The organism is Maribacter sp. TH_r10, from assembly GCF_033101095.1.
Lineage (GTDB): Bacteria > Bacteroidota > Bacteroidia > Flavobacteriales > Flavobacteriaceae > Maribacter_A > Maribacter_A luteus.
Genome location: NZ_JAWMPY010000010.1, coordinates 1 through 115,343, shown reverse-complemented (window position 1 = coordinate 115,343; position 115,343 = coordinate 1). Strand labels below are relative to the sequence as shown.

The 115,343-nt window shown below is 39.1% G+C and carries 98 protein-coding genes and 1 other RNA gene (1 of these 99 running past the window's edge); 73 read left to right on the top strand and 26 right to left on the bottom strand.

Annotated elements, in window-relative coordinates:
• From R3X28_RS18030 to R3X28_RS17935, 20 genes are all read left to right on the top strand, one after another.
• Nucleotides 1–185, top strand: partial view of a CocE/NonD family hydrolase gene (locus R3X28_RS18030; protein WP_317666218.1) — the final stretch only. It extends 1,576 nt beyond the left edge of the window; the window shows 185 of its 1,761 coding nt (coding positions 1,577–1,761); its start codon lies beyond the left edge, outside the window; it ends in the stop codon at nucleotides 183–185.
• Nucleotides 186–620: 435 nt separating this feature from the next.
• Complete coding sequence (locus R3X28_RS18025; protein WP_317666216.1) at nucleotides 621–1,406, top strand: type II CAAX endopeptidase family protein; 786 nt, start codon at nucleotides 621–623, stop codon at nucleotides 1,404–1,406.
• A gap of 356 nt (nucleotides 1,407–1,762) precedes the next feature.
• Nucleotides 1,763–2,596, top strand: a complete 834-nt coding sequence (locus R3X28_RS18020; RefSeq protein WP_317666214.1) for a serine aminopeptidase domain-containing protein — start codon at nucleotides 1,763–1,765, stop codon at nucleotides 2,594–2,596.
• Nucleotides 2,597–2,832: 236 nt separating this feature from the next.
• Nucleotides 2,833–3,387, top strand: a complete 555-nt coding sequence (locus R3X28_RS18015) for a hypothetical protein (protein ID WP_154368639.1) — start codon at nucleotides 2,833–2,835, stop codon at nucleotides 3,385–3,387.
• Nucleotides 3,388–3,767: 380 nt separating this feature from the next.
• Nucleotides 3,768–5,627, top strand: coding sequence for an NADP-dependent phosphogluconate dehydrogenase (gene gndA / locus R3X28_RS18010; protein ID WP_317666212.1), 1,860 nt, complete (start codon nucleotides 3,768–3,770; stop codon nucleotides 5,625–5,627).
• A 24-nt stretch (nucleotides 5,628–5,651) separates the two neighbouring features.
• Nucleotides 5,652–6,929, top strand: a complete 1,278-nt coding sequence (locus R3X28_RS18005) for an Nramp family divalent metal transporter (protein ID WP_154368643.1) — start codon at nucleotides 5,652–5,654, stop codon at nucleotides 6,927–6,929.
• Between the two features lie 96 nt (nucleotides 6,930–7,025).
• Entirely contained in the window at nucleotides 7,026–7,718 is a 693-nt protein-coding gene (locus R3X28_RS18000) for a FadR/GntR family transcriptional regulator (RefSeq protein ID WP_179955148.1), read from the top strand.
• 31 nt (nucleotides 7,719–7,749) lie between these two features.
• Nucleotides 7,750–8,847, top strand: coding sequence for a polysaccharide lyase family 7 protein (locus R3X28_RS17995; RefSeq protein ID WP_317666208.1), 1,098 nt, complete (start codon nucleotides 7,750–7,752; stop codon nucleotides 8,845–8,847).
• A 94-nt stretch (nucleotides 8,848–8,941) separates the two neighbouring features.
• Nucleotides 8,942–9,712, top strand: coding sequence for an SDR family NAD(P)-dependent oxidoreductase (locus tag R3X28_RS17990; RefSeq protein WP_154368647.1), 771 nt, complete (start codon nucleotides 8,942–8,944; stop codon nucleotides 9,710–9,712).
• Nucleotides 9,713–10,098: 386 nt separating this feature from the next.
• Nucleotides 10,099–10,407 carry an ArsR/SmtB family transcription factor gene (locus tag R3X28_RS17985; protein ID WP_179955149.1) on the top strand — a complete coding sequence of 103 codons (309 nt, stop codon included), beginning with the start codon at nucleotides 10,099–10,101 and terminating at the stop codon, nucleotides 10,405–10,407.
• Nucleotides 10,408–10,455: 48 nt separating this feature from the next.
• Nucleotides 10,456–10,692, top strand: a complete 237-nt coding sequence (locus R3X28_RS17980) for a thioredoxin family protein (protein ID WP_154368649.1) — start codon at nucleotides 10,456–10,458, stop codon at nucleotides 10,690–10,692.
• Nucleotides 10,693–10,737: 45 nt separating this feature from the next.
• Nucleotides 10,738–11,715: a permease gene (locus R3X28_RS17975; protein WP_317666203.1), complete on the top strand. Its 978-nt coding sequence runs from the start codon at nucleotides 10,738–10,740 to the stop codon at nucleotides 11,713–11,715.
• On the top strand, nucleotides 11,712–12,389 hold the full coding sequence (locus tag R3X28_RS17970) for a formylmethanofuran dehydrogenase subunit E family protein (protein ID WP_317666201.1): 678 nt from the start codon (nucleotides 11,712–11,714) through the stop codon (nucleotides 12,387–12,389). The genes R3X28_RS17975 and R3X28_RS17970 overlap by 4 nt, the downstream gene beginning before the upstream one ends.
• A gap of 17 nt (nucleotides 12,390–12,406) precedes the next feature.
• Nucleotides 12,407–12,844 (top strand): nitrophenyl compound nitroreductase subunit ArsF family protein, encoded by a 438-nt coding sequence (locus R3X28_RS17965; protein ID WP_154368654.1) that lies wholly within the window; start codon nucleotides 12,407–12,409, stop codon nucleotides 12,842–12,844.
• Nucleotides 12,845–13,552: an aromatic aminobenezylarsenical efflux permease ArsG family transporter gene (locus R3X28_RS17960; protein WP_317666198.1), complete on the top strand. Its 708-nt coding sequence runs from the start codon at nucleotides 12,845–12,847 to the stop codon at nucleotides 13,550–13,552. It abuts the gene before it with no gap.
• A 186-nt stretch (nucleotides 13,553–13,738) separates the two neighbouring features.
• Nucleotides 13,739–14,806, top strand: coding sequence for a polysaccharide lyase family 7 protein (locus tag R3X28_RS17955; RefSeq protein ID WP_317666196.1), 1,068 nt, complete (start codon nucleotides 13,739–13,741; stop codon nucleotides 14,804–14,806).
• 31 nt (nucleotides 14,807–14,837) lie between these two features.
• Entirely contained in the window at nucleotides 14,838–15,311 is a 474-nt protein-coding gene (locus R3X28_RS17950; protein ID WP_282056965.1) for a DUF1572 family protein, read from the top strand.
• 178 nt (nucleotides 15,312–15,489) lie between these two features.
• Nucleotides 15,490–15,654, top strand: a complete 165-nt coding sequence (locus R3X28_RS17945) for a hypothetical protein (RefSeq protein WP_317666193.1) — start codon at nucleotides 15,490–15,492, stop codon at nucleotides 15,652–15,654.
• Between the two features lie 41 nt (nucleotides 15,655–15,695).
• Entirely contained in the window at nucleotides 15,696–16,220 is a 525-nt protein-coding gene (locus R3X28_RS17940; protein ID WP_317666191.1) for a DUF3124 domain-containing protein, read from the top strand.
• A gap of 3 nt (nucleotides 16,221–16,223) precedes the next feature.
• A complete protein-coding gene (locus tag R3X28_RS17935; protein ID WP_317666189.1) occupies nucleotides 16,224–16,610 on the top strand; it encodes a DUF2306 domain-containing protein in 387 nt (128 codons plus the stop codon).
• Nucleotides 16,611–16,668: 58 nt separating this feature from the next.
• Here R3X28_RS17935 and R3X28_RS17930 read toward each other — a convergent pair whose 3' ends face one another.
• The 4 genes from R3X28_RS17930 to R3X28_RS17915 form a co-directional block, all read right to left on the bottom strand.
• A complete protein-coding gene (locus tag R3X28_RS17930) occupies nucleotides 16,669–17,559 on the bottom strand; it encodes a transglutaminase family protein (RefSeq protein ID WP_317666187.1) in 891 nt (296 codons plus the stop codon).
• 1 nt (nucleotide 17,560) lies between these two features.
• Nucleotides 17,561–20,122, bottom strand: a complete 2,562-nt coding sequence (locus tag R3X28_RS17925) for a circularly permuted type 2 ATP-grasp protein (RefSeq protein ID WP_317666185.1) — start codon at nucleotides 20,120–20,122, stop codon at nucleotides 17,561–17,563.
• Nucleotides 20,123–20,134: 12 nt separating this feature from the next.
• Nucleotides 20,135–23,461, bottom strand: a complete 3,327-nt coding sequence (locus R3X28_RS17920) for a transglutaminase family protein (protein ID WP_317666183.1) — start codon at nucleotides 23,459–23,461, stop codon at nucleotides 20,135–20,137.
• A gap of 329 nt (nucleotides 23,462–23,790) precedes the next feature.
• Nucleotides 23,791–25,269 (bottom strand): helix-turn-helix domain-containing protein, encoded by a 1,479-nt coding sequence (locus tag R3X28_RS17915; protein ID WP_317666181.1) that lies wholly within the window; start codon nucleotides 25,267–25,269, stop codon nucleotides 23,791–23,793.
• A gap of 120 nt (nucleotides 25,270–25,389) precedes the next feature.
• On the opposite strand from R3X28_RS17915, the gene aceB reads away from it, so the two are divergent.
• The 4 genes from aceB (at nucleotide 25,390) to R3X28_RS17895 (ending at nucleotide 30,561) form a co-directional block, all read left to right on the top strand.
• Entirely contained in the window at nucleotides 25,390–26,988 is a 1,599-nt protein-coding gene (gene aceB / locus R3X28_RS17910; RefSeq protein WP_317666179.1) for a malate synthase A, read from the top strand.
• Between the two features lie 211 nt (nucleotides 26,989–27,199).
• The gene (locus R3X28_RS17905; RefSeq protein ID WP_317666177.1) at nucleotides 27,200–28,810 is read left to right on the top strand and encodes an isocitrate lyase; all 1,611 of its coding nucleotides are present in this window, start codon (nucleotides 27,200–27,202) and stop codon (nucleotides 28,808–28,810) included.
• 97 nt (nucleotides 28,811–28,907) lie between these two features.
• The gene (rraA, locus tag R3X28_RS17900; protein ID WP_317666175.1) at nucleotides 28,908–29,387 is read left to right on the top strand and encodes a ribonuclease E activity regulator RraA; all 480 of its coding nucleotides are present in this window, start codon (nucleotides 28,908–28,910) and stop codon (nucleotides 29,385–29,387) included.
• A gap of 1 nt (nucleotide 29,388) precedes the next feature.
• Nucleotides 29,389–30,561, top strand: coding sequence for an alanine--glyoxylate aminotransferase family protein (locus tag R3X28_RS17895; protein ID WP_317666173.1), 1,173 nt, complete (start codon nucleotides 29,389–29,391; stop codon nucleotides 30,559–30,561).
• 119 nt (nucleotides 30,562–30,680) lie between these two features.
• On the opposite strand, the gene R3X28_RS17890 is transcribed toward R3X28_RS17895, so the two are convergent.
• The gene (locus R3X28_RS17890) at nucleotides 30,681–30,995 is read right to left on the bottom strand and encodes a helix-turn-helix domain-containing protein (protein WP_317666171.1); all 315 of its coding nucleotides are present in this window, start codon (nucleotides 30,993–30,995) and stop codon (nucleotides 30,681–30,683) included.
• Nucleotides 30,996–31,119: 124 nt separating this feature from the next.
• Here R3X28_RS17890 and R3X28_RS17885 point away from each other — a divergent pair, with 124 nt between their 5' ends.
• The 8 genes from R3X28_RS17885 to R3X28_RS17850 all read left to right on the top strand — a co-directional run bounded on the left by R3X28_RS17885 (nucleotide 31,120) and on the right by R3X28_RS17850 (nucleotide 40,398).
• Nucleotides 31,120–31,632, top strand: coding sequence for a VOC family protein (locus R3X28_RS17885; protein ID WP_282056951.1), 513 nt, complete (start codon nucleotides 31,120–31,122; stop codon nucleotides 31,630–31,632).
• Nucleotides 31,633–31,917: 285 nt separating this feature from the next.
• Nucleotides 31,918–33,735: a long-chain-acyl-CoA synthetase gene (locus R3X28_RS17880; RefSeq protein ID WP_317666166.1), complete on the top strand. Its 1,818-nt coding sequence runs from the start codon at nucleotides 31,918–31,920 to the stop codon at nucleotides 33,733–33,735.
• Between the two features lie 217 nt (nucleotides 33,736–33,952).
• Nucleotides 33,953–35,671 (top strand): hypothetical protein, encoded by a 1,719-nt coding sequence (locus R3X28_RS17875; RefSeq protein ID WP_317666164.1) that lies wholly within the window; start codon nucleotides 33,953–33,955, stop codon nucleotides 35,669–35,671.
• Between the two features lie 6 nt (nucleotides 35,672–35,677).
• Nucleotides 35,678–37,168 (top strand): mannitol dehydrogenase family protein, encoded by a 1,491-nt coding sequence (locus R3X28_RS17870; protein ID WP_317666162.1) that lies wholly within the window; start codon nucleotides 35,678–35,680, stop codon nucleotides 37,166–37,168.
• A gap of 266 nt (nucleotides 37,169–37,434) precedes the next feature.
• The gene (locus tag R3X28_RS17865; RefSeq protein ID WP_317666160.1) at nucleotides 37,435–38,904 is read left to right on the top strand and encodes a potassium/proton antiporter; all 1,470 of its coding nucleotides are present in this window, start codon (nucleotides 37,435–37,437) and stop codon (nucleotides 38,902–38,904) included.
• 54 nt (nucleotides 38,905–38,958) lie between these two features.
• Nucleotides 38,959–39,330: a hypothetical protein gene (locus R3X28_RS17860; RefSeq protein ID WP_317666158.1), complete on the top strand. Its 372-nt coding sequence runs from the start codon at nucleotides 38,959–38,961 to the stop codon at nucleotides 39,328–39,330.
• Nucleotides 39,331–39,436: 106 nt separating this feature from the next.
• Nucleotides 39,437–39,946 (top strand): hypothetical protein, encoded by a 510-nt coding sequence (locus R3X28_RS17855; protein ID WP_282056944.1) that lies wholly within the window; start codon nucleotides 39,437–39,439, stop codon nucleotides 39,944–39,946.
• Between the two features lie 149 nt (nucleotides 39,947–40,095).
• Nucleotides 40,096–40,398, top strand: a complete 303-nt coding sequence (locus R3X28_RS17850; protein WP_317666154.1) for a GNAT family N-acetyltransferase — start codon at nucleotides 40,096–40,098, stop codon at nucleotides 40,396–40,398.
• 46 nt (nucleotides 40,399–40,444) lie between these two features.
• On the opposite strand, the gene R3X28_RS17845 is transcribed toward R3X28_RS17850, so the two are convergent.
• Nucleotides 40,445–41,635 (bottom strand): molybdopterin molybdotransferase MoeA, encoded by a 1,191-nt coding sequence (locus R3X28_RS17845; protein WP_317666152.1) that lies wholly within the window; start codon nucleotides 41,633–41,635, stop codon nucleotides 40,445–40,447.
• A gap of 194 nt (nucleotides 41,636–41,829) precedes the next feature.
• On the opposite strand from R3X28_RS17845, the gene trpB reads away from it, so the two are divergent.
• On the top strand, nucleotides 41,830–43,032 hold the full coding sequence (gene trpB / locus R3X28_RS17840) for a tryptophan synthase subunit beta (protein ID WP_154368704.1): 1,203 nt from the start codon (nucleotides 41,830–41,832) through the stop codon (nucleotides 43,030–43,032).
• Nucleotides 43,033–43,047: 15 nt separating this feature from the next.
• Here the strand turns inward: trpB and R3X28_RS17835 are convergent, their stop codons facing one another.
• From R3X28_RS17835 to R3X28_RS17805, 7 genes are read right to left on the bottom strand one after another with little or no spacing between them, the layout of a single operon-like run.
• On the bottom strand, nucleotides 43,048–43,821 hold the full coding sequence (locus R3X28_RS17835; protein WP_317666149.1) for a sulfite exporter TauE/SafE family protein: 774 nt from the start codon (nucleotides 43,819–43,821) through the stop codon (nucleotides 43,048–43,050).
• Entirely contained in the window at nucleotides 43,805–44,878 is a 1,074-nt protein-coding gene (locus R3X28_RS17830) for a HesA/MoeB/ThiF family protein (protein WP_317666147.1), read from the bottom strand. Before R3X28_RS17830 ends, R3X28_RS17835 begins: the two co-directional genes overlap by 17 nt.
• A 2-nt stretch (nucleotides 44,879–44,880) precedes the next feature.
• A complete protein-coding gene (locus tag R3X28_RS17825) occupies nucleotides 44,881–45,474 on the bottom strand; it encodes an NTP transferase domain-containing protein (RefSeq protein WP_317666145.1) in 594 nt (197 codons plus the stop codon).
• Nucleotides 45,458–45,931, bottom strand: coding sequence for a cyclic pyranopterin monophosphate synthase MoaC (moaC, locus tag R3X28_RS17820; protein WP_317666143.1), 474 nt, complete (start codon nucleotides 45,929–45,931; stop codon nucleotides 45,458–45,460). The genes R3X28_RS17825 and moaC overlap by 17 nt, the downstream gene beginning before the upstream one ends.
• The gene (moaA, locus tag R3X28_RS17815) at nucleotides 45,932–46,915 is read right to left on the bottom strand and encodes a GTP 3',8-cyclase MoaA (RefSeq protein WP_317666141.1); all 984 of its coding nucleotides are present in this window, start codon (nucleotides 46,913–46,915) and stop codon (nucleotides 45,932–45,934) included.
• A gap of 4 nt (nucleotides 46,916–46,919) precedes the next feature.
• Entirely contained in the window at nucleotides 46,920–47,339 is a 420-nt protein-coding gene (locus tag R3X28_RS17810) for a molybdenum cofactor biosynthesis protein MoaE (protein WP_317666139.1), read from the bottom strand.
• Nucleotides 47,339–47,581: a MoaD/ThiS family protein gene (locus tag R3X28_RS17805; RefSeq protein WP_317666137.1), complete on the bottom strand. Its 243-nt coding sequence runs from the start codon at nucleotides 47,579–47,581 to the stop codon at nucleotides 47,339–47,341. The genes R3X28_RS17810 and R3X28_RS17805 overlap by 1 nt, the downstream gene beginning before the upstream one ends.
• 240 nt (nucleotides 47,582–47,821) lie before the next feature.
• On the opposite strand from R3X28_RS17805, the gene R3X28_RS17800 reads away from it, so the two are divergent.
• From R3X28_RS17800 to R3X28_RS17725, 16 genes are all read left to right on the top strand, one after another.
• Nucleotides 47,822–48,634, top strand: a complete 813-nt coding sequence (locus tag R3X28_RS17800) for an RNA methyltransferase (protein WP_317666135.1) — start codon at nucleotides 47,822–47,824, stop codon at nucleotides 48,632–48,634.
• Between the two features lie 42 nt (nucleotides 48,635–48,676).
• The gene (locus R3X28_RS17795; RefSeq protein ID WP_317666134.1) at nucleotides 48,677–49,909 is read left to right on the top strand and encodes a M48 family metallopeptidase; all 1,233 of its coding nucleotides are present in this window, start codon (nucleotides 48,677–48,679) and stop codon (nucleotides 49,907–49,909) included.
• A gap of 43 nt (nucleotides 49,910–49,952) precedes the next feature.
• Entirely contained in the window at nucleotides 49,953–52,157 is a 2,205-nt protein-coding gene (locus R3X28_RS17790; RefSeq protein WP_154368724.1) for a RelA/SpoT family protein, read from the top strand.
• 55 nt (nucleotides 52,158–52,212) lie between these two features.
• The gene (locus tag R3X28_RS17785; protein WP_154368726.1) at nucleotides 52,213–52,668 is read left to right on the top strand and encodes a Fur family transcriptional regulator; all 456 of its coding nucleotides are present in this window, start codon (nucleotides 52,213–52,215) and stop codon (nucleotides 52,666–52,668) included.
• Nucleotides 52,669–52,680: 12 nt separating this feature from the next.
• Nucleotides 52,681–53,952, top strand: a complete 1,272-nt coding sequence (locus tag R3X28_RS17780) for an adenylosuccinate synthase (protein WP_317666131.1) — start codon at nucleotides 52,681–52,683, stop codon at nucleotides 53,950–53,952.
• 286 nt (nucleotides 53,953–54,238) lie between these two features.
• On the top strand, nucleotides 54,239–56,263 hold the full coding sequence (locus R3X28_RS17775; protein WP_317666129.1) for a glycoside hydrolase family 97 protein: 2,025 nt from the start codon (nucleotides 54,239–54,241) through the stop codon (nucleotides 56,261–56,263).
• Between the two features lie 4 nt (nucleotides 56,264–56,267).
• A complete protein-coding gene (locus R3X28_RS17770; RefSeq protein WP_317666127.1) occupies nucleotides 56,268–57,665 on the top strand; it encodes a Gfo/Idh/MocA family protein in 1,398 nt (465 codons plus the stop codon).
• Between the two features lie 28 nt (nucleotides 57,666–57,693).
• Nucleotides 57,694–58,374, top strand: a complete 681-nt coding sequence (locus R3X28_RS17765) for a DUF1080 domain-containing protein (protein WP_317666125.1) — start codon at nucleotides 57,694–57,696, stop codon at nucleotides 58,372–58,374.
• A 7-nt stretch (nucleotides 58,375–58,381) separates the two neighbouring features.
• On the top strand, nucleotides 58,382–59,830 hold the full coding sequence (locus tag R3X28_RS17760) for a Gfo/Idh/MocA family oxidoreductase (protein ID WP_317666123.1): 1,449 nt from the start codon (nucleotides 58,382–58,384) through the stop codon (nucleotides 59,828–59,830).
• A 195-nt stretch (nucleotides 59,831–60,025) separates the two neighbouring features.
• Nucleotides 60,026–61,732: an OstA-like protein gene (locus R3X28_RS17755; RefSeq protein ID WP_317666122.1), complete on the top strand. Its 1,707-nt coding sequence runs from the start codon at nucleotides 60,026–60,028 to the stop codon at nucleotides 61,730–61,732.
• A gap of 5 nt (nucleotides 61,733–61,737) precedes the next feature.
• Nucleotides 61,738–62,919 carry an aspartate aminotransferase family protein gene (locus tag R3X28_RS17750; protein WP_317666120.1) on the top strand — a complete coding sequence of 394 codons (1,182 nt, stop codon included), beginning with the start codon at nucleotides 61,738–61,740 and terminating at the stop codon, nucleotides 62,917–62,919.
• Between the two features lie 97 nt (nucleotides 62,920–63,016).
• On the top strand, nucleotides 63,017–64,417 hold the full coding sequence (locus tag R3X28_RS17745) for a tetratricopeptide repeat protein (protein ID WP_317666119.1): 1,401 nt from the start codon (nucleotides 63,017–63,019) through the stop codon (nucleotides 64,415–64,417).
• Between the two features lie 25 nt (nucleotides 64,418–64,442).
• Entirely contained in the window at nucleotides 64,443–65,360 is a 918-nt protein-coding gene (locus tag R3X28_RS17740) for a DUF368 domain-containing protein (RefSeq protein WP_317666117.1), read from the top strand.
• Between the two features lie 12 nt (nucleotides 65,361–65,372).
• Nucleotides 65,373–66,386 (top strand): DUF368 domain-containing protein, encoded by a 1,014-nt coding sequence (locus R3X28_RS17735; RefSeq protein ID WP_317666116.1) that lies wholly within the window; start codon nucleotides 65,373–65,375, stop codon nucleotides 66,384–66,386.
• Entirely contained in the window at nucleotides 66,364–67,113 is a 750-nt protein-coding gene (aroE, locus tag R3X28_RS17730) for a shikimate dehydrogenase (RefSeq protein ID WP_317666114.1), read from the top strand. The genes R3X28_RS17735 and aroE overlap by 23 nt, the downstream gene beginning before the upstream one ends.
• A 93-nt stretch (nucleotides 67,114–67,206) precedes the next feature.
• Nucleotides 67,207–69,270 carry a DUF349 domain-containing protein gene (locus R3X28_RS17725; RefSeq protein WP_317666112.1) on the top strand — a complete coding sequence of 688 codons (2,064 nt, stop codon included), beginning with the start codon at nucleotides 67,207–67,209 and terminating at the stop codon, nucleotides 69,268–69,270.
• A 143-nt stretch (nucleotides 69,271–69,413) separates the two neighbouring features.
• Here R3X28_RS17725 and R3X28_RS17720 read toward each other — a convergent pair whose 3' ends face one another.
• A complete protein-coding gene (locus R3X28_RS17720) occupies nucleotides 69,414–69,839 on the bottom strand; it encodes a CBS domain-containing protein (RefSeq protein WP_154368749.1) in 426 nt (141 codons plus the stop codon).
• A gap of 260 nt (nucleotides 69,840–70,099) precedes the next feature.
• Between R3X28_RS17720 and R3X28_RS17715 the strand changes: the two genes are divergently transcribed.
• The 11 genes from R3X28_RS17715 to R3X28_RS17665 all read left to right on the top strand — a co-directional run bounded on the left by R3X28_RS17715 (nucleotide 70,100) and on the right by R3X28_RS17665 (nucleotide 92,528).
• Nucleotides 70,100–72,910 (top strand): triple tyrosine motif-containing protein, encoded by a 2,811-nt coding sequence (locus tag R3X28_RS17715; RefSeq protein ID WP_317666109.1) that lies wholly within the window; start codon nucleotides 70,100–70,102, stop codon nucleotides 72,908–72,910.
• Between the two features lie 333 nt (nucleotides 72,911–73,243).
• The gene (locus tag R3X28_RS17710) at nucleotides 73,244–76,405 is read left to right on the top strand and encodes a TonB-dependent receptor (RefSeq protein WP_317666107.1); all 3,162 of its coding nucleotides are present in this window, start codon (nucleotides 73,244–73,246) and stop codon (nucleotides 76,403–76,405) included.
• An 18-nt stretch (nucleotides 76,406–76,423) separates the two neighbouring features.
• The gene (locus R3X28_RS17705) at nucleotides 76,424–77,920 is read left to right on the top strand and encodes a RagB/SusD family nutrient uptake outer membrane protein (protein WP_317666105.1); all 1,497 of its coding nucleotides are present in this window, start codon (nucleotides 76,424–76,426) and stop codon (nucleotides 77,918–77,920) included.
• An 18-nt stretch (nucleotides 77,921–77,938) separates the two neighbouring features.
• Nucleotides 77,939–79,984 carry a PKD domain-containing protein gene (locus tag R3X28_RS17700; RefSeq protein ID WP_317666103.1) on the top strand — a complete coding sequence of 682 codons (2,046 nt, stop codon included), beginning with the start codon at nucleotides 77,939–77,941 and terminating at the stop codon, nucleotides 79,982–79,984.
• Between the two features lie 24 nt (nucleotides 79,985–80,008).
• Nucleotides 80,009–81,634 (top strand): glycoside hydrolase family 16 protein, encoded by a 1,626-nt coding sequence (locus R3X28_RS17695; RefSeq protein WP_317666102.1) that lies wholly within the window; start codon nucleotides 80,009–80,011, stop codon nucleotides 81,632–81,634.
• Between the two features lie 417 nt (nucleotides 81,635–82,051).
• Nucleotides 82,052–83,593 (top strand): sugar porter family MFS transporter, encoded by a 1,542-nt coding sequence (locus R3X28_RS17690; protein WP_317666101.1) that lies wholly within the window; start codon nucleotides 82,052–82,054, stop codon nucleotides 83,591–83,593.
• Nucleotides 83,594–83,714: 121 nt separating this feature from the next.
• Nucleotides 83,715–87,155, top strand: coding sequence for a hypothetical protein (locus tag R3X28_RS17685; RefSeq protein WP_317666100.1), 3,441 nt, complete (start codon nucleotides 83,715–83,717; stop codon nucleotides 87,153–87,155).
• Between the two features lie 5 nt (nucleotides 87,156–87,160).
• Entirely contained in the window at nucleotides 87,161–88,456 is a 1,296-nt protein-coding gene (locus R3X28_RS17680; protein WP_317666098.1) for a glycosyl hydrolase family 17, read from the top strand.
• A 59-nt stretch (nucleotides 88,457–88,515) separates the two neighbouring features.
• Entirely contained in the window at nucleotides 88,516–89,553 is a 1,038-nt protein-coding gene (locus tag R3X28_RS17675) for a hypothetical protein (RefSeq protein ID WP_317666096.1), read from the top strand.
• Nucleotides 89,554–89,589: 36 nt separating this feature from the next.
• A complete protein-coding gene (locus R3X28_RS17670) occupies nucleotides 89,590–91,086 on the top strand; it encodes a glycoside hydrolase family 30 protein (RefSeq protein WP_317666094.1) in 1,497 nt (498 codons plus the stop codon).
• Nucleotides 91,087–91,088: 2 nt separating this feature from the next.
• Nucleotides 91,089–92,528 (top strand): MFS transporter, encoded by a 1,440-nt coding sequence (locus R3X28_RS17665; protein WP_317666092.1) that lies wholly within the window; start codon nucleotides 91,089–91,091, stop codon nucleotides 92,526–92,528.
• Between the two features lie 390 nt (nucleotides 92,529–92,918).
• Here the strand turns inward: R3X28_RS17665 and nadB are convergent, their stop codons facing one another.
• The 6 genes from nadB to R3X28_RS17635 form a co-directional block, all read right to left on the bottom strand.
• Nucleotides 92,919–94,472, bottom strand: coding sequence for an L-aspartate oxidase (gene nadB, locus R3X28_RS17660; RefSeq protein ID WP_317666090.1), 1,554 nt, complete (start codon nucleotides 94,470–94,472; stop codon nucleotides 92,919–92,921).
• Between the two features lie 5 nt (nucleotides 94,473–94,477).
• Entirely contained in the window at nucleotides 94,478–95,401 is a 924-nt protein-coding gene (gene nadA, locus R3X28_RS17655) for a quinolinate synthase NadA (protein WP_317666088.1), read from the bottom strand.
• A gap of 143 nt (nucleotides 95,402–95,544) precedes the next feature.
• Nucleotides 95,545–97,113, bottom strand: a complete 1,569-nt coding sequence (gene rny / locus R3X28_RS17650; protein WP_154368773.1) for a ribonuclease Y — start codon at nucleotides 97,111–97,113, stop codon at nucleotides 95,545–95,547.
• 50 nt (nucleotides 97,114–97,163) lie between these two features.
• Nucleotides 97,164–97,273, bottom strand: a non-coding RNA gene (ssrS, locus tag R3X28_RS17645) — 6S RNA.
• 53 nt (nucleotides 97,274–97,326) lie between these two features.
• A complete protein-coding gene (locus R3X28_RS17640; RefSeq protein WP_154368775.1) occupies nucleotides 97,327–97,623 on the bottom strand; it encodes a cell division protein ZapA in 297 nt (98 codons plus the stop codon).
• Nucleotides 97,624–97,637: 14 nt separating this feature from the next.
• On the bottom strand, nucleotides 97,638–97,928 hold the full coding sequence (locus tag R3X28_RS17635; protein WP_154368777.1) for a hypothetical protein: 291 nt from the start codon (nucleotides 97,926–97,928) through the stop codon (nucleotides 97,638–97,640).
• Nucleotides 97,929–98,197: 269 nt separating this feature from the next.
• Between R3X28_RS17635 and R3X28_RS17630 the strand changes: the two genes are divergently transcribed.
• From R3X28_RS17630 to R3X28_RS17620, 3 genes are read left to right on the top strand one after another with little or no spacing between them, the layout of a single operon-like run.
• The gene (locus R3X28_RS17630) at nucleotides 98,198–99,892 is read left to right on the top strand and encodes a M23 family metallopeptidase (RefSeq protein ID WP_154368779.1); all 1,695 of its coding nucleotides are present in this window, start codon (nucleotides 98,198–98,200) and stop codon (nucleotides 99,890–99,892) included.
• 4 nt (nucleotides 99,893–99,896) lie between these two features.
• Nucleotides 99,897–102,365 (top strand): carboxypeptidase-like regulatory domain-containing protein, encoded by a 2,469-nt coding sequence (locus R3X28_RS17625; RefSeq protein WP_317666081.1) that lies wholly within the window; start codon nucleotides 99,897–99,899, stop codon nucleotides 102,363–102,365.
• A 32-nt stretch (nucleotides 102,366–102,397) separates the two neighbouring features.
• On the top strand, nucleotides 102,398–103,060 hold the full coding sequence (locus R3X28_RS17620; protein WP_317666079.1) for a hypothetical protein: 663 nt from the start codon (nucleotides 102,398–102,400) through the stop codon (nucleotides 103,058–103,060).
• Here R3X28_RS17620 and R3X28_RS17615 read toward each other — a convergent pair.
• Nucleotides 103,057–104,205, bottom strand: coding sequence for a cysteine desulfurase family protein (locus R3X28_RS17615; RefSeq protein WP_317666077.1), 1,149 nt, complete (start codon nucleotides 104,203–104,205; stop codon nucleotides 103,057–103,059). The genes R3X28_RS17620 and R3X28_RS17615 overlap by 4 nt on opposite strands.
• A gap of 102 nt (nucleotides 104,206–104,307) precedes the next feature.
• On the opposite strand from R3X28_RS17615, the gene R3X28_RS17610 reads away from it, so the two are divergent.
• Nucleotides 104,308–104,811: a hypothetical protein gene (locus tag R3X28_RS17610; protein ID WP_154368785.1), complete on the top strand. Its 504-nt coding sequence runs from the start codon at nucleotides 104,308–104,310 to the stop codon at nucleotides 104,809–104,811.
• A gap of 1 nt (nucleotide 104,812) precedes the next feature.
• Here the strand turns inward: R3X28_RS17610 and R3X28_RS17605 are convergent, their stop codons facing one another.
• Complete coding sequence (locus tag R3X28_RS17605; RefSeq protein WP_154368787.1) at nucleotides 104,813–105,361, bottom strand: Smr/MutS family protein; 549 nt, start codon at nucleotides 105,359–105,361, stop codon at nucleotides 104,813–104,815.
• Between the two features lie 60 nt (nucleotides 105,362–105,421).
• On the opposite strand from R3X28_RS17605, the gene R3X28_RS17600 reads away from it, so the two are divergent.
• The 3 genes from R3X28_RS17600 to R3X28_RS17590 are packed head-to-tail and all read left to right on the top strand — an operon-like array spanning nucleotide 105,422 to nucleotide 106,405.
• Nucleotides 105,422–105,721 (top strand): DUF2752 domain-containing protein, encoded by a 300-nt coding sequence (locus tag R3X28_RS17600; RefSeq protein WP_317666075.1) that lies wholly within the window; start codon nucleotides 105,422–105,424, stop codon nucleotides 105,719–105,721.
• A gap of 20 nt (nucleotides 105,722–105,741) precedes the next feature.
• The gene (locus R3X28_RS17595) at nucleotides 105,742–106,065 is read left to right on the top strand and encodes a CCC motif membrane protein (RefSeq protein ID WP_317666073.1); all 324 of its coding nucleotides are present in this window, start codon (nucleotides 105,742–105,744) and stop codon (nucleotides 106,063–106,065) included.
• Nucleotides 106,066–106,081: 16 nt separating this feature from the next.
• Entirely contained in the window at nucleotides 106,082–106,405 is a 324-nt protein-coding gene (locus R3X28_RS17590) for a CCC motif membrane protein (RefSeq protein WP_317666071.1), read from the top strand.
• 58 nt (nucleotides 106,406–106,463) lie between these two features.
• Here the strand turns inward: R3X28_RS17590 and rocD are convergent, their stop codons facing one another.
• The gene (gene rocD, locus R3X28_RS17585) at nucleotides 106,464–107,741 is read right to left on the bottom strand and encodes an ornithine--oxo-acid transaminase (RefSeq protein ID WP_317666069.1); all 1,278 of its coding nucleotides are present in this window, start codon (nucleotides 107,739–107,741) and stop codon (nucleotides 106,464–106,466) included.
• A gap of 205 nt (nucleotides 107,742–107,946) precedes the next feature.
• Here rocD and R3X28_RS17580 point away from each other — a divergent pair, with 205 nt between their 5' ends.
• The 4 genes from R3X28_RS17580 (at nucleotide 107,947) to R3X28_RS17565 (ending at nucleotide 112,030) form a co-directional block, all read left to right on the top strand.
• Complete coding sequence (locus R3X28_RS17580) at nucleotides 107,947–109,119, top strand: mechanosensitive ion channel (protein ID WP_154368795.1); 1,173 nt, start codon at nucleotides 107,947–107,949, stop codon at nucleotides 109,117–109,119.
• A 227-nt stretch (nucleotides 109,120–109,346) separates the two neighbouring features.
• Nucleotides 109,347–110,756, top strand: a complete 1,410-nt coding sequence (gene rlmD / locus R3X28_RS17575) for a 23S rRNA (uracil(1939)-C(5))-methyltransferase RlmD (RefSeq protein WP_317666066.1) — start codon at nucleotides 109,347–109,349, stop codon at nucleotides 110,754–110,756.
• 4 nt (nucleotides 110,757–110,760) lie between these two features.
• Nucleotides 110,761–111,255 carry a DUF6452 family protein gene (locus R3X28_RS17570; protein WP_154368799.1) on the top strand — a complete coding sequence of 165 codons (495 nt, stop codon included), beginning with the start codon at nucleotides 110,761–110,763 and terminating at the stop codon, nucleotides 111,253–111,255.
• On the top strand, nucleotides 111,236–112,030 hold the full coding sequence (locus tag R3X28_RS17565) for a DUF6048 family protein (RefSeq protein WP_154368800.1): 795 nt from the start codon (nucleotides 111,236–111,238) through the stop codon (nucleotides 112,028–112,030). The genes R3X28_RS17570 and R3X28_RS17565 overlap by 20 nt, the downstream gene beginning before the upstream one ends.
• Before the next feature lie 34 nt (nucleotides 112,031–112,064).
• Here the strand turns inward: R3X28_RS17565 and R3X28_RS17560 are convergent, their stop codons facing one another.
• Both R3X28_RS17560 and R3X28_RS17555 read right to left on the bottom strand, forming a co-directional pair.
• Nucleotides 112,065–112,298 carry a hypothetical protein gene (locus tag R3X28_RS17560; protein WP_317666063.1) on the bottom strand — a complete coding sequence of 78 codons (234 nt, stop codon included), beginning with the start codon at nucleotides 112,296–112,298 and terminating at the stop codon, nucleotides 112,065–112,067.
• 3 nt (nucleotides 112,299–112,301) lie between these two features.
• Nucleotides 112,302–113,471, bottom strand: coding sequence for a class I SAM-dependent RNA methyltransferase (locus R3X28_RS17555; RefSeq protein ID WP_154368804.1), 1,170 nt, complete (start codon nucleotides 113,469–113,471; stop codon nucleotides 112,302–112,304).
• 80 nt (nucleotides 113,472–113,551) lie between these two features.
• Between R3X28_RS17555 and R3X28_RS17550 the strand changes: the two genes are divergently transcribed.
• Together R3X28_RS17550 and R3X28_RS17545 are read left to right on the top strand one after the other, a co-directional pair.
• Nucleotides 113,552–114,223 carry a ZIP family metal transporter gene (locus R3X28_RS17550; RefSeq protein ID WP_154368806.1) on the top strand — a complete coding sequence of 224 codons (672 nt, stop codon included), beginning with the start codon at nucleotides 113,552–113,554 and terminating at the stop codon, nucleotides 114,221–114,223.
• Nucleotides 114,224–114,652 (top strand): DUF4268 domain-containing protein, encoded by a 429-nt coding sequence (locus R3X28_RS17545; protein ID WP_317666060.1) that lies wholly within the window; start codon nucleotides 114,224–114,226, stop codon nucleotides 114,650–114,652.
• Nucleotides 114,653–114,670: 18 nt separating this feature from the next.
• On the opposite strand, the gene trhA is transcribed toward R3X28_RS17545, so the two are convergent.
• Nucleotides 114,671–115,303 (bottom strand): PAQR family membrane homeostasis protein TrhA, encoded by a 633-nt coding sequence (gene trhA, locus R3X28_RS17540; RefSeq protein WP_317666058.1) that lies wholly within the window; start codon nucleotides 115,301–115,303, stop codon nucleotides 114,671–114,673.
• Nucleotides 115,304–115,343: the final 40 nt, after the last annotated feature.

Sequence of the window (115,343 nt, the reverse complement as noted above, 5' to 3'; positions counted from 1 at the left end):
AAGAAGTGAGCTTTAAATTACATCCAACATCCATTCTCATCAAGAAAGGACATTCTATAAGAATTGCAATTTCGGGGGCAGATAAAGATACATTTGATAAGGTTCCGACCGAAGGAATACCAACTTTGAGTATTTACAGGAATAAAACAAACATATCTTTTTTAGAATTACCAATAATAAAATAAAACATGTGCATAATAAGTGCTAAACCGCGCAACTTTTCATAAACAAACACGATGGTATAGCATTATTCATATCATTTTCACTGATTTTTAAAGGTATTCCTGTGTTCGCTGCGCTCGTGACGCCTGCGTCGACCAAAACCCCTTCATCCCATTTTGCCCCCGCTCCCTCCCGCACACTGCTCTCGCAAATGTCGCCCGGTCTTTCGGAAATGCTACATCATCGCAGCGCTATGACAGATCGCTATCGGGATAGGATGAGAGGTGATAGACGAATAACATGGACTTCACATAGCGCTGCGTTGTGTGTAATTTCCAACCAGATGTAACATTTATCCTTTTGAAGAGTCTTCATGTAAAGGCATTGAACTAAATGAATTAAAAATTTGGAAGATTACTAATGCCAAACACTACCCACAAACCAAATTATGTTCAACTATGAAAAATTTGAATCCAAATGGAAAAAGGGAAATCATTATATTCTCGGTAATTGTTATAGCCTTGAGTTCGGTAATATGTTTTATCTCTTATAAATTAGATGATCCAAATGTCTCAATATTAACTGTTTTCGCACCATCAATAGTTGCACTGATTTTTACTGCCATCACAAATGGGAAGAAAGGTCTCTATGAGTTGTTCATTAAACAGACGGTGAAGAAAACAGGTTTAAAATGGCTTCTTATTTCAATGATTGGAATTCCAGTCCTTGTATCTTTGGCCATGCTCACTTCCTTGGGCTTCGATATTTCCAGATTCGATTTAAGAACTACTCAACTGCTGCCACAGATTGTTGTTATTGTATTAATTGCAGTAGGTGAGGAATATGGATGGAGAGGTTTTTTACTTCCCAGATTGATGGATAAATTTAATCTGTTATATTCAAGTATAATACTTGGTTTGATATGGGGAATCTGGCATTTTCCAGCATATCTGATTGGAACAGGGGTACCATTGCAAATGGACTTTACAGTGTTTTTATTATGGGTAATTTTGGGAACACTTTTTATAAGTTGGATTTATTACTATACCAAAAGTGTGTTGACCTCGATACTGGCTCATATTAGTGCTAATGCGGCCTTTAATTATCTACTAATTTTGCCAGAATTTACTGGAAGTATGAATACATTTTGGTTGTTTATTCTATACTTATCTGTTCTGATGATGATGATATTCTACACTAAAAGAAAAGATTTATTAAAAGGCGATAACAATAAATATTATTGAGTCGATCGTATATTAAAAACCTTATGGAGAATGGTTAAAAAGCTCGAATTAAAAATCTCCAAAAATAACGGTTAAAATTAAATAACTACACACAACAATAGCTCCTATGAAAAGCCCCAATCAAGTTCTCTAGAGTTAGCCAATGTTTTCTTTTTGCCTTAAACCACCTTCTTCCGTTTTAATATCATTTACAAGGGTTTTTCTTCCTGGCACTCATAACCGATTTGTACCTACGTAAAATCATCAGATTACATTTATTTATAGATTAAAGAGTAATAAAAATGGTATATTTAAAAACAGCATAAAATCAATTTTAACCTATAAGCATATTTCAGGATAAGACATTAGAACTGAAAATGAAAGAAATAGAGATACCATATAATTCAGGAACATTATCCGCAACTTTATTTGACAATACTAGCAACAAGACCATTTTAATTATTGCTTCAGCAACAGGTGTAAAACAAAAGTACTACTATGAATTTGCCAAATATGCCGAAAGTAAGGATGTAACCGTAATCACATTTGATTATAACGGAATAGGTAGCTCTCTAAAAAAACCTATTGAAAAACTAAAAATAAATGGTGCAGATTGGGGTAGTAATGATATAGAAAGTATAATACAATACGCCATAAAAAACTACCCAAAATCAAAGAAAGTAATTCTTGGACATAGTATTGGAGGACAGCTAATTGGACTTGCCGAATCTTGTAATAAATTAGACAAAATTATTCTAGTAGCGGCACAATCCGGTTATTGGAAACACTGGAAGGGATTTAGAAGGATGAAAATGTGGTTCAATTGGTATATTCTTTTTCCGCTTATTCTTAGTGTTTTCGGCTATTTGAAATCAAAGAGAATTAGCGGCATGGAAAACTTACCGAAAAATGTAGCTGAACAATGGCGCAATTGGGGTAAGAACAGAGACTATATTTTTAGTGATAAATCTATCAAAAACACCTTCTACGAAACCATAGAGGTAGATATGACCGCATATAGTATAGATGACGACACCTTTGCCCCGAAAGAAGCAGTACAATGGATGACTGAGAAATACAAGAATGCAAATAGAAAATCAATACATTTAAATCCAATTGACTTTCAAGCCAATAAAATAGGGCATTTTGGAATATTTAAAGAACGTTTTAAAAATACAATTTGGACTCAAATTTTGAATGAAATAAAATAAGGTGGACTTCACATAACGCTGGGTTGTTTTCAATGTCCCGAAAAATCAAAAAAAGCTATAAATCAAGGGTATAAAAAAGTATTCGTTTTATAATTTTAAATACATTTGACATCGCTAATAGAAAATATATGTAGTTAAGATTTTTATTCCTTACCCGATTTTCGAATTCTCGCCCCGAGTGAGGTTTGACCTTTCGAAAATCAAAAACAAGAATCTTAAACTATAATATATCATTTATGAAAAATAGCATTGAGCGTTCTCCACGCACATTTTCTAAAATATTCCTATTTATCTCTTTTAACAGCTTTATCCTTAACATGAGCTGTGATTCTAAAGATGAAGATTGCACAAAAACTGCAGTTGTGAGAGATACTTACTTCTTGAACAACCAACAATACTACCTAGATAGAACCATTGAACTACCCTGTAGTTTTCCTGATCCGGAACCGTTAAATCAAATTGACCCACCTGAGTTAGATGGTTTTACTTACGATATCTTATTTTATGAGTTTATACCCGACACCGGCAATAATACTTCTCGTTGGCGCTTTGAAATTCAATTGAATAACCCAAATGATTATAAAGTTACAGGGTTGCCTATATTGACCGTAAGGATAGGAGAGCTAACAACGAGTCAAAGTTATTCGGATAAAACAACCGTGCCTTGCTTTGAACTTGGGGCCAATTCCAGTTGTACACTATCCTATGACCAGGAAAGCTCTTTGGATTTAGGTTTAATCAATGATATTGAACTTATAAACGTTCAATATTTTTTAACGAATCAGAATTAATCGGTTTATCTAAAGTATCAACGGTGTAGCTGCAAAACGTAACAGCCTTTTTGTAGACATTAGCTACCAAATATAATTTGCTCGAAGGGAATGGGTATTTGGGTTTATTCACGCAAACGGACTTCAATCTGACACGCCCTTTAGAAAGGTTACTTAGATCAGTCAATTATGTGCAGAAACGGCAACCCTTTTTATACCGTTTATTTTTAAGAGTTAAATTATCTATGTAAATAACAATCCCATAATAATTTTAGCATTTAGTTATTATTTTAATAATAATTACATTATATTTGGTTACCCAATTTGGTTACCCAATTTGGGCACCCAATTTGGATAACCAATTAATCATAACTAAAATCGAAGCAAATATTATTTTTATTATGGGAGTATCTGGTGTTGGTAAAAGCACTATAGGCTCCTTATTGTCAAAAAAATTAGGTATTCCTTTTTTCGATGGGGATGATTACCATCCTGAGAGTAATATTTTAAAAATGTCTAAAGGAGAACCTTTAAATGACAAGGACAGACTGGATTGGCTACGAACTTTGAACCGGCTCGCCGTAAATCAATTAAAAACCAACAGTTGTATAATAGTTTGTTCCGCCTTAAAAGAAAAGTATCGGGAAATATTAGCTTATTCTATTGAAAGTAAATCAAAATGGGTTTTTCTCAATGGTTCTTTTGAACATATACTCGAAAGAATAAAAAATCGAAAGGGTCATTTTATGCCTGCCCATTTGCTAAAATCACAATTTGATACTTTAGAAATCCCTAAAAACGCCATTGAAATAAATATCGATCAAACACCCAATAGCATTGTGGAAATAATAAAAAACGAGATAATATCCAAATCACAATTTGGTCTCTTTGGATTAGGAGTTATGGGCAAAAGTCTATGCCGTAACTTAGCAAGTAAAGGTTTTAGAATATCGATGTTCAATAGGCATGTTGAAAGTAAGGAAGAGGACGTTGCGGTAAATTTCAAGAACGAATTTGAAGAATTATCTACAGCACTTGCCTTTGATGACATTGAATTTTTTGTAAATTCTTTACAGACACCACGAAAAATCATGTTGATGGTGAATGCTGGTAAAACAATAGACTTGGTTATCGAAGACATCTTGCCATTTTTGTCCGCAGAAGATATTTTAATAGACGGGGGTAATTCTAATTACAATAAAACCAAGGAACGGTTTGATTATTTAAAATCTAAAAATATTCATTTTATAGGTACAGGAGTTTCCGGTGGTGAACAAGGAGCTTTAAAAGGCCCATCCATAATGCCGGGAGGTGATAAAGAGGTTTATGAAAAAGTGAAGCCATTTTTTGAGGCGATAGCTGCCAAAGGTGAAAACAATTTACCCTGTTGCTCCTACATTGGACCTGAAGGGAGCGGTCATTTTGTGAAAATGGTACATAACGGAATTGAATATGTAGAAATGCAATTATTGGCCGAAGTATATACATTTCTAAAAGCATTGGGAAATAATCCCGATCAAATAGCAGATATTTTAGAGTCTTGGAAAGAAACGAACAGTTATTTATTAGAAATTACGATTGATATCCTTAGAAAAAAAGAAGGTGATGATTGGTTGATCCATAAAATAATGGATAAAGCTGGCAATAAAGGCACAGGAAACTGGACAACTATTACAACCGCCCAATTAGGGGTACCCAGTACCATGATCGCTTCTGCCCTATTTTCACGTTATACTTCTTTTTACAAAGATGAAAGGACAGCAGCAAGTATAAATTTTAAAGCAAAAGATAACTCTAAACCTAATATAACCAATACCGATATTTTAAAAGCCTATCAATTTGCAAGAATAATGAATCATTATCAAGGTTTTAAATTAATCATAGAAGCATCCAATAGTTATAAATGGGAATTGAATTTAAGTGAATTGTCTAGAATTTGGACCAATGGTTGTATAATCAGATCCGACCTTATGGTAAATCTGGTCGAAGTTTTTAAATCAACCGACAATTTATTGACCAGTGATATAATAATTCAACAGCTTAAGTCTTTAAAACCGAGTATTAAAAAAGTAGTTTCCCAAGGTGTTTTAAACGAGTTGCCAATCCCGAACTTAAGTGAATCGATTAACTTTTTAAATTGTTTTACAACAGCAAATTCATCAGCAAATTTAATACAAGCCCAACGCGATTATTTTGGAGCCCATACTTATCAAAGAATAGATGATAAATCTAATAAATTTTATCATACAAACTGGATATAACAGACTAACTTAAACTAAAACCCAATGCCAATATCCCAAAATAAAACATCCATATTAAAAAAAATCATTGCCATCATATTAGGCTTTGGTCCTGGAATCTTTGCTATAGGCTACACCATCGGCACAGGAAGTGTAACGTCTATGATCGTAGCCGGAAGTAAATTTGGAATGCAGTTATTATGGGTGCTTTTGGTAAGCTGTTTGTTTTCGGGAGTCTTGATGTTTGCTTATGGAAATTACGCTTTGCTCACAGGAGAAACCGCACTTTACGGTTTTAAAAAACATTTAAAATTCGGAAAGACCTTAGCAATTTTGATAATTATTGGAATTACGTTCGGGCAATGGAACTCCTTAATGGGGATCCTAGGTATTTCCGCCAATATAATCTTCGAAATATTAGCCGTTAATTTCGAAGGCTTGGTACCCCTTAAATACGAAATAGTCTTAATTACAGCCATAATAATCATAGTCGTTTTCTATTTACTTATGCTGGTTGGAAAATACACTTTTTTTGAGAAGATTTTGGTCATTTTCGTCACCATAATGGGCTTTTCGTTCATACTTTCATTGTTCTTTGTCCAACCACTTCCAATAGATGTTGTTAAAGGATTGATACCTACAATACCCAAAGTTCCTGGAGGCAAAATGTTAGTGGCCGCTTTTGTAGGTACAACCATGGCAGCAGCTACTTTTTTATCCCGTCCACTCTTCGTCAAAGGAAAAGGATGGAATGCCAATAATTTGAAAGAACAAAAGAAAGACTCCATAACCGCGGCGATTTTAATATTCATAATAAGCGGTACCATAATGGCAGTTGCATGTGGAGCACTATTTCACCAAGGTAAAGTAGTAACTGAAGTTTTGGATATGGCCAATACATTGGAACCTGTTGCAGGAAAATGGGCGGTTAGTATATTCTTTTTTGGCGCCTTGAGCGCCGGGTTATCATCTATTTTCCCTTGCCTATTAATCGCACCTCTCTTAATCGCAGACTACCAATCCGGAAAGTTAGATACTTCGTCCAGACAATTTAGAATCATAACCGCCTTAGCATGTTTAGTTGCTTTGATCGGTCCGGCATTTGGGGCGAATCCCATAGAAATTCAAATTTTGTCTCAGGTATTCAATGTATTTGTTTTACCAATAGTGGTTCTCGGAATCATATTAATGCTAAGCAATAAAAAAGTTATGAAGGGTTATAAGACAAGTACAGGTGTATATATAGGTTTGTATGCAGCATTGTTCTTTTCTTTGATTATTTCGTTCAATGGTATATTGGCACTTTTAGAATATTCCGTTTAGGATTTTACCCTAATGCCTTATTAAAATATCACCATATCCTGATTCAAACCCTTATTAATTATATAAGACCAACACAATTTAAAACATTTAATTTCCGTGAAGATTAGTTTAGTAGATAAGAATGCGAATAGGTTGTTCCAAAATGATGTGATCTGTAAAATTCGCGATTTGATCAATATTAGAAATTTAGAATATGGAGATAAATTGCCTTCTGAAAGAATCATGTCCGAAAAATTCAATATCAAAAGAAATCATATTAGGGAAGCAATAAGGAAGTTGGAGTTTTACGGGGTTCTGAAATCTATGGCGCAAAGCGGTACTATTCTCGCTATTGGATTAACGGGGTTCAATGGTATGGTAGATGAAATTATTTCCCTAGACCCCCCATCTTTTGATGAATTGGTAGAAACTAGGATTTCGTTGGAATTAAAAACGGTTTTTCTTGCTTCAGAGAGAAGGACCGATGCGGATTTAAAGAAGATAAAAGATTCCCTAAACGCCTATAAAGCCAGAATCATTGAAGGCCAAGATTATTTAGAGGAAGATTTATTGTTTCATTTAGCAATCGCTAAGGCCAGTAAGAACAAAACCCTTTTGACATTAATGCTTTTAATTACACCACCGATTCTTTCAACTTATGAAAGGGATAAAGTCTGTGAGGGCGATAAAATCGAATCTGAAATCAAAAAGCATGAAAATATTTACTCTGCTATTGCCAATAAGGATCCTCAACTTGCTGAGGAAATGATGAAAGATCACTTTTTCAAATTATCAAAATACATAGAATAGAAGTACTACTTAAAATTATAAAGCAAAAAAAATGGATAAAAAAATCATTAAAACCGCATCAAAATTACTACTATTAAGTTTGTTTCTAATACATATTGGTTGCAACACCACTCCTAAAAAATCGAGTAATAAAGAAAGTGTCAAAACCGTGTACGCTAGCGACGTTATTCCTTTTTTCAATCATTGGAAATTGATTTTAGGTGACGGCTCCAATGTTGGTTATGCAATAAATTATGAGAACAAGGATTTCTTTTACACCGTTAATGAAGATAGTATAAATTGGGTAGTTTTCAAAGCACCAAATAGTGGTGAGACACACGGAACCTCGAACAACACTAGAACAGAATTGGCACAAGTTAAAAAATGGTACCCAAAAACCGCTAACGATAAATTGACCGCTACACTTAAAGTCATGAATGTATCGGCTACGGGTGACGCCCGTGTCGCAGCCTCACACGCTGTAGTGATTGGCCAAATCCATAGTGCAGATAAGCATGAAAACGAACCACTTAAAATATTCTACAAGAAATTTCCGGGCCATACCAAAGGATCCGTTTTTTGGCACTATGAAATCAACACAAAAGGTGATGATAATTCTAAAAGATGGGATTACTCCACTGCTGTTTGGGGCAATGACTTTTCAGTTGTTGGCGCAGAAGCGAACACTTACCCTCCTGAGCCAAAAGACGGTATTGCCTTAGGTGAGGAATTTACCTATAATATCGAAGTTAAGGATGGTATCATGACCTTGGAATTTATGAGTGAAGGCCACGAAACAAAAACGTTCACAAAAAATTTGATCGAATCAGAATATATTACGACCGCGGATATTCCAGAGCAAACAAAAAAATTATTTGTGCCAATTGGTCAAGATGGGGTTGAACTTAAAGAAGCGTACACAGGTGAAGGTTTGTTTTTTAAACTTGGTGCATACAATCAAACAAATGGAAAATCGCCGGAAGTAAATAGGAATTGGTGTTCTGGTGCAGAAACACATGGGGGAGATATTCAAAAGCAATATGAAGACGGAAATTATACTGAAGTATGGTTTAAAACAGGGGAAATTTCCATAAATAAAGATGCAGTTTCGAATGAAGGCTATTTTAATAAAAATGACCATGTCAATTAATTTAAAATATCTTAAAACCCTAAGAATAAATTTACATGAACCAAAATATGACGGATTGTAGGTTACAAGTGACCATTAAAAACGAATAAAAAACATGAAAAACATTAATAAATTAGTCGGTAAAAATGTCCTAATAACAGCTGGGGCCCAAGGAATAGGTGAATCCATAACAAAACATTTCATCGATAGTGGAGCCAATGTCGCCATTCACTATTTTTCCAGTGCCGAAACTGCGAATCAATTAACCGAATACGCTATTAGTAAAGGACAAAAAGCGGTTGCCATAGGTGGTGACCTAACAAAAGAAACAGATGCGAATGCATTAATTGAAGATACCGTAGCGTCTTTAGGTGGATTGGACATATTGATAAATAACGCAGGCTCACTTGTTTCCCGTAAATTACTCAGTGAGATGGAGGCTGATTTCTGGCACAAGGTAATGGACATTAACCTAACATCCATGATGTTCGTAACTCGGGCAGCATCTCCTTATTTAACACAAAATGAAAATAGTAGCATTGTTAATTTGGCTTCACTCGCCGGGCGAAAAGGAGGCCATCCAGGTTCTTTAGCTTATTCTACCAGTAAGGGAGCCATCCTCACATTCACCAGGGCACTGTCCTCAGAATTGGGCCCCCAAGGTGTAAGGGTCAACGCTGTTGCTCCGGGACTTATTCTAGGCACCTCATTTCATAACACACATACAACAAAAGAATCTGCCGACGAAACAACGGCCGGCATACCTATCAAAAGAGCTGGTAACGCTAATGATGTGGCACGGGCAGTAGTATATCTAGCCTCTGAATACGACGGTTTTATTACTGGTGCTACGCTCGATATCAATGGTGGCGTCTACAATATGTAATCGCCATTCACGGGAATGTTGTCTTCATTGGGCTTAAGTATTTAAAAGTTCGATAAAAAATTGGCAACCCTCATTGATTATGGCATAACATTGGTTATTAACTAATACCCTCTAAAGAACCTTGAATAGTCCGGGTTAATTAGAGGGTGTTTTAATAGCGATATGTTAGCTTAATTACCGTTGAGCATTATTTCAAATCCAAATACTACATCAGTACAAAAAATAAGAAATATGAAAAATAATTAAACAAAAGCCCAAAATGTGACAAATGTCACTTTTCAAGCACAAAACCTATCGTATATTTGCGATAAGAAATTTGAAATGGGCCGAAATACAAAACCAAAAAAAGTACATTTTGGCAAATTTTCATTACCAGATAAAAACAGGTGAAAAGAAGTTTAGAACATATTACCTACGGAAAAGATACAGAAGCTTTGGCGAAATTCGCCAAAGCCTTAGGGCATCCTACCCGAATAGCGATTTTAAAACATCTAGAAAATCAATCATGCTGTTTTACAGGGGATTTGGTCGATGTATTCCCATTGGCCCAATCAACGATTTCCCAGCACCTTAAAGAGTTGAAAAACGCTGGTCTTATCCAAGGTGAATTAAAGCCTCCAAAAATTAAATATTGTATAAATCAAGAGAACTGGCAGACAGCCAAAACTATGTTCAAAGATTTTTTTGAACGATAATTTTTTAATAATCCTATCGTCTATTTGCGATAAACTAAATTTTAAGTCATGAGTAAAGTAATTAAAATCCTAGGTACAGGTTGCCCTAAATGTCAATCTTTGACCGGTGTAGTTAAAGAAGTGGTAAATGAAAACAACATTGACGCCACTATTGAAAAAGTTGAGGATATCATGGATATCATGAAATACAATGTAATGTCGACCCCTGCTTTGGTGATTGATGATGTGGTCACCATCAAAGGACGTATACCCTCAAAAGATGAAGTACTGGCCCTACTGAACTGAAGGGTAAAACCATTGTAAATCTAATTATTTGTAAATCCATTTAACATGTTTGATTGGGTACAACATTTGGCAGATTGGTTTGTCTATAATGTATTGAAGTTAGGCCAAGGAGAACATTTATCCGAGGCCTTGAACTTTTTCATTTATGACACCATCAAGATTTTGATCCTACTTTTCGTGGTTATATTTTTTATGGGAATAGTAAATAGTTACTTTCCCATAGATAAGGTCAAAAATTATCTATCCAGAAATAAATTATACGGATCGGAATATCTTATGGCAAGTCTTTTCGGTACAGTTACACCTTTTTGTTCCTGTTCCTCGGTTCCCCTGTTCATTGGTTTCGTAAGTGGTGGGATTCCCCTTGGGGTTACTTTCGCTTTCTTGATTACCTCTCCCCTTGTTAATGAAGTGGCCGTTGGCCTATTTATTGGACTTTTCGGAGTTAAAATGACCCTGATCTATGTATTCAGTGGTATTTTGCTCGGCACTATTTCCGGAATGGTTCTTCAAAAATTAAAATTGGAATCCTATTTAACTCCTTGGGTTAAAGACATTTTGGCCAATGCCCAAAAAGAACAAGATGCTTTTATAGCCGACAAATCATCTTTAAGGGCAAGATTACCCATAATTTGGGCAGAAGTACTTAAAATTCTTAAAGGAATCGTTCCTTATGTAATCGTGGGAATTGCTATTGGCGGATTGATGCACGGTTACATTCCAAAAGGTTTTTTTGAAAAGTATATGGCCAAAGATAACCTGTTCGCGGTGCCGATAGCCACAATATTGGCCGTACCCATGTACTCGAATGCATCCGGTATACTCCCGGTAATTCAAGTTCTGGTATCCAAAGGTATCCCTATAGGAACTGCAATTGCCTTTATGATGGGCGTCGTAGGCCTATCGTTGCCAGAAGCCATGCTCTTGAAAAAAGTAATGACCTTAAAGCTTATAGGAATTTTCTTTGGAGTCGTAACCCTTTGTATCATCATTTCAGGCTATATATTCAACATTATCTTATGAAATCGATAAAGTACATTCTCTTATTATTCTTGACAGTTAGTTGCAATACAACAAAAGATACGCTCAATACCACCCATAACGCCAAGGCCATAAAGGTTTTGGATACCGATTTTTCCAAAGGAAGATTAACACTGGGACATAAAGTAACCTTGGAGGACCTAGAAAAATTCCATGGTCATTTATGCGATGGACTCATTCAAGGTTTTTTAGGAATACAAGAAGGATTAAAATTGCTTTATCCGTCCGGGATCATTGACCGAACAAACACCAGAATCATTAGTAACAGTTCTCCTTGTTTAACAGATGTTGCCATATATATTACAGGTGGCAGGTATCAGTACAATTCATTTTATGTTGATGATTCGATTCAGGATGCATTTTATATCCTTCAGAGAAAAGACAATAATAAAACCGTGAAAATTAAATTGAAAAAAGGTGTAAAACCATTGGAAATAGATGAATTGGGTGCAAAAGCGGTAAAAGGGGAGTTATCACCCTGTGATTTGGACAAACTCAAAAACCTTGAGGACAAATTTTCCGGGAAACTATTATCATCCAATCCAAAAATAATTTTTGAAGTAACCGAAATATCCAATTTCGATTGGAAACCCCAATTAAGAAACGACTATACAAAAATAGATATCCTAAATAAAAACAAATCAAAATGTCAATAATTAAAAACTCCATCAACATGAAAACAATCAAATTTTTAACAGCAATGGCCATTATTCTGGCATTCACTTCTTGTAAAGGCCAAAATGAAAGCAAAACAACAGCCAGCGATCAAGCAATTTCAAAAATAGAGGTACTGGACTTTCATTCTACACATAGATGCATGACATGCAATGCGATCGAGGCCAATACCAATTTTACTTTGAACACGTATTTCCCCAATGAATTAAAAGAAAGCAAGATAACGTTCCAGGTCATTAACGTAGATAAGGAAGAAAATGAAGCAATAGCCGAAAAGTTCCAAGCCGCCGGCACATCATTATTCCTTAATGTAATAAAAAACGGAAAAGAAAAACAGATTGACATGACCGATTTTGCCTTTATGAAAGGAAATGACCAAGAGGCATTTTCCAAAGAGTTGAAAGCAAAAATAGAATCGGAACTTAAAACACTTTAAATGGATTATTTACAATCCTTTTTAGAACAATACAACATACCCGTTTTATCAGCATTTGTACTCGGACTAATGACAGCCATTAGTCCGTGTCCTTTGGCAACCAATATTACAGCAACCGCTTTTATCTCGAAAAACATCTCAAGCAAACGAAAGGTGTTCCTTAGCGGAATCTTGTATTCGTTGGGTAGGGGGTTTAGCTACACCGTAATAGGTCTTATCCTATATTTTGGGGCCAGCAAATTCCATATTGCCAGATTTTTTAACCAAAATGGGGAAAAATACTTGGGGCCACTTTTAATAGTGATCGGATTGATCATGCTGAATATCATAAAATTGAATTTCTTGGGTACTTCTAATTTTCAAGAGAAATTATCAGACAGGTTCAAGGATAAAGGGCTTTTAGGTTCTTTTCTAATCGGTGTGATATTTGCCTTGGCCTTTTGTCCCTACAGTGGTGCCCTATTTTTTGGCATGTTGGTTCCCATGACGATTTCCTCTGCGGACGGACTTTTTTTACCCATTATATTTGCTTTCGGAACGGGGCTTCCCGTTATACTTTTTACATATTTAATGGCTTTTGCCTTGGCCAAGGTCGGTGTTTTCTATAATACCATTACAAAAATCGAAAAGGTCATGCGTACCGTTGCCGGAGTGGTTTTTATCATCACAGGTGTCTACTATGTTTTTATTTTCATTGGTGTTTTTTAAAAAACCACACCCTAAGTAAGAACTTATATAATCAACAAAGGATAGTTCATTTTAAATAGGCCATAGCATAGGGGAATGCAAGGAAATCCTTAACTTTAAGCCTTGACCAAATAGCCATCGATTCCAATGGGAATTTATATGGGTCAAATCATTTAGTTAAAGGTAAAACAACCCAAAAAGAAATAAATGAACACCAAATTTGTTAGAACGTTATTAAGGCCCATATCTATTATCTGTATCGCATTATTGTTCAACAGTTGTTTGGAGAAGATTAAAAGCTCTAAGATAAAAACTGAGGAAACCACTACTTACCCCAGTGATGTAATACCGTTTATGGACCAATGGAATATCCTCTGTGGTGATGGCACTAGTGCTAAGGAATTAAAAGAATTTGAACACAAAGATTTCTTTTATGTCACGAATGATGGAAAAACCGATTGGGTCGTTTACAAATCCCCCAACTCTGGCATCACCTCGAAAACCTCCAATAATACACGAACGGAATTAGGCCAAAAGAAGCACTGGAAAACAGAAACCGGTGGTAAATTAACAGGAACCCTTAAGGTTATGCATGTTTCAACTTCTGGTGACGCAAGGGTCGCGGCTTCATATTCCGTAGTTGTGGGTCAAATTCACGGTAATGAAGGCCACGAAAATGAGCCTTTAAAGATTTTTTACAAAAAATTCCCTGGGCACAAAAAAGGTTCTGTGTACTGGAATTATGAGATCAACACAAAAGGTGACAACTCCAAAAGATGGGATTATTCAACTGCGGTTTGGGGTTATGACATGTCAGTGGTCGGTTCTGAGCCAACATCATACCCTGAAGAACCAGAGGATGGAATAGAACTAGGGGAGGAATTCAATTATGAGGTTAATGTTTACAACGGTATTATGTATCTCACTTTTTCAAGCGAAGGCCATGAGACCAAGAAATTCACCAAAAGCCTCGTAAAATCGGAATTTGCGGAAAAATCGGATATTCCCCAACAAATCTTAACCTTGTATGCCGCAATAGGTCGTGATGGTATAGAGCGAGAGAATGCATATGCCGGGGAGTTACAAAATTTTAAACAGGGAGCTTATAACCAAACCAATGGAAAAGTCCCGGAAGAGAATATTGTTTGGAATACGGGATCTGAGACCTACAATGGTGATATTGCAAAACAATATACCAATGGATGCTATACCGAAGTCTGGTTCAAAGAAGGTACGGTAGGTCCTGGGATGAATCCCACAGAAAATAATCCATAGTCATTTAACATTACTGAAAATCGTACATTAAATGAAAAGTGCACAACAATTGGCCGATCGGTTGGAAGAAACTATTCTTAATGGCACCTGGGTCGCGAATACCAATTACAAAGACCAATTGAATGATTTGGATTGGAAAACAGCGACGACCAAAATCGAATCACTGAATTCAATTGCAATTCTGGCACAGCACATTCATTATTATACCAAAGGTATTTTAGAAGTTTTTAAAGGAGGTACACTTGATATAAGCGATAAATACAGTTTTGACTTCCCTCCTATTTCATCTCAAAATGAATGGGAAAACTTCCTGAACCGATTTTGGAATGATACCGAACAACTTATCAAACTGATAAAAGAACTACCGGAAGATTCATTGAACCACGTTTTTGTAGATAAAAAATACGGTACATACCTAAGAAACATTAACGGAATGATAGAACACAGTTACTATCATCTTGGGCAAATCGTACTTTTAAAGAAAATGCTCTTGAACGGGAATTGAATGTACCTAGTTCTTTGAAGGAAACCCCAACCCTTCCTGCCCTATAAAAGACATACCATATAATTACCGCCTATTCACTAACTTTGGGTCTATAAAAAACCATTACCCATCCCCTTTTTTAAAATAATAGGACAACCAAAACAAAAAAGGTATATCCGCTAATATCGTAATTAGAAATATGGAAAAGAAGAAAATAAATTATGCGAAAGTGAACATTGCTTTTGGAATTCTAGCTGTTTTAGGAGGAATTGCCTTAATGTTCTTAGGACAATTTATCATGGGAATTTCAGGAGCTGTTATTGGTGCTATAGCCGCAATAAGTGGATTAAAATTAATGAAGTAATCAAGGTATGACCGATCCAATGCCCCTAAACAAGCAATGAAATGAAAAAAACGACAATACTCACCATCCTGTTTCTAACGATTCTTCTTACGTCTTGTATAGAGAAGAACCAGAATCTTAATTTCGCAGGGGAAGATAAATTCTCTGCCCTGGAATTAGAGAAGATACCTGATAATTTAGTAATGAATGACACGACCTACGTACCTATCTATTCAGATATCTATAATGAAACAAAAGACACGCGATTCAACTTAACGGCAACCTTAAGTTTAAGAAATACGAGTTTAAGCCACAGCATCTACATTACTTCCATAGAATATTACAATTCTTCCGGAAAGAAAATAAAAGAATACCTGAACAAACCTATTGTTCTAAAGGCCATGCAGTCGGTGGAATATGTTATAGAAGAGAACGACACTTCGGGCGGTACCGGTGCGAATTTTGTAATTACATGGAGTGCCAATAACAAAGATGTAGCACCTATATTCGAGGGCATCATGATCTCTACCAATGGGCAACAGGGAATTTCATTTACTACCAAAGGGGTTTCAATAAGTCGCAAATAACATATGGATTATAAATATTTAATGTACCTTCATCTAATAACCGTTGTGCCATGCTTTTTCATAGGTACAATGCTACTGCTAATTAAAAAAGGAACCTACATACATATAAATTTTGGCAGAATTTATATGATACTAATGGTCATTACTGCTGTTATAACCCTTTTTATGCCTGCCGAAGTAGGCCCCAGGTTCTTAAATCACTTCGGATATATACATAGCTTTAGTTTTCTAACCATCTATACCGTACCTACCGCATACTGGGCCATAAAGAAAGGTAATATAAAATCACATAAGCGCAAAATGGTGCTATTGTATTTTGGGGCAATCCTTATAGCCGGAGGCTTTACCTTTACGCCTGGCAGATATCTTCACCAACTATTTTTCGGATAAAGTGAAAGGCAAAAAAATTGATTTTAAAAACGGACAACTCTTAATCCAAGTGTTGACTTTACCCAATTGCTGAAATATCAACAGCGACCTTAAGCTTACTTTTTCCACTACCGTAAACCACACCTTTTAAAGGGGGCACATCATAATAGTCCCTACCCCATCCTACTACAAGATGTTGATCGGCAGGTATCATATTATTGGTGGGATCAAAATCAACCCAACCGAAGCCTGGGATAAAAATTGCGAACCAAGCATGGGAAGCATCTGCACCAACTAATTTTTCCTTGCCCTTTGGCGGTAAGGTTTCTATATAACCGCTAATATACCTTGCAGGCAAGCCTACAGAACGTATACAGGCAATGGCTATTTGGGCAAAATCCTGGCAAACCCCTTTCTTTTCTTTCATTACTTCAGTAATGGGTGTAGCTATACTGGTAAATCCGGATACAAACTTAAAATCGGTATAGATGCGTTGCATGAGTTCAAAAGCCGCATCGAATACCGAACGATTTCCCTTGAAAGAAACCTCAGCATATTCCCGAATCCGTTCATCTGTTCGTTTTATGAAAATAGATTCTAAAATATATTGTTTGGCGTCCAAAACCCCCATATCGTTACCTTGTAAGGCAAAAAGTGCTTCATTCATAGTGACTCCCCTACAGGTTTCTGACGCAAAAGAATCCTGAAATTGAGCATAATCGCGAACTATTTTACTTTTTGTAGTCACCTTAAGCACCTTATGCTCTGTTTGAATGGAGAACCGTGTGATATAGTTTCCAAAAAAATCAATACGCTCCGATATTTCCGCTGGTTCTGGGGAAATAAGTATCTTATAATCCAACAATGATTGTCCTTTTGACTCCCTTGGCCTTAAGGTGGCTATGTTATGGCAATAATTTACTGGAGCATTATATTCGTACGTGGTGGTATGTGTAACGTTGAAAACCATATTAAATAGGAAATGATTGCATGACCAATTGATTTTGTTTATCGGTATGGTTAAAATAAGTACTCGTTATGGTTTGCGATGTTTTATACAAAAGATCGGATAATTCTTCCAATAACGTATCTAAGTCTTCCCTAAAGAAATCGGACTCGGATTTTGTTTTAGCCAGCTTTGAGGATTCTGCCAAACGTAATTTGGAGAAGGCTTCAAAAATATACTTTTGATAGTTACTCAACGAGTGGTCTTCTTGGGAATGTGGTAAACGGGCAATATCTTTCTGGATCCTATTCAACATGAATGTCAAAGATCGAGGATACTCCAGATCCAAAACCACTAGATCCAATACATTTTCCAATTGAATAAAAGAACGATAGCTGTACCTATAAATATTAAGGCTTTCATGACTGGTCAACAAATATTCCAATAGATCATATTCTATCTGTTCTTCATATTTGATAGTAAGTAAGGAGCGACATTTGGAAATGGTAAGCATACTTTGCTCCAATTGAAGTCCGATAAAGTAAAGCAACAATCCCTGTTGAACCAAAATACTCTCCTCTATCAACCCCATAAATGCAATTAAACGGGTAATCAACTGGTTAAGCACTTTTAAAATCTTATTTACGGAACGATCTTTATCATCCTGGAAATTTTGCCATAGTTTTTGGATGTTCTCGAACACCCGCCACATATCCGAAGACCAAAGATTACGAATAGCATAATAAGAATTACTGAACATTTCAATAGTATGTGCCAAACTCCCGGGCCTATTTTTATCCAATATAACCGAAAGCATTTCTTCCATAGGATTCTCCATGGCCAATTTACCTTCTGTCGTTTTCTCCGCAAAGCCAGGATACGTACCTGTTAAATGGGTTACGGCCTTGAACAATACTTGAAGCTTGACCGAATCCGGTTTTTCATTCCTGTTCTGTACCAATGCTATTTGTCGCATGACCATGCGTATAAAACGTGATATGACCAATGTACGCCCAACATAGCGGCCTGCCCAATAAAGGTTTTCTGCTGTAAGACTAGGTAAATCGTTAAGGCCAGATATTGCTATTGGACTCCTATTCTGCCACTGCCTATTTTTATCTTCCTTTATGGGGTGGTCTTCCAAAATCCAAAAGTCCTTGCTTGTTCCACCTCTTTGGTTAGATACCCTAACGGTCTTACTATCCGGCGCCACACGAACGAGTCCGCCTGGCATTACACTATAACCCTTATCGGAGGCTATACAAAATGCTCGGGTAACCAAATTTCTGGATTCTATTGTTCCTTGGACCAAATTCGGGGCTGTGGAAAAACTAATTTTTTCCTGGGCCACATAACTATAAGGACTCCGCTCTATCTCTTTCTTAAGATCATTCAATTCCGAGGAGGTCATGAATTCCGCAAAGTGGATACTCTCCCTATTGGTACGGTCAATTTTCTTGATCACCAATTGGGATAAATTATCAAGAACATATTTCTTTTCCTGTTCCTGCCCGCACCACCATGAAGCAATTTGTGGCAAGATCAAACTCTCATTGAGAAAATACTTTGCTATGCCTGGCATAAAAGGAATTAAACCAGGATTTTCGATAACCCCACTACCTACCGGGTTTATTATTGAAACATTCTTTCTTCTAACAACATCCAATAAACCGGCAACGCCCAAATGGGAATCTTCCCGGAGTTCAAGAGGATCCGTATAGGCATCATCGACCCTTCTCAAAACTACATCTATTCGTTTTAGTCCTTGTAAGGATTTCATCCATAGGAATCCATCCCTAACCACTAGATCGTTACCTTGCACCAAAGGATATCCTAAAAATGAAGACAAATAGGCATGCTCAAAATAGGTTTCATTACGTGAGCCAGGGGTTAAAATAACGATATGAGGGTTCTCTTTCTTTACTGGTGAAGCATTGATCAACATCTTATCCAGGTCTTTAAAGAAACCTGAAAGGCGCTTCACGTTCATTTTGCCATACATCTCTGGTAATATCCTACTTGTGGTAGACCTATTTTCAAGGGCATACCCCATTCCTGAAGGTGCTTCTGCCCTATCGTTCACAATCCATAACCGACCATCGGTGCCACGTGCCAGTTCTGCGGCATACATAGACAAAAATTTATCGGTCGGGTATTCAATTCCCGCACATTGCCTAAGAAACCCACGATGGCCATAAATGACTTCGTAGGGTACAATACCGTTTTTGATAAGGTTTCGTTCCCCATAAATATCCTTTAATACCAGATTCAACAATTCTGCCCGTTGTTTTAAACCGGTTTCAATGGTTGACCATTCGTTCTGATGCAATAAAAAAGGAACCACGTTCAAATTCCATGGGCGATGCATTCCCTTGGGATCGTTATAGACATTGTAGGTAACCCCATTTTCAGAAAGCAACCAATCAATATCTTTTTGACGTGCCATCAACCCGTTGACACCTAGTTTATCAAATTCGGTAAGTAATTTATTCCAATAAGGTTTTATACCGTTATCAGGGGTGAACATTTCATCGTTCTTATACTCTGTAATATAATTACTTAACCAGCTGGTACTTGTTATCGGCATATAGATTATGAGTTACTTCTTTCGTAAATCCAGTACATGTGGATACTCAGGGTTTTTAGGTACTTCTTTGAACACAAAAGTATTGGATGCATCCTTAGGTTCCACCATTCGACCTGTAAAATTTGTTGTAGGTCCCATTTCCATAGGTGTCACTTCCCCTTGTGAATGTCCAAAATCCCAAAAACGATTGATCCTTCTAGACTCCGCCTCATAACTGTTTACAGGATAGGTATCATAGGAACGACCTCCAGGATGGGCTACAAAATAGGTACAACCACCAATGGATTTCTTATTCCACATATCCACAACATCGAATACCAGAGGAACATCTACCCCTATAGTAGGATGCAATGCAGACCAAGGCTCCCATGCTTTATAGCGGATACCTGCAACATACTCCCCTTTTACACCTGTTGGACTCAGTTCTATTTTAACCCCATTACAGGTTAAACTATATCTTTCTGCGGTAAAGTTGTTGACTTTTATCTGCACCCTTTCCAAAGAAGAATCGACATAACGTGCGGTTCCCCTTCCTGACATTTCCTCGCCCAACACATTCCATGGTTCAATGGCCATACGTAGTTCAATTTGCATGGAATTGATTTCTACCTGTCCATATAATGGGAACCTGAATTCAAAAAACGGATCGAACCAATCTAATTTAAACGGATAACCGGCATCGTTCAATTGCATGACAATATCCTTTATATCCTCTTTTACATAATGCTCCAATAGAAACTTATCGTGCAGCTCCGTACCCCATCTCACCAAGTCGTGCTTATAGGGTTTCTTCCAAAACCAAGACACCAAAGTACGCACCAAAAGCATCTGCATAAGACTCATCTGGGCATGTGGCGGCATATCAAAAGCACGTAATTCCAAAATACCGAGCCGCCCAGAGGAAGAATCCGGGGAATATAATTTATCGATGCAGAATTCCGCCCTATGGGTATTCCCCGTAATATCGGTAAGTAGATGACGGAACAAACGATCGGTCAACCAAAAAGGCACTTCTCCATCATCTGGAATCTGGGAAAATGCGATTTCAAGTTCATAAAGATTCTCGAGTCTTGCCTCGTCTACACGTGGCGCCTGACTTGTTGGCCCAATAAAAGCGCCCGAGAACAAATACGAAAGTCCGGGATGATGTTGCCAAAAAGTTAGAAGACTACGAAGTAGTTGTGGGTTACGAAGTAAAGGACTATCGGCTGGAGTAATACCTCCCAAAGTTACGTGATTGCCTCCTCCCGTTCCCGTATGCTTACCATCAAGCATAAACTTTTCTGTTCCCAATCGAGATTTTTTCGCTTCCTCATACAATGTAAATGTATTGGAGGTCAGTTCTCCCCAATTCTTTGCCGGATGAACATTTACCTCGATAACCCCTGGATCCGGAGTAATCTTTAACACTTCCAACCGATTGTCCCTTGGGGGCTCGTATCCTTCAATAATCACGGGCACTTCCAATTCCTTTGCCGTTGCTTCGATACTGGCCACTAAATCCAGGAATTCTTCCGCACTGTCCAATGGCGGTAAGAAAAGAAATAATTTATCATCCCTTACCTCAGCACATAAAGCTGTTCGTACATAAGGCTGTTTTTTCAATGAGGTGGTGGGTGCATTCGACGCCAATCTTTTTCGCAACTCTTCCCCATAGCCCTTTAAGTTCGGTTTGGTTTCGAACAGCTCAGGTTCCGCTGTTGGTTCTGAGGGTACTTCAGGATCTTTAGGTAAGGATTCCAAAGGCAATCGCAATCCTACCGGCGAATTTCCTGGCGTTAAATAAAGGTAACCACCCCTAAATTCCCATTTATTGGTAATCCAATATCCATTACTTTTGGCCAAGGGTAAAACATGTCCTACGGTTTTGCCTAAACCTTGCTCCATTAATTCCCCCAGCTTTCGCCTTAAGGCCGTATCTTTTTTATTGTATTCTTTTGGATTGACATCTACGGGAAGTTTACCTTCTTCCCATAAGAAATAGAAGCCATCTTCAAAGGCCGGAATAATGGAATCATTCGGGCAAGCTAATTTATTTGTCAAGGTATGTAGAAAGGTACTTGTAATATCTTCGCGCAACGTATAGGTTTCCGTAAAAGAAGCTAACCATTTGGGGTCTTTCCAAATCGCTTCACCATCCTTTCTCCAGTGAATTCCGATTAGCCAGCGCGGTAAGGGTTCTCCCGGATACCATTTACCTTGGGCATGGTGTAACATTCCCCCTTTACCGAAAGAATTCAACAATCGTAAGGAAAGGGAACTTGCCAATTCCCTTTTATGTTCCCCATCTGCCTCGGTATTCCATTCTTCACCTTCCATATCATCGATGGAAACGAAAGTGGGCTCACCGCCCATTGTAAGTCTAACATCATTGGCTTGAAGCTCCTCTTCCACTGCGAACCCAAGATCATATATGGCCTTCCATTGATCTTCTGTATAAGGTTTGGTAACGCGTGGTGATTCAAATATCCGGGTAACCGAATTATCGAATTCGAATTCGGTCTCACAAGGATCCGTAAGGCCATAAACAGGGGCGGCACTTTCAAACGAAGGGGTGCATGCCAAGGGAATATGCCCTTCCCCTGCCAAAAGTCCGGAAGTGGCATCCAAACCGATCCAACCTGCACCAGGAATATATACCTCGGACCATGCGTGCAAATCCGTAAAATCCTCCTCTGGCCCTGAAGGTCCGTCCAAAGATTTTTCGTCCGATTTTAACTGTACCAAATATCCTGAAACAAAACGAGCTGCCAACCCTAAATGTCTTAGGGTCTGCACCAACAACCAGGCAAAATCCCTACAGGACCCCAATCTACGTTCCAATGTCTCCTCTGAGCTCTGCACCCCAGGTTCCATACGTATGGTATAATCCAGATACTCATATATTTTATGGTTCAGGCCGGTAAGAAAATCGATGGTCCGTACTGGGGTCAGATCTAGCTTACTTATCCATTCCTTTAACAAAGGACCGTCTTCGGTGACTTCCAGATAAGGCATAAGTTCTTTTTTCAGGTCATTGGAATAAGCGAAGGGAAATTCCTCGACAGCTTCCTCAACGAAAAAATCAAAAGGGTTTATGGTTTTTAAATCAGCGATGATCTCTACCTCTACCGATAGTTCCTCAGTTTTATCCGGAAAAACAATACGGGCCAAATAATTTCCGAAAGGGTCTTGTTGCCAATTGAAAAAATGGTTTTCCGGCTTAATTTTTATTGAGTAAGCCCCTATTGGCGTTCTACAGTGGGGCGCTGGCCTAAGCCTAAAAATATGGGGAGAAAGATTTACCCTGCGATCATATTTGTAAACCGTTTTATGGGCGATAACTACTTTTAATGCCATTTGGAAGTTGAATTTTCAGTACATCCTAAGATAAGCCTAATATCAGCAACCTTTTCAACGGGACTTATTTTAACCTACACTTTTGTATATAAATAATTAATTCCTACTCCTTTTTATCAGATTGGCGATCTTAAAGGGTTTTTTCTGTTTTACAAAAATGGGTTTTATAGTCAATGCCCCCCTACAACAAGCCAAGACCTAACATGGCCATAAAGTGCATGAGTTGACATTTTTTAAAAAATATATTTATTACACAAGCCCTACCCTACAAACCTAGGATGGGAACCCGAAAAGAAAACAACAAGCCTACACCCTCTTTTTAACGATTTTCACGAACCGAACCTTTGGTTCAATTCTTCCACTATTTTCTCAATTTTTATGTTTTTGGCCTTTTTCTCCAACGCAATTGCTGGTGCTTTTCTAACCTTACAATCCTTTATGGCACATCGTTCACAGGTGACCCCCACATTTTGTGTTTTGATCTTAGGGTCGTCCAAAAACTTAACTTTTCGCTCTAACTGTTTGTTCAAAAGCAAACCAATGGTTATGCTACGATAATAATCTTGCTTAAAGGGATCTTTCGTGGCTGAAGAAAATACCAAATATTTCATTCCGTCGTCCTCGTAATTGGAAATCTGAATATCGAATTCGTGTTCATTTTTACTCTTACGAATATCTTTCAACATCTTTATGGACACCCACCTTCTACAATAATGCTCATTGGTTTCATTCGCATGTGGTGAATGCTGATGGGACAAATGCAATTCCTTTTTTAAATGGAATTGATCACTTTTAGCCTTATGTGTAAATCGCAAGAAAAAAAGATTTTGAATATTGAATTCCTTGGGTAAAATATTGGTGAGACGTTGATAAAATGATTCCGGAGAAGCATTAAAAGAGTTAATGGCTTGTAAGAACAAGGCCGTATCAAAAGTGGTTTTTTCAAAAACACTACTCAATTGCTCAGTAAGCCTAGCTTTGGGTATTACCAAGGCACCCGCAAAATAAGAAGCATAAAAGTTGTTCAGTACTTGATCGAAGGTATCGAACTTAATCCACGGAAAAGTATACAGACGTTCCTTTATCCCTAAAAAATTATAAGCAAGTTCCTTGGCATAAATAAAGGTTCGTTGGGCCTCATCGATTTCATTGGTAAGTAGTAACGTTTTCGTTTTTGGCACCAAAACAGAACGTAAACTACCCAAGGCCTCATACTTCAACAATTCGTTTTCATTGATCTTATATCCAAATTCCTCTATCAAAATTTCTTCGAGTTCTTTGGATGACAACCTGCTATCCAGATCAATCTGGTAGGCTTTGGAAAATTTAAGTACACTTTGTTCCAAATCGTCAAAATAGTTGTTGTTTGCCTCTTGGAACGAACGAACCGATGCAAGGTAAAAACTCTCCCTACTGAAATTATAGTTTTGCGCGATCTCTATAATCGTACTTATAAAGGCATTTACCTTAACCGGGGCATTGGCAACAATATCTATCAGGTTACTTTCTTTGATCCCGAAAAGCTCTAAAGGAATCTCTTTCAAGATCTTGGACTTTAATAAATTCCCGATCGGAGCAAGGTTTTTATCTAACTTCAAAGACACCATTTGGTCATATGGCACGTCCAATTTCTCGGAAAGAATGGCAATTTTGTCAGGTTTTGGATATTTTTTTCCGTTTTCAATTTCGTTCAAATACGATTTTGAAAGACCCGAAAGTTTAGATAATCCGAACAAGGATAAATTCCTGTCAGTCCTTATCTGCTTTAGCTTTAGCCCAAATATCAATTTTATATAACCTTCTTCCATAATTACAAATATAAGCTTTTTGCGAACATGTATTTTTTTGCGAAAAAACATTTTTAGCGAACGTTCGCTTGTTTTTTTTAAATCTTTGTTTTATCATTGTTGTCTAAATTCATTAGCACCATGGAAAACACACTATTAAAAAAATCGAATATTATCTTCTCAAAGGAGGTAGATAATCACTATCCCGAAATCCTCACCGAAGAGGCTTTGGCCTTCCTATCCGCATTACACCAGAAGTTCAACAACCGAAGGTTATCGCTTTTGGAAGAACGGCTAAATCAGCAGAAATTCTTCGATGCAGGCGGTTTTCCAAAATTCCCGAATGAAACAATGGAAATTCGCAATGGCGAATGGAAAGCCGGCAACATTCCACATGACCTACAGGACAGGCGTGTAGAAATTACAGGGCCGGTAGACAGGAAGATGATCATTAACGCATTGAATTCAGGTGCCAAAACCTTTATGGCCGACTTGGAAGACAGTACCGCCCCAACATGGGAAAACGCAAATGAAGGGCAACAGAACCTGATTGATGCCAATAAAAAAACCATCTCTTTTGTTCATCCCGATAATAGCAAATCTTACACCTTGAACCCAGAAACCGCTGTTCTATTGGTAAGACCCAGAGGACTGCACTTGAACGAAAGACATATCATCATAAAAGGTGAGGAACTATCTGGCAGTTTAATGGATTTTGGTCTTTACGTATTCCATAACACAAAAACACTTATGGAACAGAACACAGCACCCTACTTCTATCTGCCTAAATTGGAACACTATACAGAAGCACGTTGGTGGAACGATGTATTCACATTCGCAGAAGAATACCTTGATGTACCCAACGGTACGTTCAAAGCAACGGTTTTAATAGAAACGATAACCGCAAGTTTTCAGTTAGATGAAATCATCTACGAACTAAAAGATCATATCGTGGGGTTGAACTGTGGCCGATGGGATTACATATTCTCATACATCAAAAAATTCAGGAACCACCCGAATTTCGTTGTCCCCAACCGTGATCAAGTAACGATGACCTCACCTTTTATGGATGCATATTCGAAATTGGTGATCCAACGATGTCATAAAAGGGGAATATTGGCCATAGGTGGTATGGCGGCCCAAATTCCGATCAAGAACAACCCATCCGCAAATGCAGAAGCTTTGGAAAAAGTAAGAAAGGACAAGAATCGCGAAGTTAAGAATGGTCACGACGGCACATGGGTAGCCCACCCGGCCTTAGTGGCAGTTGCAATGTCAGAATTTGATAAGTACATGCCCACACCAAACCAGTTGCATGTTACCAGGGAAGATATACAGATTACCGAAGCGGATTTGGTAGAAATACCTAAAGGTACCGTTACCGAAGCCGGCATCAGAAAAAACATCAATGTCGGTATTCTATACCTAGAAGCATGGCTACGCGGATATGGCGCCGTTGCTCTCTATAATTTAATGGAGGATGCCGCCACTGCGGAAATATCCAGGACCCAAGTGTGGCAATGGCTTAAGAACGAGGTTAAACTAGAGGATGGACGAAAATTCAACATTGCTCTTTATGCCGAACTTTTTGATAGTGAAATCGAGAAGATCATTACCGAATATGGGGAAGACAACCTGAAGAACACCAAATTCAAACTGGCATTCGAACTATTTGACCAATTGGTACTTTCCGAAGAGTTTGAAGAATTCTTAACGCTAACTGCGTATCAATACATATAGAAAAAAACAATCCTGCGATTGCGGACACAATCAACAGGATCTAATTATTACTAATAATAACATATTACAAAACTATGGAAAATCTGGAGAAAACACGAACACTCGTAACAAATTGGGCAATCAGCAACACGGTTGATTACTGCGCCCAAAAGACACCCACAACATTAAGTCCTAACACATCCATTTACATTAAACTTTAAACCTTTTGATTATGACACAGTATAATAACGCCATAGACGTAATACGAAACATAAAAGCGAAACACGGAAACACCTGGGCAAGTATAAGTCCGGAAAACGCAGCACGTATTGCAGTACAGAATAGGTTTAAAACAGGACTGGACATTGCCGAATACACGGCTGGCATCATGCGTAAGGACATGGCAGATTATGACGCGGATTCCTCCCAATACACCCAATCTTTAGGTTGCTGGCATGGTTTTGTTGCCCAACAAAAAATGATCGCCATTAAAAAACATCATGGCACAACGAACAAAAAATACCTATACCTTTCCGGTTGGATGGTAGCCGCCTTGCGTTCCGAATTAGGCCCTTTGCCTGATCAATCCATGCACGAAAAAACCGCCGTTCCAAAGTTGATAGAAGAAATATACACCTTCTTAAAACAGGCAGACGCTGTAGAATTGAACGATCTTTTCCGTCGTTTGGATGCCGGTGAAGACGTTCAATCGGAAATAGACAATTTTGAAACACACATAGTTCCCATCATCGCCGATATCGATGCAGGTTTTGGTAATGAAGAAGCTACTTACCTTTTGGCAAAAAAAATGATCGAGGCCGGTGCTTGTGCACTTCAAATAGAAAACCAGGTTTCCGATGCCAAGCAATGCGGGCATCAAGACGGTAAGGTAACCGTACCCCATGAAGATTTCATCGCAAAAATAAATGCGCTTAGATATGCATTTTTGGAATTGGGGATCGAAGATGGGATCATCGTAGCAAGAACCGATTCGGAAGGAGCCGGTTTAACCCAAAAACTACCGGTTTCCCAAGAGGAAGGCGATCTCGCTTCCCAATACATGGATTTTGTAGAGGCCGAAGAGGTTTCTATGGAAGATGTTAATGAGAACGATGTCCTTTTTAAACGGAACGGAAAATTGGTACGCCCATTGCGCATGCCGAACGGATTGTACAAGTTCAAGGAAAATTCCAATATAGATCGCGTTGTGCTTGACTGCGTTACCAGCTTAAAAAACGGGGCCGACTTACTTTGGATCGAAACCCCGACACCAAACGTGAAACAAATTGCCCATATGGTGAACAGGGTTAAAGAGCAGGTGCCAAACGCGAAACTGGTGTATAACAATTCACCTTCTTTTAACTGGACGATCAATTTCCGCCAACAAGCTTATGATGCCATGAAAGAGGCAGGAGAGGATGTATCAGACTATACTCGTGAGAATTTAATGGACGCCAAATACGATGGTACGGCCTTATCACGAAAAGCAGACGAAATGATCCGGACCTTCCAGGAAGATGCCGCGGAACATGCCGGTGTATTCCACCACTTGATTACCTTGCCTACCTATCATACTACGGCATTGCACATGAACGATCTTGTAGAGGGTTATTTCGGTGATAAAGGTATGTTGGCATATGTAGATGCCGTTCAGCGTCAAGAAATCAGAAAAGGTGTTTCTTGTGTTAAACACCAACGTATGGCAGGTTCTGACTTGGGCGATGACCACAAGACCTTCTTTGCCGGTGAAAAAGCTTTGAAAGCAGGTGGCGAGAAGAACACAAGCAATCAGTTTGAACTGAATGAGAAAGAGGAAACGATAGAACTTATTCTTACGAAATAATTTCCAATCCAATTCCTGGGTAAAGGCGATGTACGATTGTCGCCTTTGCCTTTTTTTTTAATAATTCCATTGATTTCCCTCACAACATCCATCAGATATGTTCACAACAGCTGACCTTTATGACGAGTACCAAGCTCAATTAAATTGCGTAGAACCCATATTCCGCCCATACGGAAAGAAAAAGGTTTTTTCAGGGAAAATATCGACCCTTAAATTGTTCGAAGACAATTCCTTGGTAAGAAAGCAACTCGAAACCGACGGTAAAGGAAAGGTTCTGGTCATTGATGGCGGTGGCTCCTTACGTTGTGCTTTGGTCGGTGACCAATTGGTCGCTCTGGCCATAAAGAACAACTGGAACGGTATTATCATATACGGCTGTCTTCGCGACAGTCATCTGATCAGTTCAATGGACATTGGTATTAGGGCAATCAATACTTGCCCGGTAAAAAGCATTAAACGAAATATTGGTGAGGTCGACATTCCAATTACGTTCGGAGGTGTTACCTTTATACCAAGTGAATATATTTATGTAGACCATGATGGCATTCTTATTAGCGAACATAATTTATTGAAATAGCATGAAAGGAAGAAAATTACTTATGATCCCTGGTCCAATTGAGTTTGAGCCGGAAGTCTTACGTGCAATGGGCATGGCAACAACCAGCCATATAGCCCCGAACTTTATAGAGGTTTTCGGAAACAGTCTTGAATTGATGAGGGAGGTTTGGCAATCGCCGACAGGGCAGCCCTTTATCGTTGCAGGAACAGGAACATTGGCTATGGACATGGCAGCAGGCAACCTTATTGAACAAGGCGACCATGTACTAGTTATTTCATCTGGATATTTTGGCAAACGATTTAAGGACATCCTAGATCGTTACGGAGCCAACACCACTATTTTAGAAGCACCTATTGGTGAAATCGTTTCGATTGAAGCTATTGAAAACGAATTGAAAACCGAAAAATACAAAGCGCTGACCATAACCCATGTAGATACCTCAACAGGCATTTTAATGCACCCCAAACCTATAGCACAGTTAGCAAAAAAATATGGGGTACTAACCATTCTCGATGGCGTATGTTCCGTGGCAGGGGAAGAAATAAAACAAGACGAATGGGGAATCGATGTGGTTTTAACGGGCTCACAGAAAGCAATCGGGGTACCACCAGGTCTTGCTCTTTTAATGGCTTCGCAAAAAGCGATTGATGTTTTTAAAAACAGGCAGACACCTGTAGGTAGTTATTATTCAGATTGGAGCAATTGGCTGCCGATAATGAAGGCGTACGAAGAAAAAAAACCTTCCTACTTCGGAACACCTGCGGTCAATTTAATCGTAGCGCTGGAAACCAGTTTAAAGATCATTAGTAAAGAAGGTATGGACAATAGGGTCAAAAGGCATCAAAATTTAGCCAAAGCCTTTAGAGCGGCAATAGCTTCATTAAACATAGAGATCTTACCGAAATCAAATCAGGTTGCGGCCAATACCTTAACTGCTGCTTACTACCCCAAGGGGATTGATGGTGCCGCCCTTCGGGCTAAAATAGCCGAAAAAAACGTAATCGTTGCAGGAGGATTGCTCGCAGAAATAAAGACCTCATACTTCCGAATCGGACATATGGGCTCCGTCTCTCCAAACGACCTAGTGGCGGTATTAAGTGCTTTGGAATGCGCTTTATTGGAATTAGGGCAACCAATAGAATCGGGTATTAGCCTGCAAAGTTTTCAAAATGAACTAATGCAGACTGATTGATGCATTTTTTAATTCAAAAAGAAGACGTGCCCAAAGAGCAGAAAGACCATTAATTATCTAAGGTTTAAAAACAAGTATATAGGCAACAATGCACTTGTATTTCACCTATTGTTTTCTTCCTAAGACTTTTGACTATCCGAGACACCCCACTGATCCAAGCTTCTTAAGATACCTTCAAGGGTTTTCCCTCGTTCGCTTAACCCATATTCCACCTTTGGGGGAACAACAGGAAAGACTTTCCTATAAATAAGTCCGTCCTTTTCCAATTCCCGTAAGGTTTGGGTAAACATTTTATTCGAAATCCCCGGAACTTTCTTTTGTAATATTCCCGAACGCAGTGGTCCTTCCAATAAATGGAACAACACCAATGGTTTCCATTTAGTCCCAATTAAACCCATAGTATAATTGAGCGGACAGCAATTATTTTTATCCATTATAAATAATTATAAATCTGTTTTACAGCATTTTACTCCTTTAGGTAACTATGATACTTTTAAGTAAGTTATTGACCAAAGGATAAATATATGCTTATTTTGTAACTTATTTAAACAAATAGCTATGACATCAGATAAAAATTATCCAAAATCATTCTCACACATCGGGATTACGGTCCCTGATATTGAAAAAGCCGTAAAATTCTATTCAGACGTGATGGGATGGTATGTAATCATGGAGCCATCCAAAGTGAAAAAAGAAAATGAAACCGCTATAGGACAAATGTGCATCGACGTTTTTGGCGATGACTGGGAAGAATTCGAAATCGCGCATTTAGCCACTTCAGATGGTATTGGTATTGAATTGTTTTCCTTTCCCCAAGGCGTAAAAGAAGCTCCCGAATTCAACCCTTTTAATACCGGACTATTTCATTTCTCGGTCCAAGATCCCGATATAGAAGGATTGATAGATAAAATCGTGGCTTTTGGTGGTAAACAGCGTATGCCCATTAGGGCCTATTACCCTGAAGACAAACCTTACAAAATGTGTTATGTGGAAGATCCCTTCGGGATTGTTTTCGAAATCTACACCCATAGCTATGAACTAACATATTCTTCGGGCGCTTATTCGTCATAAAACAAAACACTTGACACCGGTTCTTTAATACTTTGGCATAACAAAGGACATTCCACAACCAAGGCAACTGATAAACGGGATCTTTTTAAAGATTCCGTTTTCCCCTATGCCAACAAGTATAGGTTTTGGCAGGTCCAGCTCCTTTACCTTTACTACCCCCTTTTAATTATTATTCCCGATTTCCCATTTACTATTGTTCGAAATCACTATCTTTTCTTTCCCAAAATAACAGCTAACTGAACTTTTGGGAACTAGAATTAAATTACTATCGTAGGATCTTGATCAATGGCCAAAAATTATCAAAACCACAACCCGACCTTAATAAGGCTGATTGGAAAATTATTAAAACTTGCCCCTCAATTCCCCAGAATCATACAGAATGTAAAAAAAGCCAAGGGTATAAGCCCTAACAGTTATGCTTCCATTGGCAGGATCATAGAATCCAATGCCGCCAAACATGGGAATATAGTCGCCCTTAGGTTCGAGGACCAAAGTTATACCTATACCGAATTCAACGAAACCATAAACCAATATGCCAACTACTTTTTAAAGAAAGGGGTTCAAAATGGTGAAACGGTCATCGTTTTCTTGGAAAACAGACCCGAACTGCTCTTTTTGATCGCGGCTTGCGCAAAAATCGGGGCCATTATTTCCCTTATCAACCCCAATCAAAGGGAACAGACGTTAATACATGCCATAGAGTTGACAAAATCCAAACACTTGATCATCGGTGAGGAGCTCATACCTGAATTCGAAGACGTTAAGGAAATCATTAATAACATGGCCGACCCTAGTTATTATTGGATAAGTGATCAAAATAAAAAATCCTGCCCCAAGAACTACATTGATCTTAAAATGGAACTTACAAAAGTTGATACGACCAACCCTAGCACAACATCACAAATAAAGGCCAGTCAGGTTTACGCCAATGTATTTACGTCAGGAACTACAGGGTTACCCAAAGCATCGAGACAAACGAACAGAAAGTGGATGGCGACATACTATTGGTTCGGCAAGGTGAACATGAACCTCAACACCAGCGATGTTATGTACGTTCCCCTACCCTTTTACCACACAAACTCAATTATCGTTGGTTGGCCTACGGCACTTGCGGCTTCTTGTACCATGGTTATGAGAAGGAAGTTCTCGGTCACACATTTTTGGGAAGACGTTGCCAAATACAATGTCTCGGCCTTTATTTACATTGGGGAATTGTGCCGTTATTTATTGAATGCCCCACCTTCTGACTTGGAGAAAAAACACAGAATCACAAAAATAATGGGCAACGGGTTACGGCCTGATATTTGGCACCAGTTTAAGGAACGTTTCCAAATTAAAAACATCTACGAGTTTTATGGCGCTGCCGATGGTAATACCAGTTTTACCAATACCTTGAATTTCGATTGCACCATCGGATGGTGCCCTCAAAATTACAAGATCATAAAATATGATGTGGAAAATGACACCCCCTTGAAGGGTGACAACGGTTTTTGCATTCCGGTCAAAAAAGGGGAAACCGGATTATTGATTTCCGAAATCAGTGAAAAATCAGCTTTCGATGGCTATGTGAACAAGAAACGTAATGAGGACAAAATTCTTCGAAACGTACTGAAAACCGGGGACATGTGGTTCAACAGCGGTGACCTTTTACAAGATATCGGTTTTCGACACGCCCGCTTTGTGGACAGGATCGGGGATACATTTCGTTGGAAAGGCGAAAACGTTGCCACTGCAGAAGTTGAGGGAATAATCGGTCAGGTCAAAGGAGTTGAAATGTGTGCCGTCTATGGTGTACAGATACCTAATAACGACGGTAGGGCAGGTATGGCAACTATCGTAAAACATAAGGATGAAAATTTCGATATGACATCCTTGACCGGGAAATTACAAAAAGAACTCCCTAAATATGCCATACCAATCTTCATTCGAATAAAGGGTGATATCGATTTCACCCACACCCATAAAATCAAAAAATTCGATTTGAAAAAAGAAGGTTTCAATTGTAAAGACCCTGTATATGTAATGCTTCCGAAAAATAACGAATATGTTCATTTGGATAAAAATCTATTAAAAGAGATCCAAGAAGGAAGCCATATTTTTTAATTTGAATTCAACTATTCAATTAACATTGGGTTTAATGGTTTAATTAATTTGAAAACCTTAAATTTAAGGTATGAATCCGTCGATTGATTCCTGATATAAAATTCGAATATTTTCACCTTTTAAGACCTTGAACAATGGGTCCTGACTTTATTTGAAAATGTATAAAACCTCAGCAACCTAATTTCAGGGATTCCTATTCCCTTCACCAACCTTACCTATGGATAGACCAAAAGATTTTGAACAGTTCGAAAACCTTGCCGAAGAACAATTACCGGTTCCTAAGAACAAATTACATGATTGGACCCATTTTGCGGGACTATATGCTGCGGAACATGTTGCCGCCACCGAATTTGTCATAGGTGCGACCTTTGTTGCCCTCGGTGCAAAAACAATGGATATTCTATTGGGGCTTTTGATCGGTAACATCTTAGCTGTTCTGAGCTGGACGTTCATTACCTCACCCATTGCGGTAGATACAAGATTAAGCCTTTACACATACCTTAACAAGATTGCGGGCGACTCAATGACAAAACTCTACAATTGGGCGAACGTCATCATCTTTACGGTAATTTCCGCCGCCATGGTAACCGTTTCGGCCACAGCGGTACGTTTTGCTTTTGACATACCTGCCCAATTGAATTGGTACCCTACCAATGTATGGTTTATATTAATCGTCTTTGTTGTGGGTATGGTAGTAGTATCCATAGCCATATACGGATTTAATGCGGTATCTGAATTTTCGGGAATTTGCGCCCCATGGTTGTTCGTAATGTTCACCAGTGGCGCCCTAGTTCTTTTGCCTGCCCTATCCTTAGACGTATTGGGCAAGACTTTACCTAATGGCTGGAGCGATTTTATAAGCATTGGCAATCAATCCATTTGGACAGGGATAAACAGTGAAGGCGAATCCGGCATTGGTTTGGTCGAGGTCATAGGTTTCGCATGGGCAGCCAATACCATTACCCATTTTGGACTAATAGACATGGCCTTATTACGTTTCGCCAAAAAGAAAATTTATGGATTGGCGACAAGTACCGGAATGATGTTCGGCCATTATGTGGCATGGATCGCTGCGGGAATCATGGGCGCAGGTGCCGCCGTGATCTTAGGTAAAAGCATAGTGGAATTAGATCCAGGTGATGTTGCCTACTACGCACTGGGGTGGTCAGGTTTCGTTATCGTCATCGTTGCCGGATGGACAACGGCTATAACAAACCTCTACAGGGCAGGGTTGGCGGCCCAAGCCATTTTCCATAATCATTCCCGAAAAACCACCACACTTACCGTAGGTCTGATTACGGTAATCGTAGCCTGTTTCCCTTTTGTGTTTTCACAAATACTCCCCTTATTAACATATGCCGGACTTTTGGTAGTACCGGTCGGGGGCATCGTTTTTGCAGAGCACCAAATATTTCCAAGAATAGGATATACCCGTTACTGGTCTTCCTACCGCAAACTAACGTTCAGTACGCCGGCCATTGCTGCTTGGGCATTGGGCCTATTGTTCGGTTTTGGACTTAATGCCCTGAACGTTATGTCTTTCTTTTATCTTTTCATCCCCACTTGGATTTTCACCATTTTGATCTACACCTTTTTGGCTTCCCGTTATGGCGCAAAAGATAAATACCCTGAGGCTCAAAAAGAGGATGAAATTCGAAATGAAAATATTGAAAGGTTCCAAGAACAAAAAGCGGCACTGGAACCAAAAACAGTGAAAGACGATTCTAACTTCAGTAAACTCCTGAGGAGTATCGCCATCCTGGCATTGGCCATAACACTGATATTGGCCGGCATAACCATGTTCAATAGCATGGATGAAAATGCCTATTTCGCCAATCGTGAGAATTTTTATCAATACGGATTTATTTGTACCCTAATATATTTTGTAACGGCATATTGGGCACTCAGACGTAAAAAACAAAAAAACACCAATTAATAGAATATGGAAAATATCCTCTACCTCAATAACGGTAATTTGGCAGAGATCCAAAAACGTATCCCCTGCCCCGACTACGATAGAAATGAAATTGAAATAGGCATAATACATATCGGTGTCGGTGGTTTTCATAGGGCCCACCAAGCATTATACACCCATAACCTTCTTGAAAAATTCAATAGCTCTGGAAAACAGTGGGGCATCTGCGGCATTGGTATACGTGAAGCTGACCGAAAAATACATGATGTACTTACAAAACAAAACGGACTCTACACCCTAATGGTAAAACATCCTGATGGTGAGGTAAAACCACAGGTTATAGGCTCACTGGTCGATTTCTTATTAGGCGCAGACGACCCTAATCCAGTTATTGAACGTATGGCAGACCCTCATACAAAAATCGTTTCACTAACCATTACCGAAGGAGGTTATAACTTTAATCCCGCAACAGGGGAATTCAATTTTGAGAACCCTGACATACAACACGAATTGAAGCATCCTGAACGCCCAAAAACAGTTTACGGTTATTTAACCGCCGCTTTGAGAAAACGTCGTGATGCAGGTATTCCCGCTTTCACCGTCATGTCCTGTGACAACATTCAGCACAATGGCGATGTTGTACGGAACATGCTGCTTACTTTCGCGAAGAAACAGGATTCGGAATTGGCCGAATGGATTGAAAAAGAAGTTAGTTTCCCCAATAGTATGGTAGACCGCATAACACCGGTTACCACGCAATCGGATATTGATTATTTGGAAAAAACCTACGGCTTAAAAGATGAATGGCCCGTTACCTGCGAGCCTTTTCTTCAATGGGTTATAGAGGATAAATTTTCAAATGGTAGACCAGGGTATGAAAAAGTAGGTGCACAGTTCGTACCCGACGTAAAACCCTATGAGAAAATGAAACTACGGTTGCTCAATGCAGGTCATTCCGTTTTAGGTTTATTAGGTGCCATCCATGGCCATAAAACCATCAACTCTTGTATTGAGGATGAAGTATTCTCCAAGTACTTAAGAAAGTTCATGGATACCGAGGCCACCCCAACCTTGGATAAAGTACAAGGTATTGATCTTGACAAATACAAAGACAGTCTTCAAGAACGCTTTGCAAACCCCAACATTAAGGATAGTGTCAGCCGCATTTGTTCTGAAACTTCTGCCAAACTACCGAAATTCCTGATTGAAACCTTAGATGAGAACTTAACGAACAATGGCAGTATTGAATTAACAACCTTGGTCATTGCCGCATGGTGTTACTACAGTGATAAAGGAAAAGATAAAAACGGGCAACCTATTGAAATCATAGATGTTATGGCCAATGAACTACATGAAGCCGCGAAACGGACCATGACCGACCCATTGGCATTCATAAAGCAAGAGTCCCTATTCGGAGACCTTGCCAAGAACAAAAGGTTTGCGACTTCGTATACTGAAAAGGTTCAGGAAATCTATAAAAACCCGGATGTAAAAAAGATCATGGAATCAATGCTTTGAAACCCTATTGATTTAATCTGATTGATTTAACAAAATTACCTAAGATCCAATAAGCCATAGTCCAAATTTGCTATGGCTTTTTTCTTTTTGTTTGATGGTAAAATAGATTTATGGCTATTTTTTTTCAAATACTTATCCATCTTTTACCATAAACAACTTATACTATTAAATCTTTATTAAAATTAAGCAGTATCAACAGTTGAAAAAAACAAGAAAACCAACAATACCATACCTTTGTAGACTTTAGGAAAAACAGAAACTAAAGAATGAATTTAACCATCGAAAACATCTTATTGGTCGGGTCCTTACTACTGCTGATCAGCATATTTGCCGGTAAGACATCTTATAAGTTCGGTGTACCTACCCTTTTGTTATTTTTGGCCATAGGGATGTTAGCTGGATCTGACGGAATCGGCGGTATTCATTTTGACAATCCCAAAATAACCCAGTTCATCGGTATTGTATCGCTCAACTTCATTCTTTTTTCCGGTGGCCTCGATACCAGCTGGCCAGCGATAAAACCCATCCTATGGGAAGGTATTGCCCTATCAACGGTAGGTGTTTTGTTGACTGCCCTTACCCTTGGTGTTTTCGTTTGGCATTTTACAGGGTTGACCATTTATGAAAGTATGCTCTTGGGATCCATTGTTTCCTCAACGGATGCAGCTGCCGTATTCTCTATACTGCGTTCTAAGAACCTTGCCCTTCGGACCAATCTAAGACCAACATTGGAGTTGGAAAGCGGAAGTAACGACCCCATGGCCTATGTATTGACCATCGCATTTTTGTCTTTGGTCATCAACCAGGATCTTGGTGTTACCTCGATCATCCCTCTATTTCTAAAACAGATGGTCATAGGCGGACTTGCCGGTTTGGGATTTGGTCGTCTCAGTAAGTTCATCATCAATAAAATAAAACTCGATTTCGAAGGACTTTATCCCGTATTGGTCATTACCCTTATGTTCATAACGTTCTCGGCAACAGATTTTGTCGGAGGTAATGGGTTCCTGGCCATTTATATGTGTGCCGTTTACCTTGGCAACCAAGACTTGATACATAAAAAAACAATTCTTAAAATGTATGATGGATTGGCTTGGCTAATGCAGATCGTTTTGTTCCTTACGTTGGGCCTATTGGTTTTCCCATCACAAATACTGCCCATTATGGGAATAGGTCTTCTCATCTCGGTTTTCCTGATTGTAGTGGCTCGTCCTGTTGGGGTTTTCATTAGTCTATTACCTTTTAGGATGAAACTCAGAAGACGCTTCTATATTTCATGGGTCGGTTTACGTGGGGCAGCCCCAATCGTATTTGCGACCTATCCCCTATTGGCAGGTATAGATAAGGCCAATATGATATTCAATATCGTATTCTTCATATCCGTTACTTCGGTTTTGATCCAAGGCACTACGTTGTCCCTAGTGGCTAAATGGCTGAATGTGGCGATGCCAGGAGAAACCAAAAAACCATCGCCGACCGATTTACTTCTGGCAGAAAACCCGAAAACGGAGATGAAAGAAATCTTCATACCTCCAGATAGTTTTGCAGTGAACAAGAAAATCGTTGAATTGGGTTTTCCCAGAAACGCCATAATCGCAATGATAAAAAGGGATGATAGTTATGTAACCCCGAACGGTGCCACTATAATCGAGTCACAGGATACACTGATAGTTCTTGCCGAGAGACCGGAAATCATGAAGAACGTTTACAATGCCCTTAAAATGAAATTGAATTGAAAAAATGTATGATTGTTCTTTACCACGAAAAAACAATTCAATTAAATTTGCAGCATGAAAAATAGTATCAGGATTTTTAGTGTAACCGTCTTAATGACCATTTACTGTATAGCAGTACATGTTGTTAGGACAAACACCTTCATTCCTGATGTAACAAAAAGCACCACTACGGATTTAGGTGAGCAGCACACCTTTGTAACGAACAACTTATACGGCCATTTTTCAGTCTTTGAAAGTTCCATAGAAAGTTTCAACTTTCTACCCGAACCTAATTGCGAAAATCCGATTGCGAAAATATGGTCTTCAACAAAGGGCAGTGAGCAATTATTAAATGCTGTTTACACCCAATATCGAAATTTTTTAAAAGGTGCCCCCATTCAGCTTAGGGCCACCGATATCATTTTCCCTTTCCATTATTTTTGGTGATTCATTTATAAACTGTCAGACCTCTTCGAATGACAGGTTTTATACCGTTAGGCCTTGCAATGCATTTGGCCCGATCAACTACTTATAAATTTAAAAAATAACTAAAATGAACATGGATTTAGGAAGCGCCATAGTAGGTGCTATTATTATCACGATATGTATGCTACCTTTTATAATGATTGGAAGGAGCAGAAAGAAAAAGGAAAAACAATTTATTCAAGCACTTCAGAACAATGCGAACAAGCACAATTGCCAGATAAACCAACAAGAGGTATTCGGTACTTTCGCAATAGGGATGGACGAAGAACACAATACACTGTTCTTTTCCAGAAGTGCGAAAGAAAAAGAGGAAGAACAATTTGTTGATCTTTCCAACATCAAAAAATGTGAGGTCATCAATACGGGTAGAACGTTCAGAAACAAAAATGGCGATAAGAACGGAACCAAAACAATAATCGATAAACTGGAACTGGGATTTATTCCAAAGGCAAAAGACCAACCGGAAATCAAATGGGAGTTTTTTAATGCGGACATCAGCTATCAAATAAATGGTGAGCTACATGCAATGCAAAAATGGGCCACCAACATCAATAACCTATTGTCTCCCAAGAGCTGATTCATTAATGCCCAATGTGATTTACATTGGGCATTTTTTCATTTCTTTTATATACTTGGCAACATATTGATAAGACCCCTATTTAAAATCTTATTACTTTTAATAATTGAACTATCGGCTTAAAGTCAAAATTCACAAATAACAGTCCTATGAACAGAAAAGATACAACAAGGATCGTACAGGAAGACGGTAAGGAAAATGGACGATTTGTCCTCTTCGAAAATGATATTTTTGCCGGTGAAATGAATTATACTTGGAAAGGCAAAACAACATTCAGTATCGACCACACAACTGTTGACCCAAACTTCGGAGGAAAAGGCTACGGTAAATTATTGGTCATGCAAGCTGTGGAATTTGCCAAGGAAAACGGTTTTAAAATAGAACCACTTTGTTCATATGCAAAAAAAGTATTCGAAAAGAACCAAAATCTCCAAGAAGTGCTGAACAACTAAATCCGACCCCACTCATTAAGTAACGGCCAAAAATATAAAACAAGTTCTACTTAGTCGCTATATAGTTCACAAGCTCCCCTACCCCATAAGCTTCTTCCCTTGGGGGCAAACATATAAATCCGTCAGAGTGCACCAAACTGGTTAAATCGCCCGACCCATTCTCACGTACGGGATTTACCCAAAGACTTCCTTTCCTATTATCGGTTTTCACCTGTACAAAACGGGTCAATGGCGGTTTCGCTATCACTGGGGCGTTCAAAAAAACCTGCTCATTCCTTATCTCAAGACCTAATGAGCTATACAACCATGGGAGAAAGTACACATGATAATTGGCAAAAGTGGAAACAGGATTGCCCGGAAATGAAAAAACAACGGTTTTAAGATCTGGCTGCACACCGAACCAAAAAGGTTTTCCTGGCTTTTGGGCCACTCTATGAAACACTTTCCCCACCTTAAGATCTGCCATAACTTCAGGAATAAAATCGAACTTTCCTTTAGACACACCACCACTTAATAAAACCGTATCGTAGGTTTCCAAAATATGGGACAGTTCTTTTCGAATATCTGATTTATCATCTTTAAGATGTATTGGATTGGCCACGATCCCTTCTCTCTGTAAAGCAGCACAAAGTGAAAGTACGTTCGATTTTCGTATTTGATGGGGCAAGGGTATTTCCGAAACCTCTACCAACTCATTTCCGGTAGAAATCACACACACTTTTGGTAGCTTTTTCACCATAAGTCCAGATTTACCCACAGAAGCCAAAACCCCTATTTCCGCAGGCCCGATACGCGTATTTTTATGTAATAGTACAGTTCCGGATACAACATCGCTCCCTTTTGGGTGTACATCTTGGCCTGCAATTGCATCTTTCAATAAAGTGGCGTGCCCATTTTTGATTTCCAAATGTTCGTACATCACCACCGTATCGGCATTTTTAGGTACTACGGCACCGGTCATTATCTCAATACAATTATGGATGTCACTCAGTTTTTGTTGGGGCATTCCGGCACTGGCAATTGCTTCGATCTTAAAAGAATTTATTACTTCTTTTAAGGCTTTTGAATTAATGGCAATTCCGTCTTTGGTAGCACGGTCAAAAGGAGGAAAATCCCTATCCGCCAAAATATCCTCTGCAAGAATCCTGCCTTCACTTTGCTCCAAAGCCACTATCCCAGCTCCCAAATCCAAAGTATGTTCCAACACCTTTGAATACGCATCATTAAAATTTATCATACCAAAAACCATTAAAAATGAGCACCTAACCCCAAAGATAGAAATAAGTATAGCATCACTACCTAAAACATGGCCTTCTATTAAAGAACATATCACAAAAAAAGGCCACTTATGCACATCGATTATAAAAAGCAAAATCCGTAATTTTAACTTACGATAAAATTTTAGTTTCAATTGACCCAAGAAATCAGATTATGACCGAGAATTATTTTAAGACTTACCCGAACAAAGAAGGATTTTTCAATGAATATGGCGGAGCATTTATCCCCCCCATGCTAGAAGAGGAGATGAAAAAAATTACCGATGCGTATTATGCCATCAGTAAATCGCACAGTTTTATCTCGGAACTTAGAAGTATTAGAAAACACTATCAAGGTCGTCCTACCCCTGTTTATTACTGTAATCGCCTGTCTGATAAATATGGCGGAAGGATCTATTTGAAAAGGGAGGACCTAAACCATACAGGGGCCCATAAATTGAACCATTGTATGGGGGAAGCCCTTTTGGCCAAACACTTGGGCAAAAAGAAATTGATTGCCGAAACCGGAGCGGGGCAACATGGGGTTGCCTTAGCAACTGCCGCCGCTTATTTTGGCCTGGAATGTGAAATTCATATGGGAGAAGTTGATATGGCAAAGGAGCGGCCCAATGTAGTGCGTATGCGTATCCTTGGCGCTAAAGTAGTACCGGTTACCCACGGGCTGAAAACTTTGAAAGAAGCCGTTGACTCCGCCTTTGAAGCTTATATGAAAGACCCGATCAATACCATTTATTGCATTGGATCCGTAGTAGGCCCACACCCATTTCCTATGATGGTACGCGATTTTCAACGTGTCGTAGGTATTGAGGCAAAGGAACAGTTCTTTGACATGACGGGTGAATTACCTGATAATGTCGTGGCCTGCGTTGGTGGAGGTAGTAATGCCATGGGTATTTTTTCTGCCTTTTTGGATGACAGTGAATGCAGTCTCTATGGTGTTGAACCAGGAGGACGTTCCTTGGAACATGGAGAACATGCCGCTACCATGACCTTGGGGAAACCCGGTATTATCCACGGGTTCAAATGCTACACTTTACAGGATGAAAACGGGGAACCGAGTCCAGTGTATTCAGTGGCAAGTGGTTTGGATTACCCTGGAGTAGGCCCTGAACATAGTATGTTGAAAGATTTGAAAAAAGTAAACTATGATGTAGTTTCGGACAAGGAAACCATTGATGCTTTCTTTGAACTAAGTCGTTTGGAAGGCATTATCCCTGCCCTTGAAAGTGCACATGCTGTTGCCTATGCCTTTAAACTGGCACAGGAAAATCCACAAAAATCGATATTGGTGAATTTAAGCGGTAGAGGTGACAAAGACCTTGATTTCGTTGTCGAGAATTATGAGATGCCAGAATAATCGAAAGTAGATTATTTAGAACAACCTTAATCCGTTTACCAATAACACCCGTAAACCAACAATTAACACAAGAATCGCAGTTATTCTTTTAATACCATTGGCGGACAATCTTTTAAGGCTTAGCCTTACTCCCAATTGTCCGCCAATCAATACCGTAACCCCAAGTGCCACGGTCTCGACCCATGGGAGTTGAATTGTACCTGCGACCAAGAGCCCTACCAAACCGGATATGGAATTCACCAAAATAAAAAAGCTCGCCAGGGCCGCAATTTTAACCGATTTATTCCAATTGATATGATTTAGGATAGGGGCCAAAAAAATACCCCCACCGATTCCTACCAATCCCGACAATAACCCGATAGTACCCCCGATGATATAACTTAAATATTTTGGATAAACCTTCGTGGGTTCGTTCCAGCGAATACCAGAAGTCTGATAGAGCAATGATACGGATGAAATAATCAAAGCGGCCCCTAGGATAATGAAGAACACTTCTTCCTTCAATCTAAAAGAAGCGCCGATAAATGCCATGGGAATACTGGTTATAACAAAAGGAAGAAAGTCCTTTAACCTTGTATGCCCATGCTTTAGATAAAGAAAAGTACTTCCTGAAACCACGACTAAATTACAGACCAAAGCAATGGAACGAATGGCGAAAAAATTAACCAGTACAAGTGTCAATAAGGCTAAATAGCTAGAACCACCGCCGAAACCAACGGAGGAATATAAGGTGGAGACCACAAAGAAACCCAGACATAGTAGGATCAAGCCTTCAATACTTAACAGCATACTTTTTCAATTGCTCTATTCCTCCGTTCACGTTAATGACCTTGGCCCCATTTTTATAGGATACAAGAATGGATTGCGCCTCCAGACTCCGCGAACCACTATGGCACAAAACATAAACAGCTCGATCATAGTCTAATTTATGTTTCCAATCCTCGATTTTATCCAAAGGCAGGTTCACGGAATTTTTTAGATGGAAATCCTCGAACTCCCCTACCGTTCGTACATCTATGATCTGAATACTTTCGTCTGACAACAACTTCTCGAATTCGGCCACTTCAACGGAATCACTATCGGTACGGCAATCAAAACCATAGGTTTCTTGTAGTGTTTCAATAACCAAGTTTGAAGGGATCTTATCAAATTTTATTTTTCTAAAGGATTGGTCCAGGCCATTGAACAATAGCAATTTACCGGACAACACCTCTCCTATTCCCGTTAGTACCTTAACGGCTTCCAATGCCTGAAGGTTTCCGACTATTGCCGGAATAACACCAAGTACACCATGCTCATTACAATTGGGCACTTCTTTGGCTGTAGGCATTTTCGGAAAAAGACATCGATAGGTTGGGCCGTTTTTATAATTGAACACGCTTACCTGCCCTTCAAAGCCATGTAATGCACCATAAACAAAAGGTTTTTTCAGGATAACACAAGCATCATTGATCAGATAACGAGTCGGGAAATTATCCGTAGCATCGATTACCAGATCATACCCCTCGATTATCGACAGGGCATTTTCCAGGGTTAGAAACTCGTAATAGGGTATTAAATGGGTATCAGGATTTTGTGCTTTTAATCTTTTAATGGCAACGTCTAATTTGGCGTGCCCTACCTCAACAGCTGAATATAAAACCTGCCGATGTAGATTGGAAAGTGATACCTCATCTTCCTCAACAATGCCCAAGGTACCTACACCCATAGCATTCAAATACATTAGTACCGGAACACCCAAACCACCTGCACCTACTACCAATACTTTGGCACTTGCCAATCGGGTTTGGGCTTCTCGGCCAAAATCCTTCAGTTGCGTTTGTCTGGAATATCGTTCACCATTCATACTTATTCCAATTTCGTCAAGGCTTCTTTATAATCCGATTCCGAATTCGCGTTCATCAGGGTATTTTCATTTTCAGGGTGAACCAAATGGGTAGCATTATTGATCAGGAATTTACGTGGACAAGACCCATTTTCACCTTCCTGCATATATAAAACCGCATTTTTAAGTCCGTTCGGTTCCCAAATGGCACATAAAGGTTCTGGTAAAGGGTTTTCCTTTAAGGCATAGGCCGTAGCAAAGGAATCAGGTTTGCGGCGTTCTATGAGGTAACGCAGTGCTTTTTCATCGATCAGCGGAAGATCACATGCCAATACCAACCATGCCACTTCCGGAAATTCTTTGTGGGCGGAAAGGATTCCGTTAAAGGGACCCTTAAAAATATCCTCGTCGACAATGGTCTTGAACGCAGCATCTATTTCCGTGGCCTGTTCCTTTCGAATACTCATAAAGGCCTTATCGCACACTTGCTCTAACAATCGATATAAATAATCGCGTTGGGGCATTCCATGATAGGCAATAAGACCTTTATCCTTACCCATACGTCTGCTCTGTCCTCCAGAGAGGACCAAACCATATAATTTAACGGTTGAAGTCATGTTTACCTCCCGATTTATGTTCTAATTGAATATTCGAAATCTTGATATCGTGCGACAATGCTTTACACATATCGTAAATTGTCAAGGCACTAACCGATACACCGGTCAAAGCCTCCATTTCAACACCTGTCCTTTCTGTACATTTTACCTTGCAGGTAACCAGTAAGGTATTTTCTTTGGGCTGTATATCGATTTGCACTTTAGATAGATTTATTTGATGGCAGAGCGGAATAAGTTCCGAGGTTTTCTTTACCCCTTGTATTCCTGCAATTATCGCTGTTTGAAGAATACTGCCTTTCTTTCCCAAGAAATCTTGTGCTTTCAAGGTCTCGAAAACATCCTTTGGAAAATTTACCTGCCCTGTGGCTGTTGCCATTCGGGATGAAACATCTTTGTTAGACACATCAACCATCGAAGCGTTACCGCTATCATCTATATGTGAAAGTTCTTTTTTCATTTATCCTCCGATTGTGGTCATTGAATTCGTATATGTTCCCTTTTGTAGTTTTTGGGCCTCAAAACCTGTTTTGGCCCTATTCCCTATTGCCTTCAATATTTGTTGCTTTACCTTTTCCTCAGATGAGTCCCCTCGTAATATCTCCCGGATATTCATACTCGGTTGGGCATACAAGCAAGTAATCACATCTCCGGTTGCCGTAATTCGCAATCTGTTGCAACTACCGCAAAAAGTACGGCTAAACGACGGTATAATCCCAAAAGTACCTTTAAACCCGGGAATCTTATAATTCATTGAGGTCGATGTTGCCTCAGACGGAATTTCTTCATAATCGGGATATGCCTCCTTGATATGCGACAGAATACGTTTATAATCCCACGTATTGCCTTCAAAATGTCGCGACCCACCATTAAAGGGCATTTCTTCCAAGTAGCGAACACAGACATAATAATTCTTGGCGAGTGCCAACATAGGAAGTATATCCTGGGTGTTTTGTCCTGTCAATGCGATAAAATTGATACGTACATTAAAACCCTCGTTGATCATTCGTATGATGTTGTCATAAACGATGTCGTATTCATCCCTTCGAGTGATCTTTTTAAAGGTTTCCCGGTTTATGGCATCCATACTCACATTGATGTTTTTAATACCCAGAGCCTTAAGTTCGGTTATATAAGGGCCAATCAATGTGGCATTCGTGGTAATGGATATATCTTTGAGACCTTTCATGTTCGATAGGTTCCGTATTAAAACCATCAGATCCTTGCGCACAAAAGGCTCTCCTCCTGTAATCCTTATTTTATCAATTCCTTGGGACACCAGAATACTGCTCAATCGTGACAACTCCTCAAGGGTGAACAGGGTATCTTTCTTCGAAAAATCTATCCCACTTTCGGGCATACAATAATTACAGCGAAGATTACATCGATCGGTAACCGCTAAACGTAAATAATTGATTTTCCTATTATGATTGTCTATCAACATATTCTTAAGGGTGGGCCGAAACCCAAACTGATTTATCTTTGAACATTTCCTTTTTCCAAATGGGAACGGTCTCCTTTAACGTATCTATCATATATCTACAAGCCTCAAAGCATGCCTCTCTATGCGCGCTTGAAACGCCAATGACCACAACCGGCTCTTTCACCTTCTTTAGGCCAACGGCATGGCGCATGACCACCTTGTTCAATGGCCACTTTTCCGCTGCTTGATCAATGATCTTCGCCATTTCCTTAATCGCCATTGATTTGTAAGCTTCAAACTCTAACGAAATAACGGGTTCATTGTTGGTAAAATCCCGTACCGTACCCACGAAAACACAAATTCCCCCACTTTTGGAATCTGACAATTCAGTATATACCTTGGCGGTATCAATATTTTCTACTATCTCTATAATTGGTTCGTTCATCAGCCTCCGCTTACAGGTGGAATTATTGCAATTTCATCATTTTCTTTTAAATCGACCTCCTGGGAAGCATACTCCCCATTAACGGCAACAGCGAAAGAGGACAATTTTGTGAATTCCGGATAAGCGGCATTCAACGAACTTATCAGCTCACCGACCGACCGAGGTTTTTGGTTCAAATCAGAAACATCCAATGAGGATTTTCCCACAATATCCTTAGTAATTCCAAATAAGATTATTTCCATATCCCAAAGTACAGATTCTTTATCGAAAATCGTTCATGGCACCATTTACTTTTGTAAAGGATCATACCCTTTTATCAAAAGAAATATCACAATGGTACAACATACAAATTTCAATTTAATCTAAATTAATCAAAATATTATTGGCAATTTTCAGTGTAATTGCTTTTAACCTTTATTTATGTACATCACTTTAAACTAAAAACGTCCCTAAATTTAAGGCTTTCGACTATTTTTGCATACATGGGTACACCGAAACAAATTAGCAGCTTACAAAATCCATTGATCAAACAGATTGTTCTTCTTCAGGAAAAATCCCGCGAAAGAAGAAAACAAGGATTATTCATTTTGGAGGGGCAGAGGGAATTATCATTGGCCATAAAAGCTGGGTATGATGTAAAGTCCTTGCTTTATTTTCCTGAAATCATATCACATGAGGAAGTAGTGAATATTACAAAGGATTCTCAAAAGCCACCTGAATTCATAGAAGTATCCGATGCTGTTTATCAAAAAATGACCTATCGTGGTTCTACCGAAGGTGTGGTGGCAATCGTTCGATCCAAAAAGCATGACTTAAAAGACCTTGCCCTTAAACATGGCAAAGTATTGATTCTTGTTGCTGAAGCCCCGGAAAAACCCGGAAATATCGGTGCATTATTACGAACTGCAGATGCCGCTAATCTAGATGCGGTACTGATTGCCAATCCAAAAGGGGACCTTTACAATCCCAATATCATTCGATCCAGTGTAGGGTGCCTATTTACCAATTCTATTGGTGTTGGTACAACCGCTGAAATTTTGGAATTTTTGAAAGACAGGAAAATAAACATCTATTGTGCTGCTTTATCATCGGTCTCGGAAAACTATACGAAAACAGACTTTACCGAACCTTCGGCCATTGTTGTGGGTACGGAAGCAACAGGACTTTCAAAAGAATGGTTAGATGCCTCGACAAAGAATATAATAATCCCTATGGAAGGCGAAATAGATTCCATGAACGTTTCCGTATCGGCTGCAATACTTATATTTGAGGCAAAACGGCAACGATCGGCATAAGTGAAAGTTTGCCGCCACATTAGACCCAACCAAAAATTTAATATGACGCATACTACTTTGTTTTATTCTATCATAGCCATTTTGGTCATCGAATTCATTATCGAAACTACATTGGACTATCTGAATTCAAAACGCTACAAGGATCCTATTCCCCAGGATTTGGAAGATGTTTATGATGTCACGGAATACAAAAAATCACAGGATTACAAGAAGATCAATTATAAATTCGGACTTTTTACCTCCTCATTTTCCTTAATATTAACGTTGTGCTTTCTTTTATTCGGAGGTTTTGAATGGATAGACACCATCGCAAGGGCGGTTTCTGACAACAGTATTATAATAGCCATGGTATTCTTTGGGTGTATCATGATCGGTAGTGATATCATCACAACACCATTTTCATATTACAAGACCTTTGTCATAGAGGAAAAATTTGGTTTCAACAAAATGACCAAAACCACATTTTTGCTCGATAAATTAAAGGGATATGCCATGATGGCCACAATCGGAGGTGGACTTTTGGCACTTATCATTTGGTTTTTTGAATGGGCAGGAACCGGTTTTTGGATATACGCGTGGGCCCTTGTAGCAGTTTTTACCCTGTTCATGAACTTGTTCTATAGTAGGTTGATCGTACCGCTATTCAACAAACAGAAACCATTGGAAGAAGGTAGTCTTAAAAATAAGATTGAAGGGTATGCCAAGAAAGTAGGTTTTGAAATCAAGAATATTTTCGTCATTGACGGCTCCAAAAGATCAACAAAGGCGAATGCTTATTTTTCGGGTTTTGGAAAAGAAAAAAGAATAACGCTGTACGACACCTTGATCAACGATCTGGAAGAAGATGAAATCGTCGCCGTTCTTGCCCATGAAGTAGGACACTACAAACGTAATCATATCATTTTTAATCTCGTCATCTCTATTTTAATGACAGGGCTCACACTTTTTCTTTTGTCCTTGTTCATCAATAATCCTGAAGTTTCAAAAGCAATTGGCGTTACCCAGCCCAGTTTCCATGCGGCACTAATAGGTTTTGGCCTTTTATATAGCCCCATTTCGGAAGTAACGGGATTGATCATGAACTACCTGTCCCGAAAATTCGAATTCCAGGCCGATGATTTTGCCAAATACACCTTCGCCGCAAAACCGCTGATATCCTCGCTTAAAAAGCTGTCAAAGAACAGTTTAAGTAACCTTACTCCCCATCCTGCCTACGTTTTTATGCATTATTCGCATCCGCCTTTAATCGCACGTGTAAAGAATTTAAAGGCATAATTTTTGTTGTGGATTAAATGGGATTGTTTAACTTTATTTGGGTATGACGCAAGCAGCTATAGAAAAAGAGAATAAGGAAATTGCCAAGCAATACAAAGAATTGCTTAAAATAAGCTACCAGACCCTGTCTGATGATGATAAGGCTTTGATTCGGCATGCTTTTGAAATTGCCGTTGATGCCCACAAGGACCAAAGGAGAAAATCGGGAGAAGCCTATATTTTTCACCCTATTGCGGTTGCCAAGATCGTAGCTTCCGAAATTGGTCTGGATGCAGTATCCATTGCCTCTGCCTTATTACATGATGTTGTAGAAGACACGGATTATACCCTTGACGACATTGAACGTATGTTCGGGGAAACAGTGGCCCGAATCGTGGACGGACTCACAAAAATTTCGCACCTAAAAAAGGACATGAACATTTCGCAGCAAGCGGAGAATTTCCGTAAGATGTTGTTGACCCTTCATGATGATGTGCGTGTTATCATAATAAAGATTGCGGACAGGTACCACAATATGCTTACCCTGGATGCAATGCCCGAACACAAGCAGGTAAAAATGGCATCGGAGACCCTATACATCTATGCCCCTTTGGCGCACCGTATTGGGTTGTACAATATAAAAACCGAACTGGAAGACCTCAGTTTAAAATACACCGAACCGGAAGTCTACAATGACATTTTGGACAAGATCGAGGAATCTACGGAGGAACAACAAAAATATATCGATGATTTTACCGGAATCATCAGGGATTCATTGGATAAAGAAGGTCTAAGTTATTACATAAAAGGCAGAATGAAATCCATCTTTTCCATAAGGAAGAAGATGAAAGTCCAAAATGTTTCCTTTGACCAGATTTACGACAAATTCGCGATCCGAATCATATACCGATCCGATCGGGCCAATGAGAAATTCCTTGCATGGAAAATATATTCAATCGTTACGGATCACTTTACACCGAACCCCGTTCGCTTGCGCGATTGGATATCCTCCCCAAAATCCACAGGATATGAAGCCTTGCACATAACGGTAATGGGGCCTATGGGTAAATGGGTAGAAGTGCAGATCCGAAGTGAGCGAATGCATGAAATAGCGGAAAAGGGATATGCCGCCCATTTTAAATACAAACACGGGGACCAAAAAGAGCAAGGTATTGAAGTCTGGCTGAATAAACTGCAGGAAGCATTGGAAAACTCGAATACCAGTGCGGTCGACTTTGTTGAGGAGTTTAAACTCAACCTGTATTCCAAGGAAATCTTTGTTTTTACACCTTTAGGCGAATTAAAATCTATGCCAAAAGGGGCCACCCCACTCGATTTTGCTTTCAACATACACACTGAAGTGGGCATGCATACACGTGGGGCAAAAGTAAACGGCAAACTTGTTCCCTTGAACACTACTTTGAAAAGTGGGGACCAAGTAGAAATTATTACTTCTGAACAAGCCAAGCCAAACCAAAACTGGCTCGATTATGCCGCCACGGCAAGGGCAAGGGCAAAAATAAAATCATCGCTAAGGGAAGAAAAGAAAGTCGTTGCCAACGAGGGCAAGGAAATATTGCGTAGAAAGCTTAAATCGCAAAAAATATCCCTTAACGAGGATACCATTAACAAAATGGTCGTTTACTTTAAGTTAAAGACCAGTTTGGATCTATTCTATCGCGTTGGTATTGGTGCCATCGACAACCAAAAAATAAAGGACTTTGCCTCTTCATATAGCAATGCATTTATAAGTTTCTTCAAAAGTAAGATCAGAAGAACCCCAGTTCCCGAAAACATAGATAAGGATGAGATTACGGCAAAATATGATATGCTCGTTTTCGGCAAGGAAGAAGAAAAACTGGACTATACCCTTTCACAATGTTGCAACCCTATCCCGGGAGACCCTGTTTTTGGGTTCATCAGTGTTAGTGAAGGCATAAAAGTGCATAAGAAGAATTGTCCTAATGCCATTTCATTACAATCCAACTATGCCTATAGAATCATAAGTGCCAAATGGATAGATTCATCTCAACAGGAGTTCCGTTCAGAGATACAATTGACTGGAATCGATAATGTGGGATTGATCAGTGAGATTACCGAGATCATTTCCACCCATATGAACGTAAACATGCGAAACCTGAATTTCAGTACGGAAGGGGGCACATTTACAGGAAGGATCACCGTTGTGGTAAAGAACAACAACATTCTTCAAAAATTGATAGAAAACCTTAAGCTGGTCAATGGTATCGATAAAGTCACACGAGTATAGAACTTACATAAAAATTTAGCCGTACATTTGTACATTAATGCAGTGATATATTGTTATGCCTCCTAACAAAAACCAGGAAATAGTAAAAAACGTATTCACCACCTTTTTAGAAGAAAAAGGACATAGGAAAACACCCGAGCGCTACGCCATTCTACAAGAAATATACGATAGTGAAGAACATTTTGATATAGAATCACTCTACATCAATATGAAAAACAAAAACTATCGGGTTAGCCGGGCAACTTTATACAATACCATAGAACTTTTATTAGAGTGCAAACTGGTTCGTAAGCACCAGTTCGGCAAAAATCAGGCACAATACGAAAAATCATATTTTGATCGTCAACACGATCATGTGATCTTAACCGACACAGGTGAAGTAATGGAGTTCTGCGATCCTCGGATCCAATCCATCAAAAAGACCATTGAAGAGGTTTTTGACATAAAGATCACCAATCACTCATTATACTTTTACGGAACCAAAAACAAAGAAGGTAATACAAACAACTAACCAAACTAAATAATGGCAGTAGATTTATTGTTGGGACTACAGTGGGGAGACGAAGGAAAAGGTAAAATCGTTGATGTACTCACTAAAAATTATGATATTATAGCACGTTTTCAAGGAGGTCCGAATGCTGGACACACCTTGGAATTTGACGGAATAAAACATGTTCTACATACTATTCCCTCAGGCATATTCCATAAAAAAGCAATAAATGTTGTCGGCAACGGGGTGGTTATCGACCCGGTGATCTTTAAAAAAGAACTTGATGCCTTGGATGTTTTTAAGATTGATGTAAAATCAAAACTATTCATCAGCAGAAAGGCCCATTTAATTTTACCTACCCACCGTTTATTGGATGCTGCTTCGGAGACCTCAAAAGGAAAGGCGAAAATCGGATCCACCCTAAAAGGGATCGGTCCTACTTATATGGACAAGACCGGTAGAAACGGAATGCGCGTAGGAGATTTGGAGCTATCGGATTGGAAGGAAAAATATCGTGCCTTGGCCGATAAACATGAAGCCATGATCGGTTTTTACAATGTTGACATCCAATATAACCTTGAAGAACTTGAGGCCGAATTCTTCAATGCCATAAAAACACTTAAAGCACTTACCTTTATAGATAGTGAGGAATATTTGTACCAAGCCCAAAAGGATGGTAGAAAAATACTCGCAGAAGGCGCACAAGGATCATTGTTGGATATTGATTTCGGTACCTATCCGTTCGTAACATCAAGCAACACCACTGCGGCAGGGGCTTGTACGGGCTTAGGTGTCGCACCCAACCAGATTGGCGATGTAAAAGGAATTTTCAAGGCCTATACCACACGTGTAGGTAGCGGACCTTTCCCAACTGAACTTTTCGACGAAGATGGTAAGACCATGGCCAGTGTGGGCAATGAATTCGGCGCCACGACCGGTAGACCCAGAAGATGTGGTTGGTTAGATTTGGTTGCATTGAAATATGCGGTCAGGGTAAACGGGGTCACTGAATTAATGATGATGAAAGGTGATGTCCTAAGTGGATTCGAAAAACTCAAAGTCTGTACCGCTTACAATTACAAAGGGGAAGTCATTTCACATTTGCCCTACAATATTGAAGCTGAAAACGTAACGCCTATTTATACCGAGATGAAAGGTTGGTCCCAAGACCTAACCAAAATGACAAAAGCCGAGGAACTTCCCAGCACTTTGAATGACTATATAGACTTCCTTGAAAAAGAATTGGAAGTGCCTATAAAAATAGTATCAGTAGGCCCGGACAGGACCCAGACGATTCACAGGTAGTTTCACAACTACTTTTCTCTCACTTTAAAACACTAAAGTGCCTTACAAGATAAAAAACTTGTAAGGCACTTTTTTTTTGCTCTCTGTAACAGTATTTCCAAATACAGAAATCCCATTTTACACTTTTAAACATCAAGGTGATTTCAGTTTTTAAATTGGGGCTTTTATCGTAAATTGTAGAAATATTCATCCTATATGAAATGAATTACCATTCCACTCCTTTTCATTCCATTCCAACCCTTCACCCCTGTCTCTCTTCAAGACGAAAACTAAATTGAAAAACAAAATGAAAACAACCAACGATTTTAACACCAACAGCTTAGGATCCATTAAAGCATTCTTTGTTTTTTCTGTCATGGTATTCATCGGCAATTGGTCTTTAGCCCAACAAGAAATTAAATTGAGTTCCCCTGATGAGAAATTGGAAATAGGGATCAACTTAACTGATGAAATATCATGGAAAGCCAGTTTCAAAGGATTTACAGTTATCGAAAACACCATAATTTCTATGGATATGGGAAATGGAAGGGTTTTAGGAAAAAATACAGTACTGCGCAAAAAGAACATTGAATCCATAACCGAGAAAAGAACATTCGAAGTCCCGAATAAGGATACGGAAATCACAAGTAAATTCAATCAATTAACACTGGATTTCAAGGGCAACTACCAATTGATATTCCGAACCTATAATGATGGGGTCTCTTACCGATTCATTGATAGCAGTAAAAAATCGAAGCAGGTATTTAATGAAGAAATGGCGCTGACCTTTCCCGAGGGTACTTTATCCTATTTCCCTGAAGAAGAATCGTTCTATTCCCATAATGAGCGCAACTACTTAACAAAAACATTGGACGAAATAGAAAAAGGCGCTTTTTGCAGTCTTCCCGTACTCTTTGATACCAAAAACGCAAAAGTATTGTTTACCGAATCGGCATTGGTTGATTATCCGGGGATGTTTTTGGCAAAGTCATCTAAAAATTCCATGGTTTCAACTTTTCCCAAATACGTTTTAAAAGCCGTGCCTAATCAAGAATCGTATCCCGACCGCAACCAGATTATCGAAAAAGAAGCCGATTATATTGCCAAAATAGATGGCAAACGTTCCTTCCCATGGCGGGTTTTCATTATCAGTGATGATGACAGAACATTCGTTGAAAGTAATCTCGTAGCCAGTTTGGCCGACAAATCAAGAATTACCAATACCAATTGGATAAAACCCGGGCAGGTGGCATGGGACTGGTACAATGCAAATAATATCTATGGAGTCGATTTTGAAGCAGGACTCAATATGGAAACCTATAAGTATTATATAGATTTTGCATCGAAAAACGATATCGAATATGTCATATTGGACGAAGGATGGACCAAGTCTACCACCGAGATCATGGATGACAACGAATTTCTCGATGTCCCCAAATTGATACAATACGCCAAATCGAAAAATGTTGAGATTATCTTATGGGTGTTATGGAAACCCCTTTATGAAAACCCGGATGAAATCTTAAAAATGTACAGTAGCTGGGGGGCAGTAGGGATTAAGGTCGATTTTATGCAAAGGAGCGACCAATATGTAGTTGATTCTTATGGTAAGATCGCGGAAATAGCCGCAAAATATAAACTAATGGTTGATTATCATGGCGCTTTTAAACCTGCAGGTATAGAACGAATGTGGCCTAATATTGTAAATTATGAAGGGGTTAGAGGCAATGAGAACAATAAATGGACCAACGAAATTACACCGGAACATAATGTGACCATACCATTTATCCGAATGGCAGCCGGACCAATGGATTATACTCCTGGTGCAATGATCAACATGAACAAAGTGGATTATGAAACGGGTGCTGCAAATTTTGCCCCTCTATTCACCAGACCCATGAGTTTTGGGACAAGGGCCCACCAGGTTGCCATGTACGTGGTTTATGAAGCCCCTCTTCAAATGTTATGTGAATCGCCAACAATTTACTACAAAGAACAGGAAACCGTTGATTTCATCACATCAATACCTACGGTTTGGGACGAGACCCAAGTGCTGAAAGGTGCCGTTTCGGATTATATAGTTGTAGCCCGCAGAAAAGGTGACACTTGGTATTTGGGCGCCATGACCGATTGGACTGCCAGGGATTTTGAAATAGACCTTTCTTTCTTAGGTGATGGAAGTTATGATTTAAAGGCATTTAAAGATGGGGTAAACGCTTTGAGAAATGCCCAAGATTATAAAATAACAAGCGAATCCGTAGACCAAAACACCAAGCTTAAACTTCAATTATCCAGTGGAGGTGGGTACTCCGCTATAATTACCAAAAAGTAAATACATGAATAACATTGACAGAAGGAACTTCATACGCAAAACATCTTTGGCAGGGGCTGCCTTAGCAGTTTCGCCTGCAATGGCACAAGTAGGCTTCGATAGTACCGAACGCCCTTTCGGATCAAAATACATGGGTGATTTCGCTGCACCGAAATTAACGAAGGTCAAAGCTGCGTTTATCGGGGTTGGGGCAAGAGGTCCTGAGCATATGAAATTCTTTGCTTCCTTACCCGGAACGGAGGTTGTTGCAATTTGTGACCTTTATCAAGATCTAACCCAAAAATGGACCCAAGAGGCCAAAGATATCGGTAATGGAACAAGGCATAAGAACATTGTGCAATACCATGGGGATGAAAATCAATGGAAGACAATGCTAAAGGAGATTAAACCCGATGTGGTCTTTATAGCAACGAATTGGAAGAACCATGCCCCAATGGCCATCGAGGCCATGAAGCAAGGTGCACATGCTTTTGTAGAAGTTCCCATTGCCATTACCCTTGAAGAAATGTGGGGGATCGTAAATACCTCGGAACAGACTCAAAAACACTGTATGATGATGGAAAATGTCAACTACAGTCGAGATGAGTTAATGTTCCTTAATATGTGTAGGCAAGGTATTATCGGAGAGTTTTTACACGCAGAGGCATCCTATATTCACGAACTTCGTTTTCAAATGGAAGAACAAGAACGCGGTACGGGATCTTGGAGAACACACCACTATGCCAATAGAAATGGTAATCTATACCCTACACATGGTCTTGGTCCTGTGGCCCAATACATGAACCTGGGCCGGAGCGAGGATACTTTTGACAGTCTCGTTTCCTTTTCTACCCAAGCCTTAGGAAGAAAATTATATGCAGAAAAAAATTATCCGACCGACCATAAATGGAACAAATTGGATTACAAAGGTGGGGATTTGAATACTTCCATCATTAAAACGCATTTAGGTAGAACCGTTATGGTACAGTGGGACGAAACAAGTCCCCGCCCCTACTCCAGATTAAATCTGATTCAGGGAACAAAAGGTGTTTTGGCCGGTTTCCCTACTCGAATTGCCCTAGAAGGTGGTGTGGAAGGTATTACGGAAAACCATCACTCATGGGTTCAGGGAGAGCAATTGGCCGCTATTTATGAAAAGTATGATCACCCATTATACAAAAGACTAAACCAAGCCACTAAAAATTCCGGACACGGAGGAATGGATGGCATGATGATGTATCGCATCGTGGAATGCCTACAAAAAGGATTGCCTTTAGACCAAAACGTGTACGAGGGCTGTTTATGGAGCGCCGTTTCCCCATTAAGCGAGCGTTCAGTAGCCAGTAATGGTAGTCCACAACAATTTCCTGATTTCACCAGAGGTAATTGGAAAGACACCGAACCTCTTGCGATTATTACATAAATTATTAAAAGATATAAAAATCCTATAAATGATCTACCGCCCTCGTAAATTGAATCCCCTTGTATTGGTTTTGCCACTGCTATTTAACTCCTGTGTTTCCTTAATAAAGTCAGATGAAATTGGATTTAGAACACTTTTTAATGGCAAAAACCTTAACGGTTGGGTTGGCAATACCTCATCTTATCGAGCAGAAGACGGTATGATAGTCGTTGACCCCAATGGCGGAGGCAGCGGCGGAAACCTTTTTACAAAGGAAGAGTTCAGTGATTTTATTCTGAGGTTCGAATTTCGATTAACACCGGGAGCGAACAATGGGTTGGGCATTCATGCCCCTCTGGAAGGAGATGCCGCTTATCTTGGGAAAGAAATACAAATATTGGATAATACCGCTGAAAAATATGCCGACCTTCATCCATATCAATACCATGGTTCCGTATATGGGATCATCCCAGCCCAACGTGGCTTTTTAAATACAGTTGGCAAATGGAACCAACAAGAAGTATATGTTAATGGATCGACCATAAAAGTTGTTTTAAACGGAACCACCATTTTGGAAGGTGATTTTATCGATGCCAGTAAAAATGGTACTTTGGACAATAAAGATCACCCTGGACTAAAAAGGAATAAAGGCCATATCGGTTTTCTAGGCCATGGCGATGTAGTTCATTTTAAAAATATTAGAATAAAGGATTTATCAACCAATAAATAAAGGATATATGTGCGCATACAATAAGGAACGTAGGGATTTTGTAAAGAAAAGTAGTTTAGGCTTACTCGGTATGGCCATTGCCCCATCACTGTTAGGTCAAATTGGACCAAAGAACCGATTAAGAACGGCACATATCGGTGTTGGCGGTATGGGAAATGAAGACCTTAAGGCCATAGCATCGCATTCATTGGTCGATGTTACCGCATTATGCGATGTGGATAGCAATAATTTGGCCGCAGCCAAAAAAATGCACCCTAAGGCCAAAGTATTCTCAGACTACCGTGTTATGTTGAAAGAAATATCCGATGAAATTGATGCGGTCATCGTTTCAACTCCGGATCACACCCATGCACCTGCCTCTATGATGGCCATGGAAATGGGCAAACCCGTTTATTGCCAAAAGCCCCTCACGCATCATGTTTCAGAAGCAAGGGCCATGAAAAAAATGGCCGAGGATAAAAATCTTATCACCCAAATGGGCATCCAGGTACATTCATTCTATGATTATAAACTGGCCACCCTCTTGATACAATCCGGAATCATCGGAAAAGTACATACCGTACGTGCATGGTCACCTAAAAATTGGGGCTATGACGGACCTAAACCACAAGGTAGTGATGCCGTTCCTGATACACTGGATTGGAATCTCTGGTTAGGAACCGCTAAAGAAAGACCTTATAAAAAAGATATATATCATCCCGGTAATTGGAGAAAATTAATGGATTTTGGTTGTGGTACCCTAGGTGATATGGGCGTTCATATTTTTGACACTCCGTACAACGCCCTCAAATTGGATGTTCCCAGAACCATACGAACCGAATGTAGGGAACCAAACGGATTTGGATTCCCCGAAAACAACAAAGTTACCTATGAGTTTCCGGGAACCGAACATACTGCGGAAACCTTGACATGGGTCTGGTATGATGGGCCTGGGGCACCTAAAATGCACGAGGATCTTAAATTGCCCGGAGCCGTTGACACTTCAATGGTAAAAGACAATCAAGGAAACGAAAAATCGGTCAAGGATAAAATGTCTTTGGAAACCAAGGAGACAAAAGAAGGCAAACTACCTGAACAAGGTGCCATGTTCATAGGCGAAAAAGGTCGTTTATTGTTGCCTCATTTCATGGAATTGCCAAAGAAAATCGTTGACGGTAAGTATGTGGATATTTCCGCCGAAATCGCCGAAGTGGAAAAAGCGAACAATATGGGGAAACCTATTCGAAATTATTCTACCGAAGGGGCCAAACATTATCACCAATTTGTTGATGCCTGTTTAGGGAAGGCCGATTGTAGCGCCCCTTTCTCTTATGCATCACGACTAACTGAAACAATTTTATTGGGGGTAATCGCAGGTCGCTTCCCCAACAAAACCTTACATTGGGATAATAATACCGCCCAATTTAAGGAAGAAAAAGCCAATGAATATCTAGAATCACCCTATCGGGATTTTTAAATATCCGTAAGAAATAAAGAAAACCATCTGGCCGTGAATGTTTGGTATTTCAGGAATCATTTTGATTTTTGATTTGTTAAAAACACCTGGATGGTTTTTTCTTCTTTAAGATTAAACCTTCCGGTTTCCTAATTCTATCCCAATCATTGATTACACTCTATTAAAAAATCATATTTTTGGGCAAAATTATGTACGTTGTTAGGTAAAATTAAATACTTACTGCTTCTATTGGTTACATTCCCCCTATCCGCACAAGATGCACCGAGGGAAGACGTAAAACAGATCAATATTGTTTATGGGGCAAATTTCACTAAGGATGAGGCACGTTATCCAGGGGCCTCTATTTTCAGTAAAGACAATAGACAGATACAATTTGAACATGAAGGCGCGGATCTGTTCTGTGATATCGCCATTTACTATCAGAAAGAAAATAAACTTAAGGCCATTGGGAACATTCGTTTACAACAAGGGGATTCCATTAACATGACCAGTGGCAAGATCAATTATGATGGTAATGAAAATATGGCCAAAGCTTGGGAAAATGTTGTTTTGACCAGTAGTACCAACATGACGTTGAAAACGGATACCCTTCGCTTTAACAGATTGGAACAACAAGCTTATTACAAGGATTTTGGAACGGTAGTAGACTCCGTTAATACATTGACCAGTGAAATAGGCCGTTATTTTTTAGAGAACAAAAAATTACAGTTTTTGGATAGCGTGCATATCGTGAATCCGGATTATATTTTGGATTCCGAACAGTTGGATTATTATGAAACTTCGAAAAACGCTTACTTATACGGCCCATCGACCATAACAGGTAAAGCCTATAAGATCTATTGTGAAAGAGGTTTTTACGACACTAAGGTCGAAAGTGGTTATTTTATTAAAAACACGAGAATCGATTATAACAATCGCATCATTAAAGGTGATAGTGTTTACTTTAACAAAGCACGGGAATTTGCTTCGGCCACCAACAACATAAAGGTCATAGACACGGTAAACAACGGGGTGATCAAGGCGCATTACGCAGAGGTCTTTAAAGCAAAGGATTCCGTATTCGCTACCCGACGGGCCGTATCCATATCGGTAATGGAGCAAGATTCACTGTATATGCATGGCGACACCCTTATGGTGACCGGCAAACCGGAACATAGGATTTTAAGGGCCTTTAGGAACGCTAAATTCTACAAGACCGATCTTAGCGGCAAGTGCGATTCCATTCATGCCGATCAAAAAACGGGCATCACCCAATTGATCACAAACCCAATAATTTGGAACGGCCCCAATCAAATGACGGGAGATAGCATCCTTTTGAAGTCTGACCTTGAGACTGAAAAAATGGACTCCCTTAAAGTACTCAACAATGCGTTTATCATTTCCCTCGACAGTATAAGTATGGAGGGTTATAACCAAGCAAAGGGGAAAGATCTATTCGGTAAATTCAAGGAAAACCAATTAAAGCTCATCGATCTGATAAAAAATACGGAGGTCATCTATTACATGTACAATGATGATGATGAACTTATAGGTATAGACAAGACCATTTGCAGTGCCATTCGTATTAGCCTTGAGAATAATGATATTGACGAGCTTACCTTCATCACGGATCCCGACGGTGATATTTTCCCGGAAACCGAACTACCGGAAAATAGTAGAAAGCTAAAAGGTTTCATTTGGCGTGGAGATGAGCGTATAATAACGAAAGATGACATTTTCGACGAGGATGACAACAATTTAGTGCTTCCGGTCATAAGAGGAATAACCAACCCCATCGATATAGATGCGGAAGAAGAAGAACGAAGTTCAAATGAAGGTGATCCGGTGAATAATATTCCACCGAAGAACGACAAGGCTACAAATCCCAAAAAGGATTTGAAGCAGAAGAAAGCCAATGAATAGGCAATATGAAAAATGATTTTCTAAAATTCCAAGCCCAAACATCTCCACATCCTTTGGCCATACAAGTATCCCATGCCAAAGGTTCTTACATCTACGACAATGAAGGGAATGCCCATTTAGATTTTGTTGCAGGGGTTTCTGCCTGTAGTCTGGGCCATTGCCACCCTAAAGTCGTACATGCGATCAAAGCCCAAGTAGACAAGTATATGCACGTAATGGTGTATGGTGAATATATTCAAGAACCTGCTGTGGCCTATGCCAAACTTTTGGCTTCCTTGCTCCCTGCTCCTTTAGAAACCACGTATTTGGTCAATTCGGGAACCGAAGCTATAGAGGGTGCCTTGAAATTGGCACGTAGATATACCGGAAGAAGTCAGATCATAGCTGCCAAGAAAGCCTACCATGGGAATACCATGGGAAGTTTAAGCCTCATGGGGCTCGAAGAACGAAAAAGCCCATTCAGGCCTTTGATCCCGGATATTGCCTATATGGATTTCAATTCAATATCGGATCTCGAAAATATAACATCAAAAACAGCTGCGGTCATTTTAGAGACCATTCAAGGTGGGGCGGGCTTCATTGAACCCAATTCAGGTTATTTAACAAAAGTAAGGGAGCGTTGTTCAGAAGTGGGTACCTTATTGATCCTTGACGAGATTCAACCAGGATTCGGCCGTACAGGCAAATTATTCGCCTTTGAAAATTATAACTGCGTACCCGATATCCTTGTCATAGGAAAAGGTATGGCTTCAGGTTTGCCCGTTGGCGCTTTTGTCGCATCGAACGAAATGATGTCGACCCTACAGGCCAACCCTAAGATGGGTCACATCACCACTTTCGGCGGTAATCCCGTTATAGCTTCCGCATCTTTGGCAACATTATCACATATTGTCGAAAGCGATATAATGGCAGATACGTTGACCAAGGAAAAACATATCCGAAGGGTATTGAAACATAAGTATATTAAAGAAATCCGGGGAAAAGGCCTTATGCTTGCCCTGATCTTGGAAACTCCTGAAATTGCTGACTATCTCATTTTAACCGCTGCTAAAGAACACCTTATCTTATTTTGGTTATTATTTGAAAAACGCGCAGCTAGAATAACACCTCCACTTACCATTTCATTAAGTGAAATTGATGAAGGATGCGAAATAATCCTAAGGATCTTGAACGAATACGAACAATAATTTGTTAACTAATTTGTTAATAATATAGCCCTATTCCGGATTAAAACTAAGTCCCAAAAGACTACTTTTAAATCCATAGTTTAACCAAATAGTACCTATGGCGTTAGAAGCCAATGAAAGGCCAAATAAGCCCATTGCCAAGTTTGAATCCATGCTGAAGACCGATGATGTCTATTTCTTTGACGCTGAAGACTTTGAAGACATTATACACCATTATCTGAACCATGGAAAAATAGCTTTGGCAAAGAAAGCCATCAAGATAAGTTTACGACAACACCCTGACTCCATTGCGTTAAAACTGTTGGATGTTGAGGTTCTTGTGTTCGAAAACAACCTTGACAGGGCCGAGGAATTATTGGACAAGCTTCAACTCTTGGACAGTTCCAATGAAGAGATTTTTATCCAAAGAGCCAATATCTACTCAAAAAAAGACAATCACGAAGCTGCTGTCAAGTTACTGAAAAGGGCTTTGGAACTCTCAGATGACGGTTATGACATTCACTCGTTATTGGGAATGGAATATCTTTTTATGGACGATTTTAAACTCGCCAAAGAAAGCTTTATGCGCTGTGTTGATTTTGATGACCAGGATTATTCCTCATTATACAACGTAATATATTGTTTCGATTTTCTTGAAGATTTTGAGGGCGCCATTATATATCTTAATGAATATTTGGACAGGAACCCCTATTGTGAAGTTGCTTGGCACCAATTAGGCAAACAATATTATGCCAAACACATGTACAAAGAGGCTTTGACCGCTTTCGATTTCGCCATAATTTCAGACGACTCTTTTATAGGAGCTTATTTTGAGAAAGGGAAAGTACTTGAAAAACTAGGAAAATATAGCGAGGCTATAGAGAATTACGAGACGACCATACAAATAGAGGACCCGACCTCACATGCATATTTGCGCATTGGCAAGTGTTACGAACATTTGGGCAATGATGAAATGGCAAAATATTATTACTACCAGACCGTACATGAAGACCCTTTGTTAGACAAAGGTTGGTTGGCCATAACCGATTTCTATTACAGTAAGGAAGATTTTGACAAAGCGCTGTATTACATCAACAAAGCTTTGAACATTGATGGTGAAAACCCTACTTATTGGAAAAAAAGTGCCGGAATCAATGCTTCTTTAAAAAACTATGACCAAGCAGATTTTTCGTTTAAACAAGCCGTTGAGTTGGGTAATTACGAATTGGACACATGGTTACATTGGGCAGATGTCGCAAGGTGCAACAAGGATTATGAAGCGGGAATCCATATTCTGTCTCAAGGATTGGAGTTTTATCCCGATAGTGCGGAAATTCAATATAAAACCGTAGGTCTTCACCTCTTGGCCAACGATAAGATAAATGCACGTATTCGTTTAATGGATGCCTTAAAAATCAATTCAGGGAAAATTCACCTATTCGAGGAAGAGTTTCCGGATTACTTCAAAACAGAGTGGGCCCAGAACATAATAGCCAATAACAAAAGAGCTTCTAGATAAATAGACTATTTTTGCTTTTTTGTTTATGGAAAATCGAAACTTACTTCAGTATTTTTTTATTACCCTAAAAGGAATGGCCATGGGTGCTGCCGATGTTGTCCCAGGTGTTTCAGGGGGCACAATTGCTTTTATATCGGGTATTTACGAAGAACTGATCACATCTATCAACAATATTAAACCCTCTTTGATCACGGATTGGAAAAACGAAGGGTTCAAGGTTTTTTGGCAAAAACTCAATGGTAATTTTCTGGTTGCCTTGTTTTTGGGTATTTTCATCAGTCTTTTCTCTTTGGCCACATTGGTCAGTTGGTTACTGGAAAATGAGCCGATTTTACTTTGGTCGTTCTTTTTCGGGTTGGTAGCTGCCAGTATTATCTTTGTCGGAAAGGAAATAACCAAATGGAATTTGGCTACGGTCATTATTTTATTCTTCGGAGCTGGCTTGGCTTATTTTATCACCACCCTCCCCGCATCTGAAAACACCGCAAGTCTACCCTATTTGTTCATGTCCGGTGCCTTAGCGGTTTGTGCCATGATACTTCCGGGAATATCCGGTGCCTTTATCCTGGTTCTCTTGGGATCTTATAAGACCATTTTAGACGCTGTTCATGAAAGGGACATCAAAATAGTGATTACTGTTGCATTGGGGGCCATATTTGGACTTCTCAGTTTTGCCAAACTCCTTAAATGGATGTTCAGCAACTACAAGAACCTGACTTTGGCTTTATTGACCGGATTCATCCTAGGTTCATTGAATAAAATCTGGCCTTGGAAACTGATCTTGGAAACCAAGACCATTGGCGACAAGGTCATAACCCTTAAAGAGCAGAATGTTTCCCCTTTCGGCTTTGAAGGCGATCCACAATTAATGTATGCGATTATTGCTGCGATCATTGGTTTTTCCCTTATTTTTATACTTGAGAAACTTGCCTCGAAAAAATAATCATTTTACCATATGTACGAGCCTAGAACATTTTTGGATAAATTGTTTTTGGTCATCAAGGGCCTTGCAATGGGGGCTGCCAATAAGGTGCCCGGGGTTTCTGGTGGTATAGTGGCATTTGTCGGCGGATTTTACGAAGAATTCATCTACTCCCTACAGAAAATAAACATAAAGGCCTTTAAACTTTTGTTCAACGGTAGGTTCAAGAGTTTCTACCGTTATGTAAATGGCCAGTTTTTGGCGCTCCTTATTTTTGGTATGCTCGTTAGTTATTTCAGTGTGTCCAAAATCCTGGATTACTTCTTGGAACGTAAAGAACTTTTTGTCTGGTCTGCCTTTTTTGGAATGATTTTAGGTTCTATCTATTTCATTTCCAAAGACTTTAAACACTGGAACAGAAAAACACTGACTGCTGGTATTTTAGGCCTAATCGTGGGTATTTCCATCAGTTTTCTAAGTCCGGCCAAGGAGAACGTTAACTTATTGTTCATTTTTTTATGTGGAATGATCAGTGTCTCCGGTATGACCCTCCCAGGGCTTTCAGGTTCTTTTATCTTGATTCTATTAGGTAACTATGTCTTGCTACTTGTAGACTCGGTGAATGCACTTTATGACTCTATGTCCGAAGTAATCCGTGGTGATTTCAGCTTTATAAAAAATGAAGAACGCCTAGACACCCTGAAAATACTAGCGGTATTCACCGCAGGTTCAGCAACCGGACTGGTTACCTTATCACATATACTTACTTATGTGCTAAAACATTATAAACATATTACAACTGCAGTGATCATCGGGTTCATAACCGGGTCTTTAGGGGTAGTATGGCCATGGAAACGTACAATATTCAAAACGAATGAACTAGGGCAGATTTTATTGGACTCCAATGGCAAAGAAATCATATTGAATTATCAAAGATATTTCCCGGATTTCAGTAACAGCGAAACATGGTGGGCCATATTTTTTGTAATCGTAGGAATATTTATTTTATTAGGATTGGAATGGTATGGAAACAATAGAAAAAAATAATTATGGCTTGGTGGGCAAGAATATTTCTTACTCATTTTCGGAAAGCTATTTTGCGGATAAGTTCAAAAAACTGGGATTGTCGGGATATTCATACCGTAACTATGACTTGGCCCATATCGAGGATTTTAAAGAGCTGGTCGGTGAAGATAAGAACCTTAAAGGTCTGAATGTTACCATCCCCTATAAAGAAGCGGTTATCCCCTATTTGGACAAGCTAGACAAAAAAGCAAGAAAAGTAGGTGCGGTCAATACTGTGAAGTTTACCAAAAAAGGCCTAAAAGGCTATAATACTGATATTTATGGATTCAAAAAAACGATAAAACCCCATTTAAGGAAACACCACAAACGTGCCTTGATATTGGGTACGGGAGGAGCCTCCAAAGCTGTCGCCTTTGTTTTTAAGGAATTGGGTATAAAGTTTAAATTCGTGTCTAGGACCGCAAAAAAGAATCAGCTCCTATATGACGATTTAGACGAAAAAACGATGAAAAAATATAAGGTTCTTGTCAACTGCACCCCTTTGGGAACATTCCCGAATATAGAGGAAAAACCAGCTATTCCTTTTCATTTGATCTCTGATAAACATTTACTGTTCGATTTAATTTACAACCCAGAGAAAACCGCCTTTCTACGGGAGGGTGAAAAACAAGGCGCAACCATTCGTAATGGATTAAGGATGCTAGAGTTACAGGCAGAAAAGTCCTGGAAAATCTGGAATTCCAAATAGCCTAACCAAAAAAGAACAAGTATAAGCTTTGGAATTCATTTCGTTGTTAGTATATTACAATAGCATTCTTAAGCAGAACTAACACGAATTACAATGCAAGAAGATAAAGATCAAGAACTACAAGAAACTGTAGGTGGGGAAAATATTTCAGAAACTACCGAATCCGTCAATGAAACTTCGGAGAAAAGCCCTGAAATTACAACGGAAAAAACTGATTCGGACGCCACCGACGATACCGTAAGTATCGAAAATGAAACTGCCTCTTCGGAACCAGCTCCGGAAGATGAGAAAGGTGAAAATGACGATGACTCGGTCTTGAATGAGATCGACGAATCAAATGCAGAAGACGCGGAGGATCAGGACAACCATCACAGGCACGATATACCTATTTTGGACTACCATGCCATGTCCATGGAAAATTTAGTAGGCGAATTGCAACGTTTGATTAAAAATGAAAAGGTTCAGGCCATAAAGAAACATGTAGATGGTATCAAATATGAATTCGATCTTAAATTCCAAGAATTCATTGAAGAGAAAAAGGAGGATTTTATAAGCAACGGGGGCAATGAGATAGATTTTCGTTATAACTCGGTAACAAAAAGACAATTCAACGAAGTATATTCCGAATATCGCGAAAAACGAAACCAATATTATAAATCCCTCGAAAACAGTCTAAAAGAAAATTTATCGAACAGGCTGGCGATCATCGAGGAACTGAAAAGTTTGGTGAATGTCGAGGAAGACATTAACACCACATACAAACATTTCAAGGAGGTACAAGAAAAATGGCGTAATGCCGGTCCTATACCTCGAAACAATTACAATGATGTTTGGCGCACCTATCACCATCATATAGAGATTTTCTATGATTTTCTACATATAAACAGGGAACTGCGCGACCTTGATTTTAAGCACAATCTGGAAGAAAAGATAAAACTCGTTGAACGTGCCGAGGCTTTGGAAAAAGAGGAAGACCTGAATAAGGCCTTTCGTGAATTGCAGACCCTTCATAAAATCTGGAAAGAAGATGTTGGGCCCGTAGACAAGGAACATCGTGAAGAAATTTGGGAACGTTTCAGCAATGCTACCAAAGTATTGCACCAAAGAAGACAGGATTATTACAAGGACCTAGATAAGATCCATGAACAAAATCTTGAAAAGAAAAAGGAAATCATAAATTCCATCAAGGGTATTTCCGAAAATATTGCCACGAGCCATAGGGCCCTTCAACAACAAATAAAACAGATAGAGGAATTGCGGGATGCTTTTTTCAAAGCCGGCAAAGTGCCTCAAAAGGTTAATGAGCAGACATGGGCAGAATTTAAAGAAGCCGTGCGAAGTTTCAATAGAAATAAAAACGCTTATTACAAAAACCTGAAAAAGGAACAACAGACGAACCTTGATAAAAAACGGGAATTATTGAACCTTGCCATTTCATTAAAAGACAGTGAGGATACAGATACGGCCACTTCTGAAATGAAGCGCATACAAAGCGAATGGAAAAAAATAGGCCATGTACCGCGTAAGTATTCGGACAAAATCTGGAAAGAGTTCAAAGAAGCCTGCAATCATTATTTTGATCGTTTACATGCATCGAAAAATGAGGCCCATAAAGATGAAATCGAAAATTTCGAAAAAAAGAACGAATGTCTTGAACGCTTAAAAGCATTCGAACTTACTGGAAAACGGGAAGCTGATCTTGCCACCATTAAAGCATTCATCGAAGAATGGAAGACCTATGGGAGGGTTCCCTTCAACAAAAAGAACATCAACCAAAAATTCAATAAGATCTTGGATGCCATTTTCAAGAAATTGGATGTTGACAGACAAGAATCGGAGCTTCTAAGGTACGGCAACAAAATACAGCAGTTGGCCAATGCCGATAATGATAGGGCCATCGCCAATGAACGGTCTTTTATAAGAAAGAAAATAGAGGAAAGTAAAAATGAAGTTCGTCAGTTAGAAAACAATCTTCAATTCTTTTCGAATGCTTCCGAAGACAATCCTTTGGTTCAGGATGTCATTAAAAGGGTAGAAAAACATAAAGAATCATTGGAAACTTGGAAGGCCAAATTAAAAAAGCTGAACATTATGCAGCATAATTTGGAAAAGGGCGAAAATGATACTGACGAAACCGATCCAACGGAAGAAGAATAAGATTTTAGGCCTTATATGAATATATTCATGGTTTGGGCAAACCAATAAATGAATCAGGTTTCAAAAAGAAAAAACATGGCAAAAGCCATGTTTTTTCTTTTATCAAAATTAGAGAACAACAATCCCCATTAAAAACACTTCAACTAATCCTCATATTGCTGTAATAGGAAATTGATCATATCAGTCGTGGTCACAATTCCCTTAAGTTCCCCATCATCAACAACGGGTATGGCATGAAACTCTTTTTTAGATAGCATTTCGGCAACGTCCTTTACATAAGTATCCGACGATACACTGAACAAACTTTTGGCCATAACCTGTTCAATACTGAACATGTTGTACACCATGGAATCTACCGAATCCTCATCCTCATAAACGGCATCGGCAAAACTGATTCGCAATAGATCCGTATAACTCAGCATACCGATTATTTTACTACCTGAAACCACTGGAATATGCCTAATATGGTGCTTTCGAAATAAATGTTCTGCCTTTTCAAGATTATCTGACGTACTTAGTGTAATAACATTCTTGGTCATTATTGCTGATATGGGAGTTCCTTTCTTCATAATCGAGGATTTTAATTTCCATCTTAAAAATAACCAGATATGAGACATTAGAGTATGATAAAAATCATGTAGGAAACACTTAAACCAAAAACCCTCCCGTATTATCCCGTAACCACGACCATTAAAAAGTATTCACCTAGTAGACCCCGAAACTGGGATACAGATTACATATCGCACCTGTAATCATCGGACATATTTTTCAATTAGGTATCTTTACGGGTCTTTTAGATTGCCTTAACTTAAACGACATTATTAATCGCATGAAAACAAAAGCACTTCTTGTTATTTTTCTTCTAAACAGTATTCTTCTGTTTACCCAAGAATTGCCACCTATTATCACCTACCCTCCCGAGGAATACCAAGCTGACAATCAGAACTGGATGATCTCACAGAGCTCCGATAAAACAATTTATATCGCCAATAATTCGGGCTTGTTAGAATTTGACGGTTCCCGCTTTAAACTATATTATTCCCCCAATCGATCCGTAATACGATCAGTTAAGGTCATAAATGATTTGGTGTATACAGGATGTTTTATGGAGTTCGGATATTGGAAAAAAAACGATTTTGGCCTTCTTGTTTACCAATCTTTGATTCCAAAACTCAAAGAGCCACTAATCGATGATGAGCAATTTTGGAATATCCTTGAAGTTGGGGATTGGGTATTGTTCCAGTCATTGGATCGTATTTACAGTTATAATACCATAGATCAAACCTTCACAGTTATAGATTCTGAAACCTCGAGGGCAAAGATTTTCAATATAGACAATAACGTGTTTTTCCAACAATCGGACAAAGGTATTTTTGAGATAAAAAACGGAAACCCCATTTTGGTCTCCGAAGACCCCATTCTTGCTAAAAACCTTGTTATGGCCATTTATAGGATAGACCAGAAACTTTTATTTCTTTTGGAGAAAGGCGGTTTTTATTATTTGGAGGAAGATGGATTGAAAAAATGGAATACCGAGGCTGACAAACAATTGAACGAAATGAACTTATTCAGTAGCATTCAATTGAGCGATGGCAGTTTTGCATTGGGAACCATATCCAACGGCTTATATCGCATAGACAAGACAGGGAAGACCATAAATGCAATAAATAAGGAAAAAGGGCTGTACAACAACACCATATTATCCATGTTCGAGGACATGGACAAAAATCTTTGGCTCGGTCTGGACAATGGTGTCAGCGTCATAAATTATGATTCCCAATTCAAGGAGTATAATGACTTAAAAGGTGAGGTCGGCAACGTTTATGCCGCTAAAATTTTCAATGGCCTTCTGTATATCGGAACCAATCAGGGCCTCTTTTACAAAGAAGTGAATTCCCAGGACTCCTTTCAAATAATCGATGGTACCCAAGGTCAGGTTTGGTGCTTGGTTGAACTAAATGGCACATTGTTCTGCGGACATAATAAAGGAACCTATGTAGTTAAAAATAATTCGGCAAGTTTAATATGTGAATTTCCGGGAACTTGGAACATCAAAAAAATCGAAAAAGACAGTTCCTTATTGCTTCAGGGCAACTATGAGGGCCTAAGTGTTCTTGAAAAGAGGAATGGGAAGTGGCAACTACGGAACAAATTAAAGGGATTTGATTTTTCAAGTAGATTTTTTGAGTTTACCGATACAAACGAGATCATGGTCAATAACGAATATAAAGGTATCTTCAAATTAACCGTAGACCCCAATCTAGACGCTATCACTAATATACAAAATGAACCGGCTAACGGATTTGGATCAAGCTTGGTTCTTCATGACGATACCCTACTTTACACTGAAAACTCTAACCAAAGAATTTTAAAATATGATCATCACCAGCATAATTTCGTAGTCGACACGGTATTATCAAAAATGTTCTATGGTCCTGAAGACAACCTGCAAGGCATTTTAATACCCGACAATGAAACCAATAAACTTTGGGGGTTCGGCGACAAAAACATCATCTATACCACTCCCGGCAAATTAAGTGATTCACCTGAAGTAGTGAAAATTCCAATTCCCCTAAACTTCAGGAGAAGTTTAGGTATTACAGGTTTTGAGAATATTTCGCACTTAACCGACAACACCTATCTAATCGGAGACTCAAATGGTTATACATTATTGGACCTAGACAAGGTTAAAACCAAAGAGTATAGCATTAGAATAACCTCAGCATTTAAAAAATCGATAAATGCCCCAAGAACAGATATTCCATTGAACACTGAACCGGAAATGGCCTTTAAAGAAAATAATCTTGAATTCTCTTACAGTGTCCCTAATTATGATAAATATGCGGAAGTAAGCTATCAGTACAAACTTGATGGACTTAATGACAACTGGAGTAACTGGCTCTCCCAGCCAGATATCTCTTTCGAGAATTTAAGTTTTGGCGATTATACATTTAACGTTAGGGCAAAAATAGGTGATCGATTATCAAAGAATATCGCGTCTTTTTCATTTGTAATCAAAAGACCTTGGTATTATTCAAATGGCGCCATTTTATGCTATTTTCTATTTCTAGCATTAATTTCCTTTTTAATACATAAACTATACAAGGCCTACTATAAAAAGCAACATGCCCGCCTATTGAAAGAAAACACAAAAAAGCTTAAGCGAAAAAAACTTAAGGCACAAAGAAAGATCGTAGAGATTAAAAATGAAAAACTACGTCAAGATATAACGAATAAAAATCGGGAGTTGGCCATTTCAACAATGAGTATCATTAAAAAGAACGAGTTTTTGAGTGCGATCAGGGACCAATTGAAGGAAAATGCGGACAATCCCGGAATAAAATCTGTTATAAGAACTATAAATCAGAACATTAACAATGGCGACGATTGGTCATTTTTCGAAGAGGCCTTTAATAATGCGGATAAGGACTTCTTGAAGAAGATTAAAAAACTACATCCTGAATTAACACCAAACGACTTAAAACTTTGCGCTTACCTAAGACTAAACCTTTCTTCTAAAGAAATAGCCCCCTTATTGAACATATCTGTCCGTAGTGTGGAGGTAAAGCGTTACCGACTTCGAAAAAAAATGCAACTACAGCACGAATCAGGGCTAACGGACTACATCCTGAATCTTTAGAGACCACACAGGTGGTACTTCATAACCACAACATTACCCATACAAAAACGATTTCGTAGCGTAATCAACAGTATTTCAACAGCTTTCAACACCCCGTTAACCCATATATCTTACACGGTAAACGAGTGAGGATAATGCATTTTAAGCAGTTTTTTTTAAGATGTATGTTTTTTGTAGTGGTGTTTTTTAAGGAATCCTTAACTCTTGCCGTTAAATTTACCTTAATAAAAAGTAATCATAAATGAAATGCGCATAACGACTATCTCAATGCAAAAAGAAACATTGTTCATGCGAATTCCATCTGAAGAATTAAAAACTAACAAAAATTAACAGATGAAGTCAAAAATTTTATTTCTCACATTGTTCTTGGTAACAGCGTTTACATTTGGTCAATCGACCAATGTATCGGGCACCGTTTCGGATTCAGGCAACATGCCGATTCCGGGGGTGAATGTTATCGTGAAAAACACGACAAAGGGAACAGCAACAGATTTTGATGGCGTTTTTGCCCTAAATGATGTTCCTATCAATTCAACCTTAGTTTTCTCCTATTTAGGATTTCAGTCCCAAGAAATCGAAGTTACCAGTCGAAACCAAACCTTTAATGTCATATTGCAAGAAGACACTGAAGCTTTGGAAGAAGTAGTGGTTATCGGTTATGGTACACAAAAGGTAACCAAAGTATCCGGTGCAATATCTACGGTAAAGTCAGAATCTATCGAAAAACTGAAACCGTTGCGGGTGGAAGAAGCCCTTCAAGGTAGTGCCTCTGGGGTATCGGTTATCCAAAGTGGTTCCCCAGGCAGTAAACCAACCGTATTGGTTCGAGGTATTCCCTCATTTTCAGGCTCAGACCCCGTAGTGATTATCGATGGCGTACCCCAGAGTTTAGATGATTTGAATTCTATCAACTCAGCCGACATTCAATCACTGAACATCTTAAAGGATGCTGCCTCTACTGCCATTTATGGAGTTAAGGGTGGTAATGGTGTTATAGTGGTTACCACTAAAAACGGTAGGAAAAACGAGAAGGCAGAATTCAGTTTCAACACTTACACCGGTTTTCAATCCGTAATCAAAAAAATTGGGGTTCTTAACGCCACTGAATATGCCGGTATAATAAATGAAGGTAGCGTTGCCGCAGGAGGTGATTTAATTTTCTCGGACCTATCCTCTTTAGGACAAGGTACAGATTGGCAAGATGAAGTCTTCAAAGATGCATCCGTTACTTCCTATTCACTTTCTGCCAGAGGTGGTTCAGATAATATAGGTTACTTCTTATCCACTGGTTATTTAAGTCAAGGAGGTATCGTAGGTGGTGATGACAAATCCAATTTTAATAGATTGAACTTTACGGCCAACGTTGATATCCAATTGACACCTAAATTGAAATTCATACTCAATTCGAGCTATGCCAATATTAAAAGTCAAACCGTTGCCGAAAATTCATTCAACTCCATTATTGGTAATGCGTTGAACTTTGACCCAACGGTTTCTGTTTACAATACAGACCCGAATGATTTTGCTACTTATGGGTACAGTAACTTACTGTTATCCGAAATATTCAATCCTGTACAAAGATTGGAAGACACCCATAATGAAAACAACGGCAATAAATTGTATGGCAAATTCGAATTGCAATACGATCTATTGGATAATCTTAAAATTACTTCGCGTTTCGGTTACACCAAATGGGACCAAGTAAGCAAAAGCTTTACCCCTCTTGCCTATTACGGCCCTAATAATGTTTCAAGTGATTATTATTCTGATGGTACGGTGAAAACACAGGAAGTAGACAACGGTGATGGCACAACTACCACTATTCCTTCATTTCATAATAGTGTTACCGAAAGTACGGTATCCAATTTCAGCTATACTTTTGAGACCTTTGCTAGTTATAATTTTCAAATAGAGGAAAAAAACAACTTTGATGTGGTCTTGGGTATTTCCAGAAGTAAATCCACAGGTGAAGGTTTTGGTACCACCAGACAGGATGTTCGGGACAATTCATGGGAATGGGCAGATATAAGTGCTGCTACCGGAGTTAATACCGAGTTGAACACCGATGCTTATACGGGATATAGTTATCAAGACCTGGAACGCAGGAACGTATCTTATTTCAGCAGGATCAATTACGATTACGAAGGCAAGTATTTAGCATCATTCTCTGCTCGTAGAGATGGTTCAATTGCTTTTGGTGATGATAATAAGTTCGCTAATTTTTACGCAGGTTCCTTGGGTTGGGTCGTATCCAATGAAAACTTCTATAACCTAGATGCTATTGATTTCCTGAAAATAAGAGGTAGTTATGGTACGGTGGGTAACGAAATAGTAGACCCTCAATATGTAAAGATAACAATTGGTGGACCAAGCTATAATTCCACCGCAAATAGCAACGGATATACGTTTGGCACTGAATTCGTTTCCGGAGCCACGGTAAATTCTTTTGATAACCCAACTTTAAGCTGGGAAGAACAGACCCAATATAACATTGGTTTTGATGCTACTTTGTTAAAGGATATTTCCATTACCGCAGATTACTTTAACAAATCAGTGGATGGATTGTTGTTCACAGATGCACCCCCATTATATGCAGGTACATCTGAACCGGTAACATCCAACATCGGAAGTACAGAAAGTGAAGGTATAGATCTAACCATAGGGTACAGGAACAGTGGGGCGCAGGAATTTAAATTCAATACATCGGTGACTTTTACTACCTCTAAGAATAAAGTGACCGAAACAAATAGCGATGGTACGGCATTTGTATCAGGAGGTTCCTATTTCAATGGTCAAAGCCATAATATAACTCGATTTGAAAAAGGTTATACACCAGGATATTTTTATGGGTATAAAACAGACGGATTATTCCAAAATCAAGCAGAAATCGATGCCCATGCCACCCAAGATGGAGCCCAACCGGGCGATATTCGGTTTGTTGACTATAACAATGATGGGGTAATCGATGATGATGACAAAACGAAGATCGGTGATCCTTTCCCAGAATTTACAATTGGCTGGAATTTAGGTTTCGATTATAAAAATTTCGATTTAAGCATGTTCACGTATGCTTCTGTAGGCAATGACATCTACCGGGCTTATGAACGTAATGCCCAATACTCAAACAAATTCAGGAATATTCTTGACAGATGGACCGGGGAAGGCACTACCAACGATGCGAATAACCCACGGTATACTTTTGAAGATACCAACAGTAACATTAGACCTTCTGACCGATATGTTGAAGATGGAAGCTTTATAAAAATCAAAAGTTTGATATTGGGCTATACCCTACCGGAATCATCAAATAACTTTTTCAGTAAAATCCGCATTTATGCACAAGCCAAAAACTTGTTGACATTAACGGATTACACAGGTTATGACCCCGAAATATCAGACAACTCAGGTAATTCCGGAATTTTGGAAACAGGGGTTGACCGAGGTGCCTATCCACAAGCAAGAACGATCTTACTCGGATTAGACCTTAAATTTTAATATCGAAAATCAACTAGTATGAAAAATATAAAAAACAATATAAGCTTGATCATCATACTTTCAATCTTCGTCGGTTGTTCAGACGTGGTTGAATTTGATCCGCATGATGAATACGAAGTAACTGAAGTAGATTATCTACAAACAGAATCTGATTATGAAACCATGGCAGTAAGCTGCTACACACCGACACAATGGCTTAACCAATTAGTGGTAATCGGCGATATAGCATCTGACAATGCAGTGGCCGGTGGTGAAAATGCTTCCGATGTTGTGGCATTACAACAAATAGACGATTACACCATTTTAACCAATAACAGCACCCTTGAAGATTTATGGAAATCGGCCTACGAAGGTGTTAACCGAACCAATTACCTTATTAGTTACAAAGACGTTAACTTACTAGGCGAAACAGTAGAGTTTGATGGTAAGGAAGCCCTATACGGTGAAGTCTATTTCTTAAGGGCATATTACTATTTCAACTTGGTTAGGATGTTCGGCGACGTTGTTCTTTTTACAGACCATAAACTGGGACTCTCTGATTTCGGCACTTTACAAAGATCTCCGAAAGAGGATGTTTATGCCCAAATCGAAACAGACTTGCTTAGTGCAATAAGCGTTTTGCCTACTTCGGCCTCACAACAAGGAAGGGTTACTAAGTATGCGGCCCAAGCTTTATTGGGAAAAGTTTATTTATATCAGGAAAAATTTGATGAAGCTGCTTCTATGTTAGAGAATGTCGTTAACGGGCCCTTTAGCTTAGTATCCAATTTTGATGATATCTTTTTATTGGAAGGTGAAAACGGACCAGAATCCGTATACGAAGTACAATATTCGAACGGTCAACCTTATTATAACTGGAGTGGCCAAACCAGAGGCCAAGGAAATTATGCCGTACAACAATGCGGTGTAAGAGGTTTGAACGGAACGGCAGAGATGCCTTACAATGCAGGTTGGAGCACTAACTTACCAACCCAAGACCTTGCCGCTGCTTATGAAGATGGTGACCAAAGAAAAGATGCTACAACTTTTGATGTCGAAGCTTATGCAACCAACAATCCGGATTTAGGAGTAACCTACCAAGTAGCCCCATATAAAAACACGGATTTATACAATAAAAAGTATTTACCAAGAAAAGGGCAAACAAGCGGACAAGTAGAGTTGAATTACGAAAACAACCAACGTATAATTCGTTACTCGGACGTATTGTTAATGGCTGCAGAGGCTAATTTAAGATCTTCTTCTCCCAATGCTTCAAAAGCACAGGGGTACTTAGACCAAGTACGTGACAGGGCTTTCGGCGATTCTGACCATAGGGTTACTGCCACAGTTGATGCCGTTTGGAATGAAAGACGTTTGGAACTGGCCATGGAAGGTGATCGTTTCTTCGATTTAGTAAGAACGGGACAAGCCGCTACAGTTTTAGGAAGTGGATATAACCCAGCAACTAATGGGCTTTTCCCCATTCCACAGAATGAAATTGAAATTTCCAATCTCACCCAAAACGATGGTTATTAATAACAAAAAGACTTTAAAATGAAAACATTAAAATATATTTTAAGTGCTATTGTCCTTTTGACCACTGCTTGGGGTTGCGAGGATAATAGTTTTGACAACCTCGATTTCGTTGAATCCGCGGTTGCTCCCACAAATGTTTCCGCATTGTTCGGAGTTACGCAAGACAACACGGGAAGCGTAACGATAACCCCGAATAGTGAAGGTGCCGTTTCTTATAGCGTTCAATACGGTGATGACACAGCAGAAGCAGAAACTGTTTCACAAGGTGAAAGTACGACCCATATATATGCTGAAGGCTCATATAATGTAGTGATCAAAGCTATCGGAATTACAGGTTTAAGCACCGAAATCACATTACCTTTAGAGGTATCGTTCAAGGCCCCTGAAAATTTAGAGGTCACCATTGCGAATGATGAAGCTGTTTCAAAACAGGTCAATGTAACCGCTACTGCGGATTACGCCGTTTCCTTTGATGTATATTTTGGGGAGGAAGGCAATGACGATCCCGTTTCTGGAAATATAGGTGAAACGGTTTCTTATGTATATACTGAACCTGGCACGTACACCATAAGAGTTGTTGCCAAAGGTGGTGCTATTGAAACAACAGAATATTCCCAGGAATTTGAAGCGGTGGCCATTGTGCAACCAATAGCATCTGCAACTACCCCACCAACGAGAAATGCCAACGATGTAATCTCTGTTTACAGTTCCAAGTATACCGATATTTCTGGAGTTGATTTTAACCCGGATTGGGGACAATCAGGGCAAGGTAGCAGTTATGCTGAATTCGATTTGAATGGAGATACCATGTTACAGTACATTAACCTGAGTTATCAGGGCATCCAATTTGCCGCAGCAGAGGACTTATCAGAAATGGAATATTTACATATGGATGTTTGGACTGCAGATGTAACCACCATCGAAACCTCGTTGATCAGCTTAACCAATGGTGAAAAACCAGTGGTTTCGGAATTAACCGCTGATCAATGGACAAGTATCGATATTCCAATATCAGCTTTTACAGACCAAGGTTTAACCATAGCCGACATACATCAACTTAAATTCGTAGGTGACCCATGGGCTGGTGGAACAGTCTTTATAGACAACCTATATTTCTATAGGGCATCTACCTCAGAGGTAAGTGGTTCGCTTCCTATAGATTTTGAATCTGATTATGTATTTAGCTCCTTTGATGGTGGGTCGATTGCAACGGTCGAAAATCCAGATACTTCCGGGAACACCTCGGCAAACGTGGCTGAATTGATCAAAGGCGACGGTCAAACTTGGGCTGGATCTAAAATAACAGTGGAAGAACCGTATGATATTTCGGAAAACACTGTAGTTACCATGAAAGTATGGTCGCCTAGAGTAGGATTGAATGTATTGATGAAATTCGAGGATGAAGCCGTATGGCCCGACACCTCTGCCACAAGTGAGATAACTGCGACTACAACAGTTGCCAATGCCTGGGAAGAGTTATCGTTTACCATTACAGGTGTTGATTCCAGTCTATATTACTACAATTTGGTATTGATTATGGATAATGGAACCGTTGGTAACGGCAGCAGTGATTATACGATTTATGTAGATGATATTTCAATTGCCCCATTCTTGGATTTTGAAGAAAATTACGCAATGAGTTCTTTTGATGGAGGGTCTATATCCGCGGTTGAAAACCCAGATACGACTGGCAATACTTCCACTACAGTAGCACAGTTGGTCAAAGGTGCCGGTCAAACATGGGCCGGATCAAAAATTACAGTAGAAGAACCTTTCGATATTGAAGAAGGCACCACGATCAAGATCAAGGTATGGTCACCACGTGCAGGATTGAATTTATTGATGAAATTCGAGGATGCTGCTGCTTGGCCAGATACCGCTGCCACTGATGAAATTACCGTAGCCACTACAGTAGCCAATAGTTGGGAGGAATTAACCTATAACATCACCGGAGTAGATTCGAATATCGACTATTACAATTTAGTATTGATAATGGATAATGGGACCATGGGAGATGGAACCGATAATTATACCATCTACGTTGATGATATTTCACAAAACTAATAAGTCTAAATAATTAAGGTACTTATGAAAAATAGTAGAACATTTTATAAAACCATTTTCTTGATAATCACGATTCTTATGGTTTCGTGCGAAGAAAAAGAGTATGAATTCGGTGACATTGTTGCACCGACGAACCTGCAGGTAACTGTAGACATACAAGGATTGGACACTGACAACCCCTATGGTGACGGGACGGGCAAGGTTAGTTTAACCGCATCCGCTTCCAATGCCATTACCTATAAGTTCATCTATAACGGTAAGGAAGAAATGGCTCCCTTAGGTGCATTGGATATAAGTTTTTCAACCGTTGGAATCAATACATATGATGTTACCGTACTGGCCTATGGAACTGCAGGAACAAGTTCAGCGGAAACGATCCAGATAGAAGTTTTGGCAACCTACGAACCACCTGAAGACCTATTGGAGATGCTGTATGGTGATGGTGAAAAAACCTGGAGGATAAAAGCGGAATCTGTAGGGCATTTCGGAGTTGGCCCAGCTGACGGAATTTCTGCCGATTGGTGGTCTGCGGGAGCTTATGACAAGGCTGGTCTAGGCGCTTATGACGATAGGATAACATTTAAATCCGATGGTACGGTAACGTATGTGACCAATGAGACAATTTATGGTCAATCCGGTCCGTTACTAGCAGATTTCGGAACTTCTTGGGATGAAAATTCCAACGGGGAATATGAAAACTATCCGGTTTCCGATTTCACTGACACTTGGTCATTAACCGCACCAAACGACCAAGAGACCTTAACATTCGATGGTAACGGATTCCATGGTTTTTATGTGGGCGGTGACCATAGCTATCAAATAATCTCAAGAACGGATACTGAAATGTTTATCAAAACCATTGGTAATGATGGTCTTGGTTGGTTCGGAATATTGACTTCGGAAGATGAACCTACAAATGAAGAAACTACCGTTGATGTTACGTATTCCAATTTAATTTGGTCAGATGAGTTCGATACCGACGGGGCTCCGGATTCTGCTAAATGGACCTATGATATTGGAAAAGGTTCCGATGGATGGGGCAATAATGAATCCCAATACTACACCAATAGAACCGATAACGTAACCATTTCCGAAGGTACCTTAAAGATTACGGCCAAAAAGGAAAGTTACGAAGGATCGGAATATACCTCCGCTAGAATGAAAACCCAAGACTTGTTCGAGTTTACCCATGGCAGGGTCGATATTCGAGCAAAATTACCAGCAGGGGGCGGCACATGGCCTGCGCTTTGGATGTTAGGGGCAAATTTTGAAACAGTAAGCTGGCCCGCTTGTGGCGAGATAGATATTATGGAGCATGTGGGTAACGACGAAGGTACGGTACATGGTTCCATTCATAATACCTCAAGTTCCGGTGCTACTGTAAATACCGGTGAAGTTACGGTTAGCGATGCTACTTCTGAATTTCATGTGTATTCGGTCAACTGGTCAGAAGATGAGATTTCATTCTTAGTAGATGATGAGATATTCTATACCTATAGCCCGGATACAAAAGATGGAGACACTTGGCCCTTTGATGCCGACCAGTTCATTATCATGAATGTTGCCATGGGTGGCAACTTCGGAGGGGCAATAGATGCTTCTTTTACAGAAGCAACAATGGAAGTAGATTATATAAGGGTTTACCAATAATAGTTAGATTGAGTTTTTGTTTGAGTTTTGAAAAAGGTTAGTGTCCAAACTAACCTTTTTCTTCTAATATTTTTTTTTAACAAAGCATTGCCAAAATCATTCATTTGGTTTTACAGGAAATAATCCTAAATATCAAAACAATGAAAAACTTAAAAAAAAGATCGTTTGTTACACATTGTCATAGAGATCCTACTTTTACCATTGACCAAGGTGAATCGCACCAATATAAAGAAGAAAAATAAAGAAACCGTAACAGTTGAACCCAAGCTAATATATTTATCAATTGAATAAAATTCAGCGAAGATAAATAGATAAGAAACAGGCCATTCAAAGGGTCTTATTATCCAAATAAAAGTCATAAATTATAGAACATTAAATCCTTTAATAAAGATTAATTAACCACTAAATCACAGAACCATGCAGAAAGTAGATGCAGTACCAAAAACGAACAAATCCTATACCATTCTTATTAGCTTAATAGTCGCTCTTGGTGGTTTTTTATTGGGGTTCGATAGTGCTGTGATCTCTGGGGCGGTAAAGGGTATAACGGTTTATTTTGAAATGACCGATTCCATGCTAGGCTTTGCGGTCGGGTGTGTGATTTTTGGCGCTATGGCCGGCAATTTATTGGCTGGGCCTTTGGCGGATCTTTTTGGAAGAAAAAAAATACTCATAATCGTAGCCGCATTTTTTACCATCTCGGCCACTTGGTCGGCAATGGCCACAGGTTATACCGAATTCATTATTGCACGGATTATAGGAGGTATAGGAATTGGAGGTGCCATTTTGATCGCCCCGATTTATATTGCTGAAATTGCCCCTCCAAAATTAAGGGGCAGCTTGGTTTCTTTTAACCAATTGAATATCGTTATCGGTATATCGGTCGCCTATTTTTCCAATTATTTTTTGGTAAACCTTGAAGGTGAAAGTTGGCGATGGATGCTGGGCGTTGAGGCCATACCTGCTGCCATTTACTTTCTGTCCCTTTGGGTAGTTCCAAAAAGCCCACGATGGTTGATTTTAAAATTAAACAATGTAACATCTGCACAAAAAACATTGAGCAAAATCGGTGGCGCAGAATATGCCGAAGTCACCATTTCGGAGATTCAAAGAGGAATAGCCAAAAAAGAAGAAAAAGGTAAAATATCCGATTTATTCAAAAATAAGTACGCGACCATAATGATCATAGCATTGGGCATCGCATTCTTTCAACAAATAACCGGTATCAATGCCATTTTCTATTATGCCCCTACCATATTCGAACAGGCTGGCGGCAGTACCGATTCGTCCTTTCTACAGGCCATAGTGGTAGGACTCACAAATTTGGTTTTTACACTTGTCGCTATATGGTTGATCGATAAACTGGGAAGAAAGCCACTATTGTTAATAGGAACATCATTCATGACCGTTGCTCTTTTAATGGCCTCAATGGCCTTTAATAATGCCACTTATAATTTTAACGATGACACTCTTGACAAAATCAGCAACACCGAAATCAAAATTGCTTTGGCCGACTTGAACGGAAGTTCCTTTGACAGTCAGGCTGCACTTTTTTCTAAAATTGAACCAAAGTTGAACCAAGAACAGTTCTTGGACTTTAAGCGTAATCAGATTACCAATTTCATCCAAATTAACGCCACGTTGGTATTAATGGCAATACTGCTTTATGTAGCTTCATTCGCTATTTCACTCGGGCCTGTCATGTGGGCATTGATATCCGAGATTTTCCCGAGTAGGATCAAAGGTATAGCCATATCGGTAGTTGGCTTTTTTAATTCATTGGTAAGTTTTTCGGTAACCCAGGTTTTTCCTTGGGAGTTATCTAACCTTGGGCCAACAATGACATTTGCCATCTATGCCCTACTCTCTTTTTGCGCCATTCTCTTTGTCTACAAATTTGTTATTGAGACCAAGGGCAGAACATTGGAAGAAGTTGAAGAATTATTGACACGAAAATAGAACTAACGGTAGCTATAGAAGATCTACCTTAAAATTGAGCAAAAAATAAAAACAAACCCTTTCCATTTTTTTGAAGGGGCCTTTAACATAGAATATCGACGATAAAATAAAAGTAAACCACATGTATTTAGGAAAAAACATTGCTTCCTTTGAAGCCGATAAAATAAAAGGGGAACTGGTGAATTTTGATAACGAAAGTTATTACAAAATTTCAAATAGTGACAGCATGAGACCTTTCTTCATGAGCATTGTGAGCGATTCAAACCATTGGATGTTCATTTCGAGCAATGGAGGTTTAACCGCAGGAAGAAAAAACAGTGAATCATCACTTTTTCCATATTATACCGATGATAAAATTACCGAATCTGCCGATATCACGGGTAGTAAAACCATTCTCCAAGTACATACGGATGATAAAACCTTTTTATGGGAACCCTTTTCCGATAGGTATACAGGCATATACAAGACCCAAAGAAACCTGTATAAAAATGCATATGGCAATAAAGTTGTTTTTGAGGAAATCAATGAAGATCTGGGACTTACTTTTAGGTACCAATGGTGTTCCAGTGATAAATTTGGATTTGTAAGGAAATCAACGCTGATCAACAATACCGATTCAGTGAAGAACGTAACCATTTTGGACGGTATCCAAAACATTCTTCCCTATGGTGTTTCATCCGAATTACAGAATAGGCAAAGTAACTTGGTAGATGCCTATAAAAGAAATGAACTTGATACCGAAGTCGGTATTGGCATCTATGGACTAAGTGCCATTATTGTGGACAAGGCCGAACCAAGTGAGGCATTGAAAGCATCCATTGCATGGTCTACAGGGATTAAAAATGCAAAACACTTGGTTTCTTCCAAACAGCTTGATGCTTTCCGTAAAGGAAAAGCCATAAAACAAGAAGAAGATATAAAGGCCGAAAAAGGAGCCTATTTTATCTGTGCTGATATTTCCTTGCAGTCAAAAGAATTGAAGAACTGGATGATTATTGCCGACGTTAACCAAACGATGGTAACGATCAACAAGGTCTCCGAATTATTGAAGAAGGAGAATAATTTGGCCGTATTGATTCAAGAAGATATAGAATTGGGATCTAAGCTTTTGGTAGAGCTGAACGGAGCTGCAGACGGCCTTCAGATGACAGCGGATACTCTGAGGAATACAAGGCATTTTTCCAATACCCTTTTCAACATCATGCGAGGGGGTATTTTTGATGATAATTATGAAATTGAGAAAAATGATTTCATCAAATACCTCAAAAAAGCGAACATATTGGTTTTCAATAATAAAGAAAAGGAATTGGCCGGCCTTTCGGAAAAATTCCCACTCAATGATCTAAAAGACCTTTCGATCAAAGATGGTGACACTGATTTTATTAGACTGGCTTTTGAATACATGCCGTTGAAATTCAGCAGAAGGCACGGGGATCCCAGTAGACCTTGGAACAAATTTTCAATCAACACAAGAAATGAAGATGGTTCCAAAATATTGGATTATGAAGGAAACTGGCGCGATATTTTCCAAAACTGGGAAGCCTTGGCACATTCGTATCCCGAGTTTATCGAGAACATGATCCATAAGTTCCTGAACGCAACAACCTTCGATGGCTACAACCCTTACCGTGTAACCAAAGACGGATTTGATTGGGAAACCATAGAACCGGACGATCCTTGGTCCTACATTGGTTATTGGGGCGATCACCAGATCATCTACCTTTTAAAGTTCCTGGAATTCATAGAACGCTATTATCCCAAGAGATTGGCCTCATATTTTAACCAAGAGATTTTCGTTTACGCCAATGTACCGTATAAAATAAAAAGCTATGAAGATATCCTGGCCAATCCTAAGGATACAATCGTTTTCGATGATGGTCTAGACTCTGAAATAAATCAAAAAAGAAATGAATTAGGTGCAGATGGAGCTCTGTTAAGCGATAAAAACGCATTGATTTACAAGGCCAACCTGACTGAAAAACTCTTGGCAACCCTATTGGCCAAGATTTCCAACTTCATCCCTGAAGGTGGTATTTGGATGAACACCCAAAGACCAGAATGGAACGATGCGAACAATGCCCTAGTAGGCAATGGTGTATCAATGGTAACCCTGTATTATTTGAGAAGGTTCCTCGATTTCTTTGAAGGAGTAATAGAAAATATGCCCCATGCAGATAGTGAAATATCCAAGGAACTTTCTGTGTTCTTCAATAAGGTAGTAGGCACTTTCGATAGCAATGCCCATATACTTACCGGAAAAGTTTCCGATAAAGACCGTAAAACAGTGTTAGACGGACTGGGAAATGCAGGTAGCGACTACAGGACCACCATTTATGAAAATGGTTTTGAGGGAAATAAGGAGCGCATTACAAAAAATGAACTGTTGCACTTCCTGCAAGTTTCCAAAAAGTACTTGGACCATAGTATAAGGGCCAACAAAAGGGACGACAAATTGTATCATGCCTATAATTTAATGACCGCTGAAAATGATACGGAAGTATCCATTTCTTACCTTTCCGAAATGCTGGAAGGGCAGGTAGCCGTTTTAAGTTCCGGTTATATACTTGGTGAAGATGCTCTTGAACTATTGGACGCCTTAAAAAACAGTGCCTTATTCAGACCTGATCAATACAGCTATATACTTTATCCGAACAAGGAACTTCCCCGTTTCTATGATAAAAACAACATTCCATCCGAGAAAATCGGGAACTCAAGTTTGATAAAACAACTGATCAAAGACGGCAATACTCAAATCGTTGAAAAAGATGGTTTGGGAAATTACCATTTCAACGGAAATTTCAACAATGCAGGTAGTCTTAAAAAGGCATTGGCAAATTTACCGGAACAATATGGCTCCTATGTTGAAAAAGACACCCCATTGCTATTGGATACTTTTGAAGAAGTATTCAACCATAAGGCCTTTACCGGTAGATCGGGAACCTTCTTCGGGTATGAAGGTTTGGGTTCAATTTATTGGCACATGGTCTCAAAATTGTTGTTGGCGGTACAGGAAATCTGTATAAGAGCAGTTGCCGACAAGGAAGATGAAACGATTATCGGACGTTTACTTGATCATTATTATGAAATAGAAGCAGGTATAGGTATTCATAAATCCCCCGAACTCTATGGCGCGTTCCCAACTGACCCCTATTCACATACACCGGCAGGAAAAGGCGCACAGCAACCAGGAATGACAGGACAGGTAAAAGAAGATATACTAAGTCGATTTGGGGAACTTGGTGTTTATGTCAATGACGGAAAAATCTTCTTCAACCCCCGTTTGCTTCGGGTCGAGGAGTTTTTAAAGGCATCAAAAGTCTTTAGTTATTATGATATAAACAATGAAGTTGAAAAAATACAACTTGAAGAAGGATCACTGGCCTTTACCTATTGTCAAATCCCGATAATCTACAAATTGTCCGAAAAAGAAGGATTGAACATACATTTCAGCGAAGGTTCAATTCTCGAATTAAACGGGCGAAACCTTGATGCTCCGACCAGTAAAATGGTTTTTGAACGTACCGGTGAAATAAAACAAATCGTCGTAACCCTAAAAAAATAAAAGCGATGAAAGAATATTTTAGATTCTGCTTTATGATGCTTTTGGTGCTAATGGCTTTTTCATGTAAGGAGAATGCCAAGCAAACACCGAATATCAAAACAGTGAAAGAGACCGCAAGTAAAAATGCAAAATATATTCTCGGAAATCCGGAATACTTGGCCATATCCTATGGTGGATACAGGCATGTAGATCACGATATTGAGCCCACTTTGGATGAACTCAAAGAAGACATGAAACTTTTGTCTGCCATGGGCATAAAAATCGTGCGCACCTACAAAGTGCACTTACCACAGGCAGCCAATTTATTAAAGGCCATTAGTGAATTGAAGCAAAAAGACCCAAGTTTTGAAATGTATGTTATGCTAGGCGCCTGGATCGATTGTAAAAATGCATGGACAAATCAAGAACCTGACCACAATGAGGAAAGCGAAGCCAATACTTGGCAGATTGAAGAAGCCGTTAGGTTGGCGAACGAATATCCCGATATCGTTAAGATAATCGCGGTAGGGAACGAAGCCATGGTCAAATGGGCGGCCAGTTATTATGTGCAACCTGCCGTGATCTTGAAATGGGTAACCCACCTTCAAAATCTAAAAAAAGAAGGCAAGCTACCCAAAAATCTATGGATAACCAGTTCGGACGATTTTTCCTCATGGGGCGGCGGCGGCTCAGAATACCACACAAAAGACCTTGAAAAATTGATCGGTGCGGTCGATTATATATCCATGCACACCTACCCCTATCACAATACCCATTATAATCCAGCTTTTTGGGGCGTACCGGAAAATGAAGAAAGCCTAACGGATATTGAAAAAATAGATGCGGCCATGCTACGTGCCTTACAGTTCGCAAAATCACAATACGATAGTGTTTCTGGATATATGAAAAGTTTGGGCGTGCAAAAACCCATTCATATCGGTGAAACCGGATGGGCTACTATGTCCGACGGATTCTATGGCCCTACCGGTTCCAGGGCTACCGATGAATACAAACAAGGCTTGTATTATAAACATATGCGGGATTGGACCAACGCCAATGGTATTTCATGCTTTTATTTCGAGGGTTTTGATGAACAATGGAAAGATGCCGAAAATCCCATGGGATCGGAAAACCATTTCGGATTGATCAATTTAAAGAGTGAAGCAAAATTCCCCATATGGAATTTGGTTGATGCAGGTGTCTTTAATGGATTGACGCGAGACGGACGGCCAATAACAAAAACCTATAACGGCGATAAAGACGCCCTCATGAATGATGTTATGGTACCACCATTGGCCCGTGAAATCACAAAACCTGAATAACGCAACGACATTAAACCAATAATATACCATTAAAAGGGCAATTCAATAAAAAGTGGACTATGAGTAAAACATATTCATCCAATTATCTAAATGGCATTTTTATGCTCCTGATAATTTTTCTTGGCTCATGTTCCAGTGTCCCTAAAACTGAAAAAGTAACTGTTTCCGGGAGACAGATATTAGTAAATGGATCCCCTTATTTAATTAAAGGAATCTGTTATCACCCTGTACCTAAAGGAAGTGAAAAAAGGGACTTTGGCAATTTAACCCAGGATATTGCCATAATGGAAGAAGCCGGTATTAATACAATAAGGGTTTATGAGCCCATAGATAATGTCGTTGTGCTTGACCAATTAAAAACAGCTGGCATTAAAGTCATCATTGGTTTCGGGTATAACCAAAAGGGATTTTATGATATACGCTCCGGGTCTTTCATCGATTATGTAAATAAATATAAAGATCACGATGCCATATTATTCTGGGAGTTGGGAAATGAATACAACTACCACCCCGAATGGTTTAATGGTGATGTCAAGAACTGGTATTACGCAATGGACAATGCTGCCGAGCTTATCCATAAAAACGATCTTTCACATCCGGTTGCTACCGCCCATGGCGAATTACCCGATTCCTTAGCGTTGTCCCTATCTAAAAACATCGATGTTTGGGGTATGAACGTCTATCGTTTTGATGATCCCTCAGCTATTTTTTCCGAATGGAGTGCAATTAGCCCAAAACCCATGTATTTGTCCGAAGCTGGTGGAGACAGCTATATGACCATCACAAAAGATGGATATGAAGCGGGTAACAACCAAAAAGCACAGGCCGATGCGAATACAAGCATTTTAAACGCGGTCTTTAACAACACCGATATATGCTCAGGCGTAACCCTGTTCTCCTTTACGGATGGGTGGTGGAAAGCAGGAAATCCGGAAACCCAAGATCCAGGCGGCTGGGCTCCGAATAGTACCGGCGTGCCCTATGACGGCACTCCCAATGAGGAATTTTGGGGTATGGTCGATATTGACAGGAAGAAAAAAGAAACCTTTTACGAAATAAAGAAAATCTATACGGGCCTAACCCATCCTAAACGATAATAACAATTTTCATTGATAAATTAAAAGTACTTCACAATGATAAAAAACAGTTTCTACCTACTAACCCTACTTATCCTAGTCATGGTAAGTTGTAACGAAAAAGAAGAACAATTAACGGTAGAGGTATATGAAACCTCAGCTTCGGGCAATCAATTGAAGCTTATTACGGAATTTCCGGAAGTACGGAACCCCATACAGATAAAATTGAATCCCAATGAGCAATTTCAGACCATAACAGGTTTTGGGGGTGCTTTCACTGAATCTTCCGCCTACCTATTAAACAAGCTCGGAAAAGAAAATCGTAAAAAAATCATCGATGCCTATTTCAGTAAAAACGGAGCGAATTATTCCCTAACAAGAACCCATATGAATTCTTGTGATTTTTCATTGGACAATTACTCTTACAGTCCTGTCGAAGGGGATAAAGAATTGGAACACTTTTCTATAGAAGAAGATAAAGATGACCTTATCCCAATGATCAAGGATGCAATGGCCGCCTCTGAAGATGGATTTAAAATTTTCGCATCGCCATGGACGGCTGCTCCTTGGATGAAAGACAACAACAATTGGGTCGGTGGCAAATTGCTTCCCGAATACTATGATACTTGGGCATTGTTTTTTTCAAAATACGTTGACGCCTATAAAAATGAAGGGATTGATATTTGGGGTTTCACAGTAGAGAATGAACCTCTTGGCAATGGTAATAACTGGGAAAGCATGCATTTTAGCCCAAAAGAAATGACCGACTTCGTCGAGTACCATTTAGGGCCTAAATTGGAAGCCGATGGAAAAGGGGATCTGAAAATTCTAGGATACGACCAAAATCGTGAACACCTAAAGGAATGGGTAGATGAAATGTTTCGAAATGAGGCCAGTTCAAAATATTTCGCAGGTACGGCCATACATTGGTATGCCAGCACCTTTGAAGTTTTTCCCGAAGAGTTGCAGTATGCACATAACAAAGCACCCAACAAATATTTAATACAAGCAGAAGCTTGTGTTGATTCTGAAATCCCCGTATGGCAAGATGATAATTGGTACTGGTCCAAAGAAGCTACCGATTGGGGTTGGGACTGGGCACCTGAAAAAGATAAACACCTGCATCCAAAATACTCGCCCGTTAACCGCTATGCTAGGGATATAATCGGTTGCCTCAACAATAGGGTCGATGGCTGGGTAGATTGGAATATGGTACTTGATAAACAAGGGGGACCCAATTGGTTTAAAAACTGGTGCATTGCACCTGTAATCGTAGACCCTGAAGCCGATGAGGTTTATTTTACCCCACTCTTTTTCACGATGTCGCACTTTAGTAAATTCATTAGGCCTAACGCCAAGGTAATTGGAGTTGACAATTCAGACAAGGACCTATTGGTTACTGCTGCGGAAAACCCCAATGGAAACATTTCTGTCGTGATATTTAATGAAACCGAAAAAGAAAAAAGTATCGGTTTACTATTAAACGGGAAATCCGTTGAATTCATAATAGCACCAAAAGCCATACAAACAGTAGTAATACCTAAAAACCAATAAACATGTCAACAACGATCAATAAAGTCCCGTTCGGGCAAAAAGTAGCCTTCGGAATTGGTATGTTCGCCAACCAAATGTTTCCTGCGATTCTGGGGATTTTCATGGTTGTTTTAGTACAAGATTTAGGGTTTCCTGGTTGGATGTGGTCACTTATCTATTTTTTTCCCAGAATTTTCGACTCCATCACAGACCCGATAATGGGTTTCATTTCGGATAATACGAAATCAAAATGGGGAAGACGAAAACAGTATGTTCTTATAGGCGGACTAATAATGGGGGTTGCCTTTATTTTTATGTGGCAACTCTATGCCGAAAATTCTTTACAATATAATTTTTGGTACTTTTTTATCTGGTCAATTATTTTCTACCTAGGACTAACCTTTTTTAGTGTTCCATATGTCGCTATGGGCTATGAAATGAGTGATGATTTTCACGAGCGTACTAACATCATGGCTATAGCCCAATGGATCGGACAATGGGCTTGGGTAATTGCTCCTTGGTTTTGGGTTATCATGTACGATCCTGAATGGTTTTCTTCTGCCGATGTTGCTGTAAGAGAACTTTCGATTTGGGTTGCTATTGTTTGTGCAATTTGCGCCATGGTTCCTGCTTTTTTTATTAAAGGTGAATCTACCCTAGGAAATGACTATGAACCAATGAATTTATCCAATATTGGAAAAAGTTTAGGAAAAATACTCTACAGTTTTGTCGAAGCTTTTAAAATGAAACAATTTAGGAAACTTTGTGGTGCAACGTTTTTAATCTACAACGCATTTATGGCAGTATCTTCACTTACCTTGTTTGTCATTGTATACAAGCTATTTAATGGTAATGTAGAGGCTTCTGGAATTTGGGTTTCTTTGTTTGGCTGTTTAAGTGCTCTTGGAACCACTTTTATTGTAATTCCTATTGTTGCGAGAATGTCAAAAAAAATAGGTAAGAAAAAAGCCTTTATGCTCAGTCAAGGTATTTCTGTTATTGGATATGCGATGATGTATTTTCTTTTTGTTCCAGGTAAGCCGTGGATGTATATTATAGCTCTCCCATTTTTTTCATTCGGGATTGGTAGTTTATTTACCATTATGATGTCGATGACTGCAGATGTTATCGATATTGATGAACTCAATACCGGTAAACGTAGGGAAGGTATTTTCGGTGCAATTTACTGGTGGATGGTAAAAGTTGGTTTTGCTATCGCAGGTGCCTTAAGCGGAGTATTTATATCTATTGCAGGGTTTAATCCGGATTTAGTGACAACTGAACAGGAATCCGCTGTTGATATTTTACATGCATTTTTCTGCTTTTTCCCTGTACTAGGAACAATTGGCGCTATGCTGATTATGCGTAATTATGATATTACAGAAGAACGTGCCAATGAGATTAGGGCAAAATTGGAAAAGCGCAAAAAAGACCACCAAAGCCCACTATCCGTTGTAGATTAAATATACCAAAGGATATCTGTTATTGAAAAAGTACATTGGGAGTACAAGAATATTCATGAAGCCCTGGAATACACTAGTCAATATTATTATAGCATAGCGGACACTTACTTGATAAATCTATAATAATTACTTAAACGGGTTGAACAACTTTTTTCCAATGGAAAAGGTATATGTCCAACCATTGTTAGTCGGGAACATCAAATAATTTAATACGATGACTTGGTTAAATGGTGTATCCGCCCGATATCCTAACAATTGTTTTTGAGGCTTTCGATGAACGTTGGATAAGATCTCGTGAAGTACAAGAACTTGAGAAACATTGGGGACTGTTCAAGATAGACCGAACGCCTAAACTTGTTAAGGGCTGACTTTATTCAGATAAATAAAACCTTATATATTGTCCGAATTAAAGTAACCTCCCCTATTCTCTTTCTGTTCCAAGGATTGGCTTATAATCAAATGCGCCACGTTTACCATATTCCGTAATTCGCAAAGCGTAGTGGTTATTTTGGATTCTTTATAGAATTCTTCAACCTCATTATAGATCAAATCCAAACGGGCAATAGCCTTGTGCAACCTCTTGTTACTGCGAACTATACCTACATAATCGCGCATTAAGGCCTGCAATTCTTTTAGATTATGCTGTATTAAAATATGTTCCTTGGGGATACTGGTACCTTCATCGTTCCAATCGGGGATGCTCAATTGCCTCGACTCTTGCGAATCAACACTAAGGGCTTTGAAAATATTATGGGCGTATACCAAGGCTTCCAAAAGTGAGTTCGATGCCAATCTATTGGCGCCATGCAATCCTGTTTTTGAACATTCCCCACAGGCATATAAATTACTTATCGAGGTCTTTCCTTGCTTATCTACGACAATACCTCCACAAAGGTAGTGCGAAGCGGGAACGACAGGGATCCAATCTTTCTCTACATCAATATGGTACTCCTTGCATTTATCATAGATATTCGGAAAATGCTTTTTAAAAGCCACCATGTCCAAATGTGTGCAATCAAGAAATACGTGCGAATCCCCACTTTTCTTCAACTCGTTATCTATACTTTGGGAAACAATGTCCCTAGAAGCCAATTCTGCCCTATCATCATAATGGGGCATAAATCTATACCCCGACTTATTACGTAGATATGCCCCGAATCCCCTTACAGCCTCGGAAATTAAAAAATAAGATCCGCCTTCCGGGTTATATAATGCCGTAGGATGAAATTGAATGAACTCCATATCCTTAATCTTGGCTTTCGCCCTGTAAGCCATCGCAATGCCATCGCCTGTAGCTATAATAGGATTGGTCGTATGCCCATATACCCTACCTATACCTCCTGAAGCCAGTAAGGTGTTGTCGGCTTTTATCGTTAGTATTTCACCATTTTTTTGATTCAATACATAGGCACCATAGCAAGAGATGTCGTTATCGTTTTTGGAATTCAAATGGTGATCGGTTATCAAATCAATGGCAAAATGATGAGATAAAAGTTCTATATTAGCTAATTGGTGCACACGCTGCAAAAGAGCCCTTTCCACTTCATAGCCGGTAACATCTTTATGATGCACAACACGATATTCGGAATGGCCTCCTTCTTTGCCTAAATCAAAATCACCTTCCGAATTCAGGTCAAAATTGGCCTCCCATGCTATGAGCTCTTTTAGCCTTTGTGGACCTTCTTTCACGACCATTTCAACCACTTCCCTATCACAAAGTCCATCACCTGCGATCAGCGTATCCTGTATGTGTTTCTGAAAGGAATCCTCTTCCATATCCAAAACTACCGCGATACCTCCTTGGGCATATTTCGTATTAGATTCATCCTCATCGCCCTTAGTGACGATAATGACATTCCTATCAGGATGCTTTTCGGCCATTTTTACCGCAAAGGTTAAACCTGCCACACCTGATCCAATGACCAGAAAATTCTTTTCAACCATAATTTCTAGGAAAGTTTCAACATGCGCTCTATAGGCAATAAAGCCCGCTCCCTTATAGATGTAGGTACATTTACCTCAGGAAATCCGTTTTTTAAGCAATCATGTAATTTTTGAAGGGTGTTCACTTTCATATAGGCGCATTCACTACATGCACATGTATTGTCTTCTTGTACGGGTGCAGGAATAAGTTCGGCATCAGGGACTTCCTGTTGCATTTTATGTAATATGCCAACCTCTGTGGCCACAATGAATTTTTTCTTTGGATGCTTTTTAACAAAATCGATCATCCCTGCAGTGGAACCAATATAATTGGCTGTTTTCAAAATGTGCTCTTCAGATTCTGGATGTGCAATGATCAAAGCATCCGGATGTTTTTTATACAACTCCAATAATTTGTCTAGACTAAAAGCCTCGTGCACAACACAGCTGCCATCCCAAAGCACCATATCCCTGCCTGTTTCCTTTTGTATGTATTTGCCCAGATTTCTGTCCGGTGCGAATATAATGGGTTCATCCTTAGGTAAGGATTCCACTATTTTCAAAGCATTTGAAGAGGTACAAACAATATCTGTCAGAGCCTTGACTTCCGCCGAGCAATTGACATATGTAATTACGGTATGACCAGGGTGTTCCTTGATGAACGCTTCAAATTGATCTGGCGGACAAGAGTCTGCCAATGAGCAACCTGCATTTAGGTCTGGGAGTAATACCTGTTTCTCAGGATTCAGTATTTTGGCGGTTTCCGCCATAAAATGCACCCCTGCAAATACGATAACATCCGCATTGGTTTCAGCCGCCTTTTGGGACAAACCTAAACTATCACCGACATAATCGGCAATATCCTGAATTTCGGGATACTGATAATAATGCGCCAAAATCACCGCATTCTTTTCTTTCTTGAGTTTTTCAATTTCTTCCTTAAGGTTCATCACAAAAAATTAAAATACCAGCAAATTTAAACCGATCTACCCTATAAAAAGATGACATAGATCATACTTTGTCCTAATTGCACATCGGTATACCAAAAAAAAGGGGCCAAATGGCCCCTTTCATATTGTATGGTCTTTATGCCTTATTTGGCAACATTTACCGATCGTGTTTCCCTGATCACGGTTACCTTAACCTGTCCAGGATACGTCATATCGGTCTGTATTTTTTGTGAAATCTCAAAAGAAAGTTGCGCTGCCTTATCATCGCTCACTTTCTCACTTTCAACAATCACACGAAGTTCCCTACCTGCCTGTATTGCGTAGGCTTTTTGAACACCGTTAAAAGCAAAAGCTATTTCTTCCAAGTCCTTAAGACGTTGTATATACGAATCCAACACCTGGCGTCTGGCTCCTGGTCTGGCACCACTGATCGCATCGCAAACCTGAATGATAGGCGAGATCAATGTCTTCATTTCAATTTCATCATGGTGGGCTCCGATTGCGTTGCACACATCTGGTTTTTCTCCATATTTCTCTGCCCATTGCATACCTAAAATGGCATGTGGTGTTTCTACCTCAGCTTCAGTATTCGGTACCTTACCTATATCATGTAGGAGTCCGGCCCTTTTCGCCAATTTAGGATTCAATCCTAATTCTGCCGCCATTACCCCACAAAGTTTGGCAACCTCCCTGGAGTGTTGCAATAGGTTTTGACCATAAGAGGAACGATATTTCATTCTACCTACTGCCTTGATCAATTCGGGATGTAGGCCATGGATACCTAAATCGATTACGGTTCGTTTCCCGATTTCTACGATTTCCTGTTCAATTTGTTTTTCGGTCTTACGAACGATTTCCTCTATACGTGCCGGATGGATCCTTCCATCAGTTACTAATTTATGTAACGACAATCTTGCTATTTCCCTTCTAACGGAATCAAAACAGGAAAGAATAATGGCTTCCGGTGTATCGTCTACAATGATCTCTACGCCAGTGGCAGCTTCTATAGCGCGTATGTTACGTCCTTCACGACCAATTATACGACCTTTGACATCATCCGATTCCAAATTGAAAACGGACACACAATTTTCCACTGCTTCTTCGGTACCGATCCTTTGTATGGTATTGATGACTATTTTCCGTGCTTCTTGTTGGGCCGTTAACTTGGCTTCTTCCAAGGTAGTTTGTAGATAAGCCATGGCATCTGTTTTGGCAGTCTCCTTCAATGACTCCATCAACTGGCTTTTCGCATCTTCGGCAGACAATCCTGAAATAACTTCCAGCTGCTGTACTTGGTTGCTATGCAACTTATCCAGCTCTTCCTGTTTTTTATTGAAGAATTCCTCCCTATGGGCCACATCCTTGATTTTTCTATCTAACTGCTCATTCAGTTTTCTATTCTTTGCAAGCTCATTGCTCACTTGGGATTCCTTATCCCTAGTACGCTTTTCGGCCTCGGCAATTTTTTTATCCTTGTTGATAATTACTTTTTCGTGCTCTGCCTTAAGCTCCAAGAACTTTTCCTTAGCCTGTAATATCTTATCTTTCTTAACGTTCTCCCCCTCAAGATTTGCCTCTTTAAGAATAGCATTAGCTTCCTTTTTAGCGTTGGAAATGGTTTTAGAGGCTCTCCCTTTTTCCATGATCTTCGCCACAATGAATCCTATGATGAGGCCTCCTAATGCAACTAATATAAGTGTGGTACTGTCCATAATTTAATAATTTAATGTAAAAAAAAACCCACATTGGGGAAGTTTTGTACAAACTCCAGAAAACAGGTTTAGGGCTAACAGATTGATCAAGGATCCTTATACTAGTAAGGCCTGCTTTTACAATCTAAACTCACCCTTTTTAAACAAATTAATGTTGAGTTTGTCAAAAGATAATACCAATGTGGGCAGTAACTTAATGCTATTTTAAAGAACTTATTTTATACCAAGCTTTGAGGATAACAGTTCATCCAACGCTTTTAATCGCGCCGTGGCTTCCTCGTTACCTTCAGATTGTTCTATACCGCGTTGTTCTATTTTAGAGGCAAACTGTAAAGCACACATTGCGAGTACGTCCTGTTTGTCCCTAACGGCATAATTCTGTTCAAATTTCTTTGCCAGTTGCTCAATATTCTTTGCTGCCTTACGTAACCCTTCCTCTTGGCTAGGGTCAATTGTCAAGGGGTACACCCTATCGGCAATTGAAAGTTTGATTTTGAGCCTTTCTGACATTCCAATTTTTAACGTTACTCAGCAAGTTGGGCTATACAATGGTCCAACTCCCTGATTAATGTATTTATCTTAAGCTTAGCTTCTGTTTTATTTGTATTACTGCCAAGCATCGAGTTTGCAAGCTTTAGCGAATTATATTTCTGTTCCCATTCGAAAACAGTTTTCTCGGTCAAATGCATTTGGTTCCTTGTGGAAACCAACTCCTCTTTCAACTTATCGTTAGTATGCTGTAACATCTGCAATTGATGTAACAACTTACTGATTTTGTTTTCCAAGGAATCAACAATTTTAACCAATTCACTCATAGACAATACTCAATGCGTATTACACAAAGTTAACATAGATATAAAGACTGGGCAATACTTTTTCAAAATAATCTTTAAGTAATACTTTAAATCCTGATATTAAGAGGCATAAAAGGTGAAACATTATGAATTCGCAAGAGTTTTTTGAAGAAGAAGGCGGTTAATTGTATACATCTGTTTAATTTTATCGCTTATTTGCGCTTTGCAATAACACATTCTTAAAATGTAAGTGCCGATTTAGGTCACTGCATGATCAACTAAAAAATAGTATGAGCAGAAGATTTCTTATATTTCTATTACTTTTTCCTTTGGCCATTTCTGCCCAAGATACCCGTTACCCACAAGACGAATTTCGTTCACCTTTGGACATTCCTTTAATACTGGCCGGTACTTTCGGAGAACTACGAAGCAATCACTTTCATTCCGGAATAGACATCAAGACCCAACAAAGACAAGGATTACCGGTATATGCAATAGGGGACGGTACCGTGACCCGCATCAAAGTCGCATTATGGGGATACGGAAAAGTGCTTTACGTTGCGCATCCCAACGGTTATACATCGGTGTATGGCCATTTGCAAAAATTCTCCCCTAAGATCGAGGAATACATTAAAAAGATCCAGTACAACAAAAAATCATATGAAGTAGAAGCTTTTCCCGAATACGGTGAAATCAAATTAGAGAAAGGCGAAATCATTGCCTATAGTGGAAATACCGGTGGTTCATCGGGACCTCATTTACATTTTGAAATCAGAAGCAGTATTTCTGAAAAACCCACAAACCCGCTTTTATATGGACTAGAGGTTAGGGATGCTACCAATCCCACCTTATTGGGCCTATACGGTTATCCGCTTTCCGAAAACGCACAATTAAACCAAAGTGCCACTAAAACCCAGATTAATTTTACAAAACAAAAAGATGGTTCTTTTCTTGCTGATAAAGTAACTGCCCTAGGAACCATTGGTTTTGGTTTTGTCGGTTTTGACCGCCAAGACCTGGCCGCGAACAAAAATGGTGTCTATTCGGTTCGGCAATTGGTAAACGGACAAGTTTATACCGATTATGACTTCGAAAGCTTCTCTTTTGCTGAAACACGTTATATAAACACCTTGATCGATTATGACCATTTTGGTAAATATCGACAACGTATTCAAAAATGTTTCAAGAGCCCCGGAAACCATTTAAGTATTTACAACACTTTGGTCAATGATGGTAAGATTAAAGTGAATGAAGGATTATCCTATACCGTTGAAATATTGATCTATGACCTGGAAGGTAATTTGACCAAATTGGTTATTCCCGTAGAGGGCAAAAAACAAATTTTAAAGATCAAGGACGAAACTCCTAAAACGGAGAACTACATAATTGCCAAACGCCCCAACAATTTTGACTTGGGAATAGCGAAAGTGTACTTCCCTGCCAATACTTTCTATGAGAATTTCTATATGGATCTAAAGGAAGGAACCGATACGGTAATGATTCATAATAATCGAGTACCGGCACATAAGAATTTCACCTTGACCTTTGATGTTACCAAATATACAGCTAAAGAACGAAAACAGCTTTTCATTGCCCGATTGGACAAGGATTTGAAACCTAGTTATACATCTACTTACAAAAGAGGCAACACATTCAGCACACGCACCCGCTATCTCGGCACGTACACCCTGGCAAAGGATACCATAGCCCCAACAATCAGGACAAAAAACTTTAAGAACAAACAATGGCTTACCAATTATAAATACCTGAGCCTGCTGATTTCAGATGATCTCAGCGGTATAGATACATATTCCGCAACTTTGAACGGGGAATGGATATTGATGGAGTACGAACCCAAAACAAGAACCCTTACTTATAACTTTGACGATAAGATTTTGGATAAAAAACAATGCTTGCTTAAGGTCAATGTTAAAGATAACGTAGGTAACAGTACCACTTACGAGGTCACCTTTTTTAGAAAATAACACGTTGAAGTGTCCCAATACAGTATTCCTGCTATTTTTCCTTTGCCTGTTCGCAAACACCAAAGCGCAAACAGCAACCATAACAGGTATCGTATTTGATGAAAACAATGACCCTTTACCGGCCGTAAACATAACAAGCCTTGCCCAAGGAACAACAACCGACGAACAAGGGTATTATCTCTTACATATCGTTGCCGATCAAGAGAACAAAATTACCTTCTCACACGTAGGCCATGGTAAGGTTATTTTAGAAGGATTGATTCTTAACTCGAATGAAATCTATGAATTCAACCCGGTTCTAAATACCAAAATAACCCAAATCGAAGGGGTCACCATTTCGGCGAGTGGTGAAAAAAAAGTAGAAGGCATAAAAAGTATCTCCCCACAAATGGTCAGGAAAATTCCTGGGGCCAATGCCGGGGTTGAAAATATTCTAAAACTTCTACCGAGTGTAACATCGAATAACGAACTCAGCACCCAATATTCGGTACGTGGGGGCAACTATGATGAAAATCTGGTATACATCAACGAAATCGAAGTCTATCGCCCGTTTTTAATCCGGGCCGCACAACAAGAAGGCCTCAGTATCGTGAACAGCGACCTTGTACGCAAGGTAGAATTTTCCGCTGGTGGTTTTCAGGCAAAATATGGGGACAAGCTTTCTTCGGTTTTGGATATCACTTATAAAAACCCAACCGAATTCGGTGCGCAATTAGATGTAAGTCTTTTAGGTGCAAGCCTTGCCATGGAGACCCTTTCCAAAAACAAAAAAATCTCCAACATAACGGGAATAAGATATAGGAACAACAGCCTATTAGTCAATAGTCAACAGACCAATACTAATTTTAAGCCAACATTTGCGGATGTCCAAAGTTATCTCACCTATCGTATATCGAACAAAATCCATTTAGGTTTTTTCGGAAACCTTTCAATCAACGACTATCAAAATGAACCGTTGGACAGACAGACTAATTTCGGAACCTTTTCTGACCCAAAAACCCTACTAATCCGTTATTCCGGTAGCGAAAACAACAGATACGCGACAGCACTTGGCGCCATAAAAGCTAATTACCACTTGAATGAAACAGTAACGTTAAAACTGATTTCCTCCCTTTACCATACCACTGAAGAAGAATACTCCGATGTCGTTGCCCGTTACGCCATAGGACAGGTCAATACTGATTTGGGAAGCGAAAATCTAGGTGACGTAACCATAGCACGCGGAGTGGGTGGTCAATTCTCAAGGGCACGAAACGAATTGGACGCTTTGATATTCAATCTAGAACACAGCGGTATTTTCTCTACAGGAAAAAAGAAATTACAATGGGGAATAAAATACACACACGAAGATATACGCGATCAACTACGTGAATCGGTTTTTCTGGATTCCGCAGGTTTCTCCGTACGCCCTCCATTGGCCGAATACGTGAACAACCAACCAGAAACCCCTTTTGTTTCCCCCCTTGTGCCCTATCAAGGAATATCGGCGAGGAACTTTGTAAAAACCAATCGTCTTTCAGCCTACACGCAATTTGGTGAGAGCAAGTCTTTGGACATGGGTGACATATATTACAATATAGGGGTAAGAACCCATTATTGGCATGTGGGCGGAAAAGGTATATCACATAGCTCCCAAATCGTTTTCAGCCCTAGGGGACAGTTTTCTTTTAAACCTAAATGGAAAAAGGATATGCTTTTTAGAACATCTATAGGTGTTTATCACCAACCCCCATTTTATAGGGAATTACGGGATGTCACAGGAAATATAAATCCAGATGTGAAAGCACAAAAGTCCATTCATTATGTCATCGGTAATGAATATAGCTTTGAACTTTGGGAGCGACCTTTTACCCTAATCAGTGAAGCGTACTATAAAAAATTGGACAATGTAAACCCATACACATTGAATGATGTGCGCATTCGTTACGCGGCGGAAAACAATGCAAAAGCATATGTTTATGGGGCAGAAGTTCGATTGAACGGAGCCTTTGTTCCCGGGACGGAATCTTGGATCAGCCTGGGGTATTTGCAAACCAAGGAAAATATTAACAATCAGGGCTACATACCAAGACCAACCGATCAGCGCCTGAAATTGGGTATTCTTTTTCAAGATTACGTTCCTACCATCCCTAATTTAAAAATGTATCTCACCCTGATCTATAATACCGGGGTTCCCGGAGGATCCCCGAGCTATGCAGACCCATATGATTTTCAGAATAGATTAAGAGATTATAAGCGTGCTGATTTAGGAATTTCCCATATTTTTGTATCCGCGGAAAAAAGGTATCCTAAAAATCACTGGTTACACAGGATAAAGGAACTGAGTCTTGGTTTTGAAATCTTTAACCTTTTCAACAACCAAAACTCGATTACCAATACGTGGGTCAAGGATGTGGAAAGCAAGAATGAATTTGCTGTTCCCAATTATATGACGAGTCGGGTACTGAACCTACAACTTAAAATGCGGATGTAATAAAAATGAGGCAGCCGTTAAAAATAAAAGTAATGAAAAAGTTATTTGTATTGATGCTCTTTTTATCCGGCATGTTGGGGAGTGCCCAAAAAAACATCTATGAGCATAAAAATTTCGACTATCTGAGTCAAAACCATAAAGTATTGGCCATTCTTCCTTTTCTTACTAATTTGGAATTGAAACATGATATCGATAAGGAAGAATTGGAGCGTTTAAAAGAAAGGGAAGGTTATGCCGTTCAAAGTGCCTTGGAAACTTATTTCTCAAACCGGAAGAAAAAAAAGAAATTCTCAGTCGAATTCCAAAACACAAAGAACACCAATGCCATTTTGGCCCAGAACAACATCACCTATGAGAATATTGACATCTACACCACGAAGCAACTAAGTGAGATTTTACAAGTTGATGGCCTGATAAGTGGGAGCATTGACCTCAACATTCTTCTTTCGAAAGGAATACCCACTGAATTCAGTTTTGTGGATTATTTCTTGGGAGATTCCAACTATGGGCGAATCGGTATTAAGATCAGTGATGGCGATTCAGGCAAATTACTTTGGAAATATGAGAAAAAAATAGACAAAAAAACAGGCAAGAACACCTATGACCTTATTGATAAGATGATGAAACTTGCTACACGTAAATTCCCCTATGACCGTGAAAAGAAAAAAGACAAGATTAAAAAGAGTAAAGCCTAAATCCCAATAAGCTGTTTTAACGTATTGATCGTATAATCCAATTCTTCTGTGGTATTATAGCTAGAAAAAGAAAATCTCAAAGACGTTTTCTTCATTTCTTCCTTACTTAGTACTTCATTCAAAACATGTGACCCAGCATCACTACCAGACTGGCAAGCACTTCCTTTGGAACAGGAAATCCCTTTCATATCTAAATTGAACAAAAGCATTTTCGATTTTTCATCATCAACGGGCAAACCAATATTCACCAGGGTATAGGTACTTTTTCCCAAAGATTTGGAAAATCCGTTAAAAAACACGCCCGGTATATGTTCTGTGAGTTGATCAATAAAATATTTTTTTAGTCCTTCTATATAGGATTGCTCATCAGAAAGATTTTCATAAGCGATTTTAAATGCCTCTTCCAAACCTACTATATTGTGTACAGATTCCGTACCGGCCCTAAGTCCCCTTTCCTGACCACCTCCCGAAATCATGGGCTTAAGACCTGAATTATTGCGAACAAATGCAAAACCGACGCCTTTGGGCCCATGGAATTTATGTGCCGAAGCTGCCATAAAATCTATGGGTATCTCATTAACATCCAACAAATAATGACCAACAGCCTGTACGGTATCGGAATGAAATAAAGCTGAGTTTGCCTTGCATAGTTCCGCCACTTCTTTTAATGGCAATAAATTTCCGATTTCATTGTTCACCATCATTAGACTTACTAACTTCTTAGTATCGTCTGCTTGCAATAATTCCCGTAAATGTGAAAGTTCAGGACTCCCATTTTCGTCTAAGTCAACATACTTTAACGCAATACCGAATTCGGTTTCCAGAGCCTGTGAAGTATGCAATACTGCATGATGCTCTATTTTAGAGGTTATAATGGTTTCGACCCCCAAATCACGAACAGCACTCCTAAGTACCATATTATCTGCCTCGGTACCTCCAGATGTGAAGATAATCTCTGATGGGTGTGCCTTTAATTGTTTGGCAATGTTCTTACGCGCCGTTTCCACAGCCGTTTTAGCCGTACGACCAAGACCATAGGTCGATGACGGATTACCATAATAATCAGCCAATGCCCCTTGCATCTTCCTTATGACCTCTTCCCGTATTCGGGTAGTGGCCGCATTGTCTAAATAAACATTTTTCATGGGTACGCGCTAAGCTAAAAGTGAGGCAAAATTAACGGATTAAAATGTAAAATCTATCCCAAAGAAGATAAACTTCTTGTTTATTTCATTTAAATTTGACGCATGAAAAACCTATTCGTTTTAAGCCTATTCACCCTGCTGGCATCATGTAATGACGGTGATTTACAAATAGAGACCATAGATTTTGATAGTGAGGATATCGAATATTGTGATGATGTTACCGTTGGCGAAAGCACCGTACTTTTCAAAATTAACGATGATGAGGCCTTGATCCTAGTATTGCCCGATGACGTGTTAAAAAATGAGGTTTCGGAAACTACGATAACCAGTGAGGTAAATGATGAATCCTTCCTAACCTATCGTCTTTTTTCCGATGATGTGGACAGTGATTATTTTTGTAGCGATATTCCGGAAGCAACCCCAAGTGTTATTGATGAAATTGAAGCTGAAAGCGGATCTGTACTGATTAATACAACAACTGAAGATTCCATAACCTTTACCCATACAATCACCTTAAGTGAGATTTCTTTCATTACTTCGGACGATAGCCGTATTACCGATTTGAGCATCAATGATTTTGGAACAGTGACTACAACAGTGGAATAGCTTAACTATTTTGATAAATATAGACCTCTGTTGCCCCTAAGCCATATTTCTGGTAATCGGCATCATAATATTTTACGTTATCATACCTTCCAAAAAGAAAGTTGAGTTCCTCTTTCAACACACCTTCACCAACACCGTGGATAAAAACTACCTTTTGAATGCGCTTACGCATGGCAAATTCCAATTGTCGTTTGGCCGTTTCCATTTGTAGGTTCAACATTTCATGATTGCTCATCCCCTTTGGGGATTTTACTAATTGGTTAATATGTAGATCAACCTCCATTCTCGGCGCATTGCGTTCTTTTGTCTTGGGTATGGTTGCTTTTTTCTTTTTGGCAGTCTCTTTTTCAGCCTTTACTTTGGCCACTTCATAATTTGTAACACGTATGTCATCGGCAGGGGAACGCTTAACCAGTTCATTGGGTGCAAATTGCAAGACAAAACCATCTTCAGATTCAACGGTGATTCCTGTATCGGTAACGGAAACCACTACCCCACTTAACATTTCATCTAACACCTCTACTTTGTCCCCTACTTTAAAAAGCCGCATAAATTTGTTTTATACCCCAAAAATAATAGTTAATTTTCCCAATCAATAATAAATGTAAAAATGCAATTGGCGAATTTCATGATTTCTTTGGATGATTATATGCTTCCATGTCTAAACAAGAAATTATTTGGCTTTGATTGCCCTGGTTGCGGTGCCCAGCGTGCTATCTCGTTTCTGCTTCATGGAGAGTTTGCTGATGCCTTCGCCATGTACCCTGCCATATATACCATTATTCCCTTGTTGGGTTTTTTATTGGCTGACAGTTTTTTTACGATCAAATATGCAAATAAGATTATTATCACCTTAATGATATCGAGTGTTGGGTTGATACTCGGAAACTATATTTTAAAATTTATATAACAACCAAAAACCTTAAAATTATGGAACAACAAAAATTACCCAATGTAACAATAGTCATAGTACTATCTATAATTGGCTACCTCTGCTGCTGTATTGCAGGAATACCTGGAATTTTATTTGGAGGTATTGGCTTAATGTTAGCTCTAAAAGATGAAAAAAAATATAAAGAAAACCCTGAGGGGTACTCAAATTACAGTCAACTAAAGACGGCAAAAATACTTGCAATCGTAGCCTTGGCAATAGGGGTTTTATATTTGGCCTATACATTTTTCCAAATCTCCCAAATGGGTGGCTGGGAAGGATATATGGAAAAAGTTCAGGAGATGAGCGAGCAATGGCAATAAACCAATCGATTTAATAATGAATATGAATAGAGAAACTTTACCCGATTCGGGGAATGTATTGACTTTTGGCATATTGTCAATTGCTTTGACTATCTTTTGTTGTGGCCCATTTGGGGGTATTTTCGGCATTATCGCCTTATCTAAGGCTAAAAAGGCCGAACGCATCTACAATGTTGAACCTGATAGATATAATGGATATGAAAATGTAAAAACCGGAAGAATCCTTTCTTATATCGGTATTGCATTGGCCGCGATATTATTGGTCTTCACCATCATTTATTTTGGGGTAATTGCCGCAATAATTGCAGGATCCGCATCTGGATCTGATTTTGCATTATAGAAAGTACAATTTTGATTTAAAAAAATCCCCTGAACAGATGTTCAGGGGATTTTTTATTTTACTTTTTGAATTCTTTTATTGTTTTTGAGATAATTGAAACACACTCCATCAATTGCTCCTCGGTCATTACCAAAGGTGGTGCGAACCTAATAATGTTTCCGTGCGTTGGTTTGGCCAAAAGTCCGTTTTCCTTTAGGGCCATGCAAATATCCCAAGCAGTGGAACTGTCTTCTGAATCATTGATCAAAATGGCATTCAAAAGACCTTTGCCCCGAACCTTTAATACTAAATCGGTCTGCTTGATCAAATTTTCCATTTCACTTCTGAAAATTTCACCCAATCGGTCTGCATTTTCAGCAAGTTTTTCATCTTTCACAACCTCTAAGGCAGCAATGGCCACTGCACAGGCCAAAGGATTACCCCCAAAGGTAGAACCATGATTGCCGGGACGTATTACCTCCATTATATCATTATTGGCCAATACAGCGGAAACCGGGAATACCCCTCCTGAAATCGCCTTACCTAAAATAAGTACATCAGGTTTAACCTCAGGAACGCCACTACATGATTTATCCGAGCATGAACAATTGCCACAGGTGGCCAAAAGCCGACCCGTTCTTGCAATCCCGGTCTGCACTTCATCTGCTATGAACAATACGTTCTTCGACTTACATAATTGTAAAGCTTCACTTAGATAGTTTTCATCAGGAACAAAAACACCTGCCTCGCCTTGTATAGGTTCAACCAAGAATGCCGCAACATTTTCATCTTCCAAAGCTTCCTCCAAGGCTTGGATGTCGTTATAACGTATAGAAACGATTCCCGGAGTAAAAGGTCCGAAATTCTCAGTTGCCACCGGATCGTTAGATGCCGAAATAATGGTAACCGTTCTACCATGAAAGTTATTTTCACAAACAATGATCTTCGCTTTGTTCGCATGTATTCCCTTTTTCTCATACCCCCACTTACGAGCTAATTTAATAGCGGTTTCGACCGCTTCGGCCCCTGTGTTCATTGGTAAAACTTTGTCGAAACCAAAATACTCGGTAACATACTTTTCATATTTTCCGAGCATATCATTATAAAATGCCCTTGAGGTCAAGGTCAATTTTTCGGCTTGTGATTTTAATGCACCAACGATTTTAGGATGGCAATGTCCTTGATTTACTGCAGAATACGCGGAAAGAAAATCATAATATTTTTTTCCTTCAACGTCCCAAACATAAACTCCCTCCCCTTTGCTCAACACAACAGGTAGTGGATGGTAGTTATGCGCTCCATACTTTTCCTCCAAAGCGATAGCCTCTTTAGAACTCATTTTTTCTAAGACTGACATGTTACTTGATTTTTTAATATAAAACTTTAGCAATTCCTTCTTTGGGAGAGAAATCATCCTACTGTAGAAAACAAAAATAGAAATTATATCCTTTCATCGATCATTTATAGGTCATTGTCGATTTGGACCTAAACGAATTTGAATCAGGATTTAATCCTTTACAAATATCATAATTTTAAACGTAACCATTAAACAAACACTAATAATGAATTATCTACAAAACACCTTGAACAGTTTATCCAGTTCTCTCGGTGATTATTTACCCAATACGATTGCAGCCATTTTAATCCTTATCATAGGCTCACTTATTGCCGGCTTTATAAAAAGATTGATTACAAAGCTGATCAAAAGAACCAAAATAGATGATAGGCTTAGCTCGGACAAAATGAAACTTTCGAGTTTCATAGGAAAACTGGTGTATTTTCTCGCCATGATATTCGTTTTCATGCTTGCTCTTGAAAAACTTGGCATGACCAATGTACTGGATCCCGTTAAGAATCTGCTCAACAATTTCTTGGCCTTTGTTCCCAATATCGTAGGTGCCGGTCTTGTAGGCTACATTGGCTACATGTTGGCGACCATCGTTTCTGAATTGGTCGGGCTATCAGGTGATACGATCCAGAATTTCGTACCTAAATTAAGACTGCCCAACAACCTCAATCTTGTGGGTATTTTAAAAAAACTGGTTTTCATCTTCATCTTCATTCCTATGCTGATTACGGCTTTGAACATCTTGAACATGGATACGATTTCAGAACCGGCAACTGTTATGTTAGAGCAATTTTTCGCCGCTATACCAAGAATCCTTGTCGCTGTTATCATTTTGATTTTCTTCGTTGTCGGTGGCCGTTTCGTTTCTCAATTATTGAGTGACCTTCTCGAAAACCTAAAAATAAACGAGCTTTTGAGCAGTATGAACCTCGAAGGGATAACCGCCAAAACCAATATTCCTAAATTGGTAGGCAACCTTGCATTCTTCTTTATTGTACTTTTTGGCCTAATGACCGCCATTGAAAAGTTAGAGTTCATTAAGCTAACCGAAATACTAAACAACATTGCCGGTGTAGCGGGCAATATCCTTTTCGGAATGATAATCCTTATTATTGGTAATTGGATTTCGGGTATCGCCTACAAAAGCCTTTCAAAGAGCAATAACAACCAATTTGTCGCTTCCATACTTAGGATTTGTGTACTCGCCATCTTCTTGGCCATGGGTCTGAAAACTATGGGGATCGGGGACGAAATAATAAATATGGCATTCGGTATTACACTGGCTACTGTCGCCATTACCATAGCTCTTTCCTTTGGTCTTGGAGGGCGAGCGGCTGCCGGCAAACAAATGGAACGTATCTTGGATAAGTTCAACCAGAAGAAATAATAATCGTATAGATTATTTGTATTTAGCAACCTAGGGGATTCTGAAATTCAGAATCCTCTTTTTTTTTATCCATACCCGATCCTTGCATGAAAATATTGGTTATGTGGAATGTTCAATTATTCTAAAAACCACTGGAAAACATGAAAGGAATATCTTTTAGGATATTTTTATTACTATCCTAATAAAGATACCCGTAATAAATGCAAAGCTATTAGTATTTTTGCTGCATGCGGAAAAAGAAAACAAAACAGATTTTCGAAAATGTTGAAGTTATCGATGCCGGGGCCAAAGGAAAAACCATTGGCAAGGCTCCCGATGGCCGGGTTATTTTTTTAACCAATACGGTACCGGGCGATATTGTGGATGTGCAAACAACAAAAAAAAGAAAATCATATTTCGAAGGTATTGCCACGAACTTTCATTCCTATTCGGATAAACGAACCGAACCCCAATGCGAACATTTTGGGGTTTGCGGTGGTTGTAAATGGCAACATATGGGCTATGAACACCAACTATTTTACAAACACAAAGAAGTTGAGAACAATTTAAGACGTATTGGTCATTTAGAACTGCCCGAGCCCAACCCCATTCTAGGATCTAAGAACCAGTATTTTTATCGCAACAAAATGGAGTTCTCGTTTTCGGATAGCCGTTGGTTATCCTTGAAAGAAATTCAATCGGACGCTGAAATTAAAGACAGGAATGCTTTAGGTTTTCATATCCCAGGAATGTGGGACAAAATACTGGACATTAAGAAGTGTCATCTTCAGGCCGACCCATCGAATGCCATTCGGTTGGCAGTGAAAGATTTCGCCTTAAAGAACAACATTACATTTTTTAATCCGCGAAATCAACATGGAATGCTTCGCACCCTAATGATCAGAACCGCTTCTACAGGTGAAATCATGGTCGTACTCCAGTGTTTCGAAGACAACAAGGTTCAAAGAGAACTTTTATTGAACCATTTAAAAGAACGGTTTCCTGAAATTACCTCATTGCAATATGTAATCAACGGGAAACAGAATGATACGATATATGACCAGGAAATCATATGCTTTGAAGGAAGGGACCATATTATAGAGGAAATGGAGGGACTACGGTTCATGATAAATGCAAAATCCTTTTACCAGACCAATTCCAAACAAGCCTATGAACTTTACAAAGTGACTAGGGATTTTGCCGGGCTAACAGGAAACGAACTGGTTTATGACCTTTACACGGGTACAGGCACCATTGCCCAATTCGTTTCTAAACAAGCAAAGAGAGTTGTGGGTATAGAATCTGTACCAGAGGCCATTGCCGACGCGAAGGCCAACGCAGCCAATAACAAAATAGAAAATGTGGACTTTTATGTTGGTGACATGAAAAATGTTTTCAATACTGAGTTCATAGAAAAACATGGTACGCCCGATATCATTATTACCGACCCTCCTAGGGATGGTATGCATAAAGATGTTGTACAGCAAATATTGAACATTGCCCCGAGGAAAGTAGTTTATGTCAGTTGTAATAGTGCCACACAAGCTCGGGATTTGGCCCTAATGAAAGATATGTATGCCATAACCAAAGTACAGGCCGTAGATATGTTTCCGCAAACACATCACGTAGAAAATGTTGTACTTTTGGAAAAGTTATAGCCACATGAAAAAAATAAGTATTGCAGTTCTAATCCTGATTATTGGTGTAATTTCTTTTTCAGGATGTGAAAAAGATGATATCTGTGTAGATGGTGATGAACCTTTATTGGTTATTCGGTTTTATGATGCTTCGGATACCACCGAATTAAAAGATGTTACCAGTCTTGAAGTTAGGGGACTTTCGGAAACCGACACATTGGACATCATCGACAATGCCGACTTGGATTCCATCGCTCTTCCATTAAGAGCCACTTCCACTTTCACTTCATTTGTGATATCCAGACAATTATCAGGGGAAGACACCGAGAATATTGATGTACTTACTTTCTCACATGAAACAAAGTCCGTTTTTATTTCCCGTGCCTGCGGATATATCGCAAATTACGAAAATCTTAGTGACAGTTTAACCTCAGATGCGGATAACTGGATACAAAGTATCGAAATAGTCAACACCTCCATTGAAAATTCAGACTCAGCCCATGTTAAGATATTTCACTAGCCTTAGTCTTCTTTTATGTGTATTCGCAGGATGGGCACAAAAAGAACCCATAGACCTTCAACCTAAGGATACGGTCGTACATAAACAATCTTACGGTTTAAGGGTTGGTGTCGATTTAAGTCGGATTATAATTTCCCAAACCAGTGACGATTATAAGGGATTGGAAATCGTTGGTGATTATAGGCTTTCCCAAAAACTTTATCTAGCTGCGGAACTGGGAACGGAAGATAAAACCAAACAAGAAGATCTATATAATTTCACGACTTCTGGAAGTTATTTGAAAGCAGGAATAGACTACAACACCTATGAAAATTGGTATGGAATGGACAATTCCATTTTTATAGGCGGTAGACTTGCCTTCAGTAGTTTCAGTCAGACCTTGAACGATTATCAATATTTCAATTCCGATAGATATTGGTATGAGGATGATTTTGCATCTGGCTCTGATATAGCCCAAGAATATGATGGATTGAATGCTGCTTGGCTGGAATTTGTTGTAGGGATAAAAGCTGAACTCTTTAAAAATTTATATTTGGGCGGAAGCGCTAGGGTCGGCCTTTTGGTAAGCAATAAAGAGGATGAAAATTTCCCCAACCTTTTTATACCCGGATTTAATAAGGTTACCGAAGACAGCAAGTTCGGCATAGGATATAACTATTCTATCACCTATATGATTCCGTTGTACAAGAAAGCCAACAAGCCTAAAAAGAAAAAACCTGAAATGGAGCCCAGGCCTGAACGACCAGAAAAGCCAAATAACGGACCTTCAAATTAATTTTTCCTGATTTTGTACCGATTCGGGGAAAGACCTAAATTTCCCGAAAACCTTTGATGAAAATCCATTTCATCATTAATTTTTCACGCGCCCCTTCTTTGACCACAGCAAATTTGGGAGCCAAGACACTTGCTGCGATTGCCGAGGCCAAGGCCAAGTAGAACCTTCCTATACCATCAAAAAAATATCCCAGGGCAAAACGTAAAATCAGGAACAATATGGCAAATCCCAAGAAATTGTATACAACAGCACGTGTTTTAGACTTCATAAACTAAGCGTTATCCTTATTTTGGTATTTAGCCTTTTTACTCCCTTCATACATCACATATTTTACCAAACGTGACTCTAAATGACTATTGAAAACCTTGATCTTTCGAGAAGGTCTCAAGCCCACGAATTTTAAAGCTTCTAAATTCGATGTTATGAGCCAAGCATCGGTTCCCGGATATTCCTGTTTTAGGGTATTGCCAATAGAGGAATAAAACTCCTCCATATCAAGATTCAATCGTTCCCCATAGGGCGGATTAAAAACCATATGCAAATGATTCTCGGTAAATTTTGTAGAATCGAAAAAGCTTTTACGCTCCACCGTAATATATTCAGAGAGGTTCGCATTGGCAATATTGTCAATAGATTTGCGTACTGCAGAAGGGGCCTTATCATAACCTACGATTTTATGATGAAACTCCCGCGTTTTGTTTAAACTACTATCAATGATTTTCTCGAATAATTCTTGATCAAAATCGTGCCATTTTTCAAATGCAAACTCCTTCCTATTGATGTTCGCCGGAATATTACAGGCAATCATTGCTGCTTCTGTTAAAAAGGTACCACTACCGCACATAGGATCTAAAAAATCGGATTGCCCATCCCATCCACTCATCAATAACAGTCCAGAAGCCAATACTTCGTTAATGGGAGCTATATTGGTCGCGGTCCTATATCCTCGATGATGAAGGGATCTACCTGAGCTATCCAAAGATATATTGCAATGTTCTTTATGAATATGTACATTGATACGCATATCAGGAAACTTCACATCTACATTTGGTCGGTGGCCATCAGTATCCCTGAATTTATCAACAATGGCATCCTTGATTTTCTGTGACACATAAAGTGAATGGGTGAAAACATCTGAAAACAAGGTAGTATCTATAGCAAAGGTAGCATCGGCCGAAAGAAATTCGCTCCAATCCATTTGATAGACCTTTCTATACAGTTCATTTTCATTTCGTACACTAAAGGAATGAATGGGCTTTATAATTTTTATTGCCGTTCTTAAACAAAGATTGGCCTTGTACATAAAACCGGTATCCCCTTCAAAAGAAACGCTCCTTACCCCTTCCTTTACATTTCCGGCACCAAGGTTACGTAATTCTTTGGCCAAAAGCTCTTCAAAACCAAATAAGGTTTTGGCTACCATTCTAAAATTATTGTTCATATGCATTACAAAGATTGCGACAAAAATACAGTATTTTTGCGCCATCAACGACTGTTGTATTTAAAACTAAACCTGCATTAATGACATATGTCCTACTCATTTTAGGCGTCTTATTGAGTTTTGCCTTTGTTTACATTGTAAAACCTACGAACAATACCAATTTTAAGCTCTTATTGGCTTTTAGCGGGGCCTTTTTACTCTCTTTGACTATTTTTGAACTCTTCCCCTCAGTATATGAAGTATCAGATTCAAAGACAATAGGCGTATACATTATGCTCGGTATTTTATTACAGATCTTTTTGGAATTCTTTTCCAAAGGAGCTGAACATGGCCATATGCATATCGATACTGAAAAGACGAATTTCCCTTGGTTACTTTTTATCAGTTTATCCATACACTCATTACTCGAAGGATTTCCCATTCACCAACACGATCATCTTATTTATGGTATTCTTGTACATAAAATACCTATAGCCATTGTTTTGAGCATTTTCTTACTTAACTCCAAGATTAAAATGGTCTATGCCCTTTTCTTCATGGTTCTTTTCTCATTGATGACCCCGTTGGGAAATTACTTAGCAGCTAATTTCGATTTTGCGATCACATACTATGCCCCCATTACCGCATTGGTGATTGGTGTGTTTTTACATATATCTACCATAATTCTCTTTGAAAGTTCTGAAGGCCATAAATTCAATCTACGAAAATTGGTCGTTATCATGCTTGGAATAATAATCGCTTATTTGCTTTAAATGTTCAGCAAGGAAGAATCTAAAAGATTACGTCAAGAATTCTGGATTTCTTTCGGAAAATCATTTCCCCGTAAATGGATATTATACGATACCAAGATAAAGGGACTTGCCCTTAAGTTCCATTTTGAAATGAAAAAGGCCATGGTATCGCTCGATATTGATCATTCTGACCTTGCCGTACGGATGGAGTTGTGGGATAAATTGCTGTCCGTAGGATCTTTATTGAAAAATGATTATTTACCCGAAGTTATTTTCAACGATTCCCTGATACTGGATAATGGGAAAGAAATTTCAAGGGCTTATGTAGCATTGAATAATGTCTCCATTCATAATAAAATTACATGGAGGGAAACGATGGAATTTTTGAACGATAATATGTTACTCCTTGAAGCCTTCTTTATTGATTATAAGGAAATAATAGAACCTTGACTATTCGTATTCATTATATTAAACCACATCATAAAAAATAAACAACCAGTGACTAATAGCGCCACCTAGTACAAAAAGGTGCCATATAAAATGATTGTAAGGTATACGTTTCCAAGCGTAGAAAACAGTACCGACCGTATAAAACGCCCCACCTAAAAAGAGTAATTGTATACCAAGCTTTGATGTATAGGCCATAATATTGGAAAAGTCCATTACAATCAACCAACCCATTCCAAGATATAAGATTAAGGAAAGTGCTTCAAATTTACCAGTAAAGAAGATCTTTAATAAGGTTCCCACCGCAGCAATACCCCAAACCACATAGAATATCAGCCATCCCTTGCCATTTTCCAATGTAATTAAGGCCAAGGGTGTATAGGTGCCCGCTATCAACAAATAAATACTGATGTGGTCAAACACCCTCAATTTTCGTTTTAATTCAGGATTGGAAACGGAATGGTAAAGTGTAGAGGCTAAAAACAGCACTATAAATGATATACTGTAGATGATTATACTCATTTGGGCATATTCCGTCCTATTGGTATTTTGTTGCAATAGATAATACAATCCAAAAACACCAAAAAGAATTCCCAGACCATGGGAATAAGCATTCCATTTTTCTTCGGTATGATAAGTTAATTCCTTGACCATATTGCTCACTTATTAAGCTTACAAAATTACAAAATAGCGA

What these genes read in the sequence shown, in the direction of transcription:
- R3X28_RS18025 (WP_317666216.1), top strand. Translation starts at nt 621, where the DNA reads ATGAAAAATTTGAATCCAAATGGAAAAAGGGAAATCATTATATTCTCG.
- R3X28_RS18020 (WP_317666214.1), top strand. Translation starts at nt 1,763, where the DNA reads ATGAAAGAAATAGAGATACCATATAATTCAGGAACATTATCCGCAACT.
- R3X28_RS18015 (WP_154368639.1), top strand. Translation starts at nt 2,833, where the DNA reads ATGAAAAATAGCATTGAGCGTTCTCCACGCACATTTTCTAAAATATTC.
- gndA (WP_317666212.1), top strand. Translation starts at nt 3,768, where the DNA reads ATGGGAGTATCTGGTGTTGGTAAAAGCACTATAGGCTCCTTATTGTCA.
- R3X28_RS18005 (WP_154368643.1), top strand. Translation starts at nt 5,652, where the DNA reads ATGCCAATATCCCAAAATAAAACATCCATATTAAAAAAAATCATTGCC.
- R3X28_RS17995 (WP_317666208.1), top strand. Translation starts at nt 7,750, where the DNA reads ATGGATAAAAAAATCATTAAAACCGCATCAAAATTACTACTATTAAGT.
- R3X28_RS17990 (WP_154368647.1), top strand. Translation starts at nt 8,942, where the DNA reads ATGAAAAACATTAATAAATTAGTCGGTAAAAATGTCCTAATAACAGCT.
- R3X28_RS17980 (WP_154368649.1), top strand. Translation starts at nt 10,456, where the DNA reads ATGAGTAAAGTAATTAAAATCCTAGGTACAGGTTGCCCTAAATGTCAA.
- R3X28_RS17975 (WP_317666203.1), top strand. Translation starts at nt 10,738, where the DNA reads ATGTTTGATTGGGTACAACATTTGGCAGATTGGTTTGTCTATAATGTA.
- R3X28_RS17970 (WP_317666201.1), top strand. Translation starts at nt 11,712, where the DNA reads ATGAAATCGATAAAGTACATTCTCTTATTATTCTTGACAGTTAGTTGC.
- R3X28_RS17965 (WP_154368654.1), top strand. Translation starts at nt 12,407, where the DNA reads ATGAAAACAATCAAATTTTTAACAGCAATGGCCATTATTCTGGCATTC.
- R3X28_RS17960 (WP_317666198.1), top strand. Translation starts at nt 12,845, where the DNA reads ATGGATTATTTACAATCCTTTTTAGAACAATACAACATACCCGTTTTA.
- R3X28_RS17955 (WP_317666196.1), top strand. Translation starts at nt 13,739, where the DNA reads ATGAACACCAAATTTGTTAGAACGTTATTAAGGCCCATATCTATTATC.
- R3X28_RS17950 (WP_282056965.1), top strand. Translation starts at nt 14,838, where the DNA reads ATGAAAAGTGCACAACAATTGGCCGATCGGTTGGAAGAAACTATTCTT.
- R3X28_RS17945 (WP_317666193.1), top strand. Translation starts at nt 15,490, where the DNA reads ATGGAAAAGAAGAAAATAAATTATGCGAAAGTGAACATTGCTTTTGGA.
- R3X28_RS17940 (WP_317666191.1), top strand. Translation starts at nt 15,696, where the DNA reads ATGAAAAAAACGACAATACTCACCATCCTGTTTCTAACGATTCTTCTT.
- R3X28_RS17935 (WP_317666189.1), top strand. Translation starts at nt 16,224, where the DNA reads ATGGATTATAAATATTTAATGTACCTTCATCTAATAACCGTTGTGCCA.
- R3X28_RS17930 (WP_317666187.1), bottom strand. Translation starts at nt 17,559, where the DNA reads ATGGTTTTCAACGTTACACATACCACCACGTACGAATATAATGCTCCA.
- R3X28_RS17925 (WP_317666185.1), bottom strand. Translation starts at nt 20,122, where the DNA reads ATGCCGATAACAAGTACCAGCTGGTTAAGTAATTATATTACAGAGTAT.
- R3X28_RS17920 (WP_317666183.1), bottom strand. Translation starts at nt 23,461, where the DNA reads ATGGCATTAAAAGTAGTTATCGCCCATAAAACGGTTTACAAATATGAT.
- R3X28_RS17915 (WP_317666181.1), bottom strand. Translation starts at nt 25,269, where the DNA reads ATGGAAGAAGGTTATATAAAATTGATATTTGGGCTAAAGCTAAAGCAG.
- aceB (WP_317666179.1), top strand. Translation starts at nt 25,390, where the DNA reads ATGGAAAACACACTATTAAAAAAATCGAATATTATCTTCTCAAAGGAG.
- R3X28_RS17905 (WP_317666177.1), top strand. Translation starts at nt 27,200, where the DNA reads ATGACACAGTATAATAACGCCATAGACGTAATACGAAACATAAAAGCG.
- rraA (WP_317666175.1), top strand. Translation starts at nt 28,908, where the DNA reads ATGTTCACAACAGCTGACCTTTATGACGAGTACCAAGCTCAATTAAAT.
- R3X28_RS17895 (WP_317666173.1), top strand. Translation starts at nt 29,389, where the DNA reads ATGAAAGGAAGAAAATTACTTATGATCCCTGGTCCAATTGAGTTTGAG.
- R3X28_RS17890 (WP_317666171.1), bottom strand. Translation starts at nt 30,995, where the DNA reads ATGGATAAAAATAATTGCTGTCCGCTCAATTATACTATGGGTTTAATT.
- R3X28_RS17885 (WP_282056951.1), top strand. Translation starts at nt 31,120, where the DNA reads ATGACATCAGATAAAAATTATCCAAAATCATTCTCACACATCGGGATT.
- R3X28_RS17880 (WP_317666166.1), top strand. Translation starts at nt 31,918, where the DNA reads ATGGCCAAAAATTATCAAAACCACAACCCGACCTTAATAAGGCTGATT.
- R3X28_RS17875 (WP_317666164.1), top strand. Translation starts at nt 33,953, where the DNA reads ATGGATAGACCAAAAGATTTTGAACAGTTCGAAAACCTTGCCGAAGAA.
- R3X28_RS17870 (WP_317666162.1), top strand. Translation starts at nt 35,678, where the DNA reads ATGGAAAATATCCTCTACCTCAATAACGGTAATTTGGCAGAGATCCAA.
- R3X28_RS17865 (WP_317666160.1), top strand. Translation starts at nt 37,435, where the DNA reads ATGAATTTAACCATCGAAAACATCTTATTGGTCGGGTCCTTACTACTG.
- R3X28_RS17860 (WP_317666158.1), top strand. Translation starts at nt 38,959, where the DNA reads ATGAAAAATAGTATCAGGATTTTTAGTGTAACCGTCTTAATGACCATT.
- R3X28_RS17855 (WP_282056944.1), top strand. Translation starts at nt 39,437, where the DNA reads ATGAACATGGATTTAGGAAGCGCCATAGTAGGTGCTATTATTATCACG.
- R3X28_RS17850 (WP_317666154.1), top strand. Translation starts at nt 40,096, where the DNA reads ATGAACAGAAAAGATACAACAAGGATCGTACAGGAAGACGGTAAGGAA.
- R3X28_RS17845 (WP_317666152.1), bottom strand. Translation starts at nt 41,635, where the DNA reads ATGATAAATTTTAATGATGCGTATTCAAAGGTGTTGGAACATACTTTG.
- trpB (WP_154368704.1), top strand. Translation starts at nt 41,830, where the DNA reads ATGACCGAGAATTATTTTAAGACTTACCCGAACAAAGAAGGATTTTTC.
- R3X28_RS17835 (WP_317666149.1), bottom strand. Translation starts at nt 43,821, where the DNA reads ATGCTGTTAAGTATTGAAGGCTTGATCCTACTATGTCTGGGTTTCTTT.
- R3X28_RS17830 (WP_317666147.1), bottom strand. Translation starts at nt 44,878, where the DNA reads ATGAATGGTGAACGATATTCCAGACAAACGCAACTGAAGGATTTTGGC.
- R3X28_RS17825 (WP_317666145.1), bottom strand. Translation starts at nt 45,474, where the DNA reads ATGACTTCAACCGTTAAATTATATGGTTTGGTCCTCTCTGGAGGACAG.
- moaC (WP_317666143.1), bottom strand. Translation starts at nt 45,931, where the DNA reads ATGAAAAAAGAACTTTCACATATAGATGATAGCGGTAACGCTTCGATG.
- moaA (WP_317666141.1), bottom strand. Translation starts at nt 46,915, where the DNA reads ATGTTGATAGACAATCATAATAGGAAAATCAATTATTTACGTTTAGCG.
- R3X28_RS17810 (WP_317666139.1), bottom strand. Translation starts at nt 47,339, where the DNA reads ATGAACGAACCAATTATAGAGATAGTAGAAAATATTGATACCGCCAAG.
- R3X28_RS17805 (WP_317666137.1), bottom strand. Translation starts at nt 47,581, where the DNA reads ATGGAAATAATCTTATTTGGAATTACTAAGGATATTGTGGGAAAATCC.
- R3X28_RS17800 (WP_317666135.1), top strand. Translation starts at nt 47,822, where the DNA reads ATGGGTACACCGAAACAAATTAGCAGCTTACAAAATCCATTGATCAAA.
- R3X28_RS17795 (WP_317666134.1), top strand. Translation starts at nt 48,677, where the DNA reads ATGACGCATACTACTTTGTTTTATTCTATCATAGCCATTTTGGTCATC.
- R3X28_RS17790 (WP_154368724.1), top strand. Translation starts at nt 49,953, where the DNA reads ATGACGCAAGCAGCTATAGAAAAAGAGAATAAGGAAATTGCCAAGCAA.
- R3X28_RS17785 (WP_154368726.1), top strand. Translation starts at nt 52,213, where the DNA reads ATGCCTCCTAACAAAAACCAGGAAATAGTAAAAAACGTATTCACCACC.
- R3X28_RS17780 (WP_317666131.1), top strand. Translation starts at nt 52,681, where the DNA reads ATGGCAGTAGATTTATTGTTGGGACTACAGTGGGGAGACGAAGGAAAA.
- R3X28_RS17775 (WP_317666129.1), top strand. Translation starts at nt 54,239, where the DNA reads ATGAAAACAACCAACGATTTTAACACCAACAGCTTAGGATCCATTAAA.
- R3X28_RS17770 (WP_317666127.1), top strand. Translation starts at nt 56,268, where the DNA reads ATGAATAACATTGACAGAAGGAACTTCATACGCAAAACATCTTTGGCA.
- R3X28_RS17765 (WP_317666125.1), top strand. Translation starts at nt 57,694, where the DNA reads ATGATCTACCGCCCTCGTAAATTGAATCCCCTTGTATTGGTTTTGCCA.
- R3X28_RS17760 (WP_317666123.1), top strand. Translation starts at nt 58,382, where the DNA reads ATGTGCGCATACAATAAGGAACGTAGGGATTTTGTAAAGAAAAGTAGT.
- R3X28_RS17750 (WP_317666120.1), top strand. Translation starts at nt 61,738, where the DNA reads ATGAAAAATGATTTTCTAAAATTCCAAGCCCAAACATCTCCACATCCT.
- R3X28_RS17745 (WP_317666119.1), top strand. Translation starts at nt 63,017, where the DNA reads ATGGCGTTAGAAGCCAATGAAAGGCCAAATAAGCCCATTGCCAAGTTT.
- R3X28_RS17740 (WP_317666117.1), top strand. Translation starts at nt 64,443, where the DNA reads ATGGAAAATCGAAACTTACTTCAGTATTTTTTTATTACCCTAAAAGGA.
- R3X28_RS17735 (WP_317666116.1), top strand. Translation starts at nt 65,373, where the DNA reads ATGTACGAGCCTAGAACATTTTTGGATAAATTGTTTTTGGTCATCAAG.
- aroE (WP_317666114.1), top strand. Translation starts at nt 66,364, where the DNA reads ATGGAAACAATAGAAAAAAATAATTATGGCTTGGTGGGCAAGAATATT.
- R3X28_RS17725 (WP_317666112.1), top strand. Translation starts at nt 67,207, where the DNA reads ATGCAAGAAGATAAAGATCAAGAACTACAAGAAACTGTAGGTGGGGAA.
- R3X28_RS17720 (WP_154368749.1), bottom strand. Translation starts at nt 69,839, where the DNA reads ATGAAGAAAGGAACTCCCATATCAGCAATAATGACCAAGAATGTTATT.
- R3X28_RS17715 (WP_317666109.1), top strand. Translation starts at nt 70,100, where the DNA reads ATGAAAACAAAAGCACTTCTTGTTATTTTTCTTCTAAACAGTATTCTT.
- R3X28_RS17710 (WP_317666107.1), top strand. Translation starts at nt 73,244, where the DNA reads ATGAAGTCAAAAATTTTATTTCTCACATTGTTCTTGGTAACAGCGTTT.
- R3X28_RS17705 (WP_317666105.1), top strand. Translation starts at nt 76,424, where the DNA reads ATGAAAAATATAAAAAACAATATAAGCTTGATCATCATACTTTCAATC.
- R3X28_RS17700 (WP_317666103.1), top strand. Translation starts at nt 77,939, where the DNA reads ATGAAAACATTAAAATATATTTTAAGTGCTATTGTCCTTTTGACCACT.
- R3X28_RS17695 (WP_317666102.1), top strand. Translation starts at nt 80,009, where the DNA reads ATGAAAAATAGTAGAACATTTTATAAAACCATTTTCTTGATAATCACG.
- R3X28_RS17690 (WP_317666101.1), top strand. Translation starts at nt 82,052, where the DNA reads ATGCAGAAAGTAGATGCAGTACCAAAAACGAACAAATCCTATACCATT.
- R3X28_RS17685 (WP_317666100.1), top strand. Translation starts at nt 83,715, where the DNA reads ATGTATTTAGGAAAAAACATTGCTTCCTTTGAAGCCGATAAAATAAAA.
- R3X28_RS17680 (WP_317666098.1), top strand. Translation starts at nt 87,161, where the DNA reads ATGAAAGAATATTTTAGATTCTGCTTTATGATGCTTTTGGTGCTAATG.
- R3X28_RS17675 (WP_317666096.1), top strand. Translation starts at nt 88,516, where the DNA reads ATGAGTAAAACATATTCATCCAATTATCTAAATGGCATTTTTATGCTC.
- R3X28_RS17670 (WP_317666094.1), top strand. Translation starts at nt 89,590, where the DNA reads ATGATAAAAAACAGTTTCTACCTACTAACCCTACTTATCCTAGTCATG.
- R3X28_RS17665 (WP_317666092.1), top strand. Translation starts at nt 91,089, where the DNA reads ATGTCAACAACGATCAATAAAGTCCCGTTCGGGCAAAAAGTAGCCTTC.
- nadB (WP_317666090.1), bottom strand. Translation starts at nt 94,472, where the DNA reads ATGGTTGAAAAGAATTTTCTGGTCATTGGATCAGGTGTGGCAGGTTTA.
- nadA (WP_317666088.1), bottom strand. Translation starts at nt 95,401, where the DNA reads ATGAACCTTAAGGAAGAAATTGAAAAACTCAAGAAAGAAAAGAATGCG.
- rny (WP_154368773.1), bottom strand. Translation starts at nt 97,113, where the DNA reads ATGGACAGTACCACACTTATATTAGTTGCATTAGGAGGCCTCATCATA.
- R3X28_RS17640 (WP_154368775.1), bottom strand. Translation starts at nt 97,623, where the DNA reads ATGTCAGAAAGGCTCAAAATCAAACTTTCAATTGCCGATAGGGTGTAC.
- R3X28_RS17635 (WP_154368777.1), bottom strand. Translation starts at nt 97,928, where the DNA reads ATGAGTGAATTGGTTAAAATTGTTGATTCCTTGGAAAACAAAATCAGT.
- R3X28_RS17630 (WP_154368779.1), top strand. Translation starts at nt 98,198, where the DNA reads ATGAGCAGAAGATTTCTTATATTTCTATTACTTTTTCCTTTGGCCATT.
- R3X28_RS17620 (WP_317666079.1), top strand. Translation starts at nt 102,398, where the DNA reads ATGAAAAAGTTATTTGTATTGATGCTCTTTTTATCCGGCATGTTGGGG.
- R3X28_RS17615 (WP_317666077.1), bottom strand. Translation starts at nt 104,205, where the DNA reads ATGAAAAATGTTTATTTAGACAATGCGGCCACTACCCGAATACGGGAA.
- R3X28_RS17610 (WP_154368785.1), top strand. Translation starts at nt 104,308, where the DNA reads ATGAAAAACCTATTCGTTTTAAGCCTATTCACCCTGCTGGCATCATGT.
- R3X28_RS17605 (WP_154368787.1), bottom strand. Translation starts at nt 105,361, where the DNA reads ATGCGGCTTTTTAAAGTAGGGGACAAAGTAGAGGTGTTAGATGAAATG.
- R3X28_RS17600 (WP_317666075.1), top strand. Translation starts at nt 105,422, where the DNA reads ATGCAATTGGCGAATTTCATGATTTCTTTGGATGATTATATGCTTCCA.
- R3X28_RS17595 (WP_317666073.1), top strand. Translation starts at nt 105,742, where the DNA reads ATGGAACAACAAAAATTACCCAATGTAACAATAGTCATAGTACTATCT.
- R3X28_RS17590 (WP_317666071.1), top strand. Translation starts at nt 106,082, where the DNA reads ATGAATATGAATAGAGAAACTTTACCCGATTCGGGGAATGTATTGACT.
- rocD (WP_317666069.1), bottom strand. Translation starts at nt 107,741, where the DNA reads ATGTCAGTCTTAGAAAAAATGAGTTCTAAAGAGGCTATCGCTTTGGAG.
- R3X28_RS17580 (WP_154368795.1), top strand. Translation starts at nt 107,947, where the DNA reads ATGAATTATCTACAAAACACCTTGAACAGTTTATCCAGTTCTCTCGGT.
- rlmD (WP_317666066.1), top strand. Translation starts at nt 109,347, where the DNA reads ATGCGGAAAAAGAAAACAAAACAGATTTTCGAAAATGTTGAAGTTATC.
- R3X28_RS17570 (WP_154368799.1), top strand. Translation starts at nt 110,761, where the DNA reads ATGAAAAAAATAAGTATTGCAGTTCTAATCCTGATTATTGGTGTAATT.
- R3X28_RS17565 (WP_154368800.1), top strand. Translation starts at nt 111,236, where the DNA reads ATGTTAAGATATTTCACTAGCCTTAGTCTTCTTTTATGTGTATTCGCA.
- R3X28_RS17560 (WP_317666063.1), bottom strand. Translation starts at nt 112,298, where the DNA reads ATGAAGTCTAAAACACGTGCTGTTGTATACAATTTCTTGGGATTTGCC.
- R3X28_RS17555 (WP_154368804.1), bottom strand. Translation starts at nt 113,471, where the DNA reads ATGAACAATAATTTTAGAATGGTAGCCAAAACCTTATTTGGTTTTGAA.
- R3X28_RS17550 (WP_154368806.1), top strand. Translation starts at nt 113,552, where the DNA reads ATGACATATGTCCTACTCATTTTAGGCGTCTTATTGAGTTTTGCCTTT.
- R3X28_RS17545 (WP_317666060.1), top strand. Translation starts at nt 114,224, where the DNA reads ATGTTCAGCAAGGAAGAATCTAAAAGATTACGTCAAGAATTCTGGATT.
- trhA (WP_317666058.1), bottom strand. Translation starts at nt 115,303, where the DNA reads ATGGTCAAGGAATTAACTTATCATACCGAAGAAAAATGGAATGCTTAT.